Annotated in this window: 111 protein-coding genes, 1 tRNA gene and 2 pseudogenes (2 of these 114 only partly in view); 51 read left to right on the forward strand and 63 right to left on the reverse strand. The window is 52.4% G+C overall.

The features are described from left to right. A protein-coding gene (gene ispB / locus BLW37_RS02235; RefSeq protein ID WP_091338775.1) for an octaprenyl diphosphate synthase crosses the window boundary here: on the forward strand, positions 1–700 show its 3' portion. 272 nt of this gene lie to the left of the window's left edge; 700 of the gene's 972 nt are visible here — the last part of the coding sequence; its start codon lies beyond the left edge, outside the window; the stop codon is at positions 698–700. A gap of 103 nt (positions 701–803) precedes the next feature. Next, entirely contained in the window at positions 804–1157 is a 354-nt protein-coding gene (locus BLW37_RS02240) for a DUF3718 domain-containing protein (RefSeq protein WP_171907522.1), read from the forward strand. A 42-nt stretch (positions 1158–1199) separates the two neighbouring features. Here BLW37_RS02240 and lysS read toward each other — a convergent pair whose 3' ends face one another. From lysS to xerD, 5 genes are all read right to left on the reverse strand, one after another. Next, positions 1200–2717, reverse strand: coding sequence for a lysine--tRNA ligase (gene lysS, locus BLW37_RS02245; RefSeq protein ID WP_091338781.1), 1518 nt, complete (start codon positions 2715–2717; stop codon positions 1200–1202). A 40-nt stretch (positions 2718–2757) separates the two neighbouring features. Next, a protein-coding gene (gene prfB / locus BLW37_RS02250) for a peptide chain release factor 2 (RefSeq protein ID WP_139243646.1) occupies positions 2758–3856 on the reverse strand; the annotation gives its coding sequence in 2 pieces (ribosomal slippage) (positions 2758–3780 and positions 3782–3856; 1098 coding nt in all). An 82-nt stretch (positions 3857–3938) separates the two neighbouring features. After that, positions 3939–5663: a single-stranded-DNA-specific exonuclease RecJ gene (gene recJ / locus BLW37_RS02255; RefSeq protein ID WP_091338782.1), complete on the reverse strand. Its 1725-nt coding sequence runs from the start codon at positions 5661–5663 to the stop codon at positions 3939–3941. 1 nt (position 5664) lies between these two features. After that, positions 5665–6372 (reverse strand): bifunctional protein-disulfide isomerase/oxidoreductase DsbC, encoded by a 708-nt coding sequence (gene dsbC, locus BLW37_RS02260; protein ID WP_091338785.1) that lies wholly within the window; start codon positions 6370–6372, stop codon positions 5665–5667. A gap of 39 nt (positions 6373–6411) precedes the next feature. After that, positions 6412–7311: a site-specific tyrosine recombinase XerD gene (gene xerD / locus BLW37_RS02265; protein ID WP_091338786.1), complete on the reverse strand. Its 900-nt coding sequence runs from the start codon at positions 7309–7311 to the stop codon at positions 6412–6414. Between the two features lie 184 nt (positions 7312–7495). Between xerD and fldB the strand changes: the two genes are divergently transcribed. Next, positions 7496–8011 carry a flavodoxin FldB gene (gene fldB, locus BLW37_RS02270; RefSeq protein WP_091338789.1) on the forward strand — a complete coding sequence of 172 codons (516 nt, stop codon included), beginning with the start codon at positions 7496–7498 and terminating at the stop codon, positions 8009–8011. Between the two features lie 20 nt (positions 8012–8031). Here the strand turns inward: fldB and BLW37_RS02275 are convergent, their stop codons facing one another. After that, positions 8032–8739 (reverse strand): tRNA1(Val) (adenine(37)-N6)-methyltransferase, encoded by a 708-nt coding sequence (locus tag BLW37_RS02275; RefSeq protein ID WP_091338790.1) that lies wholly within the window; start codon positions 8737–8739, stop codon positions 8032–8034. Between the two features lie 111 nt (positions 8740–8850). Between BLW37_RS02275 and srmB the strand changes: the two genes are divergently transcribed. Further along, on the forward strand, positions 8851–10068 hold the full coding sequence (srmB, locus tag BLW37_RS02280; RefSeq protein ID WP_091338793.1) for an ATP-dependent RNA helicase SrmB: 1218 nt from the start codon (positions 8851–8853) through the stop codon (positions 10066–10068). 42 nt (positions 10069–10110) lie between these two features. On the opposite strand, the gene BLW37_RS02285 is transcribed toward srmB, so the two are convergent. The 5 genes from BLW37_RS02285 to rpmE all read right to left on the reverse strand — a co-directional run bounded on the left by BLW37_RS02285 (position 10111) and on the right by rpmE (position 14695). Further along, positions 10111–10368, reverse strand: a complete 258-nt coding sequence (locus BLW37_RS02285; protein WP_091338795.1) for a BrnA antitoxin family protein — start codon at positions 10366–10368, stop codon at positions 10111–10113. Beyond that, positions 10346–10624: a BrnT family toxin gene (locus BLW37_RS02290; RefSeq protein WP_091338798.1), complete on the reverse strand. Its 279-nt coding sequence runs from the start codon at positions 10622–10624 to the stop codon at positions 10346–10348. Before BLW37_RS02290 ends, BLW37_RS02285 begins: the two co-directional genes overlap by 23 nt. Before the next feature lie 127 nt (positions 10625–10751). Next, on the reverse strand, positions 10752–12014 hold the full coding sequence (locus BLW37_RS02295; RefSeq protein ID WP_091338800.1) for a hypothetical protein: 1263 nt from the start codon (positions 12012–12014) through the stop codon (positions 10752–10754). A gap of 228 nt (positions 12015–12242) precedes the next feature. Further along, complete coding sequence (locus BLW37_RS02300) at positions 12243–14111, reverse strand: Type 1 glutamine amidotransferase-like domain-containing protein (RefSeq protein ID WP_091338802.1); 1869 nt, start codon at positions 14109–14111, stop codon at positions 12243–12245. A gap of 371 nt (positions 14112–14482) precedes the next feature. Beyond that, on the reverse strand, positions 14483–14695 hold the full coding sequence (gene rpmE / locus BLW37_RS02305; protein ID WP_091338805.1) for a 50S ribosomal protein L31: 213 nt from the start codon (positions 14693–14695) through the stop codon (positions 14483–14485). A 230-nt stretch (positions 14696–14925) separates the two neighbouring features. Here rpmE and priA point away from each other — a divergent pair, with 230 nt between their 5' ends. The 8 genes from priA to BLW37_RS02345 all read left to right on the forward strand — a co-directional run bounded on the left by priA (position 14926) and on the right by BLW37_RS02345 (position 23521). After that, on the forward strand, positions 14926–17100 hold the full coding sequence (gene priA, locus BLW37_RS02310) for a primosomal protein N' (protein WP_091338808.1): 2175 nt from the start codon (positions 14926–14928) through the stop codon (positions 17098–17100). Positions 17101–17306: 206 nt separating this feature from the next. After that, positions 17307–17690 carry a photoactive yellow protein gene (gene pyp, locus BLW37_RS02315; protein WP_091338811.1) on the forward strand — a complete coding sequence of 128 codons (384 nt, stop codon included), beginning with the start codon at positions 17307–17309 and terminating at the stop codon, positions 17688–17690. Between the two features lie 88 nt (positions 17691–17778). Continuing rightward, positions 17779–18909 carry an AMP-binding protein gene (locus BLW37_RS02320; RefSeq protein ID WP_091338814.1) on the forward strand — a complete coding sequence of 377 codons (1131 nt, stop codon included), beginning with the start codon at positions 17779–17781 and terminating at the stop codon, positions 18907–18909. Positions 18910–18931: 22 nt separating this feature from the next. Next, complete coding sequence (locus BLW37_RS02325; protein WP_091338816.1) at positions 18932–20503, forward strand: HAL/PAL/TAL family ammonia-lyase; 1572 nt, start codon at positions 18932–18934, stop codon at positions 20501–20503. A 141-nt stretch (positions 20504–20644) separates the two neighbouring features. Then, positions 20645–21172, forward strand: coding sequence for an SPOR domain-containing protein (locus BLW37_RS02330; RefSeq protein ID WP_091338819.1), 528 nt, complete (start codon positions 20645–20647; stop codon positions 21170–21172). 79 nt (positions 21173–21251) lie between these two features. Continuing rightward, complete coding sequence (gene hslV / locus BLW37_RS02335) at positions 21252–21770, forward strand: ATP-dependent protease subunit HslV (RefSeq protein ID WP_091338822.1); 519 nt, start codon at positions 21252–21254, stop codon at positions 21768–21770. Positions 21771–21782: 12 nt separating this feature from the next. Further along, the gene (gene hslU, locus BLW37_RS02340; RefSeq protein ID WP_091338825.1) at positions 21783–23111 is read left to right on the forward strand and encodes an ATP-dependent protease ATPase subunit HslU; all 1329 of its coding nucleotides are present in this window, start codon (positions 21783–21785) and stop codon (positions 23109–23111) included. A gap of 2 nt (positions 23112–23113) precedes the next feature. Then, on the forward strand, positions 23114–23521 hold the full coding sequence (locus tag BLW37_RS02345) for a gamma-butyrobetaine hydroxylase family protein (RefSeq protein WP_091338827.1): 408 nt from the start codon (positions 23114–23116) through the stop codon (positions 23519–23521). A 12-nt stretch (positions 23522–23533) separates the two neighbouring features. Here BLW37_RS02345 and BLW37_RS02350 read toward each other — a convergent pair whose 3' ends face one another. Together BLW37_RS02350 and BLW37_RS18690 are read right to left on the reverse strand one after the other, a co-directional pair. Next, a complete protein-coding gene (locus tag BLW37_RS02350) occupies positions 23534–24262 on the reverse strand; it encodes a substrate-binding periplasmic protein (RefSeq protein WP_091338830.1) in 729 nt (242 codons plus the stop codon). A 59-nt stretch (positions 24263–24321) separates the two neighbouring features. Beyond that, entirely contained in the window at positions 24322–26196 is a 1875-nt protein-coding gene (locus tag BLW37_RS18690) for a methyl-accepting chemotaxis protein (RefSeq protein ID WP_091338834.1), read from the reverse strand. 197 nt (positions 26197–26393) lie between these two features. On the opposite strand from BLW37_RS18690, the gene rraA reads away from it, so the two are divergent. Both rraA and BLW37_RS02365 read left to right on the forward strand, forming a co-directional pair. After that, a complete protein-coding gene (rraA, locus tag BLW37_RS02360) occupies positions 26394–26879 on the forward strand; it encodes a ribonuclease E activity regulator RraA (protein ID WP_091338839.1) in 486 nt (161 codons plus the stop codon). Between the two features lie 3 nt (positions 26880–26882). Further along, a complete protein-coding gene (locus BLW37_RS02365) occupies positions 26883–27962 on the forward strand; it encodes a formimidoylglutamase (RefSeq protein ID WP_091338843.1) in 1080 nt (359 codons plus the stop codon). Here the strand turns inward: BLW37_RS02365 and BLW37_RS02370 are convergent. Both BLW37_RS02370 and hutI read right to left on the reverse strand, forming a co-directional pair. Continuing rightward, positions 27910–29445 carry a putative bifunctional diguanylate cyclase/phosphodiesterase gene (locus BLW37_RS02370; RefSeq protein WP_091338846.1) on the reverse strand — a complete coding sequence of 512 codons (1536 nt, stop codon included), beginning with the start codon at positions 29443–29445 and terminating at the stop codon, positions 27910–27912. The genes BLW37_RS02365 and BLW37_RS02370 overlap by 53 nt on opposite strands. 65 nt (positions 29446–29510) lie before the next feature. After that, complete coding sequence (gene hutI / locus BLW37_RS02375) at positions 29511–30731, reverse strand: imidazolonepropionase (RefSeq protein ID WP_091338849.1); 1221 nt, start codon at positions 30729–30731, stop codon at positions 29511–29513. A gap of 122 nt (positions 30732–30853) precedes the next feature. Between hutI and hutC the strand changes: the two genes are divergently transcribed. Genes hutC through hutH form a run of 3 tightly spaced genes read left to right on the forward strand, consistent with a single transcriptional unit; the run spans position 30854 to position 34800 of the window. Then, on the forward strand, positions 30854–31579 hold the full coding sequence (hutC, locus tag BLW37_RS02380; protein WP_091339568.1) for a histidine utilization transcriptional repressor HutC: 726 nt from the start codon (positions 30854–30856) through the stop codon (positions 31577–31579). Between the two features lie 2 nt (positions 31580–31581). Further along, complete coding sequence (gene hutU, locus BLW37_RS02385) at positions 31582–33261, forward strand: urocanate hydratase (RefSeq protein ID WP_091338852.1); 1680 nt, start codon at positions 31582–31584, stop codon at positions 33259–33261. A 3-nt stretch (positions 33262–33264) separates the two neighbouring features. Then, positions 33265–34800 (forward strand): histidine ammonia-lyase, encoded by a 1536-nt coding sequence (gene hutH, locus BLW37_RS02390; protein WP_091338855.1) that lies wholly within the window; start codon positions 33265–33267, stop codon positions 34798–34800. On the opposite strand, the gene BLW37_RS02395 is transcribed toward hutH, so the two are convergent. From BLW37_RS02395 to BLW37_RS02410, 4 genes are all read right to left on the reverse strand, one after another. Next, positions 34759–35043 carry a hypothetical protein gene (locus BLW37_RS02395; protein WP_091338860.1) on the reverse strand — a complete coding sequence of 95 codons (285 nt, stop codon included), beginning with the start codon at positions 35041–35043 and terminating at the stop codon, positions 34759–34761. The two genes, hutH and BLW37_RS02395, sit on opposite strands and share 42 nt — an antisense overlap. A gap of 183 nt (positions 35044–35226) precedes the next feature. Continuing rightward, entirely contained in the window at positions 35227–36225 is a 999-nt protein-coding gene (locus BLW37_RS02400; protein ID WP_139243647.1) for an MvdC/MvdD family ATP grasp protein, read from the reverse strand. Positions 36226–36307: 82 nt separating this feature from the next. Then, the gene (locus BLW37_RS02405; RefSeq protein ID WP_091338867.1) at positions 36308–36499 is read right to left on the reverse strand and encodes a hypothetical protein; all 192 of its coding nucleotides are present in this window, start codon (positions 36497–36499) and stop codon (positions 36308–36310) included. A 152-nt stretch (positions 36500–36651) separates the two neighbouring features. After that, complete coding sequence (locus tag BLW37_RS02410) at positions 36652–37914, reverse strand: TraB/GumN family protein (RefSeq protein WP_091338871.1); 1263 nt, start codon at positions 37912–37914, stop codon at positions 36652–36654. A 752-nt stretch (positions 37915–38666) separates the two neighbouring features. On the opposite strand from BLW37_RS02410, the gene BLW37_RS02415 reads away from it, so the two are divergent. Continuing rightward, entirely contained in the window at positions 38667–40694 is a 2028-nt protein-coding gene (locus tag BLW37_RS02415; protein ID WP_091338875.1) for a methyl-accepting chemotaxis protein, read from the forward strand. Here the strand turns inward: BLW37_RS02415 and BLW37_RS02420 are convergent. From BLW37_RS02420 to typA, 6 genes are all read right to left on the reverse strand, one after another. Further along, positions 40650–41300 (reverse strand): restriction endonuclease, encoded by a 651-nt coding sequence (locus BLW37_RS02420; RefSeq protein ID WP_091338879.1) that lies wholly within the window; start codon positions 41298–41300, stop codon positions 40650–40652. The genes BLW37_RS02415 and BLW37_RS02420 overlap by 45 nt on opposite strands. A 121-nt stretch (positions 41301–41421) precedes the next feature. Then, positions 41422–42231, reverse strand: coding sequence for a Rossmann-fold NAD(P)-binding domain-containing protein (locus BLW37_RS02425; protein WP_091338881.1), 810 nt, complete (start codon positions 42229–42231; stop codon positions 41422–41424). Further along, entirely contained in the window at positions 42228–43133 is a 906-nt protein-coding gene (locus BLW37_RS02430) for a bifunctional GNAT family N-acetyltransferase/hotdog fold thioesterase (RefSeq protein WP_091338884.1), read from the reverse strand. Before BLW37_RS02430 ends, BLW37_RS02425 begins: the two co-directional genes overlap by 4 nt. A gap of 3 nt (positions 43134–43136) precedes the next feature. Next, positions 43137–43583 carry a D-aminoacyl-tRNA deacylase gene (gene dtd, locus BLW37_RS02435; RefSeq protein ID WP_091338887.1) on the reverse strand — a complete coding sequence of 149 codons (447 nt, stop codon included), beginning with the start codon at positions 43581–43583 and terminating at the stop codon, positions 43137–43139. After that, on the reverse strand, positions 43580–44452 hold the full coding sequence (locus BLW37_RS02440) for a virulence factor BrkB family protein (protein WP_342744192.1): 873 nt from the start codon (positions 44450–44452) through the stop codon (positions 43580–43582). The genes dtd and BLW37_RS02440 overlap by 4 nt, the downstream gene beginning before the upstream one ends. Positions 44453–44560: 108 nt before the next feature. Continuing rightward, the gene (gene typA / locus BLW37_RS02445) at positions 44561–46399 is read right to left on the reverse strand and encodes a translational GTPase TypA (protein WP_091338892.1); all 1839 of its coding nucleotides are present in this window, start codon (positions 46397–46399) and stop codon (positions 44561–44563) included. A 346-nt stretch (positions 46400–46745) separates the two neighbouring features. Here typA and glnA point away from each other — a divergent pair, with 346 nt between their 5' ends. The 4 genes from glnA (at position 46746) to glnG (ending at position 51411) form a co-directional block, all read left to right on the forward strand. Continuing rightward, a complete protein-coding gene (glnA, locus tag BLW37_RS02450; RefSeq protein ID WP_091338894.1) occupies positions 46746–48152 on the forward strand; it encodes a glutamate--ammonia ligase in 1407 nt (468 codons plus the stop codon). Between the two features lie 181 nt (positions 48153–48333). Further along, the gene (locus BLW37_RS02455; RefSeq protein ID WP_281248645.1) at positions 48334–48828 is read left to right on the forward strand and encodes a DUF4124 domain-containing protein; all 495 of its coding nucleotides are present in this window, start codon (positions 48334–48336) and stop codon (positions 48826–48828) included. A 79-nt stretch (positions 48829–48907) separates the two neighbouring features. Beyond that, complete coding sequence (gene glnL, locus BLW37_RS02460; RefSeq protein WP_091338898.1) at positions 48908–49999, forward strand: nitrogen regulation protein NR(II); 1092 nt, start codon at positions 48908–48910, stop codon at positions 49997–49999. Further along, positions 49996–51411, forward strand: coding sequence for a nitrogen regulation protein NR(I) (gene glnG / locus BLW37_RS02465; protein ID WP_091338900.1), 1416 nt, complete (start codon positions 49996–49998; stop codon positions 51409–51411). Before glnL ends, glnG begins: the two co-directional genes overlap by 4 nt. Positions 51412–51413: 2 nt before the next feature. Here the strand turns inward: glnG and BLW37_RS02470 are convergent, their stop codons facing one another. Next, complete coding sequence (locus tag BLW37_RS02470) at positions 51414–51956, reverse strand: Spy/CpxP family protein refolding chaperone (protein WP_091338902.1); 543 nt, start codon at positions 51954–51956, stop codon at positions 51414–51416. 145 nt (positions 51957–52101) lie between these two features. Between BLW37_RS02470 and BLW37_RS02475 the strand changes: the two genes are divergently transcribed. From BLW37_RS02475 to BLW37_RS02485, 3 genes are read left to right on the forward strand one after another with little or no spacing between them, the layout of a single operon-like run. Continuing rightward, positions 52102–52803 (forward strand): response regulator transcription factor, encoded by a 702-nt coding sequence (locus tag BLW37_RS02475; protein WP_091338905.1) that lies wholly within the window; start codon positions 52102–52104, stop codon positions 52801–52803. Continuing rightward, on the forward strand, positions 52797–54188 hold the full coding sequence (locus tag BLW37_RS02480) for an ATP-binding protein (protein WP_091338908.1): 1392 nt from the start codon (positions 52797–52799) through the stop codon (positions 54186–54188). Before BLW37_RS02475 ends, BLW37_RS02480 begins: the two co-directional genes overlap by 7 nt. Continuing rightward, on the forward strand, positions 54175–55170 hold the full coding sequence (locus BLW37_RS02485; protein WP_091338911.1) for an alpha/beta fold hydrolase: 996 nt from the start codon (positions 54175–54177) through the stop codon (positions 55168–55170). The genes BLW37_RS02480 and BLW37_RS02485 overlap by 14 nt, the downstream gene beginning before the upstream one ends. 9 nt (positions 55171–55179) lie before the next feature. Here the strand turns inward: BLW37_RS02485 and BLW37_RS02490 are convergent, their stop codons facing one another. Continuing rightward, positions 55180–55644, reverse strand: a complete 465-nt coding sequence (locus BLW37_RS02490; RefSeq protein WP_091338914.1) for a tRNA (cytidine(34)-2'-O)-methyltransferase — start codon at positions 55642–55644, stop codon at positions 55180–55182. A gap of 388 nt (positions 55645–56032) precedes the next feature. Here BLW37_RS02490 and BLW37_RS02495 point away from each other — a divergent pair, with 388 nt between their 5' ends. After that, complete coding sequence (locus BLW37_RS02495; RefSeq protein WP_171907523.1) at positions 56033–57721, forward strand: sensor domain-containing protein; 1689 nt, start codon at positions 56033–56035, stop codon at positions 57719–57721. 63 nt (positions 57722–57784) lie between these two features. Here BLW37_RS02495 and secB read toward each other — a convergent pair whose 3' ends face one another. From secB to BLW37_RS02510, 3 genes are read right to left on the reverse strand one after another with little or no spacing between them, the layout of a single operon-like run. Further along, positions 57785–58282: a protein-export chaperone SecB gene (gene secB, locus BLW37_RS02500; protein ID WP_091338921.1), complete on the reverse strand. Its 498-nt coding sequence runs from the start codon at positions 58280–58282 to the stop codon at positions 57785–57787. Positions 58283–58310: 28 nt separating this feature from the next. After that, entirely contained in the window at positions 58311–58565 is a 255-nt protein-coding gene (gene grxC / locus BLW37_RS02505; RefSeq protein ID WP_091338924.1) for a glutaredoxin 3, read from the reverse strand. Positions 58566–58572: 7 nt separating this feature from the next. After that, positions 58573–59004: a rhodanese-like domain-containing protein gene (locus BLW37_RS02510; protein ID WP_091338927.1), complete on the reverse strand. Its 432-nt coding sequence runs from the start codon at positions 59002–59004 to the stop codon at positions 58573–58575. A 161-nt stretch (positions 59005–59165) separates the two neighbouring features. Here BLW37_RS02510 and gpmM point away from each other — a divergent pair, with 161 nt between their 5' ends. From gpmM to BLW37_RS02525, 3 genes are all read left to right on the forward strand, one after another. After that, the gene (gene gpmM / locus BLW37_RS02515) at positions 59166–60710 is read left to right on the forward strand and encodes a 2,3-bisphosphoglycerate-independent phosphoglycerate mutase (protein ID WP_091338930.1); all 1545 of its coding nucleotides are present in this window, start codon (positions 59166–59168) and stop codon (positions 60708–60710) included. Between the two features lie 3 nt (positions 60711–60713). Then, the gene (locus BLW37_RS02520) at positions 60714–61844 is read left to right on the forward strand and encodes a murein hydrolase activator EnvC family protein (RefSeq protein WP_091338932.1); all 1131 of its coding nucleotides are present in this window, start codon (positions 60714–60716) and stop codon (positions 61842–61844) included. Between the two features lie 136 nt (positions 61845–61980). Then, positions 61981–62754, forward strand: coding sequence for a divergent polysaccharide deacetylase family protein (locus BLW37_RS02525; protein WP_091338936.1), 774 nt, complete (start codon positions 61981–61983; stop codon positions 62752–62754). Between the two features lie 57 nt (positions 62755–62811). Here the strand turns inward: BLW37_RS02525 and BLW37_RS02530 are convergent, their stop codons facing one another. Both BLW37_RS02530 and rpoH read right to left on the reverse strand, forming a co-directional pair. Next, on the reverse strand, positions 62812–63192 hold the full coding sequence (locus BLW37_RS02530) for a hypothetical protein (protein WP_091338939.1): 381 nt from the start codon (positions 63190–63192) through the stop codon (positions 62812–62814). Positions 63193–63317: 125 nt separating this feature from the next. Then, positions 63318–64169, reverse strand: a complete 852-nt coding sequence (gene rpoH, locus BLW37_RS02535; protein ID WP_091338942.1) for an RNA polymerase sigma factor RpoH — start codon at positions 64167–64169, stop codon at positions 63318–63320. Positions 64170–64352: 183 nt separating this feature from the next. Between rpoH and BLW37_RS02540 the strand changes: the two genes are divergently transcribed. Next, positions 64353–65561: an EAL and HDOD domain-containing protein gene (locus tag BLW37_RS02540; RefSeq protein WP_091338945.1), complete on the forward strand. Its 1209-nt coding sequence runs from the start codon at positions 64353–64355 to the stop codon at positions 65559–65561. A 14-nt stretch (positions 65562–65575) separates the two neighbouring features. Here the strand turns inward: BLW37_RS02540 and ftsX are convergent, their stop codons facing one another. Genes ftsX through ftsY form a run of 3 tightly spaced genes read right to left on the reverse strand, consistent with a single transcriptional unit; the run spans position 65576 to position 68432 of the window. Continuing rightward, positions 65576–66556 (reverse strand): permease-like cell division protein FtsX, encoded by a 981-nt coding sequence (gene ftsX / locus BLW37_RS02545; RefSeq protein ID WP_245785580.1) that lies wholly within the window; start codon positions 66554–66556, stop codon positions 65576–65578. Then, on the reverse strand, positions 66553–67236 hold the full coding sequence (ftsE, locus tag BLW37_RS02550; RefSeq protein WP_091338948.1) for a cell division ATP-binding protein FtsE: 684 nt from the start codon (positions 67234–67236) through the stop codon (positions 66553–66555). Before ftsE ends, ftsX begins: the two co-directional genes overlap by 4 nt. Positions 67237–67238: 2 nt before the next feature. Continuing rightward, on the reverse strand, positions 67239–68432 hold the full coding sequence (ftsY, locus tag BLW37_RS02555; RefSeq protein WP_091338951.1) for a signal recognition particle-docking protein FtsY: 1194 nt from the start codon (positions 68430–68432) through the stop codon (positions 67239–67241). A gap of 79 nt (positions 68433–68511) precedes the next feature. Here ftsY and rsmD point away from each other — a divergent pair, with 79 nt between their 5' ends. After that, positions 68512–69099 (forward strand): 16S rRNA (guanine(966)-N(2))-methyltransferase RsmD, encoded by a 588-nt coding sequence (gene rsmD / locus BLW37_RS02560; protein WP_091338954.1) that lies wholly within the window; start codon positions 68512–68514, stop codon positions 69097–69099. Here the strand turns inward: rsmD and rnr are convergent. From rnr to tsaE, 13 genes and pseudogenes are all read right to left on the reverse strand, one after another. After that, a pseudogene (gene rnr / locus BLW37_RS02565) lies at positions 69096–71462 on the reverse strand (ribonuclease R). The gene rsmD and the pseudogene rnr sit on opposite strands and share 4 nt — an antisense overlap. A gap of 65 nt (positions 71463–71527) precedes the next feature. Continuing rightward, the gene (locus BLW37_RS02570; protein WP_091338956.1) at positions 71528–72163 is read right to left on the reverse strand and encodes a tetratricopeptide repeat protein; all 636 of its coding nucleotides are present in this window, start codon (positions 72161–72163) and stop codon (positions 71528–71530) included. 121 nt (positions 72164–72284) lie between these two features. Further along, positions 72285–73685: a S41 family peptidase gene (locus BLW37_RS02575; protein ID WP_171907524.1), complete on the reverse strand. Its 1401-nt coding sequence runs from the start codon at positions 73683–73685 to the stop codon at positions 72285–72287. Between the two features lie 88 nt (positions 73686–73773). Then, positions 73774–75075, reverse strand: a complete 1302-nt coding sequence (locus tag BLW37_RS02580) for an adenylosuccinate synthase (RefSeq protein WP_091338962.1) — start codon at positions 75073–75075, stop codon at positions 73774–73776. A gap of 81 nt (positions 75076–75156) precedes the next feature. Beyond that, positions 75157–76332 carry an aminotransferase class V-fold PLP-dependent enzyme gene (locus tag BLW37_RS02585; RefSeq protein WP_091338965.1) on the reverse strand — a complete coding sequence of 392 codons (1176 nt, stop codon included), beginning with the start codon at positions 76330–76332 and terminating at the stop codon, positions 75157–75159. Positions 76333–76385: 53 nt separating this feature from the next. After that, positions 76386–77264 carry a protease modulator HflC gene (gene hflC, locus BLW37_RS02590; protein ID WP_091338968.1) on the reverse strand — a complete coding sequence of 293 codons (879 nt, stop codon included), beginning with the start codon at positions 77262–77264 and terminating at the stop codon, positions 76386–76388. A 3-nt stretch (positions 77265–77267) separates the two neighbouring features. Further along, complete coding sequence (hflK, locus tag BLW37_RS02595; protein WP_091338973.1) at positions 77268–78428, reverse strand: FtsH protease activity modulator HflK; 1161 nt, start codon at positions 78426–78428, stop codon at positions 77268–77270. A gap of 38 nt (positions 78429–78466) precedes the next feature. Further along, entirely contained in the window at positions 78467–79747 is a 1281-nt protein-coding gene (gene hflX, locus BLW37_RS02600) for a ribosome rescue GTPase HflX (protein ID WP_091338976.1), read from the reverse strand. 43 nt (positions 79748–79790) lie between these two features. Beyond that, a complete protein-coding gene (gene hfq, locus BLW37_RS02605; RefSeq protein ID WP_091338981.1) occupies positions 79791–80051 on the reverse strand; it encodes an RNA chaperone Hfq in 261 nt (86 codons plus the stop codon). A 94-nt stretch (positions 80052–80145) separates the two neighbouring features. After that, positions 80146–81072, reverse strand: coding sequence for a tRNA (adenosine(37)-N6)-dimethylallyltransferase MiaA (gene miaA, locus BLW37_RS02610; protein ID WP_091338985.1), 927 nt, complete (start codon positions 81070–81072; stop codon positions 80146–80148). 1 nt (position 81073) lies between these two features. Next, complete coding sequence (gene mutL, locus BLW37_RS02615) at positions 81074–82861, reverse strand: DNA mismatch repair endonuclease MutL (RefSeq protein WP_091338988.1); 1788 nt, start codon at positions 82859–82861, stop codon at positions 81074–81076. After that, positions 82861–84180 carry an N-acetylmuramoyl-L-alanine amidase gene (locus BLW37_RS02620; protein ID WP_091338993.1) on the reverse strand — a complete coding sequence of 440 codons (1320 nt, stop codon included), beginning with the start codon at positions 84178–84180 and terminating at the stop codon, positions 82861–82863. Before BLW37_RS02620 ends, mutL begins: the two co-directional genes overlap by 1 nt. Next, entirely contained in the window at positions 84167–84661 is a 495-nt protein-coding gene (gene tsaE, locus BLW37_RS02625) for a tRNA (adenosine(37)-N6)-threonylcarbamoyltransferase complex ATPase subunit type 1 TsaE (RefSeq protein WP_245785581.1), read from the reverse strand. Before tsaE ends, BLW37_RS02620 begins: the two co-directional genes overlap by 14 nt. Positions 84662–84811: 150 nt before the next feature. On the opposite strand from tsaE, the gene queG reads away from it, so the two are divergent. Then, on the forward strand, positions 84812–85939 hold the full coding sequence (gene queG, locus BLW37_RS02630) for a tRNA epoxyqueuosine(34) reductase QueG (protein WP_091338999.1): 1128 nt from the start codon (positions 84812–84814) through the stop codon (positions 85937–85939). A gap of 73 nt (positions 85940–86012) precedes the next feature. On the opposite strand, the gene BLW37_RS02635 is transcribed toward queG, so the two are convergent. Both BLW37_RS02635 and orn read right to left on the reverse strand, forming a co-directional pair. Further along, positions 86013–86088: transfer RNA gene (locus tag BLW37_RS02635), tRNA-Gly, on the reverse strand. A gap of 71 nt (positions 86089–86159) precedes the next feature. Continuing rightward, entirely contained in the window at positions 86160–86711 is a 552-nt protein-coding gene (orn, locus tag BLW37_RS02640) for an oligoribonuclease (protein WP_091339001.1), read from the reverse strand. 118 nt (positions 86712–86829) lie between these two features. Between orn and rsgA the strand changes: the two genes are divergently transcribed. From rsgA to BLW37_RS02655, 3 genes are read left to right on the forward strand one after another with little or no spacing between them, the layout of a single operon-like run. Next, positions 86830–87876: a small ribosomal subunit biogenesis GTPase RsgA gene (rsgA, locus tag BLW37_RS02645; protein ID WP_091339004.1), complete on the forward strand. Its 1047-nt coding sequence runs from the start codon at positions 86830–86832 to the stop codon at positions 87874–87876. A 17-nt stretch (positions 87877–87893) separates the two neighbouring features. Beyond that, the gene (asd, locus tag BLW37_RS02650; protein WP_091339006.1) at positions 87894–88760 is read left to right on the forward strand and encodes an archaetidylserine decarboxylase; all 867 of its coding nucleotides are present in this window, start codon (positions 87894–87896) and stop codon (positions 88758–88760) included. Positions 88761–88792: 32 nt separating this feature from the next. Further along, positions 88793–89491 carry a glycerophosphodiester phosphodiesterase gene (locus BLW37_RS02655; protein WP_091339009.1) on the forward strand — a complete coding sequence of 233 codons (699 nt, stop codon included), beginning with the start codon at positions 88793–88795 and terminating at the stop codon, positions 89489–89491. A 2-nt stretch (positions 89492–89493) separates the two neighbouring features. On the opposite strand, the gene BLW37_RS02660 is transcribed toward BLW37_RS02655, so the two are convergent. Beyond that, positions 89494–89931 carry a MerC domain-containing protein gene (locus BLW37_RS02660; RefSeq protein ID WP_228611141.1) on the reverse strand — a complete coding sequence of 146 codons (438 nt, stop codon included), beginning with the start codon at positions 89929–89931 and terminating at the stop codon, positions 89494–89496. Positions 89932–90061: 130 nt separating this feature from the next. Between BLW37_RS02660 and BLW37_RS02665 the strand changes: the two genes are divergently transcribed. Beyond that, on the forward strand, positions 90062–90373 hold the full coding sequence (locus BLW37_RS02665) for a prephenate dehydrogenase (RefSeq protein WP_091339016.1): 312 nt from the start codon (positions 90062–90064) through the stop codon (positions 90371–90373). 45 nt (positions 90374–90418) lie between these two features. On the opposite strand, the gene BLW37_RS02670 is transcribed toward BLW37_RS02665, so the two are convergent. The 4 genes and pseudogenes from BLW37_RS02670 to BLW37_RS02685 all read right to left on the reverse strand — a co-directional run. Next, positions 90419–90982 carry a DUF3016 domain-containing protein gene (locus BLW37_RS02670; RefSeq protein WP_245785582.1) on the reverse strand — a complete coding sequence of 188 codons (564 nt, stop codon included), beginning with the start codon at positions 90980–90982 and terminating at the stop codon, positions 90419–90421. Positions 90983–91195: 213 nt separating this feature from the next. After that, positions 91196–92773, reverse strand: a complete 1578-nt coding sequence (locus tag BLW37_RS02675) for a methyl-accepting chemotaxis protein (protein WP_091339018.1) — start codon at positions 92771–92773, stop codon at positions 91196–91198. 461 nt (positions 92774–93234) lie between these two features. After that, a complete protein-coding gene (locus tag BLW37_RS02680) occupies positions 93235–93453 on the reverse strand; it encodes a hypothetical protein (protein WP_091339021.1) in 219 nt (72 codons plus the stop codon). A 74-nt stretch (positions 93454–93527) separates the two neighbouring features. Continuing rightward, positions 93528–93650, reverse strand: a pseudogene (locus BLW37_RS02685) (HNH endonuclease); the annotation flags it as partial. Positions 93651–93723: 73 nt separating this feature from the next. Between BLW37_RS02685 and BLW37_RS02690 the strand changes: the two are divergent. Both BLW37_RS02690 and BLW37_RS02695 read left to right on the forward strand, forming a co-directional pair. Then, the gene (locus tag BLW37_RS02690) at positions 93724–94242 is read left to right on the forward strand and encodes a hypothetical protein (protein ID WP_091339025.1); all 519 of its coding nucleotides are present in this window, start codon (positions 93724–93726) and stop codon (positions 94240–94242) included. Positions 94243–94340: 98 nt separating this feature from the next. Next, complete coding sequence (locus BLW37_RS02695) at positions 94341–94676, forward strand: hypothetical protein (protein WP_091339028.1); 336 nt, start codon at positions 94341–94343, stop codon at positions 94674–94676. Positions 94677–94742: 66 nt separating this feature from the next. On the opposite strand, the gene groL is transcribed toward BLW37_RS02695, so the two are convergent. Together groL and BLW37_RS02705 are read right to left on the reverse strand one after the other, a co-directional pair. Next, positions 94743–96386 carry a chaperonin GroEL gene (gene groL, locus BLW37_RS02700; RefSeq protein WP_091339030.1) on the reverse strand — a complete coding sequence of 548 codons (1644 nt, stop codon included), beginning with the start codon at positions 96384–96386 and terminating at the stop codon, positions 94743–94745. A 38-nt stretch (positions 96387–96424) separates the two neighbouring features. Continuing rightward, on the reverse strand, positions 96425–96718 hold the full coding sequence (locus BLW37_RS02705; protein WP_091339034.1) for a co-chaperone GroES: 294 nt from the start codon (positions 96716–96718) through the stop codon (positions 96425–96427). Positions 96719–96962: 244 nt separating this feature from the next. On the opposite strand from BLW37_RS02705, the gene BLW37_RS02715 reads away from it, so the two are divergent. The 12 genes from BLW37_RS02715 to nagB all read left to right on the forward strand — a co-directional run bounded on the left by BLW37_RS02715 (position 96963) and on the right by nagB (position 109125). Then, complete coding sequence (locus tag BLW37_RS02715; protein WP_091339040.1) at positions 96963–98729, forward strand: protein-disulfide reductase DsbD; 1767 nt, start codon at positions 96963–96965, stop codon at positions 98727–98729. Between the two features lie 206 nt (positions 98730–98935). Then, complete coding sequence (aroQ, locus tag BLW37_RS02720) at positions 98936–99394, forward strand: type II 3-dehydroquinate dehydratase (RefSeq protein WP_091339043.1); 459 nt, start codon at positions 98936–98938, stop codon at positions 99392–99394. A gap of 19 nt (positions 99395–99413) precedes the next feature. Beyond that, positions 99414–99869, forward strand: a complete 456-nt coding sequence (gene accB, locus BLW37_RS02725; protein ID WP_091339046.1) for an acetyl-CoA carboxylase biotin carboxyl carrier protein — start codon at positions 99414–99416, stop codon at positions 99867–99869. Positions 99870–99887: 18 nt separating this feature from the next. After that, positions 99888–101228, forward strand: coding sequence for an acetyl-CoA carboxylase biotin carboxylase subunit (gene accC / locus BLW37_RS02730; RefSeq protein ID WP_091339049.1), 1341 nt, complete (start codon positions 99888–99890; stop codon positions 101226–101228). A 136-nt stretch (positions 101229–101364) separates the two neighbouring features. Beyond that, positions 101365–102249, forward strand: a complete 885-nt coding sequence (prmA, locus tag BLW37_RS02735; protein WP_091339575.1) for a 50S ribosomal protein L11 methyltransferase — start codon at positions 101365–101367, stop codon at positions 102247–102249. A gap of 118 nt (positions 102250–102367) precedes the next feature. After that, positions 102368–103714, forward strand: a complete 1347-nt coding sequence (locus BLW37_RS02740) for a hypothetical protein (protein ID WP_091339052.1) — start codon at positions 102368–102370, stop codon at positions 103712–103714. A 256-nt stretch (positions 103715–103970) separates the two neighbouring features. Continuing rightward, positions 103971–104942: a tRNA dihydrouridine synthase DusB gene (gene dusB, locus BLW37_RS02745; protein WP_091339057.1), complete on the forward strand. Its 972-nt coding sequence runs from the start codon at positions 103971–103973 to the stop codon at positions 104940–104942. A 15-nt stretch (positions 104943–104957) separates the two neighbouring features. After that, positions 104958–105248, forward strand: a complete 291-nt coding sequence (gene fis / locus BLW37_RS02750) for a DNA-binding transcriptional regulator Fis (protein ID WP_091339061.1) — start codon at positions 104958–104960, stop codon at positions 105246–105248. A gap of 91 nt (positions 105249–105339) precedes the next feature. Beyond that, positions 105340–106926, forward strand: a complete 1587-nt coding sequence (gene purH / locus BLW37_RS02755) for a bifunctional phosphoribosylaminoimidazolecarboxamide formyltransferase/IMP cyclohydrolase (protein WP_091339064.1) — start codon at positions 105340–105342, stop codon at positions 106924–106926. Between the two features lie 120 nt (positions 106927–107046). Beyond that, on the forward strand, positions 107047–107325 hold the full coding sequence (locus BLW37_RS02760; RefSeq protein WP_091339066.1) for an acylphosphatase: 279 nt from the start codon (positions 107047–107049) through the stop codon (positions 107323–107325). Positions 107326–107389: 64 nt separating this feature from the next. Further along, a complete protein-coding gene (locus BLW37_RS02765; protein WP_091339069.1) occupies positions 107390–108202 on the forward strand; it encodes a copper resistance protein NlpE N-terminal domain-containing protein in 813 nt (270 codons plus the stop codon). Between the two features lie 128 nt (positions 108203–108330). Beyond that, positions 108331–109125, forward strand: a complete 795-nt coding sequence (nagB, locus tag BLW37_RS02770; protein WP_091339072.1) for a glucosamine-6-phosphate deaminase — start codon at positions 108331–108333, stop codon at positions 109123–109125. Between the two features lie 16 nt (positions 109126–109141). Here nagB and BLW37_RS02775 read toward each other — a convergent pair whose 3' ends face one another. The 4 genes from BLW37_RS02775 to BLW37_RS02790 are packed head-to-tail and all read right to left on the reverse strand — an operon-like array spanning position 109142 to position 112344. Next, entirely contained in the window at positions 109142–109987 is an 846-nt protein-coding gene (locus BLW37_RS02775; protein WP_091339075.1) for a DUF6999 family protein, read from the reverse strand. Further along, complete coding sequence (locus BLW37_RS02780; RefSeq protein WP_091339078.1) at positions 109977–110669, reverse strand: iron-containing redox enzyme family protein; 693 nt, start codon at positions 110667–110669, stop codon at positions 109977–109979. Before BLW37_RS02780 ends, BLW37_RS02775 begins: the two co-directional genes overlap by 11 nt. 14 nt (positions 110670–110683) lie before the next feature. Then, entirely contained in the window at positions 110684–111781 is a 1098-nt protein-coding gene (locus BLW37_RS02785) for a beta-ketoacyl-ACP synthase III (RefSeq protein ID WP_091339081.1), read from the reverse strand. Continuing rightward, positions 111778–112344: a diguanylate cyclase gene (locus tag BLW37_RS02790; RefSeq protein ID WP_171907525.1), complete on the reverse strand. Its 567-nt coding sequence runs from the start codon at positions 112342–112344 to the stop codon at positions 111778–111780. The genes BLW37_RS02785 and BLW37_RS02790 overlap by 4 nt, the downstream gene beginning before the upstream one ends. Before the next feature lie 310 nt (positions 112345–112654). Between BLW37_RS02790 and BLW37_RS02795 the strand changes: the two genes are divergently transcribed. Continuing rightward, positions 112655–113470: an alpha/beta hydrolase gene (locus BLW37_RS02795; RefSeq protein ID WP_245785583.1), complete on the forward strand. Its 816-nt coding sequence runs from the start codon at positions 112655–112657 to the stop codon at positions 113468–113470. A gap of 56 nt (positions 113471–113526) precedes the next feature. Here BLW37_RS02795 and tdh read toward each other — a convergent pair whose 3' ends face one another. Beyond that, positions 113527–114552, reverse strand: a complete 1026-nt coding sequence (tdh, locus tag BLW37_RS02800) for an L-threonine 3-dehydrogenase (protein WP_091339084.1) — start codon at positions 114550–114552, stop codon at positions 113527–113529. Then, on the reverse strand, positions 114549–115343 hold the 3' portion of the coding sequence (locus tag BLW37_RS02805) for a glycine C-acetyltransferase (protein ID WP_091339087.1). The gene runs 402 nt beyond the window's last position; the window shows 795 of its 1197 coding nt (coding positions 403–1197); its start codon lies off the right edge, out of view — the gene reads right to left on this strand; its stop codon occupies positions 114549–114551. Before BLW37_RS02805 ends, tdh begins: the two co-directional genes overlap by 4 nt.

The following is a 115343-nucleotide window of genomic DNA, read 5'->3' on the forward strand; positions in this document are numbered from 1 at the left end:
TCTTCGGCGCGGTAAAGAAACCGCCAATGCCGTGTTTGGCAATCAGGCCAGCGTGCTGGTCGGTGATTTCCTCTATACCCGTGCGTTTCAGTTGATGGTATCGCTAAGACGTATGGAGGTGATGTCCATTCTGGCCGATGCCACCAATAAGATCGCTGAGGGTGAAGTATTGCAGCTGATGAACGTACACGATGCTGACACCAGCGAAGACAGCTACCTGCAGGTCATTTACTGCAAAACGGCCAAGCTGTTTGAAGCCGCCACCGAGCTGGCTGCGATTTTGGCGGACCAACCTGACGCAGTGGTAAAGGCCATGCGCGCTTATGGCGTGCATCTTGGCACCGCGTTTCAGCTAATTGATGATGTGCTGGATTATCAGGCTGATCAGGCTGAACTTGGCAAAAACATTGGCGATGACCTTGCTGAAGGGAAGCCAACTCTGCCATTGATCCATGCGCTGAAACATGGCAATGCGGAGCAGCAAGCCCTTATTCGCAGTGCCATTATCGATGGCAATGGCCTGCAGCATTTGGATGCCATTATGGCTGCAATGCAGCAAACGGATGCTTTTGGCTACACCCGCCGTAAAGCTGAGCAGGAAGCACAGAAAGCCAAGCAGGCGTTGGATGCTCTTTCCGACAATCCTTTCAAAGCAGCCTTGTTGCAGCTGGCTGATTTATCGGTCGGACGTTCCAGTTAAAAAATATCGGCCTTTGCTGGCAATTGCCAAATTAAGACTATACTGAAACAAAGAGCTAAGCCCAGCTCTTTGTTTCCCCATTCAATTTGATGAGATGCCCATCATGAAAAAAGCAATCTTTGCCTTAGCCCCCTTGTTACTATCCGGTATGACCTTAGCGGATCCTCAAGCCGAGATGGTTTGCAGCATGGTGCAACAAGATGACCGAAACCAGATGCGTCGTTATCTGTCTGACAACCGATTGAACTTACGCAATATATACGATGGGATCCGTTGCAACGACGAGACCTTATTGCAATTTGCCATGCGTAATGAGTCATTTGAAATAGGCAGTTTCATTGTGAAACAGATGCGCTCTGCTGCACTAGAGCAGGCAGGCTATATCGAGTGGGCCAATAACAACGGCCTGGGTCACTCACCGCTGGTCAATGAAGTTCGCACCCGAATTGGTCAATAAGAAGTATCGCTGGCCGAGGCTCCTCGGCCAGCGATAAGGCAGTTATTTCGCCTCTGGCCGCATATGTGGAAACAGGATTACATCGCGGATCGAAGGTGCATCGGCCAGTAGCATCACCAAACGATCGATCCCAATGCCCTGGCCTGCAGTCGGCGGTAAGCCATGCTCCAGTGCAGTGACAAAGTCCTCGTCGTAAAACATGGCTTCATCATCACCGGCATCTTTTTGTTTCACCTGCTCAAGGAAACGCTCGGCTTGATCTTCGGCATCGTTTAACTCGCTAAAACCATTCCCTAGCTCACGGCCACCAATAAAGAATTCGAAGCGGTCAGTTATGTCCGGGTTATGATCGTTGCGCCTTGCCAGTGGGGACACTTCCGCCGGGTATTCGGTAATAAAGGTTGGATGACGCAGCTTGGTTTCTACCAGCTCGTCAAACACTTCCATCAGAATACGACCGTGGCCATAGTTGGCTTTCACTTCAATGCCAAGGCTTTTCGCCAGTTCAGCGACCGCTTCACGGCTTGCCAGCTGCTCTTTGCTTACCGTCGGGTTGTAGTGCAAAATAGACTCAGTAACCGACATGCGGGCGAACGGCTTGCCGAAATCGAAGACTTCGCCCTGATACGGTACTTCGGTCGTGCCCAAAATATCCAGTGCCAGGCCCCGGAACAACTTTTCCGTTAAGTCCATTAAGTCGTTGTAATCGGCATAAGCCCAGTAAAATTCCAGCATGGTGAATTCTGGGTTATGGCGGGTCGACACCCCTTCATTACGGAAGTTACGGTTCAGCTCAAATACTTTTTCAAAACCACCTACCACCAGCCGCTTTAAATACAGCTCGGGGGCGATACGCAAAAACATTTGCATATCCAGTGCATTGTGATGTGTTTCAAACGGCCGCGCTGAGGCGCCGCCCGGAATGCCTTGCAACATTGGCGTTTCCACTTCAAGAAAACCTTCATCGTTGAAAAAGCGACGGATATAGGCCACCGTTTTACTGCGCACCAAAAAGGTTTTACGCGATTGCTCGTTCGAAATTAAATCCAGATACCGTTGACGATAACGGGCTTCATTATCGGTTAAACCATGGAATTTATCTGGCAGCGGCCGCAGAGCTTTGGTCAGCAAGCGGATATCCGTCAGCCACACCGTTAACTCACCGGTTTGGGTTTTAAACAAGTGGCCGCTGGCACCGATAATATCGCCCAGATCCCACTTTTTAAATTGCTCGTTGTACACACCTTCTGGCAAGCTGTCTCGGGCGACGTAGAGTTGAATTTTGCCACCCATATCCGCAATGGTGGTAAAGCTGGCCTTGCCCATGATGCGCCGGGTCATGATACGACCACCCAGGCTAACGGTGATTTTTTGTTCTTCCAGCGCTTCCTTGCTCAGGTGCCCATAGGTGGCAATCACATCGCTGGAAATACTGTCGCGCCGAAAATCGTTCGGGAACATAAAACCGTCTTCGCGCAGTGCCGCTAATTTATGTTTTCGCTCAGCAATCAGCTTGTTAACGTCCTGAATTTCGTTATCTTGATTCTGCTGTTCGGCCATTTTCGATTCCTGAGTCATGTAAGTTATAGCGTAATTGAACTTATAAGCCGGCTTTTAAGCTGGCTTCGATAAATTTATCCAGATTGCCGTCCAGCACCGCCTGGGTATTGCGGGTCTCAACACCGGTCCGTAAATCTTTAATGCGGGAGTCATCCAGCACATAGGAGCGGATCTGGCTGCCCCAGCCGATATCCGACTTGCTGTCTTCCAGCGCCTGCTTCTCAGCATTTTGTTTTTGCAGCTCCAGCTCGTACAGCTTGGCGCGCAGTTGCTTGAAGGCATTGTCACGGTTTTTGTGCTGCGAACGATCACTTTGGCACTGCACGACTGTATTGGTCGGTAAGTGGGTGATCCGAATGGCCGAGTCGGTACGGTTGACATGCTGACCACCGGCACCTGAGGCTCGGTAGGTATCAATGCGCAAATCGGCCGGATTGATTTCAATCTCGATATCATCGTCAATTTCCGGCGCCACAAACACCGAAGCAAAAGACGTATGGCGACGATTGCCAGAATCAAACGGGCTTTTACGCACCAGCCGGTGTACACCGGTTTCAGTGCGCAGCCAACCGTAAGCGTATTCACCACTGAACTTGATGGTACAGCCTTTAATACCTGCTACATCACCATCGGTGACTTCGTACAGTTCCGGATGAAAGCCTTTGTCTTCGCCCCAGCGCAGGTACATCCGCATCAGCATGCTGGCCCAATCCTGTGCTTCGGTACCACCCGAGCCCGACTGAATATCCAGATAGCAGTCGGATGCATCGTGCTTACCAGAGAACATACGGCGAAACTCCAGCAACTCAAGCTGTTGTATCAAATCGGCCAGCTCTGTCTTGGCTTCTTCAAAGGTATCCTCGTCGTCGGCTTCCACCGCCAGCTCCACCAGGCCTGCCACATCCTGCACGCCTTGTTCCAGCTTCTGGATGGTGCTGACCACTTGTTCCAGTGCTGAACGCTCTTTGCCAAGCGCCTGGGCTTTTTCCGGCTCATTCCAGATGGCTGGGTCTTCCAGTTCGCGACTTACTTCTTCCAGGCGTTCTTGCTTGGTATCGTAGTCAAAGATACCCCCGAAGCACAGCAGTGCGCTCGGTAACGTCTTTGATACTCTGGTGGACTGGGTTGACTTCAAACATGGACACTGAACCTTGCTACGGCAACAAAAAATTGGCGTGGATTGTAGCAAATTTCCACGTCAAGGGCAGTAGTTTTCGCCGTTTATACGGCCATCATATGCCGTACCAGCAATTGCAGGTTTTGTTGCTGGCGAAATTCGTTCACATCCAGCTGATACGCCAGCCGAACCCGCTGCACATTCACATCAGGCCAGCTGCTGCGATCGGCATTGAACCAGATAGCATCCACTAATTGACCTGAGCTATGCTGCAACATCAATTTCAGGTGCTTATCGGCCAGCACTTTTTGTTGCAGCAGGCGAAAATCGCCCTCGAACACTGGCTCCGGGAAGGCTTGCCCCCAGGGACCCGCCTGTTGCAGCAACTCGGCAAAGTCGAGCGCCAGGCAATCCTGTGGCAACTCACCGTCGGTCAACAGCTCCGCCAGCAACAGCTCATCGCTGACCCAGCGACTGGCTACATAATCAAGTGCCAATTGAAAGGTTTCCAGCCGGTCGGCATCAATGGTTAAACCCGCTGCCATGGCATGGCCGCCAAACTTTTTCAGCAAGCCCGGATACTGACTGGCGATGGCTTCGAGCATATCGCGGATATGCAGCCCAGGAATGGATCGGGCCGATCCTTTTAATTCACCGGCATCGCCCTCGGCAAACACGATGACTGGCCTGTGGTACTGCTCTTTGATGCGGCCAGCTAAAATCCCAATCACCCCCTGGTGCCAATCGGCCTGATACAAGCACAAACAGGCAGGCAGCTCCGCTTGCTGCAAGGACAACTGACGCAAAAATTGCTGCGCTTCCAACTGCATACTCTGCTCGATAGCCCGTCGCTCCACATTCAGCTCATCCAACCGGGCAGCCAGCTCGCGGGCTTGCCCAAGCTCAGGAGCCAGCAGGCAACTGATGCCAAGCGACATATCATCCAGCCGGCCAGCGGCATTTAGCCTGGGAGCCAGTGCAAAGCCAAAGTCGCTGGCAGTCAGCCGGCTGGCAGTGCGGTTAGCCACATCCATCAGCGCCTGAATACCAGGCCGACAGCGGCCAGAGCGAATACGTTGCAGGCCCTGGTGCACTAAAATGCGGTTGTTGCTATCCAGCGGCACTACATCAGCCACCGTACCCAGCGCAACCAAATCCAGTAACTCAGCCAGATTGGGCTCTTGCAGGTCTTTTTCCTGAAAATAGTGCTGCTCGCGCAAACGGGCGCGTAAAGCCAACAGCAAGTAAAAAGCCACGCCTACCCCGGCCAGGGCTTTGCTTGGGAAATCACAGCCCGGTTGGTTTGGATTGACGATGGCATCAGCAGCTGGCAACTCGCTGCCGGCCAGGTGGTGATCGGTGACCAATACCTTTACCCCAGCGGCTTTTGCAAACGCAACCCCATCGATGGCAGAGATACCATTATCCACCGTAATAATTAGCTCTGCGCCCTGCGCCACGGCAAGCTCGGCAATTTCCGGGCTTAAGCCATAGCCATATTCAAAGCGGTTCGGTACCAGGTATTCCAGGTATTTAAAACCAAAGGCTTTTAAACCCGCCATCAATACCGCTGTGCTGGTGGCACCATCGGCGTCAAAATCACCGACAATCACAATATGCTGCTGGCTTTGCAGTGCCTCAATCAACAAATCACTGGCCTCGACCATGCCTTTTAAAAGCTGCCAAGGCAGTAAATCGGCCGCAGTGCGGCTGAGCTCTTTCACATCCCGCACACCACGGCTTAGATACAAACGTTGCAACACAGGATGCAAATCACCGGCTAAGGTCGCGGCTGGGACAGTGCGTTGGCGGAGCTGCTTAGTCGCCATATCAGTTCGTCAACTGCTGAACCAAGGCTGCTACTGGCTGATAGCCTGGGATCATCTGGCCAGTCGGCAACAAAATCGCAGGGGTACCAGTGACACCAAAGGCCTGTCCCAACTGGTAGTGGTTAGCAACCGGGTTACGGCACTCAATGGCACTCACTGAACGGCCTGCTTTGGCTCTGTCCATGGCACTGTTTTTATCGCGCGAACACCAGATAGCTTCAAGCTCTTTGCCGGTATCCGATCCAAGGCCACCACGAGGGAAAGCCAAATAACGTACCGTGATGCCCGCTTTGTTGTAATCGGCAATTTCCTGATGCAGACGACGGCAATAGCCACAGCTGGGATCGGTAAAGACGGTTACCACATGGCGCTCATTTTTGGCTTTGTACTCAATGTAATCGCTGTGCTGCTCAAGCTGCCGCTGACGAAATGGCCGCATTTGCTGCTCGTTGACCAATTGGCGGTTTTGAATATCAAATACGTTGCCTTCAAAAAAGAAGTTGCCGTCGTTGCTGACAAAAAACAGCCCGCGATTGGTAAACACTTGCACTAATCCATCCACTGGTGATGGCGACATCGAATCGACCTGCAAGCCAAGCTGGGTCAATTGACGGCTGATGTTGGCTTCATCATAAGCAGAGGTCACTTCTGCCAGCGTTGCACTGCTCCACAAGCCAAGTGCTGCAAGTAAGATTGAAAATCGAAACATGATGCTTCCTGTACTCTAAGTTAATCCCAACGCTGATAGTTAACCGCGAGGGTGATGTTGTTGATGCAAGTCCTTCAAGCGGGCCTGCGCGATATGGGTATAAATTTGGGTGGTTGATAAATCGCTGTGCCCGAGTAACATCTGTACGACCCGTAAATCCGCACCATGATTCAGCAAATGCGTGGCAAAGGCATGACGCAAGGTATGCGGTGACAACGGGTTTTGAATGCCCGCTACCTTAGCGTAAAACTTGATCCGATGCCAGAAGGTCTGACGGGTCATTAACTGGCCACGGCTGCTCGGGAACAAGACCTCTGTCGGCTGATTTAGCAAATCGGGCCTGGCTTCAGCTAAATAACGCTGCAGCCAGTCCATGGCTTCTTCGCCAATCGGCACCAGCCGCTCTTTTCGGCCTTTGCCCTGCACCAGCAAAACTCCCTGGCGTAAATTCAATTGCCGCAGGGTCAGCCCCACCAATTCGCTGACCCGAAGCCCCGCAGCATAGAGGACTTCGAGCATGGCTTTATCACGAAGCCCTATGGTTGCGGTCAGATCGGGCGCGGCCAGCAAGGCTTCCACTTCAGCTTCCGACAAGCTTTTCGGCAGACTCAGTCCCAGCTTGGGATTCAGGGTTTGACTGAGCGGATGATCGGTACGCTGACCACTGTGCTGCAGCCAGCTGTAAAAACGCCTTAAGGCACTTAATAAACGCGAGGTGCTGCGTGCGCTGTATTGTTTATCCTGCCGATGCGCCAGATAAAACTCAATCTGCTCTGGCTGCGCCTGCAGCAAGTCTGTCCCCGCCTCATGCTCAGCCAAAAAAGCCGTGAACTGCCGGATGTCGCTGCTGTATGCACTGAGCGTATGAGCACTGGCGGCCGACTCCAGCCACAACTGCTGTAAAAATTGCTCGATCAATGGATGCTCTGGCTGCGCCACCGCGATTCTGCTCTTGGATGAAAGACTTTCTCAACAATCAGTGTACCGCGAACAGCACCTCAGTTTCCATCCTGACAGCCGGTTTCTCACACAGACTTGCTCAGGTAAGTCTTACCTTGCTTTTGCCTGCGTGCCGCTTTTGCTACACTTGGCCCCTGTCTTGCCTGATCCGAGAACCTGACCCATGCAGATTGGTCTTTTTTATGGCTCCACCACCTGCTACACCGAAATGGTGGCGGAAAAAATTCAGCAATTGCTGGGACCTGAGCTGGTCGCACTGCATAACCTGAAAGATACTCCACTGAGCCGGATGCAGGATTACGATATTCTGATCCTGGGCATTTCCACCTGGGACTTTGGTGAACTGCAGGAAGATTGGGAAGCCTGCTGGGCCGATATCGCCGGGCTGGATCTGAACGACAAAGTCATCGCGCTCTATGGCATGGGCGATCAGATTGGCTACACCGAATGGTTTCAGGATGCGCTTGGCATGCTGCATCAGGCTATCAGCCACAACCGTTGCGATCGCATTGGTCTCTGGCCCAATCGGGGCTATGAATTCGAAGCCTCCAAAGCTTTAACCGACGATGGTCAATGGTTTTATGGCCTGGCACTGGATGATGAAAACCAGTACGAACTGACAGATGAACGCTTAAAGCAGTGGGTCGATCAGCTGCTGTCTGAGCTGGAAACGTTGTAATCGCTTGGGCAAAGCCCAGGCTAGAATTTCAGGTAAAAGTCTTTTAACAGCTGGCGGTAGGCCTTGGTATAGTGGCCATCGGCTTGCTGAATGCACAAATGACTGTGCTCAGGCACCACCGGTTGCCGACTCAGCTGCACCAGGGCCCGACGCACTGCTTTGTGCGGATTGGGCTGTACCTGGCATAAACACCGCAACTGCCAGCCACTCATCTCAGCCGCCTGCAACAGCAAGGGCAGGCCGTCAACCGGAATCACCAGGGCAAAATCTGCATCCTCGCTGGCCAATTGTGCGGCTTGTTGCATTAACTGTGGCCAGGGCAGGCTAGCGCTGTGGCGCGCCAGCTGGCGGGCTGGCTCCCTGGCTGGCAAAGCCTGATGAAAATAAGGTGGATTGCTCAGCAGCAAAGAGTAACGCTCTGCCGGCTGATAGGTTAGAATATCCTGCTCAAACACCTGAATAGCGTCTGGCCAGGGGCTGGCAGCCACATTGATACGGCTTTGCTGCACCGCACCGGCATCCAGATCCAACGCGGTAATGGGCAGAAGACCCTGACTGCGCTGCGCCAGCATCAGGCTAAGAATGCCACTGCCGCAGCCAATATCCAGCAGGCTGCCGGTGGCAGGAATACGGGCCCAGGCCCCTAGTAAGAGTGCATCGGTGCCTACTTTCATCGCGCAGTGCTGATGACCGATGAAAAACTGTTTACATTGAAAACCTGCTGCCATAATCCCTCCGGGGTGAAGTGTATCTGGCCGCAGTCACCTTGTCATCCGCCCGGCGGTTTTGCACCAAGAGCGGCTTTACACCATGAGCGGCTTTACACAAGAGAGCAATGCATGCAATTTGATGAGTTTGACCTGGACCCGGCCCTGAACCGGGCACTGCAAAAATGTGGTTTTAAGCAAGCCACCCAGATCCAGCAAATGGTGCTGCCCTTTGCGCTGGAGGCTCGCGATATTCTGGCTTGCGCCCCGACCGGCACCGGCAAAACGCTGGCGTTTTTGCTACCTGCAATCCAGTATCTGCTGGATTTTCCGCGCCGCTCACCCGGCTTTGCCCGGGTATTGATCATGACGCCTACCCGCGAGCTAGCGTATCAGGTGCATCAGGAGATTCAGAAACTGATCCAGTTTACCGAGCTCAATGCCGGGGTGATCACCGGCGGCAGCCACTACGACAGCCACACCGATGTACTGACCAAAAACAACGATTTGCTGGTAGCCACCCCAGGCCGCCTGATTGAGTACCTGGATAAAGAAAAATTTCAGGCCGAACACATCGAACTGCTGATCCTGGATGAAGCCGATCGCATGCTGGATATGGGCTTTATCGGTGAAATGAACCGCATTGTGCTGGAAGCAAGGCAACGCAAACAAACCATGCTGTTCTCGGCTACGCTGGAAGGCGCCAATCTGGAGCGTTTTGCCGGCCACTCACTGCAGGAACCGGAGCGGATTGAAGCCGAACCACCACGACGCGAGCGCGGCAAAATTACCCAGTGGATCCACCTGGCCGATGATGTCAACCACAAGCTGGCACTGCTAACCCACCTGCTAAAGCAGCCTGAAGTACAAAAAGCCATTGTCTTTGTCAAAACCAAAGAGCGCCTGGCGCAACTGACCGGCCAGCTGCAAACCGCTGGCATTCGCAATTGCTGGCTGCAAGGCGATATGCCATTGGATAAACGCCAGCAAGCCATCTTCCGCTTTCGGCAAGGTCAGTCCCCGGTGCTAATCGCCACGGATGTCGCTGCCCGCGGCCTGGACATCGACGACATTAGCCATGTGATTAACTACGACATGCCACGTACCGCCGATATCTACGTGCACCGCATTGGCCGTACCGGCCGGGCCGGTAAAAAAGGCACCGCCATCTCGCTGGTGGAAGCGCACGATATGGCAATTCTTAGTAAAATTGAGCGTTACACCGAGCAAAAGCTCAAGCGCCGCTTTATTGAAGGCTTAAGACCGAAACACAGAGAAGCCAAGGTGCCGGTGAAAAAGAAAAAAGTGGCAGGTAAGAAAAAAGCAGCGAGTAGCAAAGCGAAAAAGTAAAAGCGACTTGAGCAGCAAAGCTGCGGCATAGGCAAACTGGCACTAACGGGGACGGGACTGCTGGCTTTCCATATAGCGCCGCAGTAATTTGTTAATGCGGGTCTGGTACCCTTGTCCCTGGGATTTGAACCAAAGCAGTACGTCCGCATCCAGCCGTAAGGTCACAGGCTGCTTGGGCGGTACTTGCACTTCTGCGTTCTGAAAGAAGGCATCGTCCAACTCGGCAATGTCACTGGTATCAATGTCCTTGTCTTCCATCTCAGACAAACGTTTCCAATCAGTTTTGGAGACTTTGTTCATAACGGCGTACCTCGTATTTAGTCGCTTTTCGGGCAGAAATGATACGGATTACATCACCCTGTCGCTCCGTGTAAACCACCACGCCGATCAGGGCATGTATCCAACCGATAGCTATCCAGCGCTCCTCACCATACTCCTCCCGCTTGTCCGGCATCGCCAGCATGGGGTGATTAAAGATATCGGTCACATCAGCAAAGTCGATGCCATGCTTGCGGATATTGACCAAATTTTTGGCATCATCCCACTCAAAATGCATGACAATTACAGTATTGACATTTGTACATACATTTTAGTTCCCTGGTTTGGATAAGTCACGTTCTACTTTGAACATCTCTATTCTTAAAACGTGAGAGGATCCCTAGTTTTGCGCTGACCTGCCCAACTCAAGGTAAACAAATTAGCTGGTCAAGCCGATAACACCATTGATGATCGTGATAAAAGGCCGGTTCCCCGGTATAAGGATTTTCTTGAAAAGCTGGCAGAGACTTATCATCAATGTCACCCATATCATAACGTAAGTACCGCTGATACAAATGCAATAACGAATCAGTTCGAATGCGTTCCAGTGCGTGCATATCAAGGCTGATTATGAATGACTCTGTCACGCTACTTCCAACGTAGTTGCGGTACCTTCGCAGCTTACTTCGCAAAGCAGCTAGCAGATTTGTGGCTGTGGACTCCTCCACAGAGCGCCTGGCAAGTACTTCGAAGTACCACTGTTTGGGATCCATGATTTCTGTACCGGATCCATCCCAGTGATTTTGGTAAAGCCAATTTAGTGAGAGGTTGGGTTTTAGCATGAGTCGCTTCCAAATGCCACGACCATCAAGGCCTTGCGCTTCAAATGCATCTTTATGGACGAACAGTGTTTCAGCAAGCTCAAATTTCTTGCTGCTTAGGGCTGTAAGCTCATTGTGATTTAATGGCGTAAGTTCCATTGCAAGTTCTGGCAAAGGTCCTGAATGATGCTGCTTTAACTCATACGCTAATGGTAGAAATAGCGTATCGACTTTGTGAAAAAAGAGCGATGATACAAACAGGCGGGAAGGCACATTGATCAGTTTGCGCTGCTGCTTTACCCATACCGTTAATTTTTGTTCTGCCAATTCGAGCTGAGATTGCTGAATTAGTTGAAAGATAGCAAGTGCGTAGATCCGTTCAAGCGCAAGCAAGCCCACCCAATTGACGCTAACATTAAGCTCATCGATTGAACGAATGTTGCTTAACTGCTGCATCTGCTCATAGTGTCTCAACATTCCCTCAAAGTCTTCCAGCAGCTGATTGATTTCTTCTTCGTGCTCAATCAAAAAAGCTCTGCACTCACGATCTATCAGTTCGCATAACAGTGGATGTTGATACAGCGCATCCAACATATCCAATTCCGGCCAACGTCGTCTTGGAGTAAAGAGATCAACCCTTTCCGCCGAGACATACAGCTGCAGTATCTGCTGCTCATCCAATAATGGTTCAGCCAATCGCATTGCTTGGATGTAATAATTATCAACCTCTGGTCGCTGCGAGCCTGTAATTTTTAGCAGCTCTGGTACCTCCGGCCTCAGTTCATCATCAACCAGCAAAAAATAAGTCGAAGGCAACCAGAGAAGCAGCAAAAGCAGAAAAATGGATAACAGACAATTAGGCCGCATCGTGGGTAACTCAGGCAAAAGTTTAAGTCTATTGGATCATCGAATTCACATCAAACAATTTATATTTAAAATAAACATAACTTCCATTTAATGCCAGGGTAGATGAATTAGGGCTTTAGGGTGCTATCTAACCAAAAAATACATAGGGATGTATCGGTATCTGACCGCTTTTAAAAATATACCCGACTTATTCCCCCGCCAGACGGCGGGGGTTTGTTAAATGGCTATTTAAAACTGCACCCAAAGCGGAGCGGTACAAAGCCCGTTCTGTTCGCACAGCTGATAAGTGACGCCTGCAGCACTGGTTTTAAACTGATCGTTGTAACGACCAGGCCGCGTCAATACCGCGACCGTTTCACCATCCCGTTGCAGCAACAATGGTTGGGTCGCACTGTCCCAGCGCAGCTGAACCAGCGTAGCGCCTGAGCGGCCCTGATTTACCCGGATCAGTTCCAACTGAGACTCGGTATCGTAGGCCAGGCCGGTATGCACCTGAATATCGCAATCGGATATCACCGACTCCACCCGATAACTCTGCTGCTCCAGCACACCGTAGCAACCGGTCACTTCAGTGATTTGCCAGCCATCCTCCAGGCTGATCTGAAACTCAGCTGGTTCACCGGCGATCACGTAGCGCTCGGCCGGCGTTACGCTGGCGCCCTCCATCGCCTCTGCACGTAACAGAAAACTGGTGTAGTAAAGGTATGGATTAGTTGGATTGTAAGCCTGGCTGTAAGGCTGACTGCCATCAATACTCAGCCGGATAGGCCGTACATCCGAGCTGTTGCTGAATAAATCGTATTGATCACCAGCCACCAGGCGGTGCCGTAGCAAATCGTGGATGATGACAGGTTGACCACAGTCGGTTTGAGCAAACACCGTCTGTTCATCGGCCCGCAACACATAGACTGCGCCGGTGCCATCCACGATGCCAGTGCCATCGGCACCAACAAATAAAGAGGCTCGCTCATCGATGGATACCGTGCGCCCTTCCGCGCCCAGATGCGCCAGCAATACGGCAGAACGCCCCATCCGGTCGCGATTGGCAAAATGGGTATCATTCAGTGTGCCAGCCAGTTGTGGGAATTGCAGGAAATCACTGCTGATATGGATGGAGCTATCACAAAAATCTGCAACCAATTCGCGGCTGATGGCATTCGGACGAGAGCCCGGATCGTACACAAACTCGCTTAACACCATGCTACCGGCAGAAGTACCGCCAATCACTCCCCCCTTGCTGTACACGTATTGAATGGCCTCCTGCACCCGGGTGCCTTGCCAATAATCGACGTAGGTGGATTGATCGCCGCCAGCCATCCAGACAAACTCGGCCGTGCGAATCGCCCAGTCAACATAATCGCTGTTGGCTTTATCACGGGAATTGACAATGATCGACTCAACCGAGGCCGCTTCTGTCAGCTCCATAAAGTAATCGTTGTAGCCATCTGCGCCAGACGTGCGTAACACTACGATATTGCCGCCCTGCAAATGTGGCCGGATCCGCTGACTAAAGGCAGCATCCACATCGGAGCCACCGCCCATCAGCAGTAAAGCAGGGTTGTTGGCATCCAGTGCTATACAGACATCGCTTGGGGTGCCCGTCAGGTAACTGGTGATGTTGTTGGGCTTGGCCGGCCGAAAGCCGTAACCGCAATCCACTTCATCAAACACCTCGGGCTCTGCCAGCGTCACAGTCAGCTGATAATTGGGTGAACCACTCCAACGGTTTACTTCAATGTAATAGCGCCCTGCTTCGACATTGCTAACCGTACCTACTTCCGGGTTCATACTGGTGGCACGCCTGGCAATATCCTGGTTAACCCCGGTACGGCTGGCTTCATAAAAATACCAATCGGCATCGGCTCCGGACTGGTGACTGAGCGTGATGGTCACATCACTGAGCTCTGGGATATCAAGAAAAAACCAGTCACTGCTGTCGGTGCGGCTGACACTGCCACTGACAGGCACATTGTCACAAATCGGACCATTTGCTGCACTGGCAGAGTTATTGGGTTCTGTTTCTTCGGTGATGCACGCAGCCGACAGAGAACCGGCAGCACAATACAGCATAGCTGTTATCGCAATGATCGCTTTCATTTTATTGCTTCCTGAATTGTTATTGTGGGTATACCAGGGCAAAGCCATGGCAACAGGCACAGGCCTGGTCAGACAGAGCCTGTTAAGGTGCTACGAAAAGGAGGAGGTTATTCGTCGAACCACTCGGATAAGTGGTAATCGACCGAGCAGGCATGCAAACCACTCAGCGAGTAAGCCGGGGGGTTAACGACATCAATTAAGCATGCTGCAATCATGACAAGGCAAAGGTTCACTCAAAACAGATTGGATAAATATTCGCCATCTTGTATAGATTGTCAAGCAGTATCACCTGAACTGTCTTGCTCCATGCCGCAAACGACAGGCACAAAAAAAGCACCCGTAGGTGCTTTTTTTGTTGAGCGCAGGCGTGATTAACGCTTGCCCACCATGCTGAAACGCTTTTTGAAGCGGTCAACACGGCCACCAACGTCCAGTACTTTTTGCTTGCCGGTGTAGAATGGGTGGCAGGCAGAGCACACATCCAGGTGGATGTCTTTGCACAGGGCTGAACGGGTTTTAAACGTATTACCGCAAGTACAGGTTGCAGTAATTTCTTGGTATTCCGGGTGAATTCCTGGTTTCATGGGTTACCTCGTTAAGGCCGTATCGCCACCTGGTCGCTAAACGCCGGGCACCATACGCAGTTACAGTTCAATTAGGGCGCGTAGGGTACTCGATCTGCGGTATGCTTGCAAGATGTGGCTCTAAAATATTCACCGCTTTTATCGGTTGCGAAGCCAGGGGCTCGGTCGATACACTAACCCTATGTTCCAGACTGTGGTGACCACACCACGATAAACGAGTACCCACACCAGTGTCTGTGATCCGGATAGCTCTGCCCGTACCCTTGCGCCAGTCCTTTGATTACTTGCTGCCTGCAGGGATTGAGGTGCAGGTTGGCTGCCGTGTCCGGGTGCCCTTTGGCAAACGCGCGCTGGTAGGGATTGTCTGGCAACTGCAACCGGCCGATGCTTTTGCCGAGGATGCGTTAAAACCTATTATTGAGCCACTGGACGCTGCGCCCGTGCTGTCGGAACATCTTTGTCAGTTGCTGTCCTTTGCTGCCGATTACTACCACCATCCACTGGGGGAAGTGCTGATCTCCGCCATCCCGGCTTTGCTGCGGGAGGGTAAACCGCTTCCCACTGGTCAGTCGCTCAGCTACCAGCTCACCCAGGCAGGTGAAACGACCGCAGAGGCAGATTTAAAACGTGCGCCTAAGCAGTTGGCGCTGTGGCAGCAACTGCAACAAGGGGCCTTAGCCGCTGATAGCATCACATCCGAACAACGACCGGCGCTGCGAGCGCTGCTACAAAAGCAGTTGGTCACAGCCATCGAAGTACCTTTTGCCCCCTACCCGGCATTAACGGCTGCCAGTGCCGGTTTAAAGCTGACCACCGATCAGGCACTGGCGGTCAGTGCCATCGTCCAGGCGCAAGGCCGTTTTCAGCCATTTTTGCTGGAAGGTATTACCGGCTCAGGTAAAACCGAAGTGTATTTGCAGAGCATCGCGCCTTTGCTGGCTCAGGGCCAGCAGGTGCTGGTGCTAGTACCAGAGATAGGCTTAACCCCGCAAACGCTGGCGCGTTTTGCCGATCGTTTTGCTGTGCCGGTGCTGAGCTGGCATTCCGGCTTAACCGATACCGAACGCCTGGGGTGCTGGCAGCAAGCAGCCACCGGTAGTGCTGCTATTGTGATTGGCACCCGCTCGGCACTGTTTTTACGCTTTGCCAGGCTTGGCCTGATCGTGGTGGATGAAGAACATGATGCCTCGCTGAAACAGCAAGATGGCTTTCGCTACCATGCCCGCGATCTGGCCATCAAACGGGCCGCACTGGAGCAGTGTCCGGTTGTCCTTGGCTCAGCAACTCCCAGCCTGGAAAGCCTGCACAATGCACTGCAAGGCCGCTTTCAGCTGCTAACTCTCAGTAGCCGGGCCAGTGGTCAGCAATTGCCGACCCTGGAGCTTATTAATTTGCAGCAACAGCCAGTGCAATTTGGCTTGGCCAATACCACCATCCAGCAAATAAAACACACCTTGCAGCAAGGCTTTCAGGTGATGCTGTTTTTAAACCGGCGCGGTTTTGCCCCGGCACTGTCCTGTCAGGAATGCGGCTGGGTGGCGGATTGCCAGCGCTGCGATGCCAGCATGACCTGGCATAAAAGCGATCGCCAGCTCAATTGCCATCATTGTGGCAGTAGCCGGCCAGTGCCGAGGCAGTGCGGCCATTGCGGCAGTACCCGGCTAGTGCCGCTCGGTCAGGGTACCGAGCAATTGGAAGCGCAGTTGCAACCGATGTTCCCGGATTACCCCGTGGTACGACTGGATCGGGACAGCACCAGGCGTAAAGGCAGCCTGGCCGAGGCATTGCACCAGATCACCCAGGGCGGGCCCCAGTTGATTGTTGGCACCCAGATGCTGGCCAAAGGCCACCATTTCCCGCAAGTGACTTTGGTGGTGATTGTCGATGTGGATGGCGCCCTCTTTAGCAGCGACTTTAGGGCCCCGGAGCAGCTGGCACAGCTGATCACCCAGGTTGCCGGCCGCGCAGGCCGTGCCCGGCATGCCGGCAAAGTGTTGCTGCAAAGCCGTTACCCGGATCACGGCATGCTGCAGGATATCCTCCACAACGGCTACGACTCCTTTGCCCGGCTGGCACTGACCGAACGTCAACAAACCTTACTGCCCCCCTATCAGTTCCTGGCGCTGTTTCGTGCCGAATCGCATCAGGATGAACTGCCCAGGCAATGGCTGCAGCAACTGGTTGAGCTGGTGCAAACCGAAGCTCCTGAAGTACAACTGCTGGGCCCGATACGAGCACCATTGGAGCGTAAAGCGGGTAAGTACCGCTGGCAGTTGCATTGCTACAGCGCCAGCCGCTCAGGCCTGCACCAGCTACTAAATCAGCTGATTGCCGCCAGCCAAAGCTGGCCACTGACCCGCAAACTGCGCTGGCAACTGGATGTGGATCCGGTTGATCTGTCTTAATCCCTGCTCTGTATAATCTCGCGCTCAGCAAGCAGCATCCGGCTAGTACGGATACGTTGAAACGCAAGCCGGCAAGGTGAAGTCATTTGCTATGCTTATGTTTAGCTGATAGCTTAAATTTTGCGTACTCCTATTTTGTAGACGCTTTTAGTGCGCTGCTCGTAAGCTAGTCTCAATGGGCATCACCAACAGATAAGGTACTTACTATGACATTAGAAACAATTCGTTTCGGCGGCGACGATATCGAAAATTCACTGGCAAAGATGGATGACCAGAGCCTTGATAAGCTGGCCTTCGGTGCCATCCAACTCGATGGTAGTGGTAAAATCATTCAATACAATGCGGCAGAGGGAAGCATTACTGGCCGCGACCCTAAAAGTGTGATTGGTAAAAACTTTTTTACCAGTGTGGCCCCCTGCACCCAAAGCAAAGAGTTTCAGGGCCGTTTTAAAGAGGGGGTGCAAAACGGCAATCTGAACACCATGTTTGAATACGTTTTTGATTACCAGATGAAGCCCACCAAAGTAAAAGTCCATATGAAAAAAGCTATTTCTGGCGACAGCTACTGGATTTTTGTCAAACGGTTGTAATGCCATGTCAGGGCGGCTCATCAGCCTGAAACGCTGAGCAGCCCTGCTCACACCATCCAGCCTTATACTTCCGATGTAGGATCTGAAGATGCCACACTGGCTTACAGTCACAGACTGCAGAGCTGTTTTGCTCGACCTGGTGCGAGCAGAGCTTAGCGCTTACCGCGGTTCAACCATCCCCGATGGACAAAAGCCGCCAGAGCTGGACTCGTTGGAGCGGTTGCATCTTGCCGGCTGCGTTAACGAGTTTTTCCGTTTGCATGAAACCGGTGCGGAAGATCGATTGCTCATGACCAACAGCCTGGATGAATGGGCCACTTTGGTAGCAGCAGCCATTAGCACCACCTCGGGGCTTACTTTCAGAACCTCGGGCAGCACGGGCTCTCCTACCTCTCACCTTCATAGTTGGCAACACATTGAAGCTGAAGCCGCTGCATTGGCCGAGTGTCTGGCAGCAAAGCGGCCCATCCAGCGCGTGGTATCCTGGCTGCCGCTGCATCACCTCTACGGTTTTATGGTGGCGGTGGCATTGCCAGCCTGTGCCGGCATCCCCCGCAACTATGGCAGCAACCAGGCTTTGCCTGAGCTCAGAAGCGGTGATCTGCTGGTGACGGTTCCACCGCGCTGGGACTTTTTGGCTCGCTCGGGTAAAACCTGGCCGGCCCAGGTGCTTGGTGTCAGCTCCACCGGCCCCTTAGCAGATACCACAGTGGCCAGCTTGCTGCAGCATGATTTGACCGGTTTGCTTGATATTTACGGCAGCACAGAAACGGGCGGTATCGCCACCCGCTGGTGGCCCGAATCAAGCTATCAACTGCTCGCCCACTGGCAGCGCCTTGACAGCCAACATATCAAACGCAGGGGTGACACCAGCGGCACACCACTGATGGATCAGCTGCACTGGCTAAGTGAATGCACTTTTCAGCTGCATGGCCGTTTGGATGATGTCATCAGCATAGGAGGTATCAATGTCAGCCCGACCCGGGTTGCTGAGCGTTTACGCGCCTTAAGCAGCGTGCAGGAATGTGCCGTTCGCCCCACAGGTCCTGATGCACAACGACGTTTGAAAGCCTTTGTGGTACCTGCTGTCGATCCAGCAATAGCTGAGCAAGATATCGCCAACACGATCGCACTCTGGCCAGCGGCAGAGCGCCCAATAAACATCACTTATGGTGACGTCATTCCAACCAATGCCATCGGCAAGCGTACCGACTGGTAGCCGTTGCCAGGGGAAAAATGCTATGCAAGATGAGCAGTTCACACTTGAAGCCGTTGAGGCCATTGCCCTTGGCCGCCAGACCTTAGTATTGTCTGAAGCACAACAACAGGCAGTGTCCGCAGCACACCAATTCCTTCTGAATGCCATCGCCGGGCGCCAGCGTATTTATGGTGTCACCACCGGTTATGGCCCCTTAGCAACCACAGAGGTGGATCCCAGGCAATCGGCCCTGTTACAACAAAACCTGGTGTACCATCTCTGCAGTGGTGTTGGTGAACCGCTGGCTCGTCCGCATGTCCGCGCCATGATGGTCGCCCGCATTGCCAGCCTGGCACTCGGTCACTCGGGAGCCAACCCTGCCTTGCTTCAGCGCATGCAAGCCTGGCTAGCGGCGGATGTCGTGCCTGAGATACCGTCGCAAGGCACCGTAGGTGCCAGCGGCGATTTAACTCCACTGGCACATTTGGCCCGGGCACTCAGTGGCGGCGGCCGTGTCAGTATCCAAGGCGGCCCCTGGGTGGACAGTGCTGCGGCACATCAGCAGCTGGGTTGGCAGCCACTGGTATTGCATGGCAAAGATGCCATTGCCTTGGTCAATGGCACCTCAGTGACAGCTGGCATCGCGGCTTTAAACGCCACCGCGGCTGAGCGAGCCGTGAAGCTGAGCACCTTGCTGGTGTTGCTTTACTCAGAGCTGCTGGCAGGTCATCGCGAAGCCTTTCATCCAGCCATTGGTAAAGTAAGACCCCACCCTGGTCAACAGCAACTGCACCGCTGGCTCTGGTCACTATCGGCCAGCAGTCAGGCGTTAACACCCTGGCAAGCTGCCCCTGAACGACTGGCGGAAATGCCAGAGGATATCGCGCAGAACCGGCCACTGCTGCAGGATGCCTATACCTTACGCTGTGCGCCACAAGCGTTAGGAGCCGTGCTGGACGTAGTCTGTCAGCATGCCAGCACTGTACGCATTGAACTGGGCTCCGTCACAGATAACCCACTGCTACTGGCCGATGATCAGCTGGTGCTGCATGGTGGCAACTTTTTTGGCCAACACCTGGCCTTTGCCAGTGACCACCTGAACAATGCCCTGCTCCAAATGGCGCTTTACAGCGAACGACGCATTGCACGTATTACTGATCCGCTGAAGAATAAAGGTTTACCTGCCTTTATGCAGCCACAGGATACCGGTTTACACAGTGGTTTCATGGGGGCTCAGGTCTGCGCTACCTCCTTGGTCGCTGAGCTACGTAGCCAGGCCATGCCTGCCTCCATTCAATCGATCCCAACCAACGCCGATAACCAGGATATAGTGCCATTAGGTACCATAGCGGCGCGGCGTGCCAGCAGCAGCTTAACCCAGCTCTATCAGATCCTGGCCATTGAAGCCTTAATTCTGGTGCAGGGCGCCGAGTTAAAAAACAGCGAATCGCTTAGCCACGCCTCGCAAGCCTTGCGCCACTGGATCCGCAACCTTGCGGCACCGCTGCAACAAGATCGCCCACTGGCCGAAGACATTGCCAAGGTTGCCGCATCCCTTGCCGACCCGGATCAAGTGAAGCCTTTGATGGCTTTATTGGATATAGCCACTCCATAAAGCCGCACTATCCTTCAGACAAAGGCTCGAGTTAGCCCATGAAGTAGCTCCGACCGACCGGTTCTGCGGATGCTGATTGCACTGCTGTCCCCTAAACCGCTAGAATAGCCATTGATTTGATGTTGGAGTACCAGGCCCGCCATGCCAAGACGTGATTATGTGAAAACCGCCCGCCCACAAGCCAAACCTCGTAAAAAAGCGCCGGTCAAAGCGCCTTTTCCCTGGCTGCTGCTGTCGGTCACGGCTGGGCTGGTGCTTGTCTTTGGCTGGTTTCTCTGGACCATTAACCAACAGGAGCCGGTGACTAGCACACAGCAACCACCTGCAGTAGTAAAAGACGAATTACCCGAGCGTCCAACTGAAGAGCCCTACCAATACATCCGTGAGCTGGAAAACCGCGAGGTGGTGGTGGAAGTGCGTGAGCTGGAGTCGCGCGGACCATTTCAGATGCAGTGCGCTTCCTTTCGCAGCGAACAACAAGCCGATGCGATGCGGGCACAGATTGCTTTTGCTGGTTTTTCTTCCAATATCCGCCGCACCGAAGGCAGCAATGGTGTCTGGTATCGAGTGGTGCTGGGCCCTTACGACAGCCGCCGCCAGGCCGAAGCAGATCGTAACCGGCTGCGTCGCAATGGCATCAACAGCTGTCAGATTTGGAACTGGAACTGATAGCAGACCAGCTTCCCCCTTGAAAAGCACTGACTGAGCCCTCAGATAGCTTTCATCTGAAATGCCATAAGGGCTCACCATGACTACCATAGTTTCTGTCCGCCGCAATGGCCAGGTCGCGCTAGGCGGCGATGGCCAGGTTTCGCTTGGCAATACCGTAATGAAAGGCAATGCCCGCAAGGTGCGTCGCCTCTACCACGACAAGGTGCTGGCTGGTTTTGCCGGTGGCACCGCTGATGCTTTTACTCTGTTTGAACGCTTTGAAGCCAAACTGGAAATGCATCAGGGTCACTTGATGCGCTCAGCGGTTGAGCTGGCCAAAGACTGGCGCACCGATCGTATGCTAAGACGCTTAGAGGCTTTGCTGGCAGTAGCCGATGCCAACACCTCGCTGATCATCACTGGCAACGGCGATGTGATCCAACCCGAACATGATTTGATTGCCATTGGCAGTGGCGGCCCTTTTGCCCAGGCTGCCGCCACTGCCTTGCTGGAAAATACCGAATTAGCTGCCAAAGATATTGTTGAAAAAAGTCTGACCATCGCCGGCAATATTTGCGTATTTACCAACCAGCATCACACCATTGAACAGTTATAAGCAGGTTACCTTATGTCCGATATGACACCCAGAGAAATTGTGCACGAGCTGGATCGGCACATCATCGGCCAGCATCAGGCCAAACGCGCTGTCGCCATTGCCCTGCGTAACCGCTGGCGTCGCATGCAGTTACCTGAAGCGTTGCGCCAGGAAGTGACGCCGAAAAATATTCTGATGATAGGCCCGACCGGTGTTGGTAAAACCGAGATTGCCCGTCGTTTGGCAAAACTGGCCAATGCCCCCTTTATCAAGGTTGAGGCCACCAAATTTACCGAAGTAGGTTATGTTGGTAAAGATGTGGAAAGCATTATCCGTGATCTGGCTGACAGTGCAGTGAAAATGCTGCGCGAGCAGGAAATTGCCAAAAACCAGTACCGGGCCGAAGAAGCCGCTGAAGAGCGTATTTTGGATGCGCTTTTACCAAGAGCACGCGATAACTGGCAAGATGACCAGCCAACCGAAAACAGCAATACCCGCCAGGTGTTTCGTAAAAAGTTGCGCGAAGGCCAATTGGACGACAAAGAAATCGACATCGACATCGCTCAGCAGCAAATCGGCATTGAAATTATGACGCCTCCTGGCATGGAAGAGATGACCTCGCAGCTGCAAAGCATGTTTCAGAATCTGGGCAGTGAGCGCAAGAAAAAGCGCAAGCTAAAAATCAAAGATGCCTTTAAATTGCTGGTTGAAGAAGAGGCCAGCCGCTTGGTAAACCCTGAAGAACTGAAGCTGCAAGCCATTGAGCTGGTTGAGCAAAATGGCATTGTCTTTTTGGATGAAGTGGACAAAATCTGCAAACGGGAAAACACCGGTGGGCCGGATGTATCCCGCGAAGGCGTGCAGCGTGATTTACTGCCGCTCATTGAAGGCTGTACCGTCAACACCAAGCACGGCATGATCAAAACCGATCATATTCTGTTTATCGCCTCAGGCGCTTTTCAGATGAGCAAGCCATCGGATCTGGTGCCAGAGCTGCAAGGCCGCTTGCCAATCCGGGTGGAGTTATCCGCGCTAACAGCCGACGATTTTGAGCGGGTTTTAACTGAACCCAAGGCCTCACTGACCGAGCAAAGCATTGCTATGCTGGCCACCGAAGGGGTAAAGCTGGAGTTTACCAAAGATGGTATCCGCAAGCTAGCCGATGCGGCTTTTCATGTCAATGAAAAAACAGAAAACATCGGTGCCCGTCGTCTTTATACCGTGATGGAGCGTTTGCTGGATGAAATCTCCTTTGAAGCGGCTGATCATGCCGGTCAGAGCGTGCTGGTAGACGCAGCCTATGTCGACAAACATCTGGATGCGCTGGTGCAAGATGAAGATCTAAGTCGTTTTATTCTGTAACCATGACCAACACCGCCCTCGTGCGCAAGCTACATTATCACAAGCGTAGCAAGCAGTTGGAGCTGCACTTTGCCGATGGCAGCAGTACCAGCCTTGCGGCCGAATTTTTACGGGTGCATTCCCCTTCGGCCGAAGTGCAGGGCCACGGCAATCCGGTGTTGGTGGTTGGCAAGCAACAGGTAGGCATTGAGCGACTTGAGCCAAGTGGCCATTACGGCGTGCGGATTTGCTTTGACGATGGCCATCAAAGCGGTATCTACCGCTGGCCCTACCTGCAGCATCTTGCCAACCATCACACTGAGCTGTGGCAGCAGTATCAGCAACGACTGACAACCGCTAAAGCGCAGCAAGAAAACGTCCCCATTCGATTTATTGATGCGGCAAACAGCAGCAAAGGCCATTCAAACTAACTTGGCGGGCCATCAGTCTGGTGGTCCAGCTTCTAGCTCTTGCCTATCACCGTACAACCGTTGCCAGGCCTGCTGCAGACGCTCAGCCACTGCAGTGCTGGTGGTTTTGCTGGCAGCCAGATAAGCGTCCGAGCGGGAGCCTGGAACAGGCAGCAACACCTGTACAGCGTCACTGGTTAACTGATAGGGCTCTAATAGCTCTGGCAACAGATGGGGGTTCTCAACCACCGCATCAACCCGGCCATTCATTAACAACTGCAAGGCTTCATCGGTACTGGCAGTATAGAACACATCCAACTGCCCGAAATGGGGTAAATCCGGTAATAGTGGTACAGCCGCATGATTGCGAGGCAACGCCAGGGATAAGCGCTGCTGTTGCGACAAGCTGTGACGCAAAGACACCAACTGACCGCTTTTTACCAAAACAGCCAACTCAAAACTGGCGATACGGCCAATCCATTGAAACTCTGATTCCCGTTCCCTGGTGCGTGCTATCGCATAGATCAATACATTGGGTTCAGACCGGGCCAGTTGATACGCTCTGGCCCAAGGGTAGATAGCAAACTCAGCCTCTACACCCGCCTCGGTCAACAATCGGCGCACCCAGTCGGTATTGCTGCCAGATACAACCCCCTCCTCCAGAGTCTGATAAGGGCTCATCGGGGTTGTCACCGCTTTTAACGGCTCGGCCTGACACCAGCCAAACAATCCCACAGCAAAAGCCACTAACAATAGCCGCATCTCATCGTCCCTAATTCAGTGCATGCCTTGACTATAGAGCTGTCCCTAAAAATGTCAACTCAGGCTTTAAAGCGATCCACCGTCTGATGCAGGCGGGCGGCTTGCATCGCCACTTCTTCACTGATTTCAGCATTGTGCTGCGCATGCTGATAGGACTGCACCGAAATATCACGGATTTTTACCACATTCTGGTTCACCTCGGCGGCCACCTGGCTCTGCTCTTCAATGGCTGCCGCTATCTGGGTGGTCATATCCATGATGCCACTAACATCCTCGGTAATTTGCTGCAATAGCTGCCGCGCTTGCTGCGCCTGCTCGGCACTGGACAGCCCCTGCTCACGACAGTGCAACATCACCTGCACAATGTCCTGAGTTCGGCCTTGCAGGCCACCAATGATCTGCTCAATTTGCCGGGTTGATTCCTGGGTGCGCATGGCCAGATTCCGCACCTCATCCGCCACCACAGCAAAACCACGGCCCTGCTCTCCTGCCCGGGCCGCTTCAATAGCGGCATTAAGCGCCAGTAAATTGGTTTGCTCAGCAATACCTCGGATCACATCCAGTACCGAACCAATGGTCTGGCTGTCTTGCTCCAGCGCCTCGACCACTTGCGTCGCATCCTGCAGCTCTGCTGATAAGCGCTGAATACCGGCGACGGTTTTTTCCACTTCCTGCTGACCATGCTGGGCATTGTCGTTGGTGCTACTGGCTCGGCTGGCTGTGCTTTCGGTATTCCCGGCAATCTCATTGATAGTCGCGCCCATTTCGGTGACTGCGGTCGCCACCATATCGCTTTCCTGCTGTTGCAGCTGCATGCCGTCGCTGGTTTCATTGGTGGACTTGGCCAGTTGCTGAGTGGCAGTATCCAGCATTTCCAGTGCCTGATTAACGTTGTTGATTAAGTCTTGAAAGTCGCCAATCATGCCATTCACATCGGTGGCCAGCAGGGTCATTTCATCATTGCCCTCAACCTGAATACGCTGACGAAAATCATTGTCACGCCGGATCAGACCTACCGTCTGACAAACCGCCAGGATCGGCTGCAAAATACTGCGACTGGTCAAAAACACCAGGCTGAGTACCACCAAAAGTACCAGCACAAAAAAGCTCAGAGCCAACCACTGGGTACGAGCCACAGCTGCGGCAATCGCCTGGCCGGTACCATCGGATAATTGCTGCAAACTTTGCTCGGTGGCATGAATGGCGCGGCGCATCTCACCCTGCAACCCTGAGTTTTGATCAAGCCCAGCCTGCTGATACGCCGATACCAGGTTGGAAAACGCCTGCTGATACGCCGCTAACAATTGCTGTACTTGCTGGCGGCTAGCCGCATCGACAATGCCAGTCTGTATGGCGCGTTGCAGGCTTTGAGCATCCTGACCAAAGCGCTGGTAATAATCGGCATCTCGGCGCAATAAAAAATCTTTCTCGTGCCGGCGTAATTGCAGTAACTGCGCCATCAGGCGATCATCTGAACGTTGCTGGATAATGCTTTCAATGTGCTGTGCTGCCTGGCGTAATTCACCTTGCAAGCCCTCAGAAGGGGTTAACCCCATCAACTGATATTGTCGCACCAGAGCAGCAAAGCTTTGCTGGTACCGTTCCGTCAATTGGCTGAACTCCTGCAGTGGGCCTCGATCAATGCCATGCCGCTGTAGGCTTGCATCCAGAGTGTTGGTCAATTGCTGCATGCCACTGTAGTGTTGCTGCATCCGCTCCAGATAACGAGCCTCATACCGAAGCAAAAAGTCTTTTTCATGGCGGCGAAACATCAACACATCGGTATTCAATCGCTGCACACCCTCCTGCGCCTCTGCCAGGCTAGTCAACTGACTGCTTTGATAAAACAACAGCCACAACATCACCAACATTGCCAGCACCAAAGCTATGCCATTCGCCATCAAGCGCTGTTTAATACTAAATTGTCGAAACATAATCTCTCCAGTCAGAGCACTCCTGAGTTCATGAACAAGAATAGTGAGTAATTTCTAATGCTGCGCGTAAATCAAAGAAAAAATTGATGCACTACGAAGATTCTGCAGATAAAGGACAAACTGTCGGATAAGCGCTTGAGCTGTCACACAGGCCAGTTATACTATGGGTTACCCGCGCTGTTCATCCGGAGCCACCCATGGAATACAATACCTCTGAATTATCCGATCTCTACGCCGACTCAATCGATGTAGTCGAGCCCATCTTCAGCAACTACGGCGGCCGTCGCTCTTTTGGGGGCCAGGTTCGGACCGTCAAGTGCTTTGAAGACAATGGCCTGATTCGTCAGGTGCTGGCTGAGCCAGGTATTGGCAAGGTGCTGCTGATCGATGGCGGTGGCTCGACCCGTCGGGCTTTACTGGATGCTGAACTAATTTCACTGGCCAACAGCCAGGGCTGGGAAGGGATTGTTTGTTATGGCTGTGTGCGGGATGTTGATGCGCTGGAAGACTTTGATGTCGGTATTCAGGCCATCAATGCCATCCCGGTAGGTGCTGATGATAAAGGTTTTGGTGAGCTGGATGTACCAGTCAACTTTGCCGGTGTTACCTTTTTACCCGACGATCATCTCTATGCCGATAATACCGGCATTATTTTATCGCCCGACCCACTGGATATTGAATAAATCATGGCACTGCTGCGCTACCAGGCCGAACGGCTCCAGGCCTGGTTCAATACCCGCCCAAAGGAGCAACGGCAGGGCCAGCATTTGCTGCTGCTGGATACATCACTGCCGCTCACCGAGGCATTGCAACAAGCCCGGCAGCAGGGCGCCCGCTTTGCTCTGCTAGGGATACCGGAAGATATTGGCCCCAGAGCGAATCTGGGCCAGGGGGGAGCCAACTTAGGCTGGCAAGCTTTTTTGCAATGCTGGCTGAGTCTGCAAGCCAATCAATTTACCGACACAGCAGGCCCAATTCTGCTGGCCGGTGAAGTGGACTGCGGCGATTTGCAGCAACAAAGTCAGACGCTGGATAGCAGTATACCAGAACAGCTGCAACAATTACGGCAGCTCTGCGCCGAGCTGGATGTGCGGGTAGAACAAGCCATCCAGCCCTTGTTTGCCGCTGGTTTTGATGTGATGGTGATTGGTGGCGGCCACAACAATGCCTACCCCATCATCAAAGCGCTGGCCAAACACACCGCTATGCCTGTCAACTGCGCCAATCTGGACCCTCATGCCGACTTCCGGGCACTGGAAGGACGTCATAGTGGCAACGGCTTTAGCTACGCCAAAGCAGAGCAATTACTGGGTCAGTATTTTGTGCTTGGTCTGCACGAATTAAAGAATAACAGAGACAGCCTCACTGCACTGCAGCAAGCAGGCGCTGAGTTTATCAGCTTGCAAAAGTTAAGTCCCAGGCTAGAACTTTCCTTTGCCGAGGCTTTGGATCAATGCGTTGATTTTGTCGCCAATGCGGAAGGGGCTATTGGTATTGAGCTTGATACCGACAGCATTGCACTGATGCCGGTTAGCGCTTTCACCAGCAGTGGATTGTCAGTGCAAGCAGCCGAGCAATACGTCTACCAACTGGCCCAGCTGCCTCGCTGCCGCTATCTCCACCTGGCAGAAGCTGCACCGGTTCGGCATCCAGCTGGGCAAGCTGCTGGTATGCAGCATGCCGGGCAGGTGCTGGCTAGCTTGAGCTACGCCTTTATTCAGGCGAGAGCTGCGCTGCCGGACCAGACGATTGCTGCCACTGTCTAAGCCAGGGCTGTATGCCTGCCAATTCAAAGGGCCGGGAGTAATAAAACCCCTGCCCCCTGGTACACCCCATGCGCAATAACTTCTGCTCCACCAGCTCTTCTTCAATGCCTTCGGCCACCACACCTAAGCCAAGATTTCGGGCGATATCGATAATGGCTCCGGCAATGGCGACATGGGTATCGCTTTTATGCAAATCATTGATAAAGCTGCAATCAATTTTAACGTGGCTAATGGGTAGCTGGCGCAGATAGAACAATGAAGAAAAACCGGTGCCAAAATCATCCAGCGCCAGCTCAACCCCTAGATTTTTCAGGCGCTGCAACATAGTAATGGCCTGCACAGGATCATCGGTTAAAGCCCGTTCAGTCAGCTCCAATACCAGATTAGCAGGCTTCACCTCATGCTCGTGCAACAACGTGTGCAGATAATCCACCAGCTCATCCTGCAGTAGATCTTTACTGGATAGATTGACCGCGAGCTTCATGGTCGGAAAATCGGCTTTTAACGCAGCCAGGCTGGCAATGGCATGTTGCAGCACCCATTCGGTCAGCGAGTAGATCACCCCCAGCTCTTCAGCTGTTTCAAGGAAATCCTCCGGCGCTAACAAACCCAGACGAGGGTGTTGCCAACGAACCAGCACTTCAAATGCCAGCAGTCGGCGTTGCTTCAACTCGATCTGAGGCTGTACATAAAGCATCAGTTGATTCTGTTCAATGCCCTGACGCAACTCAGCCATTAAACGTAGCTTGCCATCCGTGTAGCTGAGTAAAGAGGGATCAAAGACTGCATTATCTGGCGCTTGCCAGCGATGATGTTGCAGCGCCAGATACGCTCGATCCAACAATTCATTTAACTGACTGCCGTGCTCGGGTAAGCAGGCGATACCACTCACCAAATGATAACTCATGGCGCTGCTTTGCAGCATCAGCGGCTCTGTTACCGACTGCTCCACCTGTTTGGCCACTTGCTCAGCCAGATAGGGTTTGGCCGTAACATCCGCCCAGGCGACAAAATCAACGCCACCCAGATGACACAACCGAATGGCTTTTTGCTCACGCCATTCCAGGCACAGTAAAGCCTCGTGCTGATGCAGCTGCTCATTGATGCGATGCGCCAGCTGCATCAGCAACAAATTACTGTTCTGATAGCCCAACGCTTCGTTAATTTGCTCAAACTGAGTGACTTTAAACAGCAGTAACGCAAAACGTTTGCCGTCTGATTGTTGCAACAACGGCTTTAATTGTCGGCGCAACAGTTCCTTATTTGGATAACCACTGATTTCATCATGCAGCAAGGAATGCTCTGGCGCGGTCGCCGGTTGTTGCCGACGCAGTTGTTGCTGCAGCACCCGGATCCGCCATAACAGCAACAGGATCACAACAACCAGTGCCAGGGGCCACCACAATAACCAGGCCGGTATAGTCGCTGTTTCGGCGATTGTCGGCAAAGGGCTTACCAGCAAGCAGGCAGTTAAAACGCGCATTTTTTACAACTCAGTAGCATTCATCCGCCTAGCATAGCTGCTTTCGGCTAATTGTAAAGTGAGCTCTAAAGCTGTATCGGCTGCCCTGCGATCACCAATTGTTCCAGGGGATCTACCCCTTGCTGATACACCAGTTCAGCCGGTTGTTCCATGGCATAACAGGCAAAATTTGCCCGGCTACCAACTGCCAGGGTTCCAACATCGAATAACGCCAGAGCTTTGGCTGCATGGCGTGTTACCCCCAACAATGCTTCTTCCGGCGTTAAGCCAAACAGAGTACAGGCCATATTCAACATCAGGGGCAGGTTGCAAAAGGGCGACGTACCCGGGTTCAAATCTGTTGCCACCGCCATCGGCACCTGATATTGGCGCAACAGCGCTATCGGCGGTTGCTGGGTTTCTTTTAAAAAGTAATAAGCACCGGGCAGCAAAACGGCGACCGTTCCAGCCTGAGCCATGGCCTGCACCCCGGCTTCGTCCAGATACTCGACATGATCAGCCGACAGACCGCCAAACTCAGCGACCAAAGCACTACCACCCAGATTGGACAACTGCTCAGCATGAGCTTTGACTGGCAACCCCAAGGCCCGGGCAGTTTCGAACAGGCGGCGGCTTTGCGCCACACTAAAGCCAATGCCCTCACAAAACACATCGACTGCATCTATCAGACCCTGGTGATGCAGCTCAGGTAGCATGCTCTGGCACAGATAATCCATGTAAGCATCGCTGTCAGCGAACTCCGGCGGTAAAGCATGGGCGCCCAGAAAAGTCGTGTGAATACGGATCGGGTGCTGTTTATCCAGCGCCCGCGCAACGCGGAGCATTTTGCGCTCTGTTGCCAGGTCCAGTCCATAGCCGGATTTAATTTCCACTTCGGTTACCCCCTGTGCCAGCAAGGTATCCAGCCGGCGCTGACCCAGCTCAAACAGCTGCTGCTCAGTGGCCTGCCGGGTAGCCTGCACCGTGGAACGGATACCACCACCGGCTTTGGCAATGGCCTGATAACTTGCACCATGTAAACGCAGTTCAAACTCGTTGGCCCGGCTACCACCATAAATCAGGTGAGTGTGGCAATCGATCAGCCCAGGCAGCAGCCATTGACCGCCAGCATCGTACACAGCCGCACAGGAGGTATCAAAGACCGGCAAAGCACTTTGTGGCCCCAACCAGGCAATGCGACCATCCTTCACCGCCAAGGCGCCATTCTCAATGGCACCATAAGGCCCTAGTTCTGTTTGCATGGTGGCCAGGTTGGCATTAAGCCAAACCGCATCAAATTCTGTCATGGCACTGCTTCCTCCATTCGTTGCCGATTGCTGATAAAAATAGTGTACCGCAAAAACTTGTATATACAACCAAGATCAGCTATTTTTATCAGCACCAGTCGCATTCAACGGATAGTCACCGCATGGCCGTCGCAAAATTTGCCGAAATAAAAGATTTTATGCTGACCCAGATTGAAATCGGCGCCTGGCCGGAGCACAGCCGGGTGCCGTCTGAAAATGAATTGGCCGAGCAGTTCTCGGTCAGTCGGATGACAGCGCGCCGAGCTTTACAGGAGCTGACCGAGCAAGGCATTTTGTATCGCACCCAGGGGGTTGGCAGCTTTGTTGCCGCGCTTAAGTCGCAGTCCTCCTTGCTGGAAATTCGCAACATCGCCGATGAAATCCACAGCCGCGGCCACAGCTACCGGGCGCAGTTGCTGCAACTGACCGAATTGCCCTGCCCGGCCACCGTGGCCGCTGCCCTGGGCTTGAAACACAACGAACAGGTGTATTTCTCACTGATTGTGCACTTTGAAGACAGCCACCCGCTGCAACTGGAAGCCCGTTACGTCAACCCAAGGCAAATACCGGAGTACATCCAGCAGGACTTCGCCCAGATCACCCCCCACCTGTATTTGAGCCAGGTGGCACCGCTGACCGAAGCCGAGCATACCGTCGAGGCAATATTGCCCGACAGCTTCACCTGTCAGCATCTGCAGTTAAAAAAACCGGAAGCCTGCCTGCGCTTAACCCGTCGCACCTTTAGCCGCGATGGCGCTGTCAGTCTGGCTTATCTCACGTCTCCCGGCAGTCGTTACCGGCTGGGAGGCCATTTAAATTTCGCGCCAGCAGGCGCAACGAGGAGCTAATCATGTCTGATCCACGTTTAGATACCACCCGGGTGATCCGGGCCACTACAGGGCCTGAGAAAACCGCCAAAAGCTGGCTGACCGAAGCGGCCAAGCGCATGCTGATGAACAACCTGGACCCCGATGTGGCTGAACATCCGCAGTCACTGGTGGTGTATGGTGGCATTGGCCGGGCAGCACGCGACTGGGCCTGTTTTGATAAAATTGTTGAAGTACTGGACCGGCTGGAAGACGACCAGACTCTGCTGGTGCAAAGCGGCAAACCTGTGGGCGTGTTCCCTACCCACCCGGATGCGCCACGGGTGCTGATTGCCAACTCCAACCTGGTGCCAGCCTGGGCCAATTGGGAGCACTTTAACGAGCTGGATAAAAAAGGCCTGATGATGTACGGCCAGATGACTGCCGGCTCCTGGATTTACATTGGCTCGCAAGGCATCGTGCAAGGCACTTACGAGACCTTTGTAGCCATGGCCAAACAGCATTTCAATGGCAATGCCAGTGGCAAGTGGATCCTGACCGGTGGCCTGGGCGGCATGGGCGGCGCTCAGCCACTGGCCGGCACCATGGCAGGCTTTCATATGATTGCCTGTGAAGTGGATGAAAGCCGCATTGATTTCCGGCTGCGTACCGGCTATGTCGATGTCAAAGCCACCAGCCTGGATCAAGCCTTAGCGCTGCTAGAACAAGCCAAAGCATCCGGCAAGCCCACTTCCATTGGTCTACTGGCCAATGCTGCTGATGTCTTTGCCGAGCTGGTGCAGCGCAACATCATCCCGGATGTAGTGACCGATCAAACCTCCGCCCATGACCCACTGAACGGTTACCTGCCACAAGGCTGGAGCATGAGCGAAGCAGCCGAGCGCCGCCTGCAAAGCCCGGAGCAAGTCGTCAAAGCCGCCAAGCAGTCGATGGCAGTGCAAGTTCAGGCTACGCTCGACATGCAGAGCAAAGGCGCAGTAGCGGTCGATTACGGCAACAACATCCGCCAGATGGCTCAGGATGAAGGCGTACAGAATGCCTTTGACTACCCGGGCTTTGTGCCAGCTTACATACGGCCTTTGTTTTGTGAAGGCGTAGGCCCGTTCCGTTGGGTCGCTCTGTCGGGCGATCCGGACGATATTTATAAAACCGATCAAAAAGTGAAAGAACTGATCCCGGACAATCCACAGCTGCACCACTGGCTGGATATGGCACGCGAGAAAATCCACTTTCAGGGCTTGCCAGCCCGTATTTGCTGGATTGGCTTAAAAGATCGGGCTCGCATTGCGCTGGCTTTTAACGAGATGGTGAAAAGCGGCGAATTAAAAGCCCCTATCGTCATTGGCCGCGACCATCTGGACTCCGGCTCGGTCGCCAGCCCGAATCGTGAAACCGAAGCCATGCTGGATGGCTCGGATGCAGTCTCCGACTGGCCACTACTGAACGCCTTGCTGAACACCGCCGGTGGCGCCAGCTGGGTTTCCCTGCACCACGGTGGAGGTGTCGGCATGGGCTACAGCCAGCACTCAGGTGTGGTGATCGTGGCCGATGGCACCGAAGCAGCCGCCAAGCGGCTTGGCCGGGTGCTGTGGAATGATCCGGGCACCGGCGTGATGCGTCACGCCGATGCCGGTTACGATATCGCCAAAAACTGTGCCCGTGAGCAAGGGCTGGATTTACCTATGCTGAGCACCAAGGAGTAAGCCATGACCACCCCATTTACCCTGACACCTGGCCAGCTCAGCCTGAGCCAATTGCGCCAACTGTGGCAGAGCAATCAGGCCATTGCACTGGACAAAGCCGCCTACCCAGCCATTGCCGCCTCGGCCAAAACCGTGGCCGAAGTGCTGGCCAAAGGCAAAACCGTCTATGGCATCAACACCGGCTTTGGTCTGCTGGCCAATACCAAGATCGCACCGGATCAACTGGAGTTGCTGCAGCGCTCTATCGTGTTGTCGCACGCAGCCGGCTATGGCGAGCTCATGGCTGACCAGACAGTGCGGCTGATGATGATTTTAAAGGTCAACTCGCTGTCGCGTGGCTATTCTGGCATCCGGCCAGAAATTATTGATGCGATGATTGCTATGGTCAATCAAGGCGTTTATCCCTGCATTCCGGCCCAGGGTTCGGTCGGTGCCTCCGGCGATCTGGCGCCGCTGGCCCATATGGTGCTGCCACTGATTGGTGAAGGTGAAGTCCGTTACCAAGGTAAGCAAATGCCAGCCAAAGCAGGCTTACAACTGGCTGGCCTTGAGCCGGTAGTACTGGCGGCCAAAGAAGGTCTGGCGCTGCTGAACGGCACCCAGGCCTCCACCGCGCTGGCGCTGGAGGGCTTATTCAAAGCCGAGGATTTGTATGCTGCCGCCAGCGTGATTGGTGCACTCAGCGTGGAAGCGGCCCTTGGCAGTCGCTCACCGTTTGATGCCCGCATTCATGCCATCCGTGGTCAGCAGGGTCAGATCGATGCTGCCGCCATTTACCGCCATCTGCTGGCTGAGCGCTCCGAGCTTGGCGACTCGCATCAGGATTGTGAAAAGGTGCAGGATCCTTACAGCCTGCGCTGTCAGCCGCAGGTAATGGGCGCTTGCTTAACGCAAATCCGCCAGGCGGCTGTGGTGCTGGAAACTGAAGCCAATGGTGTCACCGACAACCCACTGGTGTTTGCTGAAGAAGGCGATATCCTCTCTGGTGGTAACTTCCACGCCGAGCCGGTGGCCATGGCGGCCGATAATCTGGCGCTGGCGATTGCCGAAATCGGCTCCTTGTCGGAGCGACGGATGGCACTATTGATCGATGCCAGCCTCAGCAAACTGCCGGCCTTTTTGGTCAACAATGGCGGCGTCAACAGTGGCTTTATGATTGCCCAGGTTACTTCGGCCGCTTTGGCATCGGAAAACAAGTCGCTGGCCCACCCGGCCAGTGTCGACAGCCTGCCGACCTCGGCCAATCAGGAAGATCATGTCTCAATGGCCACCTTCGCCGCCCGGCGGCTGGCCCAGATGGCCGACAATACCCGTGGTGTACTGGCCGTCGAGTACCTGGCTGCGGTGCAGGGCCTGGATTTTCGCGCACCGCTTCAATCCACCGAGCGGCTGGAGCAGGCCCGGGCGCTCTTGCGCGACCAGGTCAGCTTTTATGCGGAAGATCGCTACTTCGCACCGGATATCAAGGCCGCCGCCGAGCTGCTGGCCAGTGGCCGTTTAAGCAAGCTGTTGCCTGCAGCCATGCTGCCCAGCCAGTAAGCGATTAAAGCACGAATACCGCACCCCATGCACCAAGCTGCAAGCCGGCAGTCGCACTGGGGTGCTTAGTGGTAACAAGCGGGTAATGGCCGCCTTGCCAATGGCATCGCGGCTATCACTGCGCTCTGTCTGGTAATAAAAGTTCAGGTAGGGTTGTTCCTGATACAGCTGCAGATAAGGGTAACCGGTAAGACGCCAGTTCGCCTGAAAGGATGGGTACGCCGGGTTGTCACTTTGAAACATGATGCGGCGTCAAAAAATTCTGGCCTTGGCCGTGCTCCGCCAGAACATAGGTTTCATCTGCATGGCATACAAAAAAACTATCAGCAGTATGATGAAACTGTTGGCATAGCTTTTTAAATCATAGCTCTCCTAAATAAAACCACATTTAGTTCCCTTCGTTAAATGATCTACTGCTTAGAACCGTTATTTAGGTAAGATTGATTTCAATCTGTTTGAAAGCGCCAGTGAAAATGAATCTGAGATTTCACCTGATACAATATCATCAAGCCATAACCACGCACCATCTTGATTACACTCTAAAAAATATACATCACCATGTTTATCAACGAGAAGATCTAAGCTGCCAGTAAATAACCCCATCTCATCCATGAAGTCATTAATTTTCACTTTTATAGACTCGTCAAGCTCACACGGGGTAAAATCTAGAAAACCGATTCCTTTTCTCCAATCAACTTTCGTTAGTGAATGCACTTGTGATTCAATTTTGAATGAAAACAACTTGCTACCAACGAAAACAACTCTAAGCTCAAACTCTTTTTCAATCTCACATTGGAAAAAGTTTGGCGAGCAGACTAGATCCTCAGAGGAGGCATCTTCAAAATCAGCTTCACTTACCTGCATAGTCATGACCTGATGGAAGTATTCTTCCCCCTCATCATTAAATGCTCTATTCCTACCTCCGGACAGGGATTTGATGATAGTCCCTCCCTTATTCTCACCCAGGAATGTTGTGATTGAATCGATTGAGTTTGTGACAATTGAAGTTGGAGTTTTAAATCCTGCTCTTGCGGCAACTTTTTGCTGGTAGGGTTTAATCATGCATAGCCTTGATGATAAAGAGTTTATTACTCGACTACCGTTAAGCCCGGAAATAAGCTTGAATAAAGCTTTCCACTCCTGAGCCAACCAGTACACCTCTTTCTCATTAGCAAAAAATTTATAACCCGGTGTTCCTGGTATTATCTTTTCCCGATTCCAAACAATATAGTTTTCGGGTAAAAACATGCCACCGACTTCAATATAACAACTGTCATCAGAAAAATATAGCGAGAACATTGTGCCGTCTTGATAGTCAAGAATAATTACCGGTACTCTTTGTTGCTCCAACTTACTTGCAACTCTATCAACATGAGGATCATTTCGTGTTCCAAGTATTAGAATACAACCAGCTTCTGCACTCACAATCATTCTCCCGAACGCCATCACTATATAATTAAAAAGCCTTGCAACTTCTGTTACAAGGCATGGCTCTATCATGGGCTACTTAGTCATCACAACCATCAGATGCCATATTTCCACCAGGGCCACCGGTTGTATATGTCGGCCATGAGCATCTTTTACTACCCGTAGCATCACTCCCTCCTACAACCATTTCTAACTGATTCTTATCTAGCTCTTGGTAAAGTTCCATAGTTTTTAAGTCATCTTTCTTTTGTTGATTAATTATAAAGGACATAATTACTTCCTATCTTGAGGATTATAATTCACGCAGTTCCGCTGCGCACGGATTTGAGTTCATCTCAAATTCTTCTATACGTTATACCTCAATATCCTTCGGCGCTTATGGGGTATAAGCCAATATATAATTGAAATGATCTTACTTATTGATTAGTTTGGCTGTAAATTTTTATGCCGCGTATCGCCACTTATATTTATCCCTTTTATCAGGTATTCCCCTGTTCTGAGATACAACCAAGCGGTTGACGAAGCATCCTCCAGCAACACCAAACCGGCAGGCACAGCATCTGCTTGTTCATCGCTGTAATATGCAGATATCAAGCAAGGCCATGTCTCATTACAAAGCTCGTTACCTACATCAATAGGTTCTCGAAGTCCATGGAGCCTCAACCATGCTGGCTTATTTGTAGTTTCATCCATGCCAGGCGCATGAATAATAGTAAAATCAACATTATCTGGTAATGCACTCCAAGGGTGGTTTTTTTCATCCAAAAGGACATAGGGCTCACTAGAAGCCTCAAAGTGCTTGCAACCTGTTATTCGGGAGGTTTGATCAATAGAAAGAATCGGCTGACTTATTTTTTGCTGCAGCCTTTCTGCCATCCAGCCATCAGTTTTGTGAATATGCGAATAACCTGAAATTATAGCCACTTTAGTTTCAGGATTAATGCCAATGAACTCGGCGAGCACTTCAGCTTGGTACTCTTCGCGCTGCTCTCTATTTTCTGCACCGGCCAAATCAAATGGTAAAAGTTTAAAACCTAATGTTATTGCCTCTCTTACCAACTCACCCATCACAGGCTCTCGCAAATAATAACCTTCTTGCCCGGTACTCAGAGGATACCCTCTTGCTTGTAATACTTGGATGCTTGCTAAATCCAGGTGCGGGTTCAATCCTTCCATTGCTAGTACAGAAAACCCCAGCTCTTTTAATACCGGTAAAATCCTAAGAATGAATGCTCGGGATGCTATCCTGGTGTGCGACTCATTAATCAACACAACCTGTCTATCTGCTATCAGTTTAGGCAAAACAGATAGAGCCTCATGGGAATATAATTCTTTTATTGGACAGCTTTTCTGACGACCAAATCCAGGATGAACTTTGTACTGCCTCTCCTCTGCCTGTGAGTATTCACCAAAAAAAGTATCAAAAACCGCCAACTGCTGAGCACTAAACCAAAGCTTGTGAATAGCTACATTGTCTTTCTCTATCTCTCTATAGAGCTCTTTCAGCCTCAGATAAGTTTCCAGCGCAAAGTTATCCGCTTCCTTTTTTTCTATAACGGATACAAAATTATCAAATGGGGATGCTAGGTTTTCCTGTATATGCTCTGCACTAACACTGAAAGACAAGAGGCCAGCTAATAAAAAATAGTTTACCCACCGGAGCTTGGCATATTTCGTTATTGGCATTGACTCATACCCTCCATAAGATCTGGATGCAACTTTGCCGGCACATCACGATGAAACCCAAACACGGTTTACACTCCTAAAGCAACTTTTATTGTCGACAGTAGCTCCGTGGACATCAAATTCGAATGAGACTGTCATAACACTTGGGAGTGAGTCGAACAGCAAGATCAAGTTTTCCTTTCCAATGGCTGTAAACGATTTAGAAACAACTTTTGCATGCTTATCACTTTTATGAGTCAGAACAATTACTTCAGGCGCCACTGTAAATAAACCAAAAAGTCAACATTAATTTATAGTACAACACATGAGCACCAAAAAAAAACACAAAAAAAACAATATCGCAAAATTACTGCATAAAAGATCTGCCATAAATTGATTAATTCATTTAAAATCAAATGCATATCTCCTACCCTTAAATTCTCATGCAACACAAGCAATACTTCAAAAAGCAACTCATAAGTCTCTTATAATGACTTTTATGCCACAATTTAGTCACCTATGGCTTAATGCAGAATTCCGATACCTTTGAATACTAAATAGATTGAGGTTTTTACTGGCTAGACGATGCTATTGGTTGATGCGACCTGAACAAACTACTAGCTCTTCTGGTGAATGATGGCAGTATGGACAGCGACTTTTATTGCCACACAGCAAAATCAGCAGGACGACTTCATCTGGCTAGACCAGTTCGCGAAGATTTGTTATGGTCAGTGCAAGCTATAATTAAAATACAAAGCAGCTGAGAACTTACCATGACCCTTACCATCGCTCATCGCATTATCCTTGGATTTGGCTTGATTGTGCTGTTACTGGTGGTTGCCAGCGGGTCAGCCTTGCTTAGCTTTCTATCGATAGAAGAATCGACCCGCAACGTTAACGAACGCGCCATTCCCACCCAACAACTAAGCAATCAGGCGCAAATCCAGCTACTCAGTATGGCCAATGCCAGCGCCCAGGGTTTTTCAGCCGAGCAACCAGCGCTGATCAGTCAGCAGCAACAGCTCTTTACCAAGGCAGATAGCGGCCTGCAGCAGCTGTTGCAGCAAGCAGCAGAGCTAACAGAACAACATCGTGAGCTGCAACAGACCCTGCAACAAGCTGAACAGCAAAGCAGCGCCTACCGCCAATCCGTGCAACAGATGTTTTCACTCAGGATGGAGGTTGAACAAAGCCGTGCTGAAGTGCAGCAGGTATTCCAGCAATTAGAACAGCAATTGGACGCCCTTGGCGCCCTGTTACTGGATTTATCCTATCTGGATGGTGCCGATAGCGATACGCTGGAGCTGATAGAAGGCACCGCCGGTCGTATTGACGGTCAGCTACTGGGCCTAATCAATACCTTACGGGAAGTTGCCAATGCCAATGAGTTAACTCAATTACAGCGCAGCGAAGACAATATCAATTTTGCTTTTAGTGATATGCAGGTCAATATCGACTATCTGGCTCAGTTGGTGGCAAGCATTGACACTGGCGGGCTTTGGTTGGATTTTGAAGCGCAGCTGCAACAACTGGAGCAACAGCTGGTGCAGCAACAAACATTGCTGAACCTGCAACTGCAGCGATTAACACAACAACAAGCAGCGCGTCAGCATCTAAACCAGGCAGAACTGGAGTTTGCCAATGGCATCAGTGCCTTGCAAAAGATGGCCAGTGCCGCTGATCAGCAGGTCAGTCAACTGCAGCAAGCCGTTAGCCGCACCATTTCACAAGGTAATTGGCGCAATGTCATCATTTTGCTGGTACTAATCGTGCTAGCCACAGCCATTGCCTGGGTCACCATCCGCGCCATGCTGCAACCACTGGCTAAAATCAATCTGGTGCTGGGGGTGATGGCACAGGGCGATCTTAGCCAGCGCCTCACCATTCAGCGCGATGATGAGTTTGGCAAGCTGGCAGTGAACGTCAATCAACTGGTTGAAGCACTTAGCAGTCTGGTGCTGCGCATCCAAAACTATGCCAGTGAGCTCAGCCAAAGCGCCCAGCGCTCTGGCACGGATGTACAGGATATTCGTGAAGCCCTGCAACAGCAAACCAGCCAAATCGCCAGCATTAACTCCAGCACGCACCAGCTCAGCGAACAAAGCCAGCACATTACCGAACAGGCAGAGCAAGCAGTGCTAGAGATGCAGCAAGGCATGCAGCATAACCAACAGGTGCATCAGCTGTCCGAGCAAAACAATCAGCGCATTGGCCACCTGGCAAAACAGCTTCACAGCATCGATGAACTGATGCAGCAGGTAAATGAGCAAACCAAGCAAATTGGCAGCATTTTGGATACCATAGGCAGCATTGCCGAACAAACCAATCTGTTGGCACTGAATGCAGCCATTGAAGCAGCCAGAGCCGGCGAGCAGGGGCGCGGCTTTGCGGTGGTTGCCGATGAAGTACGCACCCTGGCGGGGCGCACCCAGCAAGCGACCAATGATATTCAGACCATGATAGAAACCTTGCAGCAAGGCACCAAAGCAGCCGTACAAGCGGTTCAGCAAGGCAACGAAGATGCTAGTCAGTGTGTTGAGGAAAATCAGGCATTACTGCAAGCATTGCAGTTTATTCACCATGCCATCACTCAGATGCACGGCATCAATGCCAGCATCGCCGACGCCACGGCCCTGCAGCTTAGTCAGGGCGGGCAAATCAGTCAGTCGATGGAAGTGGTGGTACAGCTGGCGCAAAACAGTACTGAAAAAGCCAGCAGCACCCTAGCACACAGCCGGGATGTTACAAGGCTGGCATCAGAACTGGAGCAAGCCAGTGCGGCTTTCCGCTTGCGTCAGTAGAGCCGAGCGGCCGCTGAAGCCCTGCTTCAACATATCCGGCTGGTATTCAAGCAGCTCAATATTTGCTTCGCGGGCGAAAATACGTACCTGACTGGTAAAGCCCTGAAAACTCACTAGCATTCCCTGTCGACAATCATGACTAAGCATCTGCTGGAAGCGTTCACGTAAGCACTCCATCGAGACCATATTCTCAGCATCGGGATGAAAGTACACCAGGGTCTTTCCGGCCTTACTGTGCCAGAAAAATACTTCGTTATCATCATTACAGGCGGGCTCAATGTCACCTTGTTGTTGCAGTTGTTGCTTCAGGCGACTGAAAAAAAACTCCTGCTGCTCGAATCGACTCTGTTCACGTTGAAATCGTTTCGGAAGTGCCAACCAACGGTTGCCTGAGTCCATTTCGATAAAAGCGATCAAATTAAACATCAAAGCCGACACAAACAGCAGGACAAACGCCCACAACAGGAAAGTGGACCAAAACTCTGATAACACCAGAGCTGACTGGGAAAACACGATGGAGTGTTCTGAAAACAACAAGAACAATGCACCTGCCGCTATCCCTAGCAAGGTACTGATGGTAGACAACAACAACCATTGACTGCGCATAACAACTCAACCTTGAGTGGCAAATACTGTAAGGGTGAGTATGGGGTGTTAACGGGAACTAGTCCTGACAAAAGCCTGATAAAAGTCCGATAAAGTCACTAGCGACCTGATAAATGTGTGTTTAAGAGCACTCAAGCACCGCATGCAACGCCGATGGGTAACGATAGTGAAAGGGCAACTGCCGGCTTATACGATGGGCCAGTACCCGGCGCTGACTGGAACCAGCAGCACCAACGGTCAGTGCAGGAAGTTGCAACAGCGCTCGGGCTTGCTGATAAAACTGCTGGCGTGTGACCAAATCCGGACAGCTCAAATTGTACAGCGACGGCCAGGCTTGCTGCTGCAGAATAACCCGCACGGCCTCAATCACATCGTGACTATGCACCATATTCACCGGAGCATCTGGGTCATCCAGCACACCACTGCGCAGAAACTTCCCTGGGTGTCGGCCAGGCCCTATCAAGCCAGCAAGCCGCAAAGTGCAGGTTGGCAAGGCTTGCTGTAGCAGTTGTTCGCCTTGATACAGTAACTGCGCTTTGGCATCGCTTGCGGCCAGTTGACTTTGCTCATCGACCTCATCACTCAGGCCATTGTAAGCGCCGGTGGAACTAAAGTGCACACAAGCCAGGCTATCAGCTGCCTGCACCAGCCTGGCCAAAGACTGCAGACTATCCAGATAACCCGCCCCGCCCTGTTTACGCCAACCGGGTGTAATGGCGCATATCACCACCGCTTGCTGAAACTGATCCATCAACGTTTCCGGAAATGGCAATGACAGAGGCAGACTGAGCACCTGGCCTGAAACAGAGCCCGGCAGCTCCGCTAGAGCGGTCTCTGACTGGCGGGTGACCACCAGCTGGTGGCCATCCTGCTGCAAAACAGGCAGCAGTTGCCGGCCGAGCCAACCGCAACCCAGCAAAATAACTTTCATTGGGTTCTCCGTGGCAGCAGCGCCTTGTAATGGCCTTCAAACAAAGCCACGACCTTATCAGCACTCAATAGCTCGACCTTGATGCGCTGACTGGCATGCAGCCCCTGGCGTAACACCGTTAAATCGCCTTTGGCACTTAGCATGGTGCAGCGTGTCTGCGGCTTGTGCTGCATTGGTTTGAGATAACGAATATGCCCATCGACTAACACCAGATCAGCCTGCAACGACAACGCCTGCAACTGCAGATGCAACAAGCCCCACCCCGTCAATGTGGCCAGACTGTACAAGCTACCGGCAAACATGGTGCCATGCAGGTTGATATTCGGCTCCAGCGGTGCCTGACAGCGTAATTCAGTGCCATCAAAGGCGGCAATCTCTAATTGCATAAAGCGACTAAGCGGTATTTGCTGATGCCAGCTTTGTTGCAACTGTTGGCAACGGCGCTGCCAGTCTTCAACAGAGCCTGGCAGACGCAAATAGCGATGCATGCGGTAATGCGCAATGCCAAACTGACTGGGTGCTTCTTGTTGCATGCTGTACCCAAGCCGCTGATAAAAACCCAAGGCAGTATCGCGGGCATTTAGCACCACCTCGGTACAGCCTAGCACCAGCGCCTGCTGTTCAAGCTCAGTCAGTAAGCGGGCACCAAGTTGCTGGCGCTGATACGCCGGGTCCACGGCCATGTACCGAACTTGCGCCTTACCATCATCCAGCTGATGCAAGCGACCCACGCCGATCAGGCGATCTCCGTCCATCAGCATGCGATGATGGCTCTGATGCTCCAGCTCATCACGTTCTGACCCAAGAGGCTGCTGCCAGGGGGCTCTTAGCTGTTGCCAGCGGAACTGATAGTATGCCTGCCAATCGGCGTCATTTCGCGGGATGTGCATGCGAATGGCCATGGTTTACCCGCTTTTGCTTTCAAGTAAGAAAGTGACCGGGCCATCATTGACCAAGGCTACCTGCATATCGGCCGCGAAACGACCACAGGCCACGTTCAGATTATGCTCTTCGCAACGCTCGATAAAGTGCTGGTACAAACGCTGTGCCTGTTCTGGCACGGCAGCCTGAGAAAAACTGGGTCTGAGACCCGTGTTGGTATCCGCTGCCAGCGTAAACTGCGACACCACCAGCAACTGGCCTTTCACCTGCTGCACATTCAGATTCATTTTACCGTTGTCATCGCTAAATACCCTGTATTTACAGACTTTATCCGCCAGAAGTGCCGCACTTAGCTCCGAATCCGCCTGCTCTACCCCCAGCAGTACCAACAGGCCCTGTTCAATCTGCGCGATTGGCTCCCCGGCCACGCTCACACTGGCACTACGCACCCGCTGAATTAAGGCTTTCATTCACAGCACTCCTCCGTTTCACTGGCTTCATCTTTCATAAGCTGCTCCCAGTCTTTCAGATAGGCGGTCAGCTCAGCACCCACCAACACCACCAGCCAGCTCAGATAGACCCACAAAAATAAGATTGGGATCAAGGCCATGGCTCCATAGATCACCTGATAGGATGGGAAATGAGTGATATAAAGCGCAAAACCATACTTCAACAGTTCAAACAACAGCATGGCCAGCAAGCCACCAAAGAAAGCATGCCGGATCCGGACCTTGGTATTAGGCACCACCAAATACAAAATACAAAATGCCAGCCAGGACATCAGATAAGGGACCAGCCCTAACAAGAAACTGGACAAGCCGGGCGTGAAGTCATCAGCAAAGCGGGTCAGGGTCACCAGGTAGGAACTAACCGCAATGGAAGTACCAAACAAAATAGGGCCGAGAGTCAGGATCATCCAGTAAATGGAAAAAGAGATCACTGGCCGTGGTCGCTTGTGGATGCGCCAGATTTTATTCAGGGTTTTATCAATGTTATGGATCAGCAACAGCGCTACCACGATCAACGCTGTAATACCAACAGCCGTCATCCCGCGGGTATTGCCAATAAATTCATTCACATAGTCTTTGATTTCATCGCCGCGCGACGGCACCACATTGGCATAAAGCAGGCTTTCCATGCTTTGGCGAAACTCCGCAAACATTGGAAAAGCACTTAACATAGAGAACATCACGGCAATAAAGGGCACCAGCGATAACAAGGAAATATAAGCCAGGTACCCGCCAACCAGATTGATCTGATCCTGCTGACAACGCTGGATATAGCCTTTGATAAATAAATGGCTGGTATGGATGAACTCTCGCCACTTGATTGCCTGCACCAGACCACTCCTTTGCATGAGGTTAGCGTCCATAGTATAAAAAAAGCCGGGAACTAACCAGTAGTTCCCGGCTCTTCAAGCCTGCTTAGTCGTTATCCGAGTCGCAATTTAAGCGCCTGATTGGCGACTGGCTCGTTTACGGTCGTTCTCTGTCAGGTGACGTTTACGAATACGAATAGAGGCTGGGGTGACTTCCACCAGCTCGTCGTCGTCAATAAATTCCAGCGCCTGTTCCAGCGTGAATCGGATCGGTGGTACCAGGTTAATGGCTTCATCAGTACCCGATGCCCGTACGTTGGTCAACTGCTTGCCTTTTAAGCAGTTCACCGTCAAATCGTTGCTGCGGCTATGAATTCCAATGACCTGACCTTCATAGACTTCTTCGGCATGGCCGATAAACATCCGGCCGCGCTCCTGCAATGAGAAAATAGCGTAACCAGCCGCTTTACCCATGGCATTGGCGATCATCACACCATTATTACGCAGTCCAATGGTACCGCCTTTGAATTCACCATAGTGATCAAAGCTGTGGTACATCAAGCCGGTACCAGAGGTTAAAGTAATGAACTCGGTACGGAAACCAATCAAACCACGACTAGGCACCACGAAATCCATCCGTACCCGGCCTTTACCATCCGGCTGCATATTGGTCATTTCTGCCTTACGCTCACCCATTTTTTCCATAACAGCACCCTGATGCGACTCTTCACAGTCGATGGTCAGTTGCTCATAGGGCTCCATTTTGACGCCGTCCACAGTTTTCATGATCACTTCCGGCCGTGACACTGCTAATTCAAAGCCTTCACGACGCATGCTTTCAATCAGTACACCTAAGTGCAATTCACCACGACCTGAAACACGGAATTTATCACCATCTTCGGTTTCCTGAACCCGCAGCGCCACGTTGTGTTTCAGTTCATTTTGCAGACGCTCTAAAATCTGACGCGAAGTGACAAACTTGCCTTCTTTGCCAGCAAAAGGTGAGGTATTCACCTGGAAGGTCATGGTTACGGTTGGCTCATCGACCGTTAAGGCAGGTAAGGCTTCTACTGCAGTCGGCGCACAAATGGTATCGGAGATTTTCAGCTCACCCAGGCCGGTAAAGGCGACTATGTCACCGGCAGTCGATTCGGTGGTATCAATCCGCTCCAGCCCAAGGTAACCAAAAACCTGACCAACTTTACCATTGCGTTTTTTGCCATCAGCACTGACGATGGTCACCTGCTGGTTAGGGCGCAAGGTTCCACGCTTAATCCGGCCGATACCGATGATGCCAAGGTAGCTGGAGTAGTCGAGCTGTGACACTTGCAGCTGGGTGTCACCTTCCGGATCCACATCCGGCGGCGTCACATTATCCACGATGGCCTGGAACAATTCGGTCATGTCGGTTTTTGGCTCGTTATGATCCAGTGTTGCCCACCCATTCAAAGCCGAGGCATACACAATCGGGAAGTCCAGCTGCTCATCGGTCGCACCCAGGTTATCAAACAGGTCGAAGACCTGGTCAATTACCCAATCCGGCCGGGCACCAGGACGGTCGATTTTGTTTACCACGACAATAGGCTTTAAGCCATGCGCGAAGGCTTTTTGGGTCACAAAACGGGTTTGTGGCATAGGGCCGTCTACGGCGTCTACCAACAACAGCACCGAATCGGCCATTGACAGTACGCGCTCCACTTCACCACCAAAGTCGGCGTGACCAGGGGTATCCAGGATATTAATGTGAAAACCGTTCCAGCGCACGGAAGTGTTTTTCGCCAGAATGGTAATGCCACGTTCTTTTTCCTGATCATTCGAGTCCATTACCCGCTCTTGCAGTTTGGCACGTTCATCAAAGGTACCGGATTGCTGCAGTAGTTTATCTACCAGCGTGGTTTTGCCGTGGTCAACGTGCGCAATAATGGCAACATTACGTAGTTTCTGAATATCGGTCGCGGTAACGCTCATGCTTTCTCTTTCCTCTGTGGCACCCTGTGACCGTCAACGTGACCACCAGGCAAACAACAAACTCTTTAAATAAGGGCGCATATTCTACTCTGTTTCGCGTCAAAGAAGAAATAAACTCGGATTTTTTTCCCGTTGGCGACCGAAGCGCCCTGCTGGAGGCCAGAATTGTGCTAGGCTGGTATGCACCAGCATGGCGAATAGCCGCACCAAACTGGTGCGCCACAGCAGTGCAGAAGCATTGAATACGTTTTATCTATCTGATTTTAAAGGTACTGAATGAATGGCACATATCTGGCATCTATTCGGTCGATGAAAAATTTTCCTATGGAACCAACTGGAGGAACCCATGGCTGCATCTGTAATGAAGATGATTGAAGAAAACGAAGTGAAATACGTCGATTTACGTTTTACCGACACCAAAGGCAAAGAGCAGCACGTCACCGTGCCGGTTAGCCAGATTTCGGAAGATTTCTTTGAAGACGGTAAGATGTTCGACGGTTCTTCCATCATGGGCTGGAAAGGAATCAACGACTCTGACATGATCCTGATGCCAGATCCGGAAACCGCTGTGATGGATCCTTTCTTTGAAGAAAGCACCCTGAATATCCGCTGCAATGTCATCGAACCAGGCACCATGCAAGGCTATGATCGTGATCCACGATCCATCGCACTGCGCGCTGAAGAATACCTGAAATCAACCGGCATCGCCGATACCGTGCTGTTTGGTCCGGAACCAGAGTTTTTTATGTTCGACGACATTCGTTTCCACACCGATATGTCTGGATCTTTCTTTAAAATCAACGATGGCGAAGCTGCCTGGAACTCAGGTGCCGAGCTGGCTGATGGCAACAAAGGCCACCGTCCGCGGGTGAAAGGTGGTTACTTCCCACTGCCTCCTGTTGATTCATCACACGATATCCGTAGCGCCATGTGTACCGTGCTGGAAGAAATGGGGCAGGTGGTGGAAGCCCATCACCACGAGGTCGCCACGGCAGGTCAGAACGAAATTGCTACCCGTTTCAATACCCTGACTAAAAAAGCCGATGAAGTGCAAACTCTGAAGTATGTGATCCACAACGTAGCAGACATTTATGGCAAGACCGCTACCTTTATGCCAAAACCATTGTTTGGGGATAACGGCTCTGGTATGCACTGCCACCAGTCACTGGCCAAAGACGGCGTTAACCTGTTTGCCGGCGACAAATACGCAGGCCTGTCTGAAATCGCCCTGTACTACATTGGTGGTATCATCAAGCATGCCCGCGCCATCAATGCGTTTACCAACCCATCGACCAACTCGTACAAGCGTTTGGTGCCGCACTATGAAGCACCGGTGATGTTGGCTTACTCAGCCCGCAACCGCTCCGCTTCGATTCGTATTCCGATGGTACCAAGTGCCAAAGCGCGTCGGATTGAGTGCCGTTTCCCGGATCCTGCAGCCAACCCTTACCTGGCCTTTGTTGCCCAGTTGATGGCTGGTTTGGATGGTATTCAGAACAAAATCCATCCTGGCGATGCGATGGATAAAGATCTGTACGACTTGCCAGCAGAAGAAGCAGCCAATATTCCACAGGTAGCTACCTCTCTGGATCAGGCGCTGGATGCACTGGATGCCTCACGCGAAATCTTCACCAAAGGCGGTGTGATGTCAAACGACATGATTGATGCCTACATCGCAATCAAGCGGGAAGAAGCGCGTCGGGTCAATATCGCCATTCATCCACTCGAGTTTGAACTGTACTACAGCGTCTAAGCACTTTCCTTTGCGTTAAGCCCGCCAGCCAGCGGGCTTTTTTCTGCCAATAGCCTGACAACAGGTCCTGCCTGCACAACAAATCTGGTCAAATGATGAAAACAGGCGTACAGTTAATGAAGAAAGGTTGACCAAATCAGCGACAGGATCCAACACTGTGATAACACGACTACTCACCTTTGTGGTTTTGCTTCTGCTGTGTTTCCCCATGCCTGCAGACGCCAGTGGCAAAGTCTATGTCTGGCGTGATGCCAACGGCGTGCTGGTGTTTTCCGACAGCCCCAAACCTGGCGCTGAAGAAGTCAACCTGACCACCCGGGTCAATCTGATGGAAGCTAGCGAGCCGTTTCGGTCGCAGCAACAAGAAAAACCTATCCCATTCACCATTGAGATTACCAATCCCGAGCAAGAAGCCACTATTCGCGATAACACCGGCACTGTGCATATCACCGGGCGAGTGCTGCCACGCTTTACCCGTGGATTCCAGGTCGCACTGAAGGTCAATGGCAACCGTTATGGCGCCCCGCAAACCAGCACGACTTTCGTGCTACGCGATCAAGACCGCGGTGAATATCAGCTGCAAATGGAGCTTCTTGATCAAAACGGCAAGCAAATTGCACTTAGTGAGATCATCACCTTTTATTTGCACAGAGCAACGGTGATATCCCCTAGATAGGGCATTTGTGATGCATTTTTCAGCGGACTAACGTACACTGGCATCGCAAGTGCACCATAATGGTGCGTGAGGATTGGCCGTGACCGAATCAGGACAACAGTCGAGTACAACCGTTTCTTTTAAACCTGAGCAGCTCAGCGAGCTACTTAGCACCGCTGTATTGGTGCTGGACCGACAGCTGCGGATCTGTTTTTACAATGCCGCCTGCAGTCAGGTCCTGAGCATCAGCGCAAAACGGCTGAGTGGTCAGCCATTTCCTGAGCTATTCCAATACTGTGAGCTAGGGAAAGAACCTCTGCTTAGGGCCCTAGAACAACAAACCAGCTTTGCCATCAGTGATGTGCAAACCATATTGCACGATGGGCATCCGACCTTGCTGGACGTATACCTTAGCCCTTTTGAACATCAACAGCAGTGGTATTTACTGTTGGAAATTCGCCAGATTGAGCGGCAACGAAAAATCAGCCAGGAAAATGTGCAGCAACATCAGCATCATGCAGCCCGCGAGCTGGTTCGCAATTTAGCTCATGAAATTAAAAACCCGCTTGGTGGACTGCGCGGTGCCGCCCAGTTATTGGAATCCTCGCTGTCCGACGAACAAAAAGAATACACTCAGCTCATCATTGCGCAGGCTGATCGGTTGCGTAAGCTGGTGGACCGCTTGCTAGGACCCTATCGACCACCACAGCAGCAGTTTGCTAATTTGCATCAAGTGATTGAGCGGGTGTGTCAGCTGGCCCAACTGGATAACCCGGCACAAGTCCGTTTTCAACGCGACTACGATCCAAGCATCCCGGTGTTTCGCTTTGATCCAGAGCTGATAGAGCAGGCCCTGCTCAACATTGTACGCAATGCGCAGCAAGCTCTGGATCAAGGTGGCCAAATCCTGCTGCAAAGCCGAATTTTGTATCAACACACCTTGCATGGCCAGCGGCATAAGTTAGTGGCTGCTATCAAGGTGATCGACAATGGCCCCGGCATCCCGGCTGATATTCGCGACACTCTGTTCTATCCCATGGTCAGTGGCAAACCGGGTGGCAGTGGCCTTGGCCTTACCATAGCTCAAACCCTATTGCACCAGCACAGTGGCTGGATCGATTGCGACAGCTGGCCTGGTCATACCGAATTCACCTTGTACCTTCCCATCAGTGACACAGAGGAAACCGCATGAATCAGGACGTATGGATCATTGATGACGACAACTCCATTCGCTGGGTGCTGGAAAAAGCATTGCAGCGAGCTGAGATCCCCTGCGAGAGCTTTGCCAGTGCCGACTTGATGTTGCAGCGGCTTAACTACTACCAGCCAGCCGTGGTGCTCTCCGATATTCGTATGCCGGGCACCGATGGCATGGCCTTGCTGGCCCGTTTGCAACAATTAGCCCCGGAATTGCCAGTCATCATTATGACCGCCCACTCGGATCTGGACAGCGCCGTCAATGCCTTCAAACGTGGGGCCTTTGAATATTTGCCAAAACCCTTTGATATGGACGAGGCCGTAGCACTGGTAAGCCGGGCCCTGGAGCATAGCAAAGCCAGCCGGAAAAAACACAAAGTCAGCCAGCCACAGCTGCTGCCGGAAATCATCGGCGAAGCCCCGGCCATGCAGGAAGTGTTTCGCGCCATTGGCCGGCTCAGTCGTTCCAGCATTAGCGTGCTCATTAATGGCCAGTCCGGTACTGGCAAAGAGTTGGTAGCGCAAGCGCTGCACAAGCACAGCCCGCGCAGCGACCAGCCTTTTATTGCGCTCAATATGGCAGCCATTCCAAAAGACTTGATTGAATCCGAATTGTTTGGCCATGAAAAAGGCGCCTTTACCGGTGCCGCCAATGTGCGCAAAGGCCGCTTCGAGCAAGCCGATGGCGGTACCTTGTTTCTGGATGAGATCGGCGATATGCCGCTGGATGTGCAAACCCGACTGCTACGGGTACTGGCCGACGGTCAGTTTTACCGGGTGGGTGGTCATCAGGCTATCGGTGTCGATGTACGTATTATTGCTGCCACCCACCAGAACCTGGAGCAATTGGTGGCGAAACATTTGTTCCGGGAAGATTTGTTTCACCGCCTCAATGTCATTCGGGTGCATCTGCCCAGATTAAAAGAACGGCGTGAAGATATCCCGGCATTGGCCCGGCACTTTCTGCAACAGGCCGCCCGCGAGCTGAATGTCGAGGCCAAGCAACTGAGCAGCGAAGCCGAAAAATTTCTACAGCAACTGGACTGGCCCGGCAATGTGCGCCAGCTGGAAAACACCTGTCGCTGGCTCACCGTGATGGCAAGTGGTAAGCAAGTGCTGATAGCCGATTTACCACCTGAGCTATCAGGGCCGCCATTGCAGGAGAGCGAAGTGCTTTGCAGCACAGAGAGCTCCAGCGGCTGGCAGGACAGCTTTCGGCACTGGATGCAGCAGCAATTAAAGCTTGGCCGGATGGATATCTTAAATGAAGCCAGCCAGCAATTGGAAAGCATCGCCTTGCAACAGGCGCTGCAGCACACCCATGGCCATAAACAGGAAGCGGCCCGCTTTTTAGGCTGGGGCCGCAATACGCTAACACGTAAGTTAAAAGAGCTGGATCTAAGCTAGTTTTAACTGCTGGTGTGCCGCCCAGATCGCCGCTGGGTCTGGCGCTCAGACTTTGATTGCTGCCACTGTTCACGTTGCTCAGGGGTCAGCAGTTGCCACAGCTGGTGGCGAAATTCCAGCATGGCTAACTGGTGCTCAAGTTGCTGTTGCTGGCGCTGTTCCAGCAGCAAGCGCGCAGCCGTGGCATCAAAATTATCGGCCTGAACCAGTTGCTGCAGTTGTTGCCGCTGTGCACGCTGCTCAGCCCGATCGCCATGCTGTGCCCGCTGTGCCTGGCGTAATGCCTGCAGTTGCTGCGTTTGCTCATCCGAAAGAGCCAGTTGGCGATACCCATGCCCTCCAGCTCCATGGCGGTGGTATCTACTGTCTTGCCGGCTGAAGTCTTGCTTCATGCCAGCGCGCTTGGCGCTGTGCTGCCAACGCTTGCCATGGGGTTGCGGCTCTGCAGTCACGGACTCTGCCGCCAGCTCAGTGGCCAAAGTTGGTACTGCTGCCATACTGAGCGAACTGGCCATGAATAGCGAAATTAGTGTGGTTAGTTTCATGATTTGTCTCCTTTGCCTGACGATTTCAGATTAACAGGCTGAATGCAAAGCAGTGCAAAGGCAGTGTAAAGATTCAGTAAAGGCCTGTTCGCTGTGCCGGGATGGCGTTAGACTGATACCAGTGCACTGAAGAGAAGTAAGCCTGATGAACCGCATTCTGATGATCGATGACGATGTCGCTCTGACTGAGCTGGTCAAAGACTACCTGCAGCTGGATGGCTTCGAGTTTGATGCCAGCCACGATGGGCCGGCCGGCCTGGAGCGCGCTAAAAGCCAACAGCATGACTTGCTGCTACTGGATGTGATGCTGCCAGGCATGGATGGTTTTAGCTTGTTGCAGCAGCTGCGCAAAACCAGCAATTGTCCTGTGTTGATGCTGACTGCCCGTGGCGATGAGATAGACCGAATTGTTGGCCTGGAACTGGGTGCTGATGATTACCTGGCCAAGCCGTTTAACCCAAGAGAGTTGGTCGCACGTATCAAAGCGATTTTTCGTCGCATCGAACTGGTGCAGCAGAACAAAGAACGCCAAGTGACCACCATCACAGTGCACGATCTGCAACTGGATAGTGCCAGCCATCAGCTCACAGTACAACAGCAACTAGTGCAACTGACAGCCACCGAGTTTCAGCTGCTGGATTATTTGATGCGGCGGATGGGCCAGGTCATCAGCAAAGAAGAATTAAGCAAGCAGGTACTGGGGCGCAGCCTACAACTGCATGATCGCAGCCTGGATATGCACCTAAGCAACATTCGTCGCAAACTGGCACAGCACAGTGCGCAAGAATACATTCAGACATTGCGCGGCAGTGGTTTTCGCTTTGTGCCGGAGTCTGATCCATGTTAAAAAACCCGCTGCACTATTTGGCCAGCCGGATTTTTCTCTGGTTCTGGCTGGTGATCCTAGCCACAGTGGCAGCCACCTTACTGATTGCCCGAGGCCTGCCCGAGCAAACCGAGATCCGGCGACTGCCGCCACCAATGCAGCACCAGTTGCATGCGGCAGCCCGCTTTTACAGCGATGCCGACTCACTGGCTGATTTACTGCAACGCCTTGAGCGTCGCCGCCAGGGTCGCTGGCTGCTGGTAGACCCAGAGCAGCAGCAAGTACTCAATCCGGCAGGGTTACCAAGGCAGTTTGACCACAACTGGCTGACCGAGCTGTCTGATCTAGAGCAACCAAGACTACTGCATCACTCCAATCTGTTTCTTGCTGGCCCGGTCGCCATCGAGGTAGAAGGCCGTGCTTTGGTGTTGTATCAGCAGCGGCAACGCCCAGAACAACCCTGGTGGCAACTGAGCGCACTGCCACAATCCTTGTTATTGCTCAGCTTATTTCTGATTTCTGCCATTGCCAGTTTGTTTTTGGCGATTTCCATTACACGGCCACTGCGCGAACTGTTGCACAGCTATCAGTGCTTTGCTGCTGGCGAGCTGGCTCAGCGTAGCAGCAAACTGGCACAACGCAATGATGAACTTGGAGCTTTGGGCCGGGGGTTTAATGCGATGGCAGAGCGAATTAGCGGCTTACTCCAGGGGCAGCAGCGCTTGCTGCGCGATGTGTCGCATGAACTTCGCACCCCTTTAACCAGAGCGCAGCTGGCGCTGGCATTGGAAGAGCGTCAGGGAGAAGGCAAACAGCTACCACGTTTGCAATACGAGCTGGAGCAAGTGGATGCCCTTTTGGATGAACTCCTAACCTACAGCCGACTCAACAGTGGTCATTATCCACTTGAGCTTGAGCCACTGGATCTATCCGAGTTATTGCAGCAACTGGTAGACAGCAGCCAATTAGAAGCACAACATAAACAACAGCAAATCAGTCTGGACTGCCCTGCACTGGTCGAGCGAATGGCTGACAAGCGCTTGCTTAGCAGAGCACTGGAAAATATCTTACGCAATGCATTGAAATACAGCCCTGCAGGCAGCACCATCCATTGCCAGTTAGGCGAAAACGCAGCTCAGTTACAAATCAGCATCTGCGATCAGGGTCCTGGGGTGCCGGTATCCGAACTGGAGGCTATCTTCACGCCCTTTTACCGGGTCAGCCACAGTCGCAGCAGTAAAACTGGCGGTTTTGGTCTTGGTCTTGCAATCGCCGCTGAGTCTGTCCGCCTTCATGGCGGTAAGCTGCAAGCTCGGCTAAATCAACCCGCGGGGCTTTGCCTGGTGCTGACCTTACCTGGAAACTGCAGTTCAACTGTAAAGGAGCCAATCGATGCCAACAAGTGACCAGTCGAACACAGAGAACCCAGTGCAGCAAGACTGGTTGCATCACTGGCAACCATTATGGCAACAAATGCAGCACGAAAAAATGCTCAATCAACGCGGGCAGGTCTTGCACTACAGCTGCTTCCGACTGCCGAACGCGACTACAGCTATCGTTATCAGTGCCGGTCGGATCGAAATGGCCGTAAAATACAGTGCGGTGATTTTTGAGCTGGTGCAGGCCGGCTACAGTGTCTACATTCTAGATCATCTGGGACAGGGTGCCTCAGCGCGTGAGCTGAGCAATCCGCATAAAGGTCATATCGGCACCTTTGATCATTACAGCGATGACTGGCAGTTTTTTATGCAGCAAGTCGTCATCCCAAGCCAACACCAACGCTATCTGGCTTTATGTCATTCGATGGGCTCCGCGATCTTTGCCAACTACTTGCTGCGCTATCCACAACATCCATTTGCAGCTGCCGTGCTGTGCTCACCGATGTTTGGTATCTACTCAGGACCTATCCCTTTTGCTGCCGCCCTACCAGTGATACGGGCGCTGCGCTGGATCAACCGGCAGCTGTCGGCTCAGAGCTGGTATTTACCCGGTCAGGGCAATTACCGGCCCGATCCGTTTCCTGCCAACCGCCTCACCAATTGCCCCCAACAGTACCAATGGCTGCTTTCGCTGTATCAGGCCGAACCGACTCTGCAACTCGGCGGCGTGACGCTCGACTGGTTGTTGGCCGCCGATCAGGTGATGCAGCGTTTGGCAACGACCGGACACAGTATTGAGCTCCCTCTACTGGTTCTTCAGGCAGGTGCTGATCGGGTGGTGGATAATAAAGCACAACAGCGGTTTGTTGCGCAGCGGCCCGAGCTACGCGAACTAAAAGTTCTGACTGGGGCTAAGCACGAGTTACTGCTGGAACAAGCCAGTATCCGGAAACAGACCATGCACGCAATACTGCAGTTCTTTGCCCACTATCGGACAGTGCAAGAATGACACCGGCTCTCAACTCCCGCCAACAAAGCCCTGCTGACGCCAGGCCTCGTAACTGATAATAGCGACCGCATTCGCCAGGTTCAGGCTACGGCTACTTTGTTGCATCGGAATACGAATACGCTGACTGGCAGGAAAGGCATCCCTAATGGCATCCGGTAAACCCGAAGTTTCAGAGCCAAACAACAGCACATCGTCTTGCTGGAACGCCACCTGATGGTAGCTATGACTGCCTTTGGTGGTGCAGGCCAGGATCCGACGCGACCCGATAACTGCCTGAAATTCAGCGTAATTGGCATGCCGGTGTACCCGGGTCAGATCATGGTAATCCAGTCCAGCCCGGCGTAGCTTTTTTTCCTCCAACTCAAACCCCAGCGGCTCTATCAGGTGCAGCTGAGCGCCTAGGTTGGCGCATAAACGGATGATATTTCCAGTATTTGGCGCAATTTGTGGCTCAAAGAGGGCGATTTCAAACATAGAACCTCAATAATGGTGGAAAAGACCTTTAAAAAAGCAGAAATATAACAGATAAAGGGCAGACTGACATCCGCTCTACCCATTAGCTGTAAAGGCTTTTGACAGTAAACGTCACTTTAGTTTGCACTAAAATACTCTTTTCGATTTATTGTCTGGAAAACTGCATTAAAAGTTGCAATCTTTTGGCCGTCAGCGCTATAGTTAACGTTCAGATTTTGGTCAACACAGGGATGTTGTTACTATGGCGCAGCTCGGCCGCATTTTTTGCACTGCCACTCTCCTCCTTGTGAGCGGTCCTGCTTTTGCCTTTCCCGTCTCATCCTCCACAGTCCCTTTTTACGTGTTGCTGCTCATCTTTGTTGTGCTGAGTCTCTCGCTCTGGTTCAAATTGCATCGTGCAAATCAAGTCGCCAGCCAGCTGCATAATTTTATCCACCAACATCAGGATGCCGTCTGCCTTCTGGACGCAGAACTGGACATCCAGCAAGTAAACCCTGCATTTTGCCGGATTACCGGCTTTCGCAAAGAACAGGTCATTGGGCAGCCCCTGAGAGTATTTAACAGCCAGGGGGAGCCTGAAGACATTGCTTACACTATTCAAAAGTCCCTGCTAAAACGCCAGTTCTGGCACGGTGATATCTGGAGCCGCAAAGCCAACCAACAAGTATTTGCACTGGATTTATCCATCAGTTGTTTGCGACCGGCTACCAAATCCAAACCAGCTTTGTATCTGGCAACCTTTGCCGACATCAGCACCCGCAAAATGAATGAATTGGAATTGCGCCGAGTCAATACCAAGGATCCTGGCACCAGACTGCCCAACCGGGCTGTGTTCATGGACTATCTGGAACGTGAGCTGCAATCAGTCACAGAACAACACCCAGTCTTTGCGGTGATGATCCTGCAACTCAATTCAGACGCAGATAACATGCCACAAAATCTTCCTTTGGTTGAGTTAGCCACAGCGATTCGCTCGCAGTTACCAACAGGGGTGTTGCTGGCCCGATTAAGCACCAACGAATTTGGCATTTTGTTGCCAGCTTACCTGGCCAGTCAACGATTGGATCTGCACTGTTATCGACTGGCCCGCCAAGTCATGACTGCACTGGAGCGTTCAACCGTAGAGCCGGCCCTGACACCTGCGATGGGAATCGCCTTGTACCCGAATGATGGTCATAGTTACGATCAATTGTTACGAAGTGCTGATCATGCCCTGCAGCGAGCTCGTTCAGCAGCCTCCCCTATTCAACTTTTCCATCAGGCGTCCCTGCCACGCTCCAGTGATTCATTTTTGCTTGAACAAGAGCTGCAATCAGCCTTGGAGAATCAGGAAATACGACTCAGCTTCCAACCCAAGCTGTGTGTTAGCAGCAATCGGGTCACAGGTCTGGAAGCTTTGGTGCGCTGGCAGCACCCACAGCGAGGATTGCTGTTACCTGCTCAGTTTCTGAGTATCGCAGCAGAAAGTGATAGCATCATTCATCTGGACCACATGGTATTGCAGCAAGCCTGTGAGCATGTAAAACACTGGAATAATACGGGTTTAATGCGTGGTCGACTCGCCTTGAACATTGCCAGCAGGACATTCTTTCAACCGGATTTTCTGCCTTATTATCTGCAGCAACTACAACAACACAATCTTCAGCCAGAGCAGTTTGAGCTGGAATTGGACCAGACCATCCTGGAACAACAACCCGAACAAAGTAAACGTATTTTGCACAGCGCCAAAGAAGCCGGGTTTTTCCTGGTGCTCGATCGTTTTGGATCCGGTTTATCTGCCTTGCAGCACCTACGTGATTACTCCTTCGACCAAATCAAAATTGATGGCAGCCTCATCCAAAAACTGGAGCAATCAGAGTTGGATCGCAATCTCACAGCCAGTCTGATTCGAATTGCAGGCTATCTGCAGCTGGGGGTAGTCGCCTGCCAGGTAGAAAACGAGATGCAGGCTTATCTGTTGCATGTGATGGGCTGCGAAACCATTCAGGGGCATGTATTCAGTAAAGCGGTGCTACCTTCGGAACTGGCTACAGTCATTGCCCGAGAATCCCGAGCCATTCGCCAGCAAACAGGCTAATTGCTTTTTGACCAAAAAAAACGCGCTGTGACTGACAGCGCGTTTTTTATTGGCTTTGCAAGCTTAGTTAAGCTGCGATGCTTCACCTGCTTCAGCCTGACGCTGTTGCACATACTGAGCAAACAAAGCATCAAAATTTACCGGTGCCAGGTTCAGCTGCGGGAAAGTACCCCGGTTAACCAGGTTAGAGACAGCCTCACGTGCGTACGGGAACAAAATGTTCGGGCAGAACGATGCCAGCATATGCGCCAATTGGTTTTCAGGCAGTTGCGCAATGCTGAAAATACCCGCTTGCTGCACTTCACACAAAAATGCCGTTTCTTCACCCACAGTGGTGGTAACCGTCAGGGATAAAACCACCTGATAGACATCATCTTCCAGCTTATCGCTACGGGTATCTAAATCCAACTTTACCTCTGGCTTCCACTCTTTGCGGAAAATAGCAGGCGCATTTGGCGCTTCAAAAGAAATGTCTTTCACAAAGATACGTTGAATGGCAAATTGCAGTGCCTGTGGGTCCTGTTGCTCGTTTGCAACGCCGTTTGCTTGTTGTTCGGCCATGATAAGTCCTAAAATTCTAAGTCAATAATTAATCTAACAGCGGGTCCAGTTTACCGGCTGCATCCAGAGCAACCAGATCATCGCAACCGCCAATGTGCTGATCATTGATAAATATTTGCGGTACCGTGCTTCGTCCGCCCGCTTTTTCAATCATCTGTGGGCGCAATTCAGGTTGCACATCAATGCGAAACTCCTGAAAATTGACCTTTTTACTGTTGAGTAATGCCACTGCGCGTACACAATAAGGGCAATAAGCTTTGGTGTAAATAGTTACGTCTGCCATGAGTTCCTCACTTTGCGCGAACAACTGGCAGGCTTGCGCCAAGCCAACTGTTCATTCCACCTTGCAGCACTGTCACCTCGCTGCAACCTTGTTTTGCAAGTGCAGACGCAGCTTTTTGTGCTGAAACGCCAGCCTGACATACCACAATAATGGGGGTGGCTTTCAGCTTTTCAAGGCCTTTGGCCTGGCCTTGCACAATGTCGTTCAGTGGCAGGTGTTTCGCAGCTGTGATATGGCCTTTTTTGTAGTCAGCCTCCGGGCGAATGTCCACCACCGTGGCGTTCTGCCGGTTTACCAGCATGGTCAGCTCGGTGGGGCTTACCAGTTTAATGCTGGAAAAACGGGATTTGATCATGCCGAAAATCAACATAAATGCCAGCGCAGCCCAGATCAGACTTAATATAAGGTTGTTACCGATAAACTCTATCCACTGCTCCATGACGCTCTCTTGCACTCTTGCCAAATTGAAAGAGCAAGAGTATATACCCAAGTAACCTCCAGATGCTAGTTTCAGAGTCGCTTCAGGGCTGCAGCCGGCAGAAAAAACAGGTAAGATAAAGCATTCAGATTGACGCATCATCCAATGGAGAAACCGACAGCATGAGCATGGCAAAAAAACCGTTAGTATTGATGATTCTAGATGGTTGGGGTTACCGTGAAGACAAAGACGCCAATGCCATTGCTCAGGCCAGCACCCCTGTGATGGATCGACTGTGGCGGGACTACCCCCATACCCTGATTTCAGGTTCGGGTATGGATGTTGGCCTGCCCCATGGTCAAATGGGTAACTCCGAAGTTGGCCACGTCAACCTGGGTGCCGGCCGGGTGGTTTATCAGGATTTTACCCGGGTCACTAAAGCCATCGAAGATGGCAGCTTCCAACAAAACACAGTGTTACAGCAAGCCGTCGCCCAGGCTGTCGAAGCGGACGGTGCTGTGCATGTAATGGGCTTGTTGTCACCTGGCGGTGTGCACAGCCATGAAGACCATCTACTGGCGATGCTGGAGATGGCCAGAGCTCAGGGTGCTAAAAAAGTCTACCTGCACGCCTTTTTAGACGGCCGAGATACGCCTCCACGCAGTGCCGAAGCCTCCTTACGGCGTGTTCAGGACTACTTTGAGCAAGCGTCTTGTGGCCAGATTGCGTCTATTGTAGGCCGTTATTACGCCATGGACCGAGACAACCGCTGGGAGCGTGTAGAGCAAGCCTACCGCCTGCTGACTCAGGGCCTGGCCGAGTACCAAAGCGGCGATGCCCTCAGTGCTTTGCAACAAGCCTATCAACGTGAAGAAAACGATGAGTTTGTGAAACCAACCGCTATCACTGATGCTGCCGGCGATGTGATCCGGATGCAGGATGGCGACAGCCTGATCTTTATGAACTTCCGGGCCGATCGTGCCCGTCAACTAAGCCAGGCTTTCATCAATGCAGATTTCTCCGGCTTTGATCGTGGCCAGCGCCCGAAACTGAGCCAGTTTACTATGCTGACCGAGTATTCCGCTGATCTGGCTGCGCCAGCGGCATTTCCGCCAGAGAGCCTGGATAATGTGCTCGGAGAGTGGCTTGCCAAGCATCAGAAAACCCAACTACGAATTTCTGAAACGGAAAAGTACGCTCACGTTACCTTCTTTTTTAGCGGTGGCCGGGAAGACGTGTTCCCCGGCGAAGAACGCATTTTGATCCCCTCGCCGCAGGTGGCTACCTACGATCTGCAACCGGAAATGAGCTCGGAAGAATTAACCGATCAGCTGGTCGCCGCCATTCACAGTGGCAAGTACGATGTGATTGTTTGCAACTACCCCAATGGCGATATGGTGGGCCATACCGGTATTTTGTCGGCAGCCATCCAAGCTGTTGAGGCGGTCGATCACTGCATTGGCCGGGTGGTAGAAGCATTGCAGCAGGTAGGAGGCGAATGCCTGATCACCGCCGATCATGGCAACGCCGAGCAAATGACTGATCATCAGTCCGGTCAGGCACATACCGCCCATACCAGCTGTCCTGTGCCACTGATTTATGTGGGTCGTTCGGCAACAGCAGCCAGCAAAGGCATTCTCAGTGATATAGCCCCAACCATGCTACGACTGATGGACATGGCCATACCCGCCGAGATGACAGGCCACAACCTGTTTGAACTGAACTAACCCATGCCAGCGCTTAAGCTGCTTCTACTGACTAGTTTGCTGCTGTTTACCACTGCACTGCAGGCTCAGGATCCCCGCGCCAGCTCAGAGCAAGAGCTGGCCGAGGTGCAAGAGAGCATCCGCCAGACAGAACAGCGACTAAAGCAACAACAGCAGGCGTTACAACAAGCCGAACACCTGCTGCAGCAAGCGGATCGAACCCTTGCCACTGCCAGTCAGCAAGTACAGCAACAGCAACAAGCCCTGGGTGATACCGAGCAACGGCTGCAACAACTGGTTGCCGAGCAAGCACAGCTAGAGCAAGACTTTGCCAGACAACAGCAGCAACTGGCTGCGCAACTGCGTAGTGCGTATCAACTGGGTCAACATGATTATACCCAGCTGCTACTCAATCAACAGGACGCCAGTCAGCTGGAGCGGGTACTCACTTATTACCAGTATTTTAACCGGGCACGGATGCAGCAATTAAGCGCGATCCGCAGTACCGCAGCCCAATTAGAAAGCGTTCAGGCAGAGCTGCAATCCCGCCAGGAACTACTGGAACAACAACTGCAAAGCCTGCAACAGCGCCAGGAGCAGTTGCAACTGGCCCGCACCGAACAACAGAGCACGGTTCGTTCGTTACAACGCCTGCTGGAAGAACAAGGCCAACAACTCAGTTATCTGCGCCAAAATGAAAGCAGCCTGCAAGCGACTATCGATGCCTTAAAAGCCCGGGCCCAACAAGTTCAGCTCTCTGGTTTAACCGCGCTTAAAGGCCAATTGCAATGGCCATTACAAGGTCGGTTACTGCAACGCTTCAATGAATTGCGTCAGGGTGGCTTGCGCTCTCGCGGCATCCTGATTGAAGGTGCAGAAGGCAGTGCAGTTAGTGCCATTGCTAACGGCCAAGTGATCTACGCCGATTGGCTTAAAGGTTATGGTTGGGTGCTGGTACTGGATCATGGTGAAGGCTTTATGAGCCTGTATGGCCACAACCAGAATTTACTTAAAGAGCCTGGAGAACAAGTGATGGCGGGTGAGCAAATTGCTCTGGTCGGTCGCAGCGGAGGCCAGGCAACACCGGGAGTGTATTTTGAGATCCGTGACAAGGGTGAAGCGGTCAATCCACAGAGCTGGTTGCAGAGTCGTTAGCAGCAGGCGGCCATTCGGTTAAATGGTAAAATTTGGACTTTCCCTGGTCAAAAAACGACTTATAATGAAAAAAACGAGCTCGAGGTGAAGTGCTAACCAGTGCTCTCGCCACCAACAATAAGAACGAACGCGACCTGTGCACGGATTACTAAAACTGCTTTTGCTTTGTTTGCTTGTCTGCTGCACCAGCGTAGCGGCCAAACCGCAAATTGCCATTATCATCGATGATATTGGCTACCAACGCAGCGATCTGGATATGGTGCGTCTGCCCTACCCTCTGACCATCGCTGTATTGCCTTTTACCCCTTATGGTCAACAATCCGCCCAGCTGGCCTACAGCCAACGCAAAGATGTGATGCTGCACATGCCGATGCAGGCCAGCAACGGCAAAGCCCTAGGCCCCGGCGGTCTGACCCGCGATATGAACCGGGTAGATTTTACCCGCCAGCTCAGCTACGCCCTGCAAGACATTCCTTACGCCATCGGCGTCAATAACCATATGGGCAGCCTGCTGACAGAGCTGGACCAACCAATGAGCTGGCTGATGCAGTATCTAAAACAGCGGCAATTGTTTTTTGTCGATAGCCTGACCACCGTCCATAGCCGGGCCCGCTTTCAGGCCGAACAGCATGGCGTCACCAATTTAAGCCGGCATGTGTTTCTGGATAACGATGTCAGCGAAGATGCCCTGCAGCAGCAATTTGACCTGCTGATCCGCATCGCCAAACGGCACAACAGAGCCATTGCCATCGGCCACCCTTACCCCGAAACCTACCGCTTTTTGCAACAGCGTTTAGCCGAACTCCCCGAACTCGGAGTCGAGCTGGTACCCATTTCAGCCTTTTTACCCGAACATCACCGGGTGATTGCCGCCGGCTACACCGCTCCGGCTATCGCTGCGCTGGAATAGCAAGCAGCCGGACTGCCATATCAAAAGCGCTTCGTTAGCAAAACACATGGCAATGGTTCAGTCACTGGCCTGCAGCAAATCATGAAACTGTTTACCAAAATTAATCATACCAGGCTTGAAAGGATCCAGCCCTTGCGAAGAAGCAAATTGCAGGGCGTACGCATGTGCCTCATCAGCGACAATACTGATGATTAAAGCGTCTTCAAAGTCCGCCACCGTTTTTCCCATTGGCCGCAGATAGGCGGCTAGTTGCTGCTTGTCTACAGCAAACGTTTGTAGCTGTTTTTCAAGATCCGCAAGACTACGATCCCTGATCTGCTCCAGCGCAATATTATGGCTATGCGTTACACTAAGATTAACCTCAACCACATTCAATTTAAGTAACACCAAACCCAGCACCACCAGCAATCCAAAATAAATGCCCTGCCGTTTTGTCATCAAAACATCCTCTATTTATCAAATAATAATTAGCTCATGAGTTACCGATTGGATAATGACTCACAATAAAAGCTTTGCGCAAAAAAAACCACCGCATGCGGTGGTTTTCAAAAAAGTAGTTCTACTCAGCTCATGGCGGCTTGCAATTTTTTCATGGCATTTTTTTCCAGCTGGCGTACTCGCTCGGCGGAGACCTGGTAACGCTCGGCCAGTTCCTGCAGCGTCATCTTGCTTTGTGCCAGCCAACGCGCCTGGATAATGTCCTGGCTGCGCTCGTCCAGCGTGCGCAGGGCCGCATGCAGCTGGTCGTGGGCCATATCACCGGATTGCTGGTCCTGCACCTGGCTAGCCAGATCCGAGCTTTTATCTTCCAGGTAATAAGCCGGCGCGGTGTAGGCCTGGTCGTCATCGCCTTCTGGCGCGTCGAATGGCATGTCGTAGTTGCTCATGCGTGATTCCATCTCGCGCACTTCATGCTCAGCCACGCCTAAAGATTCGGCCACATGCTTTACTTCATCCTGGCTGAACCAGCCCAGGTGTTTTTTCGATTTACGCAGATTGAAAAACAGTTTGCGCTGCGCCTTGGTGGTGGCAATTTTCACAATGCGCCAGTTTTTCAGTACGTACTCGTGAATTTCGGCTTTGATCCAGTGCACCGCAAACGAAACCAGACGCACCCCAACAGAGGGGTCAAAGCGTTTAACCGCTTTCATCAGGCCAATGTTGCCTTCTTGCACCAGGTCGCTGACCGGCAAGCCATAGCCTGAATAGCTGCGGGCAATATGCACCACAAAACGTAAATGCGACATGATAAGCTGACGGGCGGCTTCTAAATCACCATGCTGATGCAAACGCTCAGCTAAGCCCTTCTCTTCTTCCGCGCTTAACATCGGAATGGAGCTAACCGTCTGGGTATAGGCTTCAAAGCTGCTGCTTGCGCCTAAGGTCAGGGTCATAAGTTCAGATGATTTTGTCATGCTGGGCTTCCATCCATCTCAAATTGAAAAGTATCTTAGCACTCTTTGACGGAGAGTGCTAATTTTAGTTTCCGCTTTGTCAGAATTAATTTGTCTAAGGCCTGGATCTTCATAGCCATCAGTAATATACGGCAGGAAAAAATTGCATTACACTGGACTGACGACGGAAAAGGGCTCCATGCTATGTACGGTTTTGTAGCGCGCCAACCTATTTTTGATAAAGAGCTACAGCTGCTTGGCTATGAGCTGCTGTTCCGGGATGATGATCACAACCGCTTTCCAAACATCGATCCGGATGAAGCCACCAGCCGATTGCTGTCTGAGCAACACCTGCTGTATGGCCTGGAACGTATTACCGGCAATAAACTGGCTTTTATTAACTTTGCTGAAGACAGCTTGCTGTACCAATTTCCAACGGCACTCGATCCAAGCAAAACCGTGATTGAAATTCTGGAATCGGTGCACTTTAGCAGCGAACTGCTCACCGCTTGCCGTGAGCTGCACAAACAGGGCTATCAGCTGGCACTGGACGATTTCACTTTTCATTCACAGTGGCAGCGCTTAATGCCTTATATCAGTTATCTGAAAGTCGACATCAGGCAAAACCCTATGGATGGCCTGGCAGCAAAGCTGGCAGAACTTAAGGACTTTCAGGGTAAATTTCTGGCCGAAAAAGTCGAAACCATGGCTGAGTTTGAGCAACTGCAACAGTTGGGCTTTGATTATTTCCAGGGGTATTTCTTTGCCCGGCCTGAAATGCTCAAACACAAACGCCTTGGCCATCACCAGATGCACCTGCTGTCGCTGATTGCCGAAGCGGCTGAGCCGGAGCTGGATTTTGATAAACTGGTGCAGATCATGGAGCGCGATCTGGGGTTATCCTACAAGCTGCTGCGTTTTATCAACAGCGCTTATTACGCCCGCTCTAAGCCAATTCAGTCGCTTAAGCATGCCATGGTGTTCATGGGCGAAGTGGAGCTGAAAAAGTTCATCGCTCTGGTTGCTCTATCCAATCTGGCAGAGCATAAGCAGCCCGAACTGCTCAAATTATCCATTATCCGTGCCCGTTTTTGTGATCTGGTAGCCAAAGCCGCAGGCCACACTGAGCTGCAATCCAGTGCTTTTTTGACTGGTATGCTGTCATTGATTGATGCCCTGCTGGAGCAGCCGCTGGATCATGTGTTATCCCAACTGCCGCTGGAGGAGTGCATCAAACAAGCTTTATTGCAGCAGCAAGGGCCGCTCGGCCAACCACTGAAACTGATCCTGGATTACGAGCAAGCTAACTGGCAGCGATACGAAGACGTTGCTGACCAGCTGCTCCCGGCCAAAACCGATATCCGGGCTTTGTACCTGGATGCCCTGGATTGGGCCGAGCAGCTGCAACTCTAGCAAAACCTCTAACGTCAGGGACCACTGGGCTCAATGGCGTGAATATGACGACTGACAGAAATGTAAGAGCCCGCTAATCCCAGCAACACCGACAGTAACAACAACGCCAGAAACTCGCTAAAACTCATTGTCATCAGGGTGAAATGACTCTGGTATAAATCGGTGATCTGGCCGATAGCCCCTTCCAACCACCACACCATCAACTCCACCACCAGAAAAGCCAGCAAACCGCCAAAAACGCCAAACCAGACGCCGGTGTACAAAAAAGGTCGCTGGATAAAGGCATCGGTGGCCCCGACCAGCTTCATCACTTCAATTTCTTCTTTTTTATTGATAATGGACAAGCGAATGGTATTGCCAATAATCAATAGCACTGCGGTTAGCAGCAACAGTGCGATAGCCAGCACCGCCTGGCGCATGAGTAGCAAGATAGCATCCAGCCGTTCCAGCCAGGCAATATCCAGCTTGCCAAAATCAACAATCCGCTCTTGCTCTATGCGCCTGCGCAATTGTTCGGCTGCCTGCGGCTGGGTATGGCGTGGCAATACCAGAATCACATTGGGCAGCGGGTTATCATCCAGCAGTTGCAGTGCCTGACCAAAGCCCGATACTTGCTGAAACTCTGCCATAGCATCGCTTTTGGAAATAAAACGCACCTGCTCGATATCCGGATCAGCACTCAGCATGGTGACCAGTGTGCTGATTTGGGTATCGCTGGCGTCATCTTTGATAAAAAAACTGATCTCGGCGGCCTGAGTGAAGCTACCACTGATACTTTGCACGTTTTTTACCAGCAAATGCAGCGTCGTTGGCAGGGTCAGGCTGACACCAAGCACCGCTATGGTCATCAGCGATGCCAGCGGTGTGCGCCACAGTTCACCCAGGCTGCCAATGCACTGACGCAGGTGCTGCACCCAAAACATCAACCAGCGCTGCAATGGATGGATCTGTTTGCTGCTGGCACCAGCCGCCCGACCGGAAAACAGAATACTCACAGTGGCTCCTCGTATTGCAATAAGCCATCATTGATCATTTTGCCCTGCTTTAACGTCAGGGTACGGTACCGCATCCGTGCTACCAGGCTGTGATCGTGGGTGGCAATCAGTACCGACACACCAACCTGATTAAAGGCTTCAAATACCCGCATAATGTCTTTCGACAACTCGGGGTCAAGGTTACCGGTCGGTTCATCAGCCAGCAGCAGAGGTGGCTTATTTACAACAGCGCGGGCAATGCCTACCCGTTGCTGTTCACCACCGGACAGGGTTTCCGGCAGGCAGCGCACTTTATCAAGCAAACCGACTTTATCCAGCGCCGCATGCACCCGCTTGACCATCTCTTTGCCGGTAAAGCCTTCTATCACCAAAGGCAGTGCCACATTATCGAACACGGTATGTTCCATCAGAAGGCGGTGATTCTGGAAAATAATGCCGATATCACGCCGGATAAAAGGCACCTGCGAGCGACGGATGCGCTTTAAATCAACATTGTTGATCAACACCCTGCCACTGGTAGGACGCTCGATCAGGCTGATCAATTTCAGCAAGGTACTTTTGCCAGCTCCCGAGTGGCCGGTTAAAAACGCCATTTCGCCTTTGGCCAGCTCGAAACTGATGCGATCCAGCGCGATAAAGCCACCGGGATAACTTTTACTGACCTGATCGAACGTCAGCATACTCAGGAGTCCTTGTTAAACAGTGCCTGGATAAAGTCGGTGCTGTGAAAGGTACGCAGGTCATCGATCCCTTCACCGACCCCAATATAACGGATAGGGACCTTAAACTGATCGGCAATGGCAAAGATCACCCCACCTTTGGCGGTACCATCCAGTTTGGTCAGGCTGATGCCGGTTAAAGGCACCGCCTGATTAAAAATGCGCGCCTGACTTAACGCATTCTGCCCGGTGCCGGCATCCAGCGTCAACATCACTTCATGCGGGGCATCCGGCTGAATTTTTTGCAGCACCCGAACAATTTTCTTCAGCTCCTCCATCAGGTGCGCTTTATTCTGCAGCCGACCGGCCGTGTCAGCGATCAGCACATCAGCTTTGCGGGCTTTCGCGGCTTGGTAGGCATCGAAAATCACCGAAGCGCTGTCGGCGCCGGTATGCTGCGCCACCACCGGGATCTGGTTACGCTCGCCCCAGACCTGCAATTGCTCGACTGCCGCCGCACGAAAAGTATCCCCAGCAGCCAGCATGACGGTTTTGCCCTGCTGCTTAAACTGCTGCGCCATCTTGCCTATGGTGGTGGTTTTACCAACCCCATTAACACCAACCATCAGGATCACGAAGGGGCCATCCTTGTTGTCAGGTACCAGCGGTTGCTCGACATCCTGTAGCAAGGTTGCCATATCCTGCTGCAACTTCTGATACAGCAAGTCGGCATCTTTTAAGGCTTTGCGATCGGCGTGCTGAGTCAGTTGGCTGATTAGTTTCTGGGTGGTTTCCACTCCCACATCGGCCAGCAGCAACTGAGTTTCCAACTCTTCGTACAATTCATCGTCAATTTTCCTGCCAGAAAATAAACTGGCCAGGCCCGCCCCCAGGTTCTGACTGGTTTTGCTCAGCCCTTGCCGTAAGCGAGCCAGTAGACCTGGCTTATTGGCCTGGACTGGCTCAGGCTTACTTATCGTTTGCGGTGCAGGCTCAGCTTCAGAGCTGTTTGCTGGTTCGGCTTTTTCTTCAGTCTCTGAGCTTTGCATTGGCTCTGGAGTTTTGTCGACGGGCTCAGGGTTGTCGACTGGCTCAGGGCTGTCGACTGGCTCAGGGCTGTCTGCCGCCTCAGTTATCTCTGCTGGTTCAGTGCTGTCGGGCTTTGGCGCTTTCTTGCCAAAACCAAGCCAGGAGAAGAGTTTGGATTCTTTGCTCATAAGTCGGTGTCAGTGCACTTCAGATCGGGTAAAATTGGTGGTTATACTAGCATCTTCACTGACAGGCATAAACCATTAGATGAGACGACCAGCTGCAGCCAAAAAACCAGCCAGCCCGGGGCAAATCCGGATCATCAGCGGCCGCTGGCGGGGCAGGAAAATTCCGGTCGCCGATGCCGAAGGACTCAGACCCACCACCGATCGGGTGCGGGAGACTCTGTTTAACTGGCTCATGCAGGAAGTTGCGGAGCAGCGGGTCCTGGATTGCTTTGCCGGCAGCGGCGCTCTGGCGTTGGAAGCCTTGTCCCGTGAGGCCAGCTTTGCGTTGCTGCTGGAAAAAGACCGGCAGCAAGCTCAGCAACTCCATAGCCTGTGCCAGGGTCTCGGTGCCAACGCTCAGGTGCAACAAACCGATAGCCTGCACTATTTGCAACAAGGCTGTAGCCAGCCCTTTGATCTGGTGTTTATCGACCCACCGTTTCGTCAGCAACTGGCCGAGCCATGCTGCCAATTGCTGGAGCAACACGGCTGGCTCAGTGCCGAAGCCTGGATCTACCTTGAAACCGAGAAAGAGCTACCCTTGCAGGCGGTACCAGCCAACTGGCAGCTGTACCGGGAAAAAATCGCCGGCCAGCTAGCCTATCGTTTGTTCCGCCGTCAGCCTTAACTTTTCTTCTTAGCCTTCGGCTTACCTTTCCCGGCTGGCTTACCCGGCCGGCCTTTGGCTGCCGGTTTGGCTGCGACCGCCTTGCGCCTGGTACCTGCTGGCTTTTTCGCGCTTTTAACCACCACCTTACCAGGCAATGGTGAGGCCGGATCTTTGTCTTTGGCTTTGCCCTTACTACGGCGCGGTGTACCGCTTTCTTCCAGTGCAAGATCGATGGTGCGACTTTCTAAATTCACCGCCATCACCTTGACCTTGACCAGATCGCCCAGCCGGTAGCCCTGACGGGAATGTTCACCCATTAGTATCTGGCGCTCGGCATCGAAATGGTAGTAATCGTTTTTCAGTGAGGTCACATGCACCAGCCCTTCGATGTACAGCTCGGTTAACCGGATAAAGAGGCCAAAGCTGGTGACGGTGGAGACCACCCCATCGAACTCCATACCCAGATGATCCTGCATGTACTCGCATTTCAGCCAGTCCGATACTTCACGGGTAGCATCATCAGCCCGACGCTCAGTCATCGAGCAGTGCTCACCAAGTTGCTCCACCTGCTCAGGGCTGTATCGGTGAGCACCTTTGGTGCGCTGACCTTGCTGCTGCAAGATTGACTTAATGCTGCGGTGCACCACCAAATCCGGGTAACGCCGGATTGGCGAGGTAAAGTGCGCATAGGCAGGCAATGCCAGGCCAAAGTGGCCTTGGTTGTCGCCCTGATACACCGCTTGTTTCATCGAGCGTAATAAGGTGGTTTCAATCAGCTCGCGATCCGGCCGATCGGCCAATTTAGCCAATTCCTGCACTAACTGCAGCGGCTCGGGCTCATCCGGCAAGGTGGTTTCAATGCCAAGCTCGGCCAGGAAACGGCGGAAGTTGGCAAAACGATCCGGGTCAGGTTGCTCATGCACCCGATACAGCGCAGGCGTTTTGTGTTTCTCGAGGAAGCGCGCCGCAGCCACATTGGCCATGATCATACATTCTTCGATCAACTTGTGCGCATCGTTGCGGTGCACTGGCACAATCTGTTCAATTTTACGATGGCTGTTAAAGATAAAGCGGGTTTCCACCGTCTCAAATTCAATGGCACCTCGCTGCGCCCGGGTTTTCGCCAGCCGCCGGTACAGGCTGTACAAGGTTTCCAGTGCCGTCAGATTTGCTTCGTACTGCTGACGCAAAGCAAGATCGCCCTGCAAAATCGCATGGACCTTGCTGTAGGTCAGGCGCGCTTTCGAGTTCATCACCGCTTCAAAAAAGCGGTAATTCATCAATTTGCCATTGGCACCGATGTCCATCTCGGCCACCAGGCAAAGCCGGTCCACATGCGGGTTCAGCGAGCAGAGCCCGTTGGACAGTGCTTCTGGCAGCATAGGCACCACCTGATCCGGGAAGTACACCGAGGTACCACGTAATAAGGCTTCCTGATCCAGTGGTGTATCCACCTGCACATAGCTGCTGACATCAGCAATAGCCACCCACAGACGCCAGCCGCCATCATCACGCGGCTCGGCATACACAGCATCGTCAAAGTCGCGCGCATCTTCACCATCGATGGTGACAAAAGGCATGGCGGTTAAATCGACCCGGCCTTCTTTGTCGCCCGCAGCAACCTATTCGCCATAGTGGCTGACCTGTTTGCTCACCGCGTCTGGGAATTGGTGCGGGATTTGATGGTTGCGAATTGCGACTTCGATTTCCATACCAGGCGCCATATGTTCACCCAGCACTTCCAACACCCGGCCAACGGCATTCACCCGTTTGGTCGGCCGCTCAGTGATCTCAACCAGCACCACCTGGCCATGGCGCGCTTCGCCCTGGGCACCTTCAGGTACCACAATATCCTGACCAATGCGCGGATCATCCGGCACCACCACCGCCAGTGCATAATCGCGGTAATAGCGACCGACGACCGCTTCAGTGCGTGGTTCCAATACCCGCACAATACGAGCTTCAGTTTTTTGGCGGCCGCGGCTGCTTTCTGTCAAGGTGGCCAGTACCCTGTCACCATGTAGCAAGCGCTGCATCTCATGGTTTGGAATAAACCAATCCGGCCCGCCTTCATCCAGCTTTAAAAAACCAAAACCATCGCGATGACCAATCACCCGGCCCTGCTTCAGGTCCATTCGATCGACCAAACCATAACGCCGGTTCTTGGTAAAAATTAACTGGCCATCGCGCTCCATAGCACGCAGCCGTTTTTTTAAGGCGAAAATAGCATCGTCATCGGTCAGCTTTAACTCGGCAACCAATTCCTCAAAATAGGCAGGTTGTTGCCGCTTTTCGATGTGCTCAAGGATAAACTCACGGCTTGGGATCGGGTTGTCGTACTTTTCCTGCTCACGGGCAAGGAATGGATCTTTAATGGTCATGCATGACCCTTCTGTAACCTAACTAATCTTCAGTGTAACACCTTCAGCGTATCATTGTATGACATTCAAGACACCGGGCGGCGTGCCCGTTGCACCACCCGATCAGGCATCCGCTGTTCAAACTTACGCAGTAACTGGCTGATTTTCTGATGCGTTGTTCTATCCGCAGTCACGGAATGGTGCAACCAGCGATAGACCTGCTCGTAATCGCGCGGGCTGCCAACATCTCCAAGCAGGATCTCCGCCAACCGAATAGTAGCAGGTAAATTGCCAAGAGCAGCCGCTTCACGCAAATAGACGATGGCTTTTTCAGCATCGGGCTGCACAAAACGGCCGATGTGGTAATAACGCCCCACTTGCTCCAGCCCCTCCGGCAAGCCCTGAGCAGCGGCATCCTGCATCAACTGCCAACCCCGCTCAATATCCCGCGGCACACAAACCGCATAAGCGAGCATATCGCCCCACAAAAACTGATAAGCTGGAAGTTTCATAATATCCGCACGGGCTTCAATATCCCGTACCAGCTGGCAATCGTCGTCCTGTACCCGGCGCAAATGACTGTTGGTTCGGATCAGTGCCAACAACTCATCCTGGGTATACAGCTGCACGGCTTCCAACTGACGGATCCTGACTTCCTCTGCCCACCCAAGGCCACTTAGCAACATACTAGCGAACACTGCAGCACATAAAAACCGTCTCATCTTATCTCGCCTGGCTGGTTGATTGCAGAGCAACACCTCTGCACTTTTGCTACTTAGTATAAAAATATAGCAAAAAAAAGGCCAACTCTGTTGGTTGGCCTTTTTTACGCAGCTTCAGCGATTAGTGCTCATTCCACTGTTGCCAGAATGGCTGTGCCAGGTTTTGCTTAGGTGCCATCAGTCGCACCGGGCCTTCCGTTTGCAGCAACAAGGTGTCAAATAACTGCTGTGAGCTATCCGAGCAGCTACCGTTCGCTACATAATACAGTGCCTCCTTTAACAAGGCTTCTGAAGTGACCCCCCAATCACCTGGAATGGTTTCCCGGGCAGGGCAATTTGGCATCAGACCTTCAAAGTAGTCACCAAAACCGTCCGCATTCACTGTCTGGAAATTCACCGCAAACATCACCTGACGACCCGCATCGAAAAACTCCGGCTGTTGCCCAACGGGTTTGCCACAAGTTACCTCACCAACTTGCACCACATCGATAAAAGGAGATAAGGAGTTAATTAAAATTTCGCTAGAAGAACAAGAACCAGGCGTTGTGAGGACATACACGCGCTCTAGCCCTAGGGAAGTAAGATTCCTCAGCTCCACATTGCTGAACTGGGATGTTTGATTTTTATGGCTATTCTTATCATTGTAAGCAAAAGTCACAAACGTTTTCCCTTGCACCGCCGGCCAGGCAATTTGGGATGCAAGCTGGCTAGCCACCCGAATGAGGCCACCGCCGTTGTAGCGGACATCCACGACTAACTCATCAATACTTTGCTGTTTGAAGTAGCTAAATGCTTGCTCCAGTTCAGTTTCCGAGAGCTCAATAAAAGAATTAAACACCAGATAACCAACCCGCTTGTCTGCTTCTTCAATCACAGAGCGATGCAACACCGTATTGGTGGTGACTTCTCGCTTGATAAAATCGGATTGCATGACTGTGCCATCCGGTTTGGTCCAGACAAAATTGCGCATCACGCCATCATCATTCGGGCCAAACATATCGTCATTGGTGGCACGCCCCGCATCTATATCGGCATACCACTCGGCAATCGACTTGCCTTCAATCTCAGTGATGCGATCTCCACGACGCAAACCGTTTTCAGCAGCCGAACCATCGTCATAGACGAAACGAACCAGCAAAGCGCTGTCGTTATCGACGATACGGAATGACATGCCAAAGCCAAAAAAACGCGCATCGATAAAGCGCGACTGATAGTCCGCTGCCGACATGGTGTAGCTAAACCTGTCATTCGGCGCACTTAGCGCCTGCACCAACTGATTGGTGGAATTAAATTGTGTCAGATTGACCGTTTGTGGCATCTCGCGGTACCACAGATACTCACGATGCATCAGACAAAAAGCCTCAGCATTGGCCGTTACATACGAAGGGCAGTTGGCACCTGAAAATTGACTTTGGTTAGGTCCCGAAGGCGGTGGACCACTGATCGCACCAGAGGAACCTGAGCCTGAACCACCACAAGCAATCAACAAAAGTGATGCCAATACAACAAGATACAACTTCATTTTACTAACCTCATCTTTACCTGGTCTGCTATGATATAAAAAAAGCCGCCCAAGGGGCAGCTTTTTCAGAAACCTTAGATTACAAAAGTTAGGCCTTCGTAAAGGGGTGCCGTAAAGTAATCGTTTCATTTCTGTCCGGACCGGTCGAGATAATATCAATCGGCACACCGGTCAGTTCTTCCAACCGGGCAATGTAATTGCGCGCAGCTTGTGGCAAATCATCAACCGACTGACAACCAAAAGTACTGTCCTGCCAGCCTGGCATGGTTTCGTACACTGGCGTAACCTGCTCATAGCCCTCGGCTGCCAACGGCGGTACATCCAGCACGTCACCAGATGGCATCTTATAGCCGGTACAAATACTGACTGTCTCCAGCCCATCCAGCACGTCCAGCTTAGTCAGACAAAAACCGGAGATGCTGTTCAGCTGTACCGCCCGACGCACCGCGACCGCATCGAACCAGCCGGTGCGACGTTTACGGCCGGTAGTGGCACCAAACTCATGGCCTTTGACACCAAGATGCTCACCAGCAGCACAGTGCAACTCGGTTGGGAATGGACCTGCGCCAACCCGGGTGGTGTAGGCTTTAACAATACCCAGCACATAGTCCAGGTAACGAGGGCCAAAACCACACCCTGTAGCAACACCACCAGCAGTAGTATTGGACGAGGTCACGTAGGGGTAAGTACCGTGGTCAATATCAAGCAAAGTACCCTGGGCACCTTCAAACATAATGGCCTTGCCGTCGCGCCGTGCTTTGTCCAGCAAGTCGGTGACATCAGCCACCATGGCTTTCAGTGTATCGGCAATGGCCAGCGCATCATCCAAGGTTTTCTGATAATCAACCGCTTCTGCCTGGTAGAATTGCGTCAGAGTAAAGTTGTGCAGTTCCATCACGGTTTTAAGCTTTTCAGCAAACAGCTCCGGGTTGAACAAGTCCCCCACCCGCAGGCCTCGACGCGCCACCTTGTCTTCGTAGGCTGGGCCTATGCCACGACCTGTGGTACCAATAGCTTTGGCACCACGCGCTTTCTCACGGGCAATATCCAGAGCAACATGGATGGGCAGGATCAATGGGCAGGCTTCGCTCAGTACCAGGCGGTCTTTCACCGGGATACCTCGCTGCTCCAGCATGGCCATTTCTTTTAGTAGCGCTTCCGGTGATACCACCACACCATTGCCGATCACGCAAGTGACGTTGTCACGCAGAATGCCTGACGGGATAAGGTGCAGAACCGTTTTCTCACCACCAATTACCAGGGTATGACCTGCATTATGACCGCCCTGATAGCGCACCACATAGCTGGCTTTATCAGTTAACAAGTCAACGATTTTACCTTTACCTTCGTCACCCCATTGGGTGCCCAACACAACGACGTTTTTGGCCATGGTTCCTACAACATGGAAAAAAAATAGGCGTGGATTCTACCAAAACTCTGAGCAAACTGCATCTGGATGGCTGAAAAAAAGTCAGTTACTTGTCGTAAATCGCTCCAGACAGCGCAAATCGAACTGTTCAGCGCATTGATAAAGGGCAAAACCAAAACGCAATCGGTTGCCGCGGTAATCCGTAAGAATATGATGTTGCTTAAGAAAATCAGCCAACGCAGCAGCAGCATCAGCTGTTGGCAGAGCAAAGGTGAAAAAGTGACCGTGGTGCTGCAAATCGCGCTGCAACAGCTGATCATTGCTCAGTGCCGTCTGCGACAAGGCGCTGAGTTGGTGTAAAAAGGCCTGCTGCAGCTGCTGCACATACTGATGAATGCGGCTGACACTGAGCTGCTCGCTGTCCAATAAACGCAGCACCGCATGCAGACGGAACAGAGCACTGAAGTCCATAGTAGCGCCGGCAAAGCGAAAACCGTTGGTACTGTATGGCACCCGCTCACAGCGCTCTGCACTTAAAGTACCGAACTCAGCAAACCAACCCGTGTACAGCGGCCGGTATTGGTTGTGCTCAGGGCAGAGCATAAAACAGCAGCCTTCTCCCGCCTGAGCATACTTGTAACTGCCTGCTAAATAAAAAATACGTGACTCAATGGCCGACAAATCCACTGGCAAAGCCATAAAGGCATGGTAACCGTCAATCGCTATCATCGCTTGTGACACAGCGGCTAACTGCTCAACAAAGGCTGTTAAATCTGCCAGTGCCACACCGGAATTAAAAAACACCTGGCTGCAGAAAATCAGCTCAAATTCTTGGCTGGCCGCTGCCGCAACAAAACGCTGCTCAAAGTCAGCGAAGGGTTCGGTTGGAATCACCGTCAGTTGCACCAGATTCTCTTCCTGCAGCCGGCTCACCTGGCGCTGGAAACTGTAAAACTCGCTGTCAGTCGTCAGGATCCGGATGGGTTGGCGCCAGTCAAAGCAACTAAGCAAACGCATCACCAGCTCATGGGTATTGGGGGCGAACACCAGTTGTTGCGGCTGTTGGCTGCTCAGCTGGGCAGCCAGTAATTGCTGCGTTTGCGGCAACACCTCGCCAAAAATCGTTTGCCACTTTTCATCGGAGCTGCGCGCGCTTAAGTCCCAGTAGTCCAGCATAGCCTGACGGGTGACATCCGGCCAGAAGTGGTGGGAATGACTGGCAAAGTGTTGCTTGCCCTGATGACCCTGCAAAAAGTGCTGATACAAATGTTGATACATAATGATTTACCTAACAAAAAGGCCCCGCGGGGCCTCTTTTTTATGTACATAGTTTATTGACGTTGTATCGTCTTCATGTGTTTGAAGAAGTCGCTGTCCGGTTGAATCACCAGCACATCATCTTTACTACGGAAGCTGCGTTTGTACGCCTCTAAGCTACGGATAAAGGAGAAGAACTCTGCATCCTGGTTGTAGGTATCCGCATAGATGTTAGCGGCCTGCGCATCCCCTTCACCTCGCACAGTGCGTGAGTTACGTTCTGCATCGGCCAGCATAACCGTGATACGGGCATCGACATCAGCCCGGATCTTCTCGGCTTCTTCCATACCGCGTGAGCGATGCTCACGGGCAACCGCCTGACGCTCTGCCCGCATCCGGGCAAAAATGGAAATACTGATTTCATCCGGCAGGTTGATTTGCTTCACCCGCACGTCAATCACTTCAATTCCCAGCTCTGCTGCCGCAATACCTGCTTGCTGCAGGGCGCTTTCCATCAGCTCGGTCCGCTCACCAGAGACAATCTCCGGAATGGTACGGGTACCAAACTCGGTCCGCAACCCGTTGTTGATGTACTGCTTTAACAGCACTTCGGCTTGTTGGGTGTTGCCACCGGTACTTAAGAAGTACTGACCAAAGTCACGAATACGCCATTTAACGTAGCTGTTGACCAACAAGTCTTTCTTTTCCGCGGTCACAAAGCGATCGGCCGGATCATCCAGTGTCTGTACCCGCGCATCCAGCTTACGCACAGTTTCAATCATCGGAATTTTAAAATGCAGGCCTGGTTCAAACACCCGCACATCGCCGGCAGCATCACGCTGAATCTTACCAAACTGGATCACAATGGCCCGTTCACCTTCCGGCACCACAAAGAGTGCCGAAGACAGGATCAGGCCGGCAACCACCAGGATTGCTACAATTAAATTTTTCATGCCTTAACGTCTCCCATCACGAGTTGTGGTGCCACGAATGCCATCCTGCCGCGGAGCGGTATTTTGCGAGTCCTGCAAGGAACGCGGCGGCGTTACTGGCAAGGCGCTGGACGAGCCGGAACCACCCGCACCACCTTTTAACATTTGATCCAGCGGCAAGTACATGATGTTGTTGCCGCTGCTCACATCGATCAAGACTTTGGAGGTGTTGCTGTACACTTCTTCCATGGTTTCCAGATACAAACGCTCACGGGTTACGCGCGGTGCAGCCAGATACTGAGGCAGCAACTGCTCGAACCGAGCCACTTCACCTTGGGCACGTAAAATCACCTGTTGGCGATAGGCTTCAGCTTCCTGCATGATCCGGTTCACCTGACCACGGGCACGTGGTTCAATTTCACGGGCATAGGCTTCTGCTTCACGCACAAAACGTTCCTGATCTTCCTGCGCCGCTATGGCGTCATCGAAAGCATCACGTACTTCCTCCGGTGGACGGGCGTCACGGAAGTTGACATCCACCAGTGTCAGACCCATTTGGTACGGAGTAATGATGGTTTCCAGTTCCTGGCGGGTGTTTTGCCGCACCACTTCCCGGCCACGCGTCAGGATATCATCCATCAGCGAGTGACCAATCACAAAACGCAAAGCTGCATCGGTCGCTTCCTGCAGACTGTTGTCTGCGTTCACCACCGAGAACAGGTAAGAGCGCGCATCAAACACCCGGTACTGAATTTCAAAGGTCACCCGCACCAGATTCTGATCCTGGGTCAGCATAAAGCCATCGGTTCGGAAAGAGCGCACACTGGCGATATCGACCGGTCGCACCTGATCAATAAAAGTGGGTTTCCAGTGAATGCCAGCCCCAACCTCGTTATGGTACTGACCGAATCGCAGAATCACTCCCCGCTCGGATTCCTTGATGGTGTAAAAGCCGCTGAAAGCCCAGACCAACGCCGCAACAATAGCCACCAGCAATAGCAAGGTAGATACAGAGCCGCCACCAGAGGAACCTTGGTTGCCCCCGCCAGAGCCGCCAAAGATGCCACCAAACTTCTTACCAAAATTACGAAACACTTCATCTAAATCGGGCGGGCCCTGATCACGACCCCCTTGTTTCCAAGGGTCGTTATCTTTGCCATTCTTGCCCGGCTCATTCCAAGCCATGGTCTACTCCACTCACTATTGCAATTTGGGTTAATGTATCAAAAAAGCGGTTCGCTGACGATATAGTTTTCCAGCCTGCCTTTACTTTGCTGCAGCAAACGGCCCCAGTCGGTCGCTGAAACACTGATGCGCAGTTCCGTTGTACCCTGCTCGGTAAAGTGCTCCTGTTCAACAGCATGCAATTGATGCAAGCGCGCCCGCCAGACACCAGCATCAGCCGGCAAGGATAGTGTTAGGCGTAAATAGTGCTGCGCCAACCGCTGCCGGATAGCATCCAGCAAGAGTGGAACCCCTTCCCCGGTTTGTGCCGACAAATACACTGCCTGTGGTAGGTCGTCTTCATCACGATCAATACGGGGAACCAGCGCACACTGATCAATTTTATTCCAAACCAACAGTTGTGGCACCTCAGAGGCCCCAATTTCGGCCAGCACTTTTTGCACCTGTGCCAACTTCGCTGGATAATCACCATCGGCATAATCCACCACCAACAGTACCAGATCAGCATCCTGAGTTTCCTGCAAGGTGGATTTGAATGCGGCGACCAAATCGTGAGGCAACTCACGGATAAAGCCAACGGTATCGGCCAGCACGACATCACCAAAATGAGCCAGCTCCAGACGGCGCAAGGTAGGATCCAAGGTGGCAAACAGTTGATCTGCCGCATGAACATTGGCCTGCGTCAGGCGATTAAACAATGAGGACTTGCCAGCATTGGTGTAACCCACCAGTGCCAACACAGGCACTGCAGCTCTCTGCCTGGCCTGGCGGCCTTGCTCGCGCTGCTTTGTCATTTTATCCAACCGCTGACGCAAAGCAGTAACACGCTGACGCAGCAAGCGCCGATCCGTTTCCAGTTTGGTTTCGCCCGGCCCACGTAAACCAATGCCGCCTTTTTGTCGCTCGGCATTATCCCAGCCACGCACCAAACGCGACGATAAATGCCGCAGTTGCGCCAGCTCCACCTGCAGCTTGCCTTCGTAGCTGCGGGCCCGCTGCGAAAAAATATCCAGGATCAGGGTGGTACGGTCAATTACACGGCACTGACAACAACGTTCCAGATTGCGAGTCTGCGCCGGACTCAGATCGTGATTAAATATAAGGACCGTCAATTCGGATGCAATGACTTGATCTGCCAGAGATTGTGCAATGCCTGAGCCAACGTAATAACGGCTGTCCGGTCGCTGTCGACGACAACGCACCGTATCCACCACCTCGACACCCGCCGAGCGAGCCAGCAATACAAGTTCGTGCAAAGTTTCCTGCTGCCTTTGCGCAGAAAACTCGACCTGAACCAGCACTGCCCGTTCCAGATCCATGACCGATGGATCCGGGCTTTTTGGCTCTGTTGCTGCGGAGGGTTTAATCGTCTGCTTCGTCAGAGTCGCTCCCGCTGTTGGCGTGAGCCATCATGGTGTTCACTGCCCGCGAAGGCACCACCGTTGAAATGGCATGTTTGTAAACCATTTGGCTGACTGTATTCTTTAACAGAATGACGAATTGATCAAAAGACTCAACCTGTCCCTGCAATTTAATACCATTGACCAGATAAATAGAAACCGGGATACGCTCCCGCCGTAAAGTGTTCAGGAAAGGATCCTGTAATGATTGGCCTTTTGCCATGTGCCGCATTCCTTATTGTTATAAGTCCGCTTGATCTATGGATTCATTTAGATTTTTCAAGTTAAACAACTGACTATTTTTTTGCGTCCCGAGTTTAGCTTAGCGAAGTTAACACCGCTTGCAAGTTTTCCGTCAGTTTTGCTTCAGTTTTCAACCAGTTTACATTCTGCCAGCCCCGCAGCCAGGTCAATTGTCGCTTGGCCAGTTGCCGGGTAGCGGCAATTCCTTGTTGTTGCATCTGCTGGTGATCAATAGCACCATCCAGATAATGCCACATCTGGCGGTAGCCTACACAGCGCATCGATGGTAATTGCAGATGCAAGTCCCCCCGCTGCTTTAGTTGTTGCACTTCCTGCTCAAAACCAGCTGCCAGCATTTGCATGAAGCGTAATTCTATACGCCTGTGCAGTTCGCCCCGATCGGTCGGGGCTAACGCAAATTGCCGTACCGGAAAAGGTAAAGCGCTGCCTTGCTGTGCTGTCAGCTCCGTCATGGTCTGACCGCTGATGCGATAGACCTCCAATGCACGATTAATCCGCTGGGGATCATTTCGATGTATCCGAGCAGCTGAGACCGGGTCAATGACGGAAAGTTCCTGATGCAATACCTCCCAGCCTTTTTCCTGTGCCTCGTGCTCGAGCTCAGCCCGGATTTGTGGGTCTGCCGCTGGCAAGGGCGAGATGCCTTGCAACAGCGCTTTGAAATACAACATGGTACCGCCCACCAGCAGTGGCAAACGGCCGCGCTGCTGGCTGCGCTCAATGCAGGCCAATGCATCGCTGCGAAAATCGGCGGCAGAATACGCCTCGGCCGGATCTTTAATATCAATCAGATAATGGGGTGCCGCTGCCAGCTCTTCTGCGGACGGCTTCGCTGTACCAATATCCATACCCCGGTAAATCAAGGCACTGTCGACACTGATGATATCAACCGGCCGCTCCGCCGCCAGCGCCAACGCCAAGGCTGTTTTGCCGGATGCCGTTGGTCCCATCAAAAACACAACCGGAGTTTGCTCTGGCATCTTATTGCTCCAGCGCCTGAATGGCCGGGTTGATATCGATGGCCACAGTGGCAGCTTCTAATCCATCACCCAACAGCTCTGGCTGATAGTGTATAAGGGTATCGACCTGAAGCCAATGCGCCTTTAGCAGTATATCGAAAGCACTGGCCAAATCGGTCTGTTGCAATTGTTGGAAAAACGGCAGCAGACACTGTTGCAGTGGGCTGCGTTGCAACCAAAGCGGCACGGCCCGCACAATCAGCAACTGATCACGCAGCAACAAATCAAAGCCCAACCCTGCCAGCGTATCAGCCAGCTGTTGCAATAACATCACCTCTGCCGGGCTGACGGCCAACCGCATCGGTACCAACAAGGTTTTACTTGCAGGGCGCTCGCGCGTCCTGTCCTGGCACAACAGCGCCATGGCTTTCGCCACCCTACGTAGCTGGATGCCCTCATCGCATTGCAGCAGCACAAAACGATTTTGCACCGACCAAGGGGTCGCTGCAGCCGGCGCTGATGCACTGAAGGTTGCGCTCTGCGGCGACAGCACGTAAGGAGCCTTGCCCGTATCCTGCAATTGACCGACTGCCGACTGCTGGCTGCCTTGCTGCAAAACATCCAGGTACTGCAACTGGCGCGCAACCTCGGCCTTTGCCGGTTTTACTGGTGGCTTGTAACTGAAAACGCTGTGGCCGCTTCGGGCTGGCGTAGCATAACCAGAGCCGGACGCCGAATGTCTTCCAACAGCCGGTTCCACTTCTGCTGACGCAGCATTACCGGCCGCCTGCATACCCTGCAATGCCTCTGGCTGCAGCTGCGCCAGAGCATTACCAAGTGCACTGGCGACGAAGTCATGCACTAAGCGTGCCTGATGAAAACGCACCTCATGCTTGGCCGGATGCACATTGACGTCCACTTCTGTCGCAGGCAGCTCCAGATAGAGCACAAACACCGGTTGTTGCTCGGCGCTCAGGTGCTCACCATAGGCCTGACGGATGGCATGATTGAGCAATTTATCACGCATCATCCGGCCGTTAACATAACTGTACTGGCAGCCGGATTGCCGCTCGATGGCTGCAGGCGGTAACAACCAACCCCAGAGCTTCAATTGCTGGTGTTGGTTTTCAATCCAGCAAGCGCTGTCGGCAAAGCGACGGCCACACAGACTGGCCACCCGCTGCAATTGTTGGGTGGCAGTGCTGGCGGCTTTTAAACGCCGTACCGGCTGGCCGTTGTGACTGAGTGTCCAACTCACATCAAAACGACTAAGCGCCAGCCGTTTAATCAGCTCATCAATATGGGAAAACTCGGTTTTTTCGCTACGCAAGAATTTACGACGGGCCGGCGTGTTGAAAAATAAATCCAGCACTTCGACCGTACTACCCACTGGGTGAGCGGCAGGCCGCAGCTGCACCTGCATATCCCGCCCTTCCGCATTCGCTTGCCAGGCGGTGTCCTGACTAGCCGGTCTAGAGGTCAAACTTAAACGGGCCACCGAACTGATACTGGCCAGGGCTTCACCACGAAAACCCAGGCTGAGTATGCGCTCCAGGTCATCCAGACTGCTGATTTTACTGGTGGCATGGCGGCTTAGCGCCAGGGTGAGTTCCTGCTGAGCAATACCGCAACCGTTATCCCGGATGCGGATCAGACGGGCACCGCCTTTCTCAATATCAATATCGATTTGGCTGGCACCAGCATCCAAGGCATTTTCCACCAACTCCTTCACCACAGAAGCAGGGCGTTCGACTACCTCTCCCGCCGCAATCTGATTGGCTAGCTGCGGCGGTAAAATCTGAATTGGCATTAGTCTGGGATCCGCAGCACCTGGCCGATACGGATGGTATCGCCATTGAGCTGATTGTGTTGCCGCAAGGCTTCTACCGATACGTTGTAACGCTGGGCAACCAGCGATAAAGACTCACCGCGCTCGACCCTGTGCTCCCGCGAGCGATGCTGCGCAAATAAGGAGTCGGCAGGCGGTGATTCGCGAAAATGCCGACGCAGGCCCTGGAACATGGATTGCGCCAGGCGCTGTTGATGCTGAGCAGTGCGAAGCTGTTGCTCCTCCTGCGGGTTAGAGATAAAACCGACCTCCACCAATATCGATGGGATATCGGGCGAGCGCAGAACCGCCAGGCTGGCTGCCTGAGGCTCACGCCGGTGCAGCCTGGTGATCTGCCCAAGCTCAGCCAGAACATGGGTTGCAGCCTGGTGCGCCGACACCATCGAATGATTCATCGACAAATCCAGCACGGTTTGTGCCAGATAGCGCTCCTGCGTTGAGTCGCGGATAATTTCACCAACCCCACCCAGCAGCTCAGAGTGACGCTCTTTTTGCTCCAGCATCCGACCGACCTCCGAAGTAGCCCGGCGCAGGGACAATACCCAGACCGCTGCACCACGCGGCTGTGGCGAGGTAAAAGCATCGGCGTGAATCGAGACCAGCAAATCAGCCTGCAACTCACGGGCAATATCAGTCCGCCGATTCAGGTGCACAAAATAATCGCCGGTGCGAACCAGCACGGCTTTCATGCCTGGTTCGTTGTTAATTAACTCGGCCAAACGTCGGGCTATCGGTAGCACCAGGTTTTTCTCAAAAGTGCCGGCAGGTCCGATGGAACCTGGGTCCTCTCCCCCATGGCCAGCATCGATGGCGATGATAATATCACGACCAGGCTGGCGCTGTGCACGGGCCTGGGCTACGGGCAGCTCCCGCTGCTCGCCTTTAAAATCAACCACCAGGCGATGCCCATAAGGCCCGGTCGGTGGCAGGCTAAATACGTTGGCAGAGGCTTTTTCCGACAAATCCAACACAATGCGCAGCGTTTGGTTGTTGGCGGTATAACTGGAGCGGATATTTTGAATCAGGCTGGCATCCCCACTGGCTGCAGGCAGCCGGCTCTGTGCTTTGTGCTGGCGCAGATCAATGACAAAACGGTGCGGATTCTCCAGTGCAAAGCTGCGCTGATCTGGCGCAGCAGCTAAATCAAATACGACCCGGGTATTTTCCGGCGATGGCCAAATCCGGATACTTTGCACTTCATTGCTGGCTGCCGATAGCGAACCAGTCCAGCAACACAGCAGCAACCAAAGCCAGTGTACCTTTTTCTTATCGTTCTTCATGCGCACTCATCGTTGTTACTATTGAACGGCCCAGCTCACTCTGTCCGTGGATACTCAGCGTTCGTAACGGCTCGTCAACGTCAGCCTGATAACTTAGCGCTAGCACCAGGTCCGGTTCTGGCAAAAAGCCTAGTCCACGCTCCGGCCATTCAATCAGGCAAATCGCCTGGTCGCTGAAATAGTCGCGACCCCCAATAAATTCAAGCTCTTCCGGATCTGTTAACCGGTATAAATCAAAATGATAAATTTGTCTAGTCGCCAAATGGTACGGCTCTACCAGAGTGTAAGTGGGACTTTTCACTGCGCCCTGATGCCCCAGCGCCTGCAGCAAACCGCGACTCAAGGTGGTTTTACCTGCCCCTAAAGGCCCCTGTAAAAACAACACCGCCTGCTCTGGCAGCAAATGAGCCAGTCTGGCAGCAACTTGCTGGGTCACAGCTTCATCCAGTAACGAGATCTGAAAGCGATTTACTGCCTGCACGCGATTTGCCTCTACCATTTAGCTGCTCTGACCGCAGATTTTAACAAAAATTCCGCCCAACTGTTATCCCTGATGGCTGCGGCACGAAAGATTACCTACCAAAGGTGCTTATGCTACCATCGGTGCATTCATCCTTTACCTCACTACGGCATGAGCTTAGCAGCACTGGCAACACGCATTAAAATCTGGGCCAAAGAGCTTGGCTTTGCCGACTGTGGCATCACCAATACCGATTTAAAGCGGGAAGAGCCACGCCTGCAGGCCTGGTTGGAGCAGGAATTCCATGGCGAAATGGATTACATGGCGCGCCACGGCATGGTGCGCGCCCGCCCGGACGAATTGCTTCCCGGTACATTGCGGGTGATTTCAGTGCGGATGGACTATCTGCCTGAGCGGGCAGCCTTTGCCAGTAATTTAAAAGACCCAAGCAAGGCTTACATCAGCCGTTATGCGCTGGGGCGCGATTACCACAAGGTGATTCGTAAAAAACTGAAACAACTGGCTGAGCGGATAGAGCAGGAAGTCAGCGAGCTGGGTTACCGACCTTTTGTGGACTCAGCCCCGGTGCTGGAGCGACCGTTGGCGCAAAAAGCAGGCCTAGGCTGGGTGGGAAAACACAGCTTGCTGCTGAATAATGAAGCGGGCTCCTGGTTCTTTCTGGGCGAGTTGCTGGTCAATCTGCCACTGCCGATTGATGAACCACACCCGGGGGATTGCGGCAGTTGCGTAGCCTGCATCACCAGTTGCCCAACCCAGGCCATCGTTGCCCCCTTTGTGGTGGATGGCCGGCGCTGCATTTCCTACCTGACCATCGAGCTAAAAGGGGCGATTCCATTGGAGTTTCGGCCACTTCTTGGCAACCGCATCTATGGCTGTGACGACTGCCAGTTGGTCTGCCCGGAAAACCGGACTGCGCCTTTGAGCCTTGAAGCTGATTTTCAAATCAAAGACCATTGGCGCGATCAAAGCTTACTGAGCTTGTTTGGTTGGGATGAACCCACCTTTTTGCAGCGTACCGAAGGCAGCCCAATTCGCCGTATTGGTTTTGAGCGCTGGCAACGCAACCTGGCAGTGGCACTTGGCAATGCGCCTTATTCTGAGGATATCGTGCAGACGCTGCAACAAGCGCATGCCGGTGCATCCGCACTGGTACAAGAGCACATCGACTGGGCCTTGCAGCAACAGCAGAAAAAACAGTGGCTGGAGACCTCGGTCCTGCCACGGCAAACCGAGCGGCTGGTGCGGATTGTGAAAAAAGGCTTGCCCCGCGATGCCTGATGCAGTGTCAACTGCACGGCGAAGCAAAGAGCAGAAAGCAAAAAAGCAGCCAGAAGGCTGCTTTTTCAGAATTTGGAGCGAGTAACGAGGTTCGAACTCGTGACCTCGACCTTGGCAAGGTCGCGCTCTACCAGCTGAGCTATACTCGCATTGTACATCAGGGCTGGTGACGTTCCTGATGCCGCGCATTTTACAAAAACCAGCGGCCAATGCAAGCCCTTTATTGCGGAATTTTGAAAAAATGCGTGCGATAGGTGACTAATTCACCGATGGAGTCCCGGATATCATCCAGCGCCAGGTGGCTGCCCTGCTTTTGCACTTGCTTTAAAACCTCCGGGGCCCAACGCCTGGCCAACTCTTTCACAGTACTGACATCCAGATTGCGGTAGTGAAAATAAGCTTCCAGCTCAGGCGCATACTCCACTAAAAAGCGCCGGTCCTGACCAATGCTGTTGCCACACATCGGCGACTTGCCGGCAGGCACGTACTGGCGCAAAAAGGCCAGCGTTTGCTGCTCAGCCTCGGCCAGGCTGACTGTGCTGCGACGGCAACGCTCAGTCAGGCCACTTTTGCCGTGCTGCTCAACACACCAGGGATCCATGCCATCCAGCACCGCGTCCGGCTGCTTGATTGCCAGCGACGGTCCCTCGGCCAGTATCGTCAGCTGACTATCAGTCACGATGGTGGCGATTTCCAGAATTACATCTTTTTTCGGGTCCAATCCGGTCATTTCCAGATCCAGCCAGATTAAATTGTGTTCACATACTGCCATTGCGGTTTCGCCTCTCAGCTGCGCCAAAGCGCCGGATACTTTTTAACAGAACGATTTAAGGGTATCATACACCGCAATCCACACCTCGCCTAGTCGGCTCATAAGCGAACGACCGGTGATGAACAGGCGGAATCGAGTGAGCTCCAAACGACGTTTAACCAAACAACAACAGGCCCGTATCGCCAGGCACAACCAACAGCGGCTGGATACCAGCAAGCAGGAAAGCAGCGGTGATGACGACATCTATTTAGCCGCCGAGCCCGGCCTTATTCTAAGTCGCTTCGGCAAACATGCCGATGTTGAAGCTGCTGATGGCAGCGTGATCCGCTGCAACCTGCGCCGCACCTTAAACTCGGTAGTGACAGGCGATCGGGTTGCATTTCGCCGGGTCCGTCAGTCACAGGGCAGTGTCGATGGCATCATCGATGCAGTCGCCGAGCGCGACTCGGTGTTGCTACGGCCAGATTTTTACGATGGTTTAAAACCAGTGGCAGCTAACATTGACCGCATTGTGGTGGTATCGGCGGTGTTGCCGGAGTTTTCAGCCCAGATCATCGATCGCTATCTGGTGGCGGCCGAAGTCACCGGTATCCCGCCGGTGCTGGTACTGAATAAAACCGACCTGCTGAGTGATGAACAGCGGCACGCCCTGCAGCAACAACTAGAGCTGTATAGCAAGCTTGGCTATGCCACCTTGTGGCTTAGCGCCAAGCGGGGAGAAGGCATGAGCGCGCTGCTACAGTTGCTGCAGGAAGGCACGAGTATTCTGGTCGGGCAATCCGGTGTGGGTAAATCGTCCATTATGAATGCTATTTTACCTGAGTTGGCGCTGTCGACACAGCAGGTCTCGGATGTATCTGGCCTGGGTCAGCACACCACCACTGCCTCACGCCTGTACCATTTACCCGCTGGCGGCCAGTTGATTGACTCGCCCGGTATTCGTGAGTTTGGCCTGTGGCATTTTAGTCCGGAGCAGGTCACCGCTGGCTTTGTCGAGTTTCAGCCGTTTCTTGGTCGTTGCAAGTTTCGTGACTGCAAACATCTCAAAGACCCCGGCTGTGCTATTCTGCAAGCAGTAACCGATGGCGACATCAGCAAACAACGTTACCAGAGCTATCTGCGCATTCTGACCAGCATGGCAGAAGACAAACCAAATCATTTCTAACGTCAAAAGAGCCTGTTATGGACCAAGTAAAAATCATCCTGCAATACATTCTGCCTAAGCACCTGATCTCGCGGCTGGTCGGTTATCTGGCAGCTGCCCGGCTGGGCTTTTTCAGTCATATGCTGATTAAACTTTTCATCAAAGCCTACAAAATCGATATGACCGAAGCCAAATACGAACAGGCGCGTGATTACCGCAGCTTCAATGAGTTTTTCACCCGGCCATTAAAAGATGGCATCCGACCGCTGGCGGAAGCTGCCGATATCATTGCCCACCCGGTCGATGGCACCATCAGTCAACTGGGCGCTATTACCGATGGCAAGCTGGTGCAGGCCAAAAAACACAATTATTCGCTGCAAACGCTGCTGGGCGGCGAAGCTGAAACCGCAGCGCCTTTTCTAGGCGGCCAGTTTGCCACTATCTATCTGGCACCCAAAGATTACCATCGTATCCATATGCCCGTCAGCGGGATCCTGCGGGAAATGATTTATGTGCCAGGTGATTTGTTCTCCGTGAATCCTCTGACCGCAGACAATGTACCCAATTTGTTTGCCCGCAACGAGCGGGTAGTGACTATCTTTGATACCGAACTGGGCCCAATGGCGCTGGTACTGGTAGGCGCGACCATTGTGGCCAGCATTGAAACGGTTTGGGCCGGCACCATCACGCCACCAACCGGTAAAACGGTGCATCGTTGGCAGTACCCGGCAACAGGCCCTACCGCTGTGCGGCTGGAAAAAGGCGCTGAAATGGGTCGCTTTAAGTTGGGATCCACCGTTGTACTGGCGTTTGCACCTGAACAGCTGGAGTTTTTGACCGAACAGCAGCCAGGTAGTATCACCCGGATGGGGGCTCCCTTTGCCAAGCTACTGACGGCAGATTAAGCTAAGCACATGCATCACGTTAAGGAGCCTGTATGCAAATCATTGCTCATCGGGGAGCCAGTGGCGAGTTTCCAGAAAACACCCTGCTGGCGATAGCTCAGGCAATTTTGCAAGGCGCCGATGCCATCGAGGTGGATGTGTATGCAGTTGAAGGTGAGCTGATCGTGATTCACGATCCCAAGCTGGAGCGCACCACCAACGGCAGTGGCACCATATACCAGCACAGCCTGGCTTATCTGCAACAGCTGGATGCCGGTGAGGGTGAGCCCATCCCTACCCTGTGGCAGGTTCTGAAGCTGGTACAAGGCCGCTGCTGGCTGAATATCGAGCTCAAAGGCAAGGATACCGCCAAGCCACTACTGGCCTTGCTGGCGAGAGCTGAGCAAGAGCTTGGTTTGTCGCTCAGTGAGGTGCTGGTGTCGTCTTTTAACCATCACCTGCTGTTGCAGTTGAAACAGTCTTTGCCACAGCTCAGGCTAGGTGCCCTCACTGCCAGCCTGCAAGTGAACTACGCCCAGTACGTGCATGATTTAGGCATGTATTCCGTGCACTGTGATCTGAACTTCATCGACCAGCAGCTGGTGCATGATGCCCACCAACTTGGCTTGAAAGTCTTTGTCTATACCGTGGATGGACTGGATGAGATCAGCGAGATGCAGCAGTTGGGGGTGGATGGTATCTTTACGAACTATCCGGCACGCAGCCGGATTTGGGCATTCGAAGCCGAATAAGGCTAGCTTTGCAGAGGCTCTGCCTCATCTTTGCATGCCACGTCCGTTTTGCAAGCGGTGCAGCGCTGGCATAGCCGCATATTCAGCACATGCGCCAGTACCACAAAGGCAGCACCTATGGTCAAGACAGCTGGCTCCCAGTGGTGACCAAAAATATCTTTGTGCCAGTAGATAAAACCGCCTAAAAACAGCGAATAGAAGGGGTAGAGTTTACGGTGGTAACGATGAAAACCTGAAAACAGTGCAATAAAACCCAGCACCATAGTCAGCAGCAAAGCAGCGCGTTCAAAGCTCTCGTTGGCCAGAAAGCTAGCACCAAGCAACGGCAATACCGGCAACAGCACAGGCAGCATAATGCAATGCACCGCACAAAGCGATGTCAGCGCAATCCCCGCTTTATCCAATACGTTTCGTCCCAGGCTAAGCACAGCAGTTACCACTCAATCATCAATAGGAATGAGATGATATAACAAATCGGCAAAAAATGAAATATGAACCGGGCACAAGCTGCTGCTTGCGGCCTGGCTTTATGGCATAATCCGCCCCATTATAGAGGATGAGATCGCAACCATGGATCAACTGCTGGACCAACTGGATGCCAACCTGAAAGAGTTGTACCGCAAAGCGCTGGATGCCGATCAGGCCCTGGACGCGCTGAAACAACAAGGCAAGGGAAAGTATCAGGCCATTTTCCCGGCCAATGCCGGCTTTCAGGTGCAAAGCGCCCGCTTTATGCCTTACTTAGCTGAAACTGCCGAGCTGGTGGCTGCCATGCGTCAGAGCCAGCAGTTCAGTACCGCCACCTTGCAACGCGCAGTACAACAATTAAAGCAATTGCATCAAACCCTGCAAGAGTTTCAGCAGGCTTTAAAACACCACTAAGCAAAACGGCGAGCCTAAGCTCGCCGTTTGCATGACCAATGCAATTTACTGGCTTACTTTAGGCAGCTTGGCCTGATGTGCTTCAATTTGTGGCATCAAATCGCGTTCGAACCAACGCTTCAGCATGGTGTACTCGTAGCGCAGGTCCTGATGCCGGGGCCCTACCATACGAGGGCTTTGTAAAAACCCCATATCACGGATGTTTTCATCACCAGCTGCCACCTGCTCGCCATAGCCATCCCGCAATACGTGGGTAAAGGCTACTCGCGGTGAATAAAGATCTTTCACTACCCGAATGTCCTGCCCCGTACGGGTATACATCGGATTGACATCCCCCGCCAGATCAATGTCTGTCACCGTCACCTGCCACTGATACCCTTCTGGCAACTCAGCGGCGAACTCCTGGAAAATTCGTTCAAAGCCGGCCAGAGTTCGCTCACGAAAACGCGCCCGGCTTTCATTGGCCGGCCGAATATCGGTGAATTTCTCCGGCTCCTGGAAAGTAAGGGCTAAGTTGGATGCATCCTCCGCCAGACCATGAAAGCTTGCACTCATCAGCCCAGCCAGGGCACCTGCCATCATTAGTTTGCGCCAAATAGGTGTGGTCATTATTGCCTCCAATTAATAGCACGCTTAGCTGCGTAGCCCGATGACACAACGTATCGAGCCTGACTAAATTCTAGTCAACTTTATATGACTATAGACTGAATTGGATTCATTAAGTTGTCATTTTTTGTTATTTATTGTGCCAGCTGACAAGGCAACAGCCAAAAGAAAACCCGGCACCAAAGCCGGGTCTGATGGCGAGACAAAGCAATCATGTTATCGCTTTCTTTTGCTCCAGAACTGTCGAGATATCTCATTAAGATCATCGGACAAATGAGCGACCGCCGAAACGCTGGTATGATTGTTCTGACCAAAAACCACATTGTCATTGGCTGCATCACGAATACAATTCACCCCACGGTGAATGTTGTTGCTCATCACCCCCTGCTGCTCGGCTGCAGCGGCGATTTGCACATTCATCTCGCTAATTTCATTGACTTTTCGGCCAATACTTCTCAATGCTAGCGCTGCTTTCTCAGCATCGCCCACACAGCCATTGGCCTGCGTACTGCTCTGCGTCATTGCTGTTACAGCAGTGCGGGTACGGAGCTGCAAGCCATCAATCATTTGCTGAATATCGGCTGTCGATTGCTGCGTACGCCCTGCCAGGCTGCGGACTTCATCGGCTACTACAGCAAATCCTCTGCCTTGCTCGCCAGCTCTTGCAGCCTCAATCGCAGCATTTAATGCCAGCAAATTGGTTTGCTCAGCAACGCCTTGAATCACCTCTAGCACTCCGGAAATTTCGATACTTTGCTTTTCTAGCTCGTGAATAACTTGCGTTGCCTTTCCTAACTCCAGCTCCAGCTGTTTGATCGAGCTACGAGTGATCTCAACTAAATGCTCACCTTGCGACGTTTCCTGATCCGCCTCTTCAGCAGCATTGGCTGCAACCTGAGCACTGGTAACCACTTGCTGAATACTGGCAGCCATTTGTGTCACAGCAGCAGCCATTTGATCCGTTTCACTCTGTTGCGCTGCACTGGCTTTGTTGCCAGCCATCACTTGCTGCAACGAGCTTCGGGTATGCCTGGTCAGTTTATCAGACGCATCATTAATACGCCCCACTACAGCGCCCGTCTCCGCCTGCAACATGCGTAAAGCAAACTCAATGTCGCCCAACTCATCCATGCGATTGGTATAGAGTTTCTGGCTCAGCGGATTATCCGCGATAGATTTGGCCATTGCTTGCAACTTTTTCAAAGGGCTTAACCAGTAACTTACTGTGGCCGCGATCAGCACCAGGGGCAGTACCACACTGCTAATCAGTTGCAACCAAAAGCCATTCAGAGCAAAACTGCCCGCTTGGCCAAGGGTCAAGGCAAAAGCAGCCCATAACAACAGCTTGGTCCGGATAGAAAACCTTGCTTTGGTAGGCGCCGCTTTCCCTGATTTCAGCTCGGCATAGCTCTGCTCTGCCCGACTTATTGCTTCTGGGCTGGCTTTGGTTCGCACCGACTGGATTTCAGTGATCTCGCCATTCTTTGCTATGGGGGTGACATAAGCACTGACCCAATAATGATCGCCATTCTTGCAGCGATTCTTGACCAGGCCCATCCAGGAATTACCGGCTTTGATGGTAGACCACATATGCTGAAAAGCAGCTTCCGGCATATCAGGATGCCGCACCATATTATGCGGCTGTCCAAGCAGCTCTTGCTCGGTAAAACCACTGATCTGGATAAAATCCGAGTTCACATAGGTGATACGGCTATCCGGTTTGGTGGTGGACAAAATATTCGAGGCATCACTCAAGTGCACCTCACGATTGGTTACAGGTAAATTACTTCTCATGGGACAAACTCAGTATGGCAGAATGCCATTGATGGGAAACAGACCTGTGCTCAAACACAAGCTGTTTGGATGGTTCATAGCTGAACTTGGGCGCAGAATATTTGAGCAATATAATTGCTGAAAGTGAATTTAATCGATTAAGTAAATCACTTTTTTGAATGATGAATCAAATCAAGGCTTGGCAAAAAACCACCAAAAGTAACCTATAAAAAACCCGGCGCGAAGGCCGGGTTTTCAAGGGTTCAGACGGGGTCTGAGCGCATGTCGGGTAAGGAACAACCATTGCTGGTTGTCCCTCCCCTAAGAACCGTACGTGCGAGTTTCCCCGCATACGGCTCAAGTCTTTATAAGCCAATACCTAAGTCTCGACCAGCGAATGAATCATATGCATTTAATGCATAAATTAGACGAAGATTACAAGGTCAAATAACCATTGAACTTCTGCTAAGTTACATCACGCATTAAAGTAATGATTCAATTGCATGCTGACCAGAGAGCGTTAACTGAACATTCCCGTAAAACTCACCATTTCTCGACGAGAAGTTCGCTACCTTAAGATATCCAGCTAACGTCAGCTCTCTGAACTCACGGAAATACTTATACTCGCCTCCAACCATAGGTGGTAAAGAGTCATCTAAAGTATCCTTAAAAACCGCAACATGCTCTTTTGTTAGCACCATGTTTTATTCCCCTTTAAAATCAATCGCTGTAACCATAAGTTTACAGCATGCAAAGGACAAGTGCAAACTTAAGTTTACACTGAATAAATGTGCAATTGCCGATGACAATTAGGGTGCAGCAAAACTAAGTTATCCAGCTCATCCGCTTCGCCTTTTACCTTTTCCACGACATGGTGAATATGCCATTTCGTTTCCTTGGCATTAGAGAACCCCGCATTGACATATATATAACAATACATATAATTTCATATTTTAAATGGAATTAATTTTATGAACATATCTAAAGCAAAAAATAAACTCCTTAACATAAGGGGTCGTCTGTTAGAGAATCACAGCTCTGCGGTGATGGAGCGGGTTGAAATCGCCATGTTTTATAACTTTTTCTCCGATAGTGAGCTTTCTCTTGGAACTATCCGTAATATACTTCGATCCAAAGCTATGGCAATTATGACAAGAACCCACCTTATGGATGACATCAGGATTGTATGCCTTGCAGAAAATCTACATAAGATTGCGGAGGCAGTCGCAGATCCAACTGGATTCGAAATGGAGACAGCAGGCAAAGTGTTTGAACAAGGAGCCAACAATATGCCTGGCCGTGCTGGTGCAGCAATAAGAAGCTTGGGTCGTGCAAATCAATACTTTGCCACCCACTTATCGTTAAAGACCATGACGAATGTGACTGGTGTCGTTCTTGAGTTAATGTCTGAGCCTCGTAGCTTTGACTTTTGGCGAAATGATCATGAAACTCAGATGGTCAGGCGCCTTGAGAGGGCTGGGTTCCTATGAAAACTTTAGGGTTATTGCTAGCTTGCATGGTCACTTTGAATGTTACCGAGTCAATTCATGCACCTATTCCCTCACAGCTTTGCAGTCAGCAAGACTCTATGTTTGCGGGTGCATCCATTATCTACTCTGAGTGTCAGGATGACATCGATGCCATTGTGGTGCATGGCATTCAAAGTAGTCACAGCTTCGAAGCACTGTTGCAATTCGCACAAAGCTATCAAAATGAGCAAGTCGCCCTTGATGAGGCCATCACAGATCCGTTATTTGACGGCTTAGTCGTTGCATTAACACCATTCGATCCGGCAATGTCCATCAGCCACGATGAAGTGAGCACTATTGAGTTTTCACTCAGTGATAAAGCTGTATTTTTTATTCGTGAAACCGGCCGCTGGCAAGTGATCACTGTACTACCGGCTAACAGCTCCCAATACTGACTTGTCCCAATAAAAAACCCGGCGCGAAGGCCGGGTTTTCAAGGGTTCAGACGGGGTCTGAGCGCATTACATCATGCCGCCCATGCCACCCATTCCGCCCATGCCACCCATATCTGGGGCAGCTGCTTCGTCTTTTGGTACTTCGGTCACCATAGCTTCGGTGGTGATCATCAATGAACCAACAGAAGCAGCGAACTGCAGTGCAGAACGGGTCACCTTGGTAGGATCCAGGATACCCATTTCCAGCATGTCGCCGTAGGTTTCATTGGCAGCGTTGTAGCCGTAGTTGCCAGAACCATCTTTCACTTTGTTCACAACCACAGACGGCTCTTCACCGGCGTTGGCCACGATTTGACGCAGTGGCGCTTCCATCGCACGCAGAGCGATTTTGATGCCGTGGTTCTGGTCTTCGTTTTCTGCCGTCAGGCCAGCCAGCTTGGCTGCAACACGCACCAGAGCCACACCACCGCCAGGCACCACGCCTTCTTCCACCGCAGCACGGGTTGCGTGCAGCGCGTCTTCTACGCGGGCTTTTTTCTCTTTCATTTCAATTTCAGTCGAAGCACCGACTTTGATTACGGCAACACCGCCAGCCAGTTTGGCCAGACGCTCTTGCAGTTTTTCTTTGTCGTAATCGGACGTCGCTTCTTCGATTTGCTGGCGGATTTGCTTGACGCGGCCAGCAATGGCGTCTTCGTCACCGGCACCATCGATGATGGTGGTGTTGTCTTTAGTCAGTACCACACGCTTGGCAGTACCCAAATCTTCCAGTGTGGCTTTTTCCAGCTCCAGACCGATTTCTTCAGAAATCACAGTACCATTGGTCAGTACCGCAATGTCCTGCAGCATGGCTTTACGACGGTCACCGAAACCAGGTGCTTTCACCGCGGCTACTTTAACGATGCCACGCATGTTGTTCACGACCAGAGTCGCTAAGGCTTCGCCTTCCACATCTTCTGCGATGATCAGCAATGGTTTGCCTGCTTTGGCCACGCCTTCCAGCACCGGCAACAACTCACGGATGTTGGAAATTTTCTTATCCACATTCAGGATAAACGGGCTTTCCAGCTCAACCTGGCCAGCTTCCTGATTGTTGATGAAGTAAGGTGACAGGTAGCCACGGTCAAACTGCATACCTTCAACCACGTCCAGCTCGTTGGCCAGCGCCTGACCTTCTTCTACCGTGATCACGCCTTCTTTACCGACTTTGTCCATCGCATCGGCAATGATCTGGCCGATTTCCGCATCTGAGTTGGCAGAAATAGTACCGACCTGAGCGATTGATTTACTGTCAGCACAAGGTTGTGACAGATTTTTTAGCTCTGCAACCGCTTCAATCACGGCTTTGTCGATACCGCGCTTTAAATCCATTGGGTTCATACCAGCGGCAACGGCTTTCACACCTTCGTTGATAATGCTTTGTGCCAAAACAGTGGCGGTGGTGGTACCGTCACCGGCTTCGTCGTTGGCTTTAGAAGCAACTTCTTTCACCATCTGGGCGCCCATATTCTCGAACTTGTCTTCCAGCTCGATTTCTTTGGCGACCGACACACCATCTTTGGTGATCAGCGGTGAACCGAAGGATTTATCCAGGATCACATTGCGGCCTTTCGGACCCAGAGTGACACGAACGGCATTGGCCAGAATATTGACGCCTTTCAGCATTTTATTGCGGGCATCATCACCAAAACGTACTTCTTTTGCTGCCATTTTCATTTTCCTCTAAATTCAGTTAGTGCAATGATGGATTAGGCTTCAACTACAGCCAGGATATCGTTCTCACTGACGATCAACACTTCTTCACCATCAATTTTTTGCGTCTTAACGCCGTAACCATCGTTGAAAATCACAGTGTCGCCAACTTTGACATCCAGTGCTTTCACATCACCGTTATCCAGAATACGGCCGTTGCCTACGGCGATAACGGTACCACGGGTGGATTTCTCTGCGGCAGAGCCAGTCAGAACGATGCCACCAGCTGATTTGGTTTCAGCTTCCTGACGTTTGATGATGACGCGGTCATGTAAAGGACGAATATTCATGCTCTATCTCCTAAAGCGAGTTTGCGTTTTAACATGGGTTGTTAAATTGGGTTGCGCTGTATATGGGGTAAGCAAAAACTGAATCCAAGGGGGCCCGCAAAAAAATTTTCTTCTCCGTTGATTTTTTGCGCACTGTTTTTGCTAATGGTGGCGACAAACTGGTATTGTATCGCCAATCGCAAGACCAGAACCTGCCAGGCAACGTATAGTTCGGCCTGACTGGAATGAAGAAGAGAACCCATTGATGTTACGAGCTTTACTCAGTTGCCTGTTGTTGTGCTGGTTAGCGCTGTTACCGGCCCAGGCCAACGACAGTGTATTGGCTGCCATTACCGGCGAGTCATCACGTTTTTTACCGGTAGACCAGGCCTTTCAGTTTGATTTTCGTCAACAGGACGATGAGCTGCTGCTCAGCTGGACCATTGCCGACGGCTATTACCTGTACAAAGAGCAATTCAAATTTGCCGGCATTGCGGTCAGCTTTTCACACCCCAGCTACCCGGCAGCCATGACCATTGAAGACGAGTTCTTCGGCGTGACCGATGTGTACTACCATCAGGTTATTTTGCGCCTGCCCTTATCGGATATTGGGGAGGATGCTGAATTACGGGTACGTTATCAGGGCTGTGCTGAAGCCGGCTTTTGCTACCCACCCACCACCAAAACCGTACCGCTAAGCCCTGTCACCGGCAGCACTGCCAGCAATGACGTTGCAACCGCCTCATCGTCTGCTCCAGTATCCAGCCAGAACACCCTGGCGGAGCGCCTGGCAGGCTCCGGCTTTTTACTGACGCTGGGGGTGTTCTTTTTACTGGGACTGGGGTTGGCTTTTACCCCGTGTGTCTTTCCGATGTACCCGATTTTATCCAGCATTATTGTCGGCCAGGGCAAGGATCTGTCCAATAAGAAAGCCTTTACCCTGTCTTTTGCCTATGTGCAGGGCATGGCGCTGACCTATGCTTTGCTTGGCCTGGTAATTGCCAGCCTCGGGGTGCGTTTCCAGGCTATGCTGCAACACCCGGCGATATTGGTGCTGGTAAGTCTGTTGTTTGTGCTGCTGGCGCTGGCGATGTTTGGCGCTCTGAATTTTAGTCTACCCAGCGCCTGGCAAGCGAAAGTAGCGGCCATTAGCAACAAACAGCAGCGAGGCTCGGCCAAAGGTGCTTTTGTGATGGGCAGCTTATCCGGCCTAATTGCTTCCCCCTGCACCACAGCCCCACTAACCGCTGCCCTGCTGTACGTCGCACAAAGCGGCGATCTGCTGCGCGGTGCTATTACGCTGTATGTACTTAGCCTTGGCATGGGCTTGCCACTGCTGATCTTGGGCAGCTCGGGCGCCAAGCTGCTGCCTAAAGCCGGCCAGTGGATGTATGCGGTAAAAAATATCTTTGGTTTCTTGCTGCTGGCGGTGCCGGTCTGGTTATTGGATCGCTTTGTGCCGGGCTGGGTGACCCTGCTGCTGGGTAGCCTGCTCGCCATATCTGCCGCTCTCTATCTGCATTATGTGTCGCAGCAACTGAGCAACCAAAAAGCCCGGAGCGCGCTCTGGTTGCCGGCTCAGTTGCTGCTGATCCTGACCGTACTCGTTAATGTGCAACTGCTTTGGCCACAAAGCGCAAACACCTCGATGGCAGGGCAACATACCCCTGGTCAGTTCCGGCTGGTGGCTGATCAGGCTGAACTGGACCAGGCGCTGGCCGAGGCCAAGGCCAATGGCCAGGTGGTACTGTTGGATTTGTATGCGGAATGGTGCGTGGCCTGCAAAGAGTTTGAGCTGCTGACCTTCCCGGCCGAGCAAGTCCAACCTTACTTGCAACAAATGGTGCTGCTGAAAATTGATGTCACCCGCATGACCCGGGCCAATCAGCAGTTATTGGACCGCTATCAGGTGCTGGGCCTGCCCACTCTGCTGTTCTTTGATGCCGATGGCAATGAAATGACCCAATCCCGTGTGACCGGCTTTATGGCAGCCCGACCTTTTGCCCGTCACTTGTCCGCCATCCTTGATTAAAGGGGCGCTTAACGACAACAAACTGGTCTTTTCCTGCTGATTAGACCAGTATTTTGCTGCCATTTGTCACGATTTCACTATAATAAGCCGTTAAATCGGAACCAAGCGCACGTTATTTACTCATAAAGTTCGAGGCAGCTGGTTATTCTTGCTGCTTCAGGCATAATGCAGAGAACTAACGTGAACGTGCAGGAAATGTGCAGCTTATGGTGAATAAAACGCGGATTCTGTTGTTAAATGGCCCTAACCTGAATATGTTGGGCGTGCGCGAGCCTTCTGTCTATGGCAAGCAAAGCCTGGCCGAACTGGTGCAACAACTGCAGGATTTTGCCACTGGCCTGAATGTGGAACTAAGCCACTACCAGAGCAACGCCGAACACGAGTTACTCGATCGCATTCATCAGAGTTTGGGCCAGGTTGACTTTATTGTCATCAACCCGGGCGCCTTCACTCATACCAGCATTGCCTTGCGCGATGCCTTGCTTGCGGTGGCCATTCCCTGCATCGAAGTGCACCTGAGCAATGTGCATGCCCGCGAGCCGTTCCGGCAGCACTCGTATCTTTCGGACATTGCCAAAGGCGTGATCTGTGGCCTTGGGCCACAAGGTTATCGCTTTGCCATTGAGGCGGCAGTGTCTTTTACGCAATCCAATCCATCCACCTAGAATGACAGGTTAAACCTTTATGGACATTAGAAAAATTAAGAAACTGATCGAGCTGGTTGAAGAGTCCGGTATTTCTGAGCTGGAAATCACCGAAGGCGAAGAATCGGTTCGCATCAGCCGTCAAAGCACAGCGCCCCAGCAGGTTCACTATGCAGCGGCACCAGCCCCTATGGCTGCTCCTGCTCCGGCAGTAGCTCCAGCGGCTGCCCCAGCCGTTGCCAGTGCTCCGGCAGAAACCACAGGCCACCGGGTACGTTCCCCCATGGTTGGTTCTTTCTACCGTTCGCCTTCGCCAACCTCCAAGCCATTTATCGAGGTAGGCCAGAGTGTGAAAGTAGGCGATACCCTCTGCATCGTGGAAGCGATGAAGATGATGAACCAGATCCAGTCCGACAAAGCCGGTGTGGTGAAAGAAATTCTGGTCCAGGACGGCGAGCCGGTGGAATTTGACCAGCCCCTGGTTATTATCGAATAAGCAAAAAAGGCCAAACCTATGTTAGAAAAAGTCTTGATTGCCAACCGGGGCGAAATTGCACTGCGCATTCTGCGTGCCTGCAAAGAGCTCGGGATCAAGACGGTCGCCGTGCACTCCACGGTCGATCGTAACCTGAAACATGTGCTGCTGGCCGATGAAACCATCTGCATCGGCCCAGCGCCCTCACCGAAAAGTTATCTGAATGTGCCGGCCCTGATCGCAGCGGCAGAAGTCACCAATGCCCAGGCCATTCACCCAGGCTATGGCTTTTTAGCAGAAAACGCCGAGTTCGCGCAGCAAGTGGAAGAAAGCGGCCTGGTCTTTATTGGCCCACGGCCGGATTCCATCCGCTTAATGGGCGATAAAGTCTCAGCCATCGAGGCGATGAAAAAAGCCGGCGTGCCCTGCGTGCCTGGTTCCGACGGTGCGGTCGGTGATGATGCCGTCAAAAACAAAGCCATTGCCAATCGTATCGGCTACCCGATCATTGTCAAAGCTGCTGGCGGCGGCGGTGGTCGCGGCATGCGGGTGGTGCGCTCCGAAAGCGAACTTATTAGTTCCATTGAGATGACCAAAGCCGAAGCCAAAGCTGCCTTTGGCAACGACATGGTATACATGGAGAAATTCCTGGAAAACCCACGCCATGTTGAGGTGCAGGTTCTGGCCGATGGTCAGGGCCATGCCATTCACCTGGGTGAGCGCGACTGCTCGATGCAGCGCCGCCACCAAAAAGTGGTGGAAGAGGCTCCGGCCCCTGGCATTACTCAGGAGCTGCGTGACTTTATCGGCGGCCGCTGCGTCGATGCTTGCAAGGTGATGAACTACCGCGGCGCCGGTACCTTTGAGTTCTTGTTTGAAAACGGTGAGTTTTTCTTTATTGAAATGAACACCCGCATTCAGGTGGAGCATCCGGTCACTGAAATGATTACCGGTGTCGATCTGATCAAAGAGCAGTTGCGCATCGCTTCTGGCTTGCCGCTGAGCATCAAGCAAGAAGACATTGTGATTCGTGGCCATGCCATCGAATGCCGTATCAATGCCGAAGATCCAGCCACCTTTATTCCATCGCCAGGCACCATTACCCGCTTCCATCCGCCGGGTGGTTTTGGCGTCCGCTGGGACTCGCACATTTATGCCGATTACACAGTACCACCGAATTACGATTCGATGGTTGGCAAGCTGATCACCTATGGTGATAGCCGCGATGTGGCCATTGCCAAAATGCGCAATGCCCTGAGCGAACTGCTGGTTGGCGGCATTAAAACCAATATCCCGCTGCACAAAGATATTATGAATGATGCTGGCTTTTGCAAAGGCGGCACCAATATTCATTATCTGGAAAAGAAGCTCGGCTTATAAACCTGGCTACCTCCCTTCCAAACAGGCTCTGCGGAGCCTGTTTTGTTTTGATGTCCTCATGACCCTGCTTTTTTTCGGCTTTGTCGCTGGCTGATGATAGAATACCGTTTTTTACAGCTGAACCATGAGAACCGCCATGCCCTGGATCCAACTTCGTATTCAAACCACCGAACATCATGCCGAGCAAGTCAGTGACATGCTGATTGGCTGGGGTGCCCAGGCCGTGACCTTTATCGACAGCAAAGACACCCCCATTTACGAACCGCTGCCCGGCGAAGTGTTGTACTGGCAGGACACCACCGTGATGGGTTTGTTTGAAGCCGATCATCCCATGCAGGCAGTATTGGATAAACTGCGGCAAACGGCTTTGTTTAAGCAGGGGCTAAGCTACAAACTGGAACAGCTGGAGGACAAAGACTGGGAGCGCGAGTGGATGGATAACTTCCACCCCATTCAGTTTGGTGAGCGGCTCTGGGTCTGCCCCAGCTGGCGCGCAATTCCTGACCCAGGTGCCATCAATGTACTGCTGGACCCCGGCATTGCCTTTGGCACCGGCACCCACCCCACCACAGCCCTTTGTATGCAATGGCTGGATGCGCATATTGAGCCGGAACAAACCGTGGTCGATTTTGGTTGTGGCTCCGGCATTCTGGCCATTGCCGCCCTAAAGCTTGGCGCCAAACGGGTCGTAGGCATCGACATCGACCCCCAGGCCATCCAAGCCAGCATGGCCAATGCTGAGCGCAATGCAGTGGCCGATAAGCTGGAGCTCTATTTACCCAAAGATCAACCTAGCTTAAACGCTGATGTGGTGGTAGCTAATATTTTGGCAGGGCCTCTGGCCGAGCTGAATCAGATCATTGCCGCTTACGTGCGCCCTGGCGGCAGCCTGGTGATGTCCGGTATTTTGCCACAACAGGCAGAGCAGGTAATGGCCGCCTACCGCGATCGTTTTGTATTCGATCCTGTGGTGGAACAGGACGAATGGATACGCCTGAGCGCTCGTAAGCACAGTGTTTAACGGAAAAACAGCTCCGATCACCGTTGAGCAGCATGAAATCAAGGCGAAAGGGACTGGCCATCTTTAGCTGTTTAATGTTATGTTATAACAAATCATAACATAACACCGGAGATTTGCTGTGCGCACTTCAACCTCTTTTCCTCTGGCAGCCACCCTGGCACTGGCCAGCGGCTTACTGCTGACCGGCTGTAACGACAGCCACACCTATCTGAACACTGTGGCCGAGGATCAACACGATCATGGCCATGACCACGATCATGATCACGGTCACCACAGTACCGAAGGTGGTCGTTTGGTCATCACCGCTGCGCCACATCATGATGATGATGATCACGACCATAACCACCATCATGTCTATGTGTTCGATTTGCATGACAATGAAATCATCGCCGAACTGGAAACGGAGCACGAAGTATCCCAACTGTTCGCCAGCCCGGGCTTTCGGTTTGCCCTGTTAAATCAACGCAGCGAAAACATCACCCAGATACTCGATGGCGGTCAGTGGCAGGAAGATCATGGCGATCACATGCACGACTATGTGCAGGCTCCAGTCATGCTTAGCTTTGAACTGGAAGGCCCGGCTCCTACCCATTATGAGGCCCATGAAGGCCTGGCAGCACTATTTTACGATGGTTACGCCGATCCACAGCAAAATGCTGCTGTATTCGTATTCAACGATGACGATCTGGCCCATGGCCGCATTGGCGCCAGCCTGACGCTGGATATCAACCAGCACGGTACCGCTGAAGTTCGTGGCGACTATCTGCTAACCACCTACCGGGCCGCCGGTACTGCGACCACCTTGCCAAGCCAGGTTGAGCTGTACCACCGCCATGACGATCATTACGATTTTGAAATTCGTTTCAATGAGCCGTGCGAACGCTTGCATGGCAGCTATTCAATTGCAGATTACACGCTATTCGGTTGTGCTGATGGTGTACTGTTAGTGGAACAACGCGGCACTCAGTTTCTGGCCAGCAAAATTGCCAATGCCGAAAGCCTGACTGGCCGTATTGGCAGCTTTAGTGGCCATAATCACCAGCATGAAGTGATTGGCTATGCCGGCCAGGCCATCTGGATCATTGATGCCATTCACGGCAGCATGCGTGAGCTGGATTGGCGTGGCGACAGCGAGGTAACCCGACTTGCCTCCGCGGTGGATGCTCATGGCGAGCATTATGCGGTGCTGGATAGCAGTGGCACCCTGCATGTGTTCGATTGGGAGGCCGATTTCGCTTTGAAAGACAGCCTGGCATTGATCGAAACCATCGACAACAACAACCGGCCGCGCATTGCCATCAATCAGCAAAATGAAACCATTTACCTGACCGATCCGGTGGCAAAGCAACTGGTGGTGGTTGATTTACACAGCCTGACGGTTGAGCGCATTTCGCTGGATTTCGAGCCAGCGCTGATCACCTGGCTGGGTGTCGCGGACCCATCGCACGATGAGCATGATCACTAAAGGGTTCTAACCCTCCCGGTTTCCTGCACCTTCGTTCCTGAGTGTTGGATATTGGCGCCGCCTTTGAGTGGCGCCTTTTTTATCCCGATGTCAGACCTGGCCCGATGTTGGCCAAAATTCAAGCAGTTAGCTTTTGTCAAGGCGTCAGGGCGCAATAAATTTCAGAATTGTTTAAATATTAGCCTTTGCAAGGCGGGCAAAAATCCGTAAACTTGCGCCCCCTGAGGGTAAGAGCTGTGCGAGCTGAGCGAATAAAGTGCGAATCGGTCCCTATCAACTGCCGAACAATGTAATTTGTGCCCCTATGGCAGGTGTCACGGACGTTGCCTTTCGTCAGCTGTGTCGTCGATTTGGTGCAGGCCTGGCGGTGTCGGAAATGCTCTCCAGCAATCCGTTGGTGTGGCAGAGTGAGAAATCACAAAAGCGCATGACGCATCAGACTGAAAGTGGCATCCGCTCGGTGCAGATTGCCGGGGCCGATCCGGCACAAATGGCTGAAGCCGCACAGTACAATGTTGAGCTGGGTGCCGATATCATTGATATCAATATGGGCTGCCCGGCCAAGAAAGTGAATAAAAAACTGGCTGGTTCTGCGCTACTGCAATTTCCGCAATTGGTGGAACAGATCATCCAGGCCGTGGTCCAAGCCGTGTCGGTGCCAGTGACACTGAAAATTCGCACTGGCTGGCATCCGGATCACAAGAATGGGGTGGAAATTGCCCGTATTGCCGAAGCCAATGGCATACAAGCGCTGGCGGTTCATGGCCGCACCCGTGCTTGTATGTACAAAGGGAACGCAGAATACGATACAATTCGCGCCATCAAACAGGCCGTCACCCTACCGGTGATTGCCAATGGTGATGTAACCTCACCACAAAAAGCCAAAATGGTGCTTGATTACACCGGCGCGGACGCCATTATGATTGGCCGCGCAGCCCAGGGTCGCCCTTGGATCTTCCGGGAAGTGGTTCACTTCCTGGCCACAGGGCAGGAATTAGCGCCCCCTGAGCTTTCGGAAGTCGAGTCTATTTTGCAAGAGCATGTGCAGGGATTGCATCAGCTCTATGGCCAGCACTTGGGGCCACGCATCGCGCGTAAACATGTTGGCTGGTATCTGGCCGAGCATGATGCAGCCGGTGCATTTCGTCGAGAATTCAACGCCATCGAGCTGCCTGAACAGCAGCTGGAGGCGTTAACTATGTATTTTCATCAACTAGCAGCAACTTAAGTAAAGAGAATCGCAATGTTTAATGAAACTGTTTCTTCGCCTTTTATCACCAATGCCCATGTGCAGTCTCAGGAAAAACCACAAGCGCTGAGAACCGCTGCTCAAAAAGCCGTTGCGCACTACCTGCAACAACTGAATGGTCAGGACGTCAATGATCTGTACAACCTGGTGTTGTCTGAGCTGGAGCGTCCTCTGCTGGAAGAAGTGATGAAATATACCCGTGGCAACCAAACCCGTGCTGCCAACCTGATGGGTATTAACCGCGGCACCCTGCGGAAAAAATTAAAACAGTACGGCATGAGCTGAGACTGATGCAGGGGCACCGCCCCTGCTTAAAAGCACCGCAAGGTGCTTTTTTCGTTTTAATCGCCCCCGTTTGAGCAACAGAGAATCAAAAATGACTACCTATCGCCCTATTCGTCGTGCACTGCTAAGTGTGTCGGACAAAACCGGTATTGTTGAATTTGCCAGCGCCCTCCATCAGATGCAAGTAGAGATCCTTTCTACCGGCGGTACCGCCAAGCTGCTGGCTGAGCATGGCATTCCTGTACAGGAAGTCTCCAACTACACCGGTCACCCGGAAATCATGGCTGGCCGCGTTAAGACGCTGCACCCGAAAGTGCATGGTGGCATTCTGGCACGCCGTGGTCAGGACGAAGCCGTGATGGCTGAACATGGCATTGGTGCCATCGATCTGGTGGCAGTCAACCTGTATCCTTTTGCCAAAACCGTGGCCAATAAAGATTGCAGCCTGGAAGATGCCATTGAAAACATCGATATCGGTGGCCCAACCATGGTGCGTGCTGCGGCGAAGAACCACAAGGACGTTACCATCATTGTCAACGCCAGTGACTACGCCACCGTATTGAGTGAAATGAAGACCCATCAGGGCGGCACCACCCATGCCACCCGTTTCAGTCTGGCGATTGCGGCTTTTGAGCACACCGCCCAGTACGATGGCATGATTGCCAACTACTTTGGCACCATGCTACCAGCCTATGACACACCGGCCGAGCCCGCCAGCCGCTTCCCACGTACCTTCAACAGCCAGTTTGTGAAGAAGCAGGATTTACGCTACGGCGAGAACAGCCACCAGCAAGCAGCATTCTATATCGACCCAACGGCTCAGGAAGCATCCGTTGCTACAGCCACTCAGCTGCAAGGCAAAGCGCTGTCGTACAACAACATCGCCGACACCGATGCCGCGCTGGAGTGCGTGAAAGAGTTCAGTGAGCCGGCCTGTGTCATCGTCAAACACGCCAATCCATGCGGGGTAGCCATTGGCGATAGCATTCTGGCTGCTTATGAACGTGCGTATCAGACCGATCCAACCTCGGCCTTTGGTGGCATCATCGCCTTTAACCGCGAGCTGGATGACACTACCGCCAAAGCCATCATCGACCGCCAGTTTGTCGAAGTGATCATTGCCCCTGCTGCCAGTGAAGCAGCCGTTGCCGTGATTGGCAGCAAACCGAATGTACGCTTGCTGGTTTGCGGTGCTTTCAGTGCCCCAGCGCCAGCAGTGGATATCAAGCAGGTCAATGGCGGTATTTTGCTGCAAGACCGCGATCAGGCCAGTGTCAGCGAAAGCGATCTGAAAGTGGTGACCAAGCGCCAGCCAACTGAGCAGGAACTGAGTGACTTATTGTTCTGTTGGAAAGTAGCTAAATACGTCAAATCCAATGCCATCGTGTATGTCAAAGACAGCATGACCATTGGCGTAGGTGCCGGCCAGATGAGCCGTGTATACAGCGCCAAGATCGCGGGCATTAAAGCTGCCGATGAAAAACTGGAAGTAAAAGGCTCGGTGATGGCCTCGGATGCTTTCTTCCCGTTTCGCGATGGTATCGATGCCGCTGCTGCCGCTGGTATTACTGCGGTGATCCAGCCAGGTGGCTCAATGCGCGATGCCGAAGTGATTGCAGCAGCCGATGAGCACGGCATGGCCATGGTATTTACCGGCGTGCGTCACTTCCGTCACTAACCCTTGTTTCCGCTCTTCAACGGCAGCCTCTGGCTGCCGTTTTTATTTACCCGGCCACCACTTCGGCCGAACCGGCTGATCTATACTAGAAGTCTTTCAGAGCAAGCAAAGGAAAACAGAATGCATCACGAACGCTGGCGAGTGCTGATCCATGGCAAAGTGCAAGGCGTGTTTTACCGGGCATCAACCCAGCAACAAGCCCGGATGCTGGGTTTAACCGGCTACTGCCAGAACCTGGACGATGGCCGGGTGCAGGTGGTGGCCGAAGGCATGCCGGATCAGTTGCAGCAGCTGCTGGAATGGTGCTGGCAAGGTCCGGCCCAGGCAGAAGTTACCGCCATTGATGTCGATAAAGACTTACCGACGGACGAATGGCAGGATTTTCAGATCCGGCACTAGTTCAGGGATGATTCAGGGTTGCCACATAGAATAAAGATGTATAACAGTCTTCGAGGATAAGTCGATGAAATCGTTACCCGCAAGCTTTTTAGCTGCCAGTATGCTGCTACTCGGTTGTACCGAACCAAATGTGCCATTCAGTGCTGATGAGGCGAGTACCGCACCTGTGGTGGATCAGGCCCACAATAGCCGCAATGCGCTCGACTGGGACGGCCGTTACGAGGGGATTTTGCCCTGCGCCGATTGCGAAGGCATTCAAACCAGACTCACGCTGCAGCAGGATGGCCATTTCCAATTAGAAACCCGGTATCTGGGTAAATCCGAGCACCTATTCCGTGAGCAGGGCGCATTCGAGTGGGACAGCAGTGGCCAGATTATTCGTTTGGAGCGATCTCAACCAGGCAGTGACCAGTTTTTTGTCGGGGAAAACGTACTCTGGCAATTGGATATGAATGGGCAGCGCATCACCGGTGAATTGGCAGAGAATTACAAGCTGCATAAAGCACCACCAGCTCAACTGGCAGCAAGCCCACTGGCCGGTACCAGGTGGCAGCTGACCGAACTGATGGGCCAGCAGCTGCCAGACGATAACCCAGCCTATATTGTCTTTAGCAGCACGGAGCCTAGAGTCCATGGCAATGCCGGATGCAATCGTTTCTTTGGTGGCTATGAGCTGAATATGGAGCACATGCGGCTGCGTTTGTCCGGTATTGGCATGACGCAGATGGCTTGCTTGCAAGATACCATCGAACCGGAGTTTTCCCAAGTGCTGCAAAGCTTTGATAACTTTAACCTGACCGACGACAGCCTGACGCTAAACCGAGCCAGGATGGCGCCACTGGCGCGCTTTACCGCCGCAGGCCCTGCCGGGAAATAAGCTGTTTTGCCTTGGGAAGGGTAAATGACAACGTTGTCATTTACCCTTAATTCTGCTATGTTAGCAGCATAAAATTCCACCACCTGTTTGCCAGGTGGTTATGCTGTAAACAACACAGGAAGCCTGTTATGCAGATTGTGATCCAGCCTAGTGCTGATGCTGTTGCTGAGTACGGTGCCGACCAGTTCAGTCGCTTGCTGAGTAAAAAACCCGACGCGGTGCTGGGGTTGGCTACAGGCTCGACCCCGGTTGCACTGTATCAAAAGCTGATTGCACGCTATCAGGCTGGCAAACTGAGTTTTGCTAAGGCAACCAGTTTTAACCTGGATGAATACTTAGGTCTGTCGCCCGAGCACCCGCAAAGCTACCATTACTTTATGCAGCAGCAGTTGTTTGCACTGATTGATATCCAGCCAGAACAAACTCATGTGCCCGCAGGCGATGCCGCCGATCCCATCGCTGCTTGTCACGACTACGAAGCCAGGATTGCAGCGGCTGGCGGTATCGACTTGCAGTTGCTTGGTATTGGCCGTAATGGTCATATTGGCTTTAACGAGCCCTCTTCTGGCCTGCGCTCGCGCACCCGGGTAAAAACCCTGACCCAGGCCACCATCAAAGACAACGCCCGCTTTTTTACCGAGGGCGAGTACCAGCCGCATTTGTCCATTACCATGGGCATCGGCACCATCTTAGATGCCCGCAAAGTGCTGCTGCTGGCAACCGGTGAGGCCAAAGCCGATGCCGTCAAAGCCATGGTGGAAGGGCCACTTAGCGCGGCCTGCCCGGCCTCCGCCCTGCAACTGCATCAGCATGCGGTGGTGGTGCTGGATGAAGCGGCTGCCAGCAAGCTAAACGATCTCGCCTTTTACCATCATATCGAGCGGGAGAATCAGTTGCTGCTGCAGCGGTTGGGGAAAAGCTAACACACCGCCTGATGGCTCAGGCAGTGTCAGTTGTGGTGCTTAAGCGGACGCCTTCTAAATAGGCATAGAGTTGCTCGGTAAAAAAACCATGCATCAAAAAACGCTGGCTGAGATTCCAAGGGCCCACCAGATAATGCGGATGCTTGTTGTAAGCCATCTCGGCTAGCTTGGGGTTACCAACCAGATCACCGATACGCAATGCGATGGACTGATCCAGATTAAAGCCATTGATGGCATCACGGTATTGTTCCCGCGTGAGCAGCAGGCAAAATAAACACATAAAAAGTGCATGCGCGCTTTCAAAATCCAGCCACTGTGTCCACTTCTCTGCAAATTCAAAGTCCGCCATTTGCACTGGCTGCCAGTGCTGCCAGCTCAGTTGTTCCACCGGCAAGGGCTTGGCTGGATGGTGCCAGGCACCAAGCTCTGCGAACAAACGAAACAATTGCTGATCATGCTCGACAAAACTGGCATCCCGCATATCATCGATGCTTTTCGGATAGAGCTGCACCGGCTGGTAATCCTCAACCGGGCTGTTGGCGGCCAGAAAGTTCAGCACATTGGATTCGGTGGCATAGTGGCGTAGGATCAACAAATTGGCTTCTTTACTGACAAAATGGCGGCAAAACCAACAAATCAGCCGCTGCAAACTCTGGTGCGCACTGAACTGAGGCAGCGGCAAGCGCTTAAAAAACCAAATCAGGTGCAACAGGATGGCAAACACAAACTGCAGCAAGGGCCGGATGCCCCAGCGCAGCGGATTTTGCAAATCTTTTAACCATAAATCCAGCGCAGTCTGCTCAATAGGCAGTGAGTTATCACGGGCAATGGCTTGCAAATAGGCGCTGGGTTTACTGGCCATGTTCCACCTCTTCCAATTGCAGGCAATACAGCCTGGCAACAACTTTAGCCGTGCGGACAATGGCCGCCAATTGCTCTGGCGTGCTGCATACCCGATCCAACAGCTGATACAGCTCCTGCATATGGTGCTCGTCCTGCGAGCCGTGGTAGCGCATAAAGCGGGTACAGTTGCTATCACAGCCGGTGGCCTGTTCGATTTGCCCGGCCCAACTGGAGGCCATTTTCTGACCCAAGCCTTCAATAATCCACATGGCACCGACTAAATCGACCGGATTCGGCTGACTGGCCCGATACATAATAAAGCCATGCAAGGCTTCCGAGCCGATGTTAGCCGCTCTGGTGGCTGCATGAATGGCCGCCAGCTGGCCGCCTGCGGCGACAAAATCCTGCTCCAGCATTTCATAATCCCGGTGCTCATCGCGGGCATGGCCGATAATGGCAGAGCGTACATCGCTGTATTCGCGATCAAAGCTGGAGGCGCAACGACTGATCCAGCGCGAACCCTCAATCACTTGCTGACGCCAATGCAGCAACAACTTTTGGTAATCGTCCAGCGAGAACTGGCCACGTTGCAGGCGCTGCAACAAAGGGATACGCCCGAGCTGACGCTCGAAATCAAACCAAACACGCATCAGGGCCTGCAAACCTTGTTGGGCAACCTCACTCTTAATGGCTTCCGACATCCGGCTCTCCTTGTTCAATCCATCACGGTTAACTGCATATAGACCGTATTAAAGCGGCCGCTTTCTGGCACCATGCACAAAATAGTATCACCCGGCTGATAGCTCTGAGTTCGTCTGAATTCATCCAGCATAATAAAGATTGAAGCACAACCCGTATTGCCTCTGTGGTACAGGTTGCTGTACCACTTCTCTTCCGCCAACCCCACTCCGGCTTGTTGCATCATGTCAAAAATCTTACTTTTGAAGTAATGCGATGAATAATGACAGAGCACGTGATCAACACGTTCAGGCTGAATAAGGCCTTCAGCAATAAGTCGCAAGTAACCATCGACCCCCAGCTGCACAATAGCATCCAGTACCCGAACATCTTGCCTGAGTAACAAAGCACCGGCTGCCTCCGCCTCGGCGTAGCTCGGGTAATCTTGCCAGCTACGATTTTCATTGGGTGCCTGCCCCACGCTCATACACACCGGGTAGGCATCGGCATGGGAAAAACCCCGGATCCAATCAATGCGAAAACTGCCTGCTCTGGGACTACTCTCCAGCAACAAAGCCCCGGCGCCATCGGACAGCATCCAGCGTAAAAACTCTGCATTAAAATCCAGCTCGGCTCCAGCCACTTCGTACCGTCGCGCTTTAAATAACCGCGAGGTCAGTTCGCTGGCCACCACCATGGCAGTACTGTGCTCACCGGCCAGAATACCGGTATAGGCTGCTTTGAGCGCCATCATGCTGCTGGAGCAAATACCATGACTGGTATGCAGCTCCACATCGGCCAGCTGCAACTCGGCCTGCACCATAGAGCCAAAACCAGGCAGTACCAGATCGCCCTGACTGGTCGCAGCACTGAGCATAGTAAGTTGTGATTTGCCGATAAAGCTGTCTGCTAAGCAATTCTCAACCGCTTTGGCAGCCATACCACTGTTGGAAAACAAGGTGCGATGCTCTGCATCGATCGCATAGTGGCGTTGCTGAATGCCATTGGATTGCAAAATACGCCGCCGTAACCGGCTTGGCTTGCCATGCACCAAGCCGAGGATCGACTCCATCTCGTCATTGCTAATGGCCGGGCCCGGCAAAAAGTGCCCGGTACTGCTGATGTACACACTCACGCTGCTGTCCTTTTCTGCAGATAGACCCGGACACAACGCACGTTCTCTTCCAGATAAGGCAGTACGCACACCAGCAGCATAAATCCAAGGTAATACAGCAAGTAACTATCCCCACCATGGGCATAAGGCATGCGCTGGAACTGAAACTGTCCTTGCCAGTCCAGAGTGACCAGTTGGATAAATACCGGGAAGTTGATCACGATAATCAGCAACAACATAAACAGCGGCAAGGTGGCCAGATAATTGTGGGCATGCATTTCCCAGATACTGATGTGTCGTCTGGGCGCTGCATAATGCACATCGTAATGTGCCACCAGTTCATGTGCCAACCAGGCCAGCAGACAAATCAACATAATCAGCACATTCACCTGAAACAACAGGCACAACAAAATAGGAATCGCCATTTGGATCCCCATCAATGAATGCACCAGCGATTCCTTCACACCAGAAGTGTGCTCAATGTGGGTAGCCCGATGGCAGCACCAATCAATAAAGCCTGCAACCCCCCATAGGGGAAGGAATACATAGAGCATCAACTGAATTAATAAGTCACTGGTTTGCAAAGCGACTTCATCCTTTGAATAGCTTTTTTCTTTATACTAAATGAAAGGTGACAACTTGCCCAGCACCGGTTGTGTGTGAGGCCATGAAAGCTACGACAGCACTTCGAGTTGCACTTTGCCATGGCCACATCCAACCACCGTTAGGAGGATGCAGCCAATAGGCTTTTGCTACCACTTATGGCATGATTCGAGGCCCCCCCTAAGACAGGACTTTTTGATGCCAGCCTATCGCTCAAGCGCGTTGTTTATGGCCCTAACATGGCTGGTTACGGCTGCACAGCCAGCAGCCGGCATAACGGAGCCTCCTGAAATGCCCACGAATACACCACTGACGAAGCCAGCAGAGAAGGTGGTGCCGCTGAACCATCTGCCCGCACTGCGGGGCGACTATTTTAAGCTGCACTCCGAAACCGTTGGCCGTGCCTTTCATATTTATATCCGTTTGCCAGAAGGCTACGACAGCAACGCCGATACCCAGTACCCGGTAGTCTACCTGCTGGATGGCGACTCTTTATTTCCAATTCTGGCGGCGAATCATTTATTTCTCACCTATGACGACCAGTTGCCGGAAGCCATCGTGGTTGGCATTGCCTATGGTGGTTTTGCACCGGAGATAAATAAAAGGCACCTGGACTTTACCCCTGGTGCAGCGGATGGGGTAGCTGGCGAGGGAGCAGCCGCTTTATTTGTGCAGTTTTTAAAACATGATCTGCTGCCCGAAGTGGAAAGCCGTTACCGGGCCGATGCCAGCAGGCGTGTGCTGTTTGGACAAAGTCGTGGGGGGACCATGGTACTCTACTCAGCTTTTACCGAGCCGGATTTATTCTGGGGCCGTATTGCCAGCAATCCGGCCTTTCGGCCTGGTAGCGAATTCTTTTACACCACACCTGCCAGCGCCAGTCGCAATGATTTACACCTGATGGTCACCAGCGGCACAGCCGACCGGCCGCAGCTGGTTGCCGACGCCAGAGCCTGGTTCGCTCACTGGCAAAGCCTTGACAAGCTGCCATGGCAGCTAGAGTTAAAGGTAATTGAAGGGGGTACCCACGCCGCCGACAGCCCGGCCAGCTACCGCAGCGGCCTGCGCTGGCTATTTCAGCTGACGACAGAGCAAGCGCCGCAATAGTAACCATAAAAAAACGGCCACAGGAGTGGCCGTTTTGGAGAAGACAGTAACGCAGCTTAACACCAGTTCAGGATCACTTTACCGGATTGGCCGGAGCACATAATATCGAAGCCTTCCTGATAGTTATCGACTGGCATTTCATGGGTGATCATCGGGCTTAAATCGAGGCCGGACTGAATCAGGCTGGCCATTTTGTACCAGGTTTCGAACATCTCGCGGCCATAGATGCCTTTGATGATTAAGCCTTTAAAAATCACCTGATTCCAGTCCACCGCCATATCGGATGGTGGAATACCGAGCATGGCAATTTTGCCGCCATGGTTCATGGTGCTCAGCATGCTGTTAAAGGCCGAAGGCACACCAGACATTTCCAGGCCTACATCAAAGCCTTCGGTCATGCCCAGCTCTTTCATCACATCGGTCAGCTTTTCTTTGCTGACATCCACTGCTCGGGTCGCCCCCATGTCCAGCGCCAGCTGCAAGCGGTATGGATTGACATCGGTAATCACCACGTGACGAGCACCGACATGGCGGGCAACAGCCGCCGCCATAATACCAATAGGGCCAGCGCCAGTAATCAGCACATCCTCGCCGACCAAATCAAACGACAGCGCGGTATGGACGGCATTGCCGAAGGGATCGAAAATTGAGGCGATGTTGTCCGGGATATTGTCCGGAATTTTAAAGGCGTTAAAAGCCGGGATCACCAGGTATTCGGCAAAAGCGCCAGGGCGGTTCACCCCTACCCCTGTGGTGTTGCGGCACAGGTGCACTCTACCAGCACGGCAGTTGCGGCAATGACCACAGGTGATATGGCCTTCGCCGGAGACACGGTCGCCAACCTGGAAGCCACGAACCTCCGAGCCCATGCCTTCTACCACACCGACGTATTCATGACCCACCACCATGCCATGCGGGATGGTGTTTTGCGCCCACTCATCCCATTTGTAAATATGCACATCGGTCCCACAGATGGCAGTTTTTTTGATGCGGATAAGCACATCGTTCGGACCTACTTCCGGCTTCTCCGTTTCGGTTAACCAGATACCAGGTTCGGCTTTGAGTTTGGCTAAAGCTTTCATTGAATGACTCCCATGTCTTTACCAATGCGAATAAAGGCGTCAATGGCCTGGTCCAGCTGCTCGCGGCTGTGGGCAGCCGATATCTGGGTACGAATACGGGCCTGGCCTTTTGGTACCACCGGGAAGGAGAAACCAACCACATAGATACCTTCGGCCAGCATGCGCTGCGCCATCTCGGCCGCGACTTTGGCATCACCCAGCATCACCGGGATAATGGCGTGATCTTTGCCAGCCAGGGTAAAGCCCGCTGCCTGCATGCGCTCACGGAAGTAACCGGCGTTTTGCCACAGCTTGGCCCGCAGTGCATCGCCTTCGGCCAGTAAGTCCAGCACCCGGATCGATGCCGTTACAATAGCTGGTGCCACCGAGTTGGAGAACAAATACGGCCGTGAGCGCTGGCGCAACCATTCGACGATTTCCTTGCGGGCCGAGGTGTAACCACCAGACGCACCGCCCAGGGCTTTGCCAAGGGTACCGGTGATAATATCCACCCGGTCCATGACGTCGCAGTATTCATGAGTGCCGCGCCCCTTGGCACCAACAAAGCCAACCGCATGGCTGTCGTCGACCATCACCATGGCATCGTATTTATCGGCCAGATCGCAGATGGATTTCAGATCGGCAATAACGCCATCCATCGAGAAGACCCCATCGGTGGCGATCAGTTTAAAACGGGCGCCATCGGCCACCGCCTGCTGCAGTTGCTGCTCCAGCTCAGCCATGTTGTTGTTGGCGTAGCGATAACGTTTCGCTTTACATAGCCGCACCCCATCGATGATGGAAGCATGGTT

Origin of the sequence: Alkalimonas amylolytica (assembly GCF_900107845.1) — a bacterium.
GTDB classification, from domain to species: Bacteria; Pseudomonadota; Gammaproteobacteria; order Enterobacterales; family Alteromonadaceae; genus Alkalimonas; species Alkalimonas amylolytica.

Bases quoted from the DNA above. Each gene is read 5' to 3' on its own strand.
- BLW37_RS02765 (WP_091339069.1), top strand. From the start codon at position 107,390: ATGAAATCGTTACCCGCAAGCTTTTTAGCTGCCAGTATGCTGCTACTC.
- ftsE (WP_091338948.1), bottom strand. From the start codon at position 67,236: ATGCTGACGTTCGATCAGGTCAGTAAAAGTTATCCCGGTGGCTTTATC.
- BLW37_RS02585 (WP_091338965.1), bottom strand. From the start codon at position 76,332: ATGTATCAACATTTGTATCAGCACTTTTTGCAGGGTCATCAGGGCAAG.
- BLW37_RS02480 (WP_091338908.1), top strand. From the start codon at position 52,797: ATGTTAAAAAACCCGCTGCACTATTTGGCCAGCCGGATTTTTCTCTGG.
- BLW37_RS02705 (WP_091339034.1), bottom strand. From the start codon at position 96,718: ATGAATATTCGTCCTTTACATGACCGCGTCATCATCAAACGTCAGGAA.
- gpmM (WP_091338930.1), top strand. From the start codon at position 59,166: ATGAGCATGGCAAAAAAACCGTTAGTATTGATGATTCTAGATGGTTGG.
- BLW37_RS02510 (WP_091338927.1), bottom strand. From the start codon at position 59,004: ATGGAGCAGTGGATAGAGTTTATCGGTAACAACCTTATATTAAGTCTG.
- glnG (WP_091338900.1), top strand. From the start codon at position 49,996: ATGAATCAGGACGTATGGATCATTGATGACGACAACTCCATTCGCTGG.
- srmB (WP_091338793.1), top strand. From the start codon at position 8,851: ATGCAATTTGATGAGTTTGACCTGGACCCGGCCCTGAACCGGGCACTG.
- BLW37_RS02695 (WP_091339028.1), top strand. From the start codon at position 94,341: ATGTTTGCGGGTGCATCCATTATCTACTCTGAGTGTCAGGATGACATC.
- dtd (WP_091338887.1), bottom strand. From the start codon at position 43,583: ATGAAAGCCTTAATTCAGCGGGTGCGTAGTGCCAGTGTGAGCGTGGCC.
- asd (WP_091339006.1), top strand. From the start codon at position 87,894: ATGGACCAAGTAAAAATCATCCTGCAATACATTCTGCCTAAGCACCTG.
- prmA (WP_091339575.1), top strand. From the start codon at position 101,365: ATGCCCTGGATCCAACTTCGTATTCAAACCACCGAACATCATGCCGAG.
- lysS (WP_091338781.1), bottom strand. From the start codon at position 2,717: ATGGCCGAACAGCAGAATCAAGATAACGAAATTCAGGACGTTAACAAG.
- BLW37_RS02680 (WP_091339021.1), bottom strand. From the start codon at position 93,453: ATGGTGCTAACAAAAGAGCATGTTGCGGTTTTTAAGGATACTTTAGAT.
- accB (WP_091339046.1), top strand. From the start codon at position 99,414: ATGGACATTAGAAAAATTAAGAAACTGATCGAGCTGGTTGAAGAGTCC.
- BLW37_RS02620 (WP_091338993.1), bottom strand. From the start codon at position 84,180: ATGAAGAACGATAAGAAAAAGGTACACTGGCTTTGGTTGCTGCTGTGT.
- recJ (WP_091338782.1), bottom strand. From the start codon at position 5,663: ATGGCGACTAAGCAGCTCCGCCAACGCACTGTCCCAGCCGCGACCTTA.
- hflX (WP_091338976.1), bottom strand. From the start codon at position 79,747: ATGGATCTGGAACGGGCAGTGCTGGTTCAGGTCGAGTTTTCTGCGCAA.
- hflC (WP_091338968.1), bottom strand. From the start codon at position 77,264: ATGAAAAATTTAATTGTAGCAATCCTGGTGGTTGCCGGCCTGATCCTG.
- BLW37_RS02575 (WP_171907524.1), bottom strand. From the start codon at position 73,685: ATGAAGTTGTATCTTGTTGTATTGGCATCACTTTTGTTGATTGCTTGT.
- mutL (WP_091338988.1), bottom strand. From the start codon at position 82,861: ATGCCAATTCAGATTTTACCGCCGCAGCTAGCCAATCAGATTGCGGCG.
- rsmD (WP_091338954.1), top strand. From the start codon at position 68,512: ATGAGACGACCAGCTGCAGCCAAAAAACCAGCCAGCCCGGGGCAAATC.
- BLW37_RS02410 (WP_091338871.1), bottom strand. From the start codon at position 37,914: ATGCCAATAACGAAATATGCCAAGCTCCGGTGGGTAAACTATTTTTTA.
- BLW37_RS02475 (WP_091338905.1), top strand. From the start codon at position 52,102: ATGAACCGCATTCTGATGATCGATGACGATGTCGCTCTGACTGAGCTG.
- rraA (WP_091338839.1), top strand. From the start codon at position 26,394: ATGGAATACAATACCTCTGAATTATCCGATCTCTACGCCGACTCAATC.
- hslV (WP_091338822.1), top strand. From the start codon at position 21,252: ATGACTACCATAGTTTCTGTCCGCCGCAATGGCCAGGTCGCGCTAGGC.
- BLW37_RS02325 (WP_091338816.1), top strand. From the start codon at position 18,932: ATGCAAGATGAGCAGTTCACACTTGAAGCCGTTGAGGCCATTGCCCTT.
- BLW37_RS02490 (WP_091338914.1), bottom strand. From the start codon at position 55,644: ATGTTTGAAATCGCCCTCTTTGAGCCACAAATTGCGCCAAATACTGGA.
- BLW37_RS02655 (WP_091339009.1), top strand. From the start codon at position 88,793: ATGCAAATCATTGCTCATCGGGGAGCCAGTGGCGAGTTTCCAGAAAAC.
- hfq (WP_091338981.1), bottom strand. From the start codon at position 80,051: ATGGCAAAAGGCCAATCATTACAGGATCCTTTCCTGAACACTTTACGG.
- BLW37_RS02370 (WP_091338846.1), bottom strand. From the start codon at position 29,445: ATGCGCGTTTTAACTGCCTGCTTGCTGGTAAGCCCTTTGCCGACAATC.
- BLW37_RS02415 (WP_091338875.1), top strand. From the start codon at position 38,667: ATGACCCTTACCATCGCTCATCGCATTATCCTTGGATTTGGCTTGATT.
- fldB (WP_091338789.1), top strand. From the start codon at position 7,496: ATGCAGATTGGTCTTTTTTATGGCTCCACCACCTGCTACACCGAAATG.
- hutI (WP_091338849.1), bottom strand. From the start codon at position 30,731: ATGACAGAATTTGATGCGGTTTGGCTTAATGCCAACCTGGCCACCATG.
- BLW37_RS02690 (WP_091339025.1), top strand. From the start codon at position 93,724: ATGAACATATCTAAAGCAAAAAATAAACTCCTTAACATAAGGGGTCGT.
- BLW37_RS02470 (WP_091338902.1), bottom strand. From the start codon at position 51,956: ATGAAACTAACCACACTAATTTCGCTATTCATGGCCAGTTCGCTCAGT.
- BLW37_RS02300 (WP_091338802.1), bottom strand. From the start codon at position 14,111: ATGAAAGCGATCATTGCGATAACAGCTATGCTGTATTGTGCTGCCGGT.
- BLW37_RS02715 (WP_091339040.1), top strand. From the start codon at position 96,963: ATGTTACGAGCTTTACTCAGTTGCCTGTTGTTGTGCTGGTTAGCGCTG.
- BLW37_RS02775 (WP_091339075.1), bottom strand. From the start codon at position 109,987: ATGGCCAGTAAACCCAGCGCCTATTTGCAAGCCATTGCCCGTGATAAC.
- miaA (WP_091338985.1), bottom strand. From the start codon at position 81,072: ATGCCAGAGCAAACTCCGGTTGTGTTTTTGATGGGACCAACGGCATCC.
- BLW37_RS02350 (WP_091338830.1), bottom strand. From the start codon at position 24,262: ATGCGGCTATTGTTAGTGGCTTTTGCTGTGGGATTGTTTGGCTGGTGT.
- BLW37_RS02675 (WP_091339018.1), bottom strand. From the start codon at position 92,773: ATGAGAAGTAATTTACCTGTAACCAATCGTGAGGTGCACTTGAGTGAT.
- dsbC (WP_091338785.1), bottom strand. From the start codon at position 6,372: ATGTTTCGATTTTCAATCTTACTTGCAGCACTTGGCTTGTGGAGCAGT.
- BLW37_RS02430 (WP_091338884.1), bottom strand. From the start codon at position 43,133: ATGGCCATTCGCATGCACATCCCGCGAAATGACGCCGATTGGCAGGCA.
- hflK (WP_091338973.1), bottom strand. From the start codon at position 78,428: ATGGCTTGGAATGAGCCGGGCAAGAATGGCAAAGATAACGACCCTTGG.
- BLW37_RS02760 (WP_091339066.1), top strand. From the start codon at position 107,047: ATGCATCACGAACGCTGGCGAGTGCTGATCCATGGCAAAGTGCAAGGC.
- purH (WP_091339064.1), top strand. From the start codon at position 105,340: ATGACTACCTATCGCCCTATTCGTCGTGCACTGCTAAGTGTGTCGGAC.
- queG (WP_091338999.1), top strand. From the start codon at position 84,812: ATGAGCTTAGCAGCACTGGCAACACGCATTAAAATCTGGGCCAAAGAG.
- rsgA (WP_091339004.1), top strand. From the start codon at position 86,830: ATGAACAGGCGGAATCGAGTGAGCTCCAAACGACGTTTAACCAAACAA.
- ftsY (WP_091338951.1), bottom strand. From the start codon at position 68,432: ATGAGCAAAGAATCCAAACTCTTCTCCTGGCTTGGTTTTGGCAAGAAA.
- hutC (WP_091339568.1), top strand. From the start codon at position 30,854: ATGGCCGTCGCAAAATTTGCCGAAATAAAAGATTTTATGCTGACCCAG.
- BLW37_RS02290 (WP_091338798.1), bottom strand. From the start codon at position 10,624: ATGCATTTTGAGTGGGATGATGCCAAAAATTTGGTCAATATCCGCAAG.
- tdh (WP_091339084.1), bottom strand. From the start codon at position 114,552: ATGAAAGCTTTAGCCAAACTCAAAGCCGAACCTGGTATCTGGTTAACC.
- accC (WP_091339049.1), top strand. From the start codon at position 99,888: ATGTTAGAAAAAGTCTTGATTGCCAACCGGGGCGAAATTGCACTGCGC.
- glnA (WP_091338894.1), top strand. From the start codon at position 46,746: ATGGCTGCATCTGTAATGAAGATGATTGAAGAAAACGAAGTGAAATAC.
- BLW37_RS02365 (WP_091338843.1), top strand. From the start codon at position 26,883: ATGGCACTGCTGCGCTACCAGGCCGAACGGCTCCAGGCCTGGTTCAAT.
- grxC (WP_091338924.1), bottom strand. From the start codon at position 58,565: ATGGCAGACGTAACTATTTACACCAAAGCTTATTGCCCTTATTGTGTA.
- groL (WP_091339030.1), bottom strand. From the start codon at position 96,386: ATGGCAGCAAAAGAAGTACGTTTTGGTGATGATGCCCGCAATAAAATG.
- BLW37_RS02670 (WP_245785582.1), bottom strand. From the start codon at position 90,982: ATGACCACACCTATTTGGCGCAAACTAATGATGGCAGGTGCCCTGGCT.
- BLW37_RS02425 (WP_091338881.1), bottom strand. From the start codon at position 42,231: ATGAAAGTTATTTTGCTGGGTTGCGGTTGGCTCGGCCGGCAACTGCTG.
- pyp (WP_091338811.1), top strand. From the start codon at position 17,307: ATGACATTAGAAACAATTCGTTTCGGCGGCGACGATATCGAAAATTCA.
- BLW37_RS02665 (WP_091339016.1), top strand. From the start codon at position 90,062: ATGGATCAACTGCTGGACCAACTGGATGCCAACCTGAAAGAGTTGTAC.
- BLW37_RS02540 (WP_091338945.1), top strand. From the start codon at position 64,353: ATGTACGGTTTTGTAGCGCGCCAACCTATTTTTGATAAAGAGCTACAG.
- BLW37_RS02530 (WP_091338939.1), bottom strand. From the start codon at position 63,192: ATGACAAAACGGCAGGGCATTTATTTTGGATTGCTGGTGGTGCTGGGT.
- typA (WP_091338892.1), bottom strand. From the start codon at position 46,399: ATGAGCGTTACCGCGACCGATATTCAGAAACTACGTAATGTTGCCATT.
- BLW37_RS02285 (WP_091338795.1), bottom strand. From the start codon at position 10,368: ATGAACAAAGTCTCCAAAACTGATTGGAAACGTTTGTCTGAGATGGAA.
- secB (WP_091338921.1), bottom strand. From the start codon at position 58,282: ATGGCCGAACAACAAGCAAACGGCGTTGCAAACGAGCAACAGGACCCA.
- BLW37_RS02405 (WP_091338867.1), bottom strand. From the start codon at position 36,499: ATGTCCTTTATAATTAATCAACAAAAGAAAGATGACTTAAAAACTATG.
- BLW37_RS02420 (WP_091338879.1), bottom strand. From the start codon at position 41,300: ATGCGCAGTCAATGGTTGTTGTTGTCTACCATCAGTACCTTGCTAGGG.
- BLW37_RS02240 (WP_171907522.1), top strand. From the start codon at position 804: ATGAAAAAAGCAATCTTTGCCTTAGCCCCCTTGTTACTATCCGGTATG.
- fis (WP_091339061.1), top strand. From the start codon at position 104,958: ATGTTTAATGAAACTGTTTCTTCGCCTTTTATCACCAATGCCCATGTG.
- BLW37_RS02570 (WP_091338956.1), bottom strand. From the start codon at position 72,163: ATGAGACGGTTTTTATGTGCTGCAGTGTTCGCTAGTATGTTGCTAAGT.
- BLW37_RS02795 (WP_245785583.1), top strand. From the start codon at position 112,655: ATGCCCACGAATACACCACTGACGAAGCCAGCAGAGAAGGTGGTGCCG.
- BLW37_RS02580 (WP_091338962.1), bottom strand. From the start codon at position 75,075: ATGGCCAAAAACGTCGTTGTGTTGGGCACCCAATGGGGTGACGAAGGT.
- BLW37_RS02320 (WP_091338814.1), top strand. From the start codon at position 17,779: ATGCCACACTGGCTTACAGTCACAGACTGCAGAGCTGTTTTGCTCGAC.
- BLW37_RS02520 (WP_091338932.1), top strand. From the start codon at position 60,714: ATGCCAGCGCTTAAGCTGCTTCTACTGACTAGTTTGCTGCTGTTTACC.
- BLW37_RS18690 (WP_091338834.1), bottom strand. From the start codon at position 26,196: ATGTTTCGACAATTTAGTATTAAACAGCGCTTGATGGCGAATGGCATA.
- nagB (WP_091339072.1), top strand. From the start codon at position 108,331: ATGCAGATTGTGATCCAGCCTAGTGCTGATGCTGTTGCTGAGTACGGT.
- orn (WP_091339001.1), bottom strand. From the start codon at position 86,711: ATGGCAGTATGTGAACACAATTTAATCTGGCTGGATCTGGAAATGACC.
- BLW37_RS02485 (WP_091338911.1), top strand. From the start codon at position 54,175: ATGCCAACAAGTGACCAGTCGAACACAGAGAACCCAGTGCAGCAAGAC.
- BLW37_RS02330 (WP_091338819.1), top strand. From the start codon at position 20,645: ATGCCAAGACGTGATTATGTGAAAACCGCCCGCCCACAAGCCAAACCT.
- rpmE (WP_091338805.1), bottom strand. From the start codon at position 14,695: ATGAAACCAGGAATTCACCCGGAATACCAAGAAATTACTGCAACCTGT.
- BLW37_RS02295 (WP_091338800.1), bottom strand. From the start codon at position 12,014: ATGCGGCCTAATTGTCTGTTATCCATTTTTCTGCTTTTGCTGCTTCTC.
- BLW37_RS02780 (WP_091339078.1), bottom strand. From the start codon at position 110,669: ATGTCGGAAGCCATTAAGAGTGAGGTTGCCCAACAAGGTTTGCAGGCC.
- hutH (WP_091338855.1), top strand. From the start codon at position 33,265: ATGACCACCCCATTTACCCTGACACCTGGCCAGCTCAGCCTGAGCCAA.
- aroQ (WP_091339043.1), top strand. From the start codon at position 98,936: ATGGTGAATAAAACGCGGATTCTGTTGTTAAATGGCCCTAACCTGAAT.
- BLW37_RS02395 (WP_091338860.1), bottom strand. From the start codon at position 35,043: ATGTTTCAAAGTGACAACCCGGCGTACCCATCCTTTCAGGCGAACTGG.
- hutU (WP_091338852.1), top strand. From the start codon at position 31,582: ATGTCTGATCCACGTTTAGATACCACCCGGGTGATCCGGGCCACTACA.
- rpoH (WP_091338942.1), bottom strand. From the start codon at position 64,169: ATGACAAAATCATCTGAACTTATGACCCTGACCTTAGGCGCAAGCAGC.
- hslU (WP_091338825.1), top strand. From the start codon at position 21,783: ATGTCCGATATGACACCCAGAGAAATTGTGCACGAGCTGGATCGGCAC.
- BLW37_RS02275 (WP_091338790.1), bottom strand. From the start codon at position 8,739: ATGGCAGCAGGTTTTCAATGTAAACAGTTTTTCATCGGTCATCAGCAC.
- BLW37_RS02345 (WP_091338827.1), top strand. From the start codon at position 23,114: ATGACCAACACCGCCCTCGTGCGCAAGCTACATTATCACAAGCGTAGC.